This window comes from Flavobacterium sp. R1_16 (assembly GCF_057652095.1).
On the sequence record NZ_JBYFCG010000002.1, the window covers coordinates 115,343 to 230,685 of the forward strand.

Consider the following 115,343-nt stretch of genomic DNA (forward strand, 5'->3'; position numbering starts at 1 on the left):
TTATTTGCATTCACATATGAAGAAAATTACAGAGAGTTAATCAGAAATCTTTATCAACAATTAACCGAAAATAAAATTACATTCAAGAATTATGGAAAGTATTTTCACTTCGCAAGTGGTGAATTTGTTTCAGCTTTTGTAATCTTTATAATTTCAATATTTATATTTTTAAAAAGGCAAGAAAACAGAAAACGCATAAGAAATATAATACTTGGAACGTTACTTTTGATTATTACTACTATTCTTTTTTGCTACATAGACAGTAATGGAAAATTAATTGAATGTACAGCTTGTGGCGATGGAAAAAGAGTTTTAGGATTTAATGACATAAGATACGATTTGATATTTTTTTCAAGTTTAATATTTGGAATTTTGCCCGTAATTATAACAGAAATTAAAAATAGAAACAGAAAAAAAGCCAGCCACTAACCGTCGTTTGACAATATGGCGGGATTTGGCATAATTTAAAAATGGTCTTGAACTTGGGAAGTTTTGGCAAATCCGAAAATAAGGCTTAATTTAATACCAAACCTCTTGTAGCAAGAGGACGTTGGTGGTAATGCTTCGACCCGTGCAACTATTATAGTACAATTAACTAAAGAAATCATTACATTTGTTGAAAATATAAAATACATGATTAATTCATTAGACATAAAAAACTACCGAAGCTTAAAAGAACTTAAGATAAGTTCTCTAGCTAAAGTTAATCTAATTACCGGAAAAAACAATACAGGAAAATCGACTGTTTTAGAGGCAATTGCGCTCTACGCAAGTAAAGGTGATTTGAATTTAGTTTACCAGCTTTTAGGCGAGCGAGGTGAAAATTTTAGACAATCAGATTCAAACAAAAATCCAGTTGAATACAATGTTAGATCACTTTCTTCGCTTTTTACAAATAGAGTAGTTGGATTCGAAAATGAAAATACAATTACGATTGGATTGCCAGAAGAAACATTATTTGGCGAACAAAGCTCTTCCGACAATACTTTGGCGTTAAGATTTGTTAGATACTACGATGAAATACAGAGAGATAATCAAGGAGGAATAACAACAAGAAAAAGAACAATTCTTGATAAAACTAATAATAAAGAAATTCCGATTTTCAAATTTGGATTTGAAGTAAGATTGGGAGAAGCATCATATATACTTTCTCTTGAAGAAGAAAGGCCTTATCGATATGGATTTAGAAGTTTGAACATTGGCGCAAATGAAATTTATCAGTTTATTAGAACTAGAAATATAGATAGAGAAATTAATGGAAAATTATTTGATAATATTGCTCTAACAGAGAAAGAACAGTTTGTCATTGATGCCTTAAAGATAATTGAAACAACAACAGAAAGAATTGCTTTTATCGAAGAGAATACAAGAGAGAGAACCGCTGTAATAAAAGTTTCAAATATTCCAACTGTATTACCTTTGAGAAGTATGGGCGATGGAATTAATAGAATTTTGACAATTATTTTGGCTTTAGTTAATTGTGATAACGGATATTTATTAATTGATGAATTTGAGAATGGTTTACATCATTCTGTTCAAGAAAAATTATGGGAAGTTATTTTTACTCTATCTGAAAAGTTAAATATTCAAGTTTTTGCAACTACACATAGCGAAGATTGTATTGCTGGCTTTGAAAATATATTAAATAGTCCTAAAAATAGAGTTGAAGGGAAATTGATTCGACTTGACAACATCAATGGAGTAATCAAACAAGTTGAGTTTAATGCAACCGAATTAAAAATTGCAACTGACCAAAATATCGAAACAAGATAATGAAAGTTAAAGAACAATTTAATAAAAAACTCCTTGTTGAGGGAAACGATGATCAGCATGTTATTTGGGCGTTATGTGAAAAATTTCAAGTAAAAGAAAACTTTGACGTTATTGATTCAAATGGCATTGAGTCTTTATATGAGCAACTTCCAATAAGATTCAAACAATCAGATATTGAAACAATTGGAATAATTATAGACGCCGATGCTGAAATCGCAAAAAGATGGGAAAAAGTGCGTTCTATTTTAATCAAAGAAGGATTTACAATTCCTGAAGAATTATCAGCAGAGGGATTAGTTGTTACACACAACAATATTAAAGTTGGTGTTTGGGTAATGCCAAACAATAATTTAAATGGAATGCTTGAAGATTTTATTTCCTTTTTAGTTCCTAAAGACGATGTACTAATGCCGATTGTTAGTGAAACACTACAAAGCATAGAAGATAGAGAACTAAACAAATACTCTTTGATACATAAATCAAAAGCATCTATACACTCTTGGCTTTCTTGGCAAGCAGACCCTGGAACTCCGATGGGATTAGCAATAACAAAGAAATACCTAACAACAGAAGAAGAAAATTGCTCTATCTTAATAAAATGGTTAGTTAAATTGTTTGAATAAGCACTACCACCCCGCTGGCGCGGATTTAGAATCCATACCCACAAACAACTTCACTACACATCTGAACCATTAATTTTAAAAGAGTTTATCTTTATTATTTTCCAACATTCTATTTCCATTAGTTAATTTCATGTTAAAACAAAATTAAACAAACGTTTAACTTAAACAAATGTTTAATTTTGTGCTCGATTTATACTATTCGTTTATGCATGATTTTAATGACAAGCAAATTCAAATTCTTCAGGTAGCAGAAAAGCTATTTGCCGAGAAAGGATTTGATGGTACTTCCATTAGAGAGATTTCTAAACATGCCAAGATTAACATTGCCATGGTTTCTTATTATTTTGGGTCGAAAGAAAAGCTTCTCGAGCGACTGATTTTCTTCAGAACTCAAGATTTAAAAATGAAATTGGAGAATCTGTTTAAAGAAGAATTAGAACCTGTTCAAAAAATTGAAAAGTTTATCGAGCTCTACATCGAAAAATTAGTCCAGAATAAGGATATGTATCAAATTCTACATTTTGAGATTTCTTCTAACAAAAGGGCGATGGATTTGAAGGTTTTTACAGATATCAAGAAAGGCAATCTTCAATCGTTGACAAAAATCATTGAAGAAGGTCAGGCAAAAAATAGTTTCAAAAAAGAAATCAATATTCCACTCCTCACCCCTACTATCTTGGGAACGTACTTTCATTTTCACATGAACAAACCTTTTTTTGAGGAAATTCTGAATCTTGATACGGAAGAAAAGTACAACCATTATATCAAAAACGAGTTAACAAAACACATTCAACAAACTATTAAATCATTGCTACTACATGAAAATTAATAAACCGTTGTTTTTATTATTTTTATTTATCGCCGTTTCTTCAGTCTATTCTCAGGAAACAGGCAAAAAAAATGTAAACGACACAAAAAGACTCGATTTAAAAGAGGCTATCAATTTGGCTATCAATAAAAGTAACGAAGTAGTTTTAGCCAATACCAAAGCGGACACCAAAAATTTAGAACTACAAGCGATGAAAAACAATCAGTATCCTGATGTTAAAATTTCTGGGCAATACATGCGATTGACCAATGCTTCGGTAGATTTAAAAAGCAGCTCAAACTCTAACAGTGAAAGTTCGGGTTCGGCTCCCAAAGTAAATCAATTACTACTTGGTCAAGCCAATGTTAGTTTGCCGCTATTTTCGGGTTTCAAATTGCAAAACAGTATCAAAGCTTCTGATTATCTCTATCAAGCTGAAAAAGCAAAATCAGCTCAAACTAAAGAGGAAGTAGCACTAAAAGTGGTAGAATATTATGCCAATTTGTATCGCGCTCAAAAATCGGTCAACTTAATCAAAGAAAATTTGAAAAGTGCAGAGCAACGTGTAAAAGATTTTGAAGCTTTAGAACAAAACGGAATCATTGCTCGAAACGATTTGTTGAAAGCACAATTGCAACAGTCAAAAGTGCAATTGTCATTGGACGAAGCTTATAAGAATGTTGCTGTTTTCAATTATTATTTAGTTACCCTGTTGCAACTTCCAGAAGACTATAAAATTTATATTGACGAACATCAATTTGACAACAATCAGCCTGTAAATGTGATTAGAAGTGAAGAAGAAGGATTAAAAAACAGAAAAGATTTAGAGGCCATTCGTTTTTTTCAAAAAGCCAATGAGAGCTCCATAAAAATTGCTAAAAGTGCTTACTTTCCAAGCATAGCGCTAGTAGGCGGATATACTACACTGAACCTTCAAAATGTAGTTACCGTACAAAATGCCATCAATGTTGGTTTGGGACTTTCCTATAATTTAAGTTCTATTTTTAAAAACGGAAAAGAAGTTAAAATAGCCAAGAATAAAGCATTAGAAACACAACAATCCGAAGCCGTTTTAGCTGAAAACATCAAAATTCAAGTGCAACAATCGATAGAAAATTACAATTTGGCGTTGAAACAAAATTTGGTCTATGAAGAAGCCATAGATCAAGCCACAGAAAATTTCAGAATTGTAAAGGACAAATACGACAATGGACTTTCTAACACCACCGATTTATTAGAGGCTGATGTAGAACAACTCAATTCAAAAATAAATTATGCCTATTCCAGAGCGAACATTATGCTTAAATATTATGAAATGCTTTCGGCTTCAGGCGAATTAACTTCCTCATTCAATCTTTCAAAAAACTAATATTCATCTACCATGGACAATAAAAAGACAAACAAAAAATTCATTCTCATATTCGTAGTTTTAATTCTCGTAGGAGGTACTTACGGAATTTATAAATACCTACATTCTCTTTCGCATGAGACTACTGATGATGCACAAATTGAGAAAAACATGAATCCCATAATTCCTAGGGTCACAGGTTATATTACCAAAGTATATGTAAAAGACAATGATTTTGTAAAAAAAGGAGATACACTTTTCACCATTGACAATAAAGATTATTTGGTAAAAGTGGAAGATGCAAAGGCAGCATTATTGGCAGCAGAAAGTAGTTTTGCAGCCTCAAAAGCAGATATTGAAAGTGCAGCGGCGAGTATCTCTGTTTCTGATGCCAATGTTCAATCGGCTGGTGGAAATATCGAAACTGCAAAAATAAGATTGGGACGTGCTACCAATGATTTTGAACGCTACAACAATTTGTACAAAAATCATTCTATAACCAAACAACAATTTGAACAAGCCTTAGCCGCTAAACAAGAAGCGGAAAGTCAGTTGCGAATTTTACAAGACCAGCAAAAAGCGAGTAGATTTCAAAAATCGGTCATCATTGCAAAATCAAATGTTTCTGGCAAGCAAACTGAGGTGGCTGCTGCCAATATCAAGCGTGCACAAGCCTTATTAGACTCTGCAAAATTGAACTTAGAATACACCGTAGTAACAGCAGCTATTGACGGTCAGGTTTCTAAAATAAGCATTCAGCCTGGACAGTTAGTACAACCCGGACAATCTTTATTTTATGTCATCAACAATGCTGAAGCATGGGTAATCGCCAATTTTAAAGAAACACAACTTGATAAAATGGTAGCTGGACAAAAGGTTTCTATAAAAGTAGATGCCTATCCTGATACTGAATTTAAGGGAACTATTGCCTCTTTTTCACCAGCAACAGGAGCTCGTTTCTCATTACTTCCACCTGATAATGCTACAGGAAATTTTGTAAAAACAATCCAACGTTTACCCGTAAAAATCACATTAGATACTACCAATGATACTGAAAAAATAAAATTGTTACGACCTGGAATGAATGCAGATGTAGATGTACATTTAAAATAATTACCCTAAAATGACTAAAGTAGTAGGAGAAGATGACTTGGTAGAATACGGTTTTAGACGTATTATAATAACAATAACTGCGGTACTTTGTGCTTTGCTAGAAATTGTTGATACCACGATAGTAAACGTTGCATTGACTAATATGCGAGGAAGTCTTGGCGCAACACTCAACGATGTAGCTTGGGTAATTACCGCTTATGCTATTGCCAACGTAATTGTGATTCCAATGACGAGTTGGCTTTCGCAACAATTTGGTCGCCGAAATTATTTTGCCGTATCCATTATCATTTTTACCACGGCTTCTTTTCTCTGCGGAAATGCCACCAATATTTGGGAATTAGTAGTATTCCGATTTATTCAAGGCTTGGGTGGAGGAGCATTATTGGTTACCGCACAAACCATTATTACCGAAAGCTATCCAGTTGCAAAACGAGGCATGGCACAAGCAATTTATGGCATGGGAGTTATTGTTGGTCCTACATTAGGTCCGCCATTGGGAGGTTATTTAGTAGATCACTTTTCTTGGCCTTATATTTTTTATATTAATATTCCCATAGGAATTATCGCTACTTTACTCACATTGACCTTTGTAAAAAGTCCAAAATATGGTGAAAAACTAAAAGCCAATCAGGTCGATTGGTGGGGTATTGTATTTTTGGCTTCTTTTGTTGGTTCGCTACAATTTGTTTTAGAACACGGTCAACAGGAAGATTGGTTCAATGACGATTTGATACTGTTTTTGAGTATTGTTTCGATAATTGGATTATTACTATTTGTTTGGCGAGAGCTTACCTACAAACATCCAATTGTTAACCTTAGTGTTCTGAAAGATGGCAACTTACGAATTGGAATCGTTATGTGTTTTATCCTAGGATTTGGACTCTATGGTTCAACACTTATTATTCCTATATACACTCAATCTATCTTGGGATGGACTGCCACAGATGCAGGTTTGCTACTAATTCCGGGTTCTATTACCACGGCGTTTATGATGCCAATAGTTGGAAATTTAATTCAAAAAGGAGTACCACAAGGGTATATGGTTGGTGTTGGATTCTTGATTTTTTTCTTTTTTACCTTCTGGATGTATAACGTGATTACCCCTGATACAAGTGTAGACAATATGTACTGGGCATTGATTTTGAGAGGAATTGGCTTAGGATTACTTTTTGTACCTATTACCACTTTATCCTTATCGACTTTAAAAGGAAAACATATTGGTGAAGGAGCAGCATTTACAGGAATGATGAGACAGTTGGGTGGTTCTTTTGGAATCGCCATCATCACAACATTCATCACCCGATTTACTCAAGACCATCGAATCAATTTAATTGCACACTTAGACCCTTCAAAAATAGAAGTACAACAACGAGTGGAGCAATTACAACGTGGATTTATGTCTAAAGGATACAGCTCGAATGAAGCTTTAGGAAAAGCTTATCAAATTTTAGATTATTCCGTGACAAAACAAAGTACTATTCTATCGTATATGGACATATTTCTCTACCTCGGAATTTTATTCTTGTGCTGTATTCCTATCATATTTTTTATACGCAAAGGAAAGTCTAAAATAAATGTCTCTGATGCTATGCACTAACGGCTAAAAAACTTATTCTACTTATTAACAATTGCGATTTATTTTTAAAATATTTATTTATATTTGACTGAATGTAAATTAGTTATATAATTTTAAATTATAATCGTTATGGGATTTTTTAGAAATAATACCAAGAGGATAATTCAGGAATTTAAAAACAAAAGTGAATATTTTTCTAATGATTTAAATAAAGAAATTATAGAATCTTATGAAGATTTGAAATCAGAATACGATGAACACAGTCCTGTTTTTCCTAAGTTTTTAGAATTTGTTTCCGAATTAAAAACCAAGTTGTCTTCTACTGAAGCTGCAAAACTAGAGCATTTTAAAGAAGAACTACGCCACATTAATCGTTGTGCAAAAAATGGTGTAGAAGCTCTACGATATTTATCCCTCAATCAAAAGAAAATCTCCAAAGAAACGTTGCGTCTTTATGAAGAATTTGAGTGAAAATTAGCAGTATATTATCTCGTAAAGACTAATTTGTTCCCTTTGGATAAAGTAGCGTCAAACCTATAGCCTTCATAATTAAATCCTTTCAAATCGTCAATAGTTTCTGCATCAGTATCAATAATATAACGCACCATTAAACCCCTAGCCTTCTTGGTGAAAAAACTTATCATCTTAAGTTTTCCATCTTTATAATCCATAAATTCAGGAGTAATTACAGGAACTTTTAGCGCTTTAGTATCTATTACTGAAAAATATTCATTACTAGCCAAATTAATAAACAACTCCCCTTTTTTGAGTTCTTTATTCAAGGAATCCGTCACTTTCTTTTTCCAAAAATCATATAAATTTTTACTTTCGCCGATAGCCATTTTCGTTCCCATTTCTAATCGGTAAGGTTGTATTAAATCCAAGGGTTTTAAAATGCCGTACAAACCCGACAGAATACGAAGACGTTCTTGCAGATGAGCTATTTTTTCTAGAGGAATTGTATTTGCATCTAATCCTATATAAACATCCCCTGCAAAAGCATAAACTGCTGGTCGTGCATTTTCTGGTGAAAAAGGAGTTTTCCATTTTTTATTGCGTTGCCAATTCAATTCAGCTAATGCATCAGAAATCGACATCAACTCTGATAATTCTTTTGGAGATTTTTGTTTGATTACCTTATTAATAATTTTGCTCTCTTTTAAAAAGCGAGAGGATGTATATTCTTTAGTTGGTAATTCTGTTTCAAAATCTAATGACTTTGCTGGAGATATAACGATTTTCATATTCTAAAATTTAATACCATAAATACTCATTTTCTTTAACCCAACCAACCATCACGGTCCAAACTGCGATATTGAATGGCTTCTGCAATATGCGAAGGACCAATATTTTCAGCTCCTTCAAGGTCAGCGATAGTTCTAGATACTTTCAGAATTCCGTCGTACGCACGAGCAGATAAATTCAACCGATCCATTGCCGTTTTCAATAATTGAAGTGAGGTTTCATCCAGTTTACAAAATTCTCTAATAAGTTTAGTACTCATTTGAGCATTGTAATTTACTGCTTCATGTGTTTCAAATCGGAGGGATTGAATCTCTCTGGCTTTGGTAACTCGCTCTCGAATAGCCATACTACTTTCGGCTTTCCTATCATCAGATAATTTTTCGAATGGAACTGGAGTAACTTCAATATGTATATCAATTCGGTCTAAAAGTGGTCCCGAAATTTTACTCAAATACCGTTGCATTTCATGTGGAGAGGAAGTTTGAGGCGAATCGGGGTCGTTAAAAAAACCACTTGGACTTGGATTCATACTCGCCACCAACATAAAAGAAGAAGGATAGGTAACTGTAAACTTGGCTCTAGAAATAGTTACTTCTCTATCTTCTAAAGGTTGTCGCATTACTTCGAGAACATCTCTTTTAAATTCGGGCAATTCATCTAAAAATAAAACGCCATTATGCGCCATAGAAATTTCACCAGGTTGCGGATAGCTTCCTCCTCCTACCAAAGCTACATTTGAAATCGTATGATGCGGACTTCTGAAAGGTCTTTGATTCATTAGTCCAACCTCTTTTAATTTTCCAGCAACGCTATGAATTTTAGTAGTTTCTAACGCTTCTCTTAAAGTCATTGGAGGTAAAATACTAGGTAGACGTTTAGCCAACATGGTTTTTCCTGCACCTGGAGGGCCAATTAAAATAATATTATGACCACCAGCAGCAGCTATTTCCATACACCTTTTAATACTTTCCTGACCTTTGACATCGCTAAAGTCATGTTCTGGAAAATCTAGTGTTTTATAAAACTCAGCACGTGTGTCTATAGTGGTTGGCTCTAAGGTTCCTTTTCCCTGAAAAAAATCAATCACTTCTTGTAGATTTTCAACACCATAAACGTCTAAATCGCTTACAATTGCAGCTTCTTTTACATTTTGTTTTGGTAGAAAAAATCCTTTAAATCCCTCTTCTCTCGCTTTTATTGCAATGGGTAAAGCACCCTTTATAGGTTGTAAACTTCCATCTAAGGACAATTCCCCCATAATAATGTACTTATCCACCTCATCGGCTTTAATTTGAGAAGAGGCTACCAGAATTCCTATGGCTAAGGTTAAATCATAGGCTGAACCTTCCTTGCGTAAATCGGCAGGAGCCATATTTATGGTAATCTTTTTACCTGGCATTGCAAATCCATTGTTTTTAAGTGCGGCAGCAATTCGGTAACTACTTTCTTTAATAGCATTGTCGGGTAAACCAACCAAATGATATCCTATTCCTTTATCAATGTTTACTTCTACAGTAATTGTTGTGGCTTCGACTCCAAAAACGGCGCTTCCAAAAATTTTTACGAGCATATATATTTATTTTGAACGTAAATTAATAAAATATTAGCAGGAACAACAAACAATTTAATTTAATTTTGAACTTCAAAAATTAAACTAAATAATTTATGGGACTATTTAATGCTATATTAGGCAACGCATCAGAAGTAACTATTGAAAATGTATCAAGAGAGTTCGAACCTATTCTAGTAGAAGGGGAAATTATCGAAAAAGCATTCAAACTTATTAAAGACATGTTTATTTTCACCAATAAAAGAATGATATTGGTAGAGAAACAATTGGTAGGAACCAAAGTGGATTATATGTCTATTCCCTACTCTAGCATTCAAAAGTTTTCTAAAGAAAGTGCTGGTATCCTAGATTTAGACGCTGAATTAAAAATTTGGTTAAGAAGTGAATCGACTCCAATTGTGAAGCAATTTGGAAAAGGAGGCAATAATATCAATGAAGTATATCAAATTTTGAGTAAGCATATTTTATAAATAGCTAATTATTAGAATCATAGAATGCCTATTGCAGTTATTGCAATAGGCATTTTAATTTGGTTTCCTTTTTTAAACTCAAAGTCATTGATAAACCTTCTATTGGAATTCATTTTTAAGAGCAGTAGAAATGAATAAATAGAAAAAATGCATTATCAAATTGTAAATTTTAGCATTTAATAATCTCATACCTATAAAATTATAGGGGTCATATTGAAAAATTAATAAAAATTATTTCAAAATGACGATTTTTTACAGGGGTTATAAATGATTTTATAATTTTAGCAAAACTTTAAAACTAAAAACAATGCGAAAAATTATTTTAAGTGTGATTCTAATCACGATTTTGGTGTTATCCGTTTTTTCAATTTATCTTTTTTCAGACTCTGCTACATTGGGTGCCCATGTTGTTGAATTAAAATTAGATACTGGAGATACGGCTTGGATGTTAGTAGCTACTGGTTTTGTCTTATTAATGACACCAGGGCTTGGATTTTTCTACGGTGGAATGGTAGGGAAGAAAAATGTAATTAGTACCGTTCTTCAAAGCTTTATGGCTATGGTAATAGTTACTGTACTATGGGTTGTTGTTGCTTTTGGATTGTGTTTTGGACCTTCAATAGGTGGCTTTATTGGTGACCCTTCTTATAATATGTTCTTTCAAGGTGTTAGCGCTAACACTGCTTGGGAATTGGCTCCAACCATACCTTTTATCTTGTTTGCACTATTCCAGGCTAAATTTGCTATCATCACACCAGCTTTAATAACTGGAGCATTTGCAGAGCGTGTTCGTTTCTGGGCTTATTTGTTATTTATGGTTTTATTCATATTATTTGTTTACGCACCATTATGTCATATGACTTGGCATCCTGATGGATTATTTTTCGGATGGGGAGTTTTAGACTTCGCAGGTGGGACTGTGGTTCACATGAGTGCAGGTTGGGCTGCTTTGGCTGGAGCGATGTTCTTAGGTAAAAGAAAAGTACAAAAATCAAACCCAGCTCGTATTACTTATGTATTATTAGGTACTGGTTTACTTTGGTTTGGTTGGTTTGGTTTCAACGCAGGTTCTGCAGTTGGTGCTGGTAGCCTTGCTGCTCAAGCATTAGGAACTACTACTGCTGCTGCCGCTGCTGCTGCAATGGGTTGGGTATTCCTAGACAAAATTCTTGGTCACAAACTTTCTGCAATGGGGGCTTGTATAGGAGCTGTTGTAGGTTTAGTTGCTATCACTCCTGCTGCTGGTTTCGTGTCAATTCCTTCAGCAGTAGCTATTGGACTTATCGCTAGTATTGTGAGTAACCTTGTAGTAAGCAAATTCCCTAAAGGTAAAATTGACGATGCTTTAGATGTATTTGCTTGTCACGGAGTTGGTGGTATGGTTGGTATGTTATTAACTGGTGTATTTGCTTCTAAATCAGTGAATGCTATTGTTGGTGATAACCAAGGTTTAATCTACGGAGACGCTACTCTATTCTTAATTCAATTAAAAGCATTAGTTCTTGTATCTGTATTTGCTTTTGCTGTTTCTTATGCTTTATTCTTTATTGTAAACAAAATTACTCCTTTGAGAGTTAGTGAAGACAAAGAAGAATTAGGATTAGACATTACACAACACGGAGAATATCTATAATACTCTTTCATAATAATTTAAAACACTCTAAAGATTCGTCTTTAGAGTGTTTTTTTTTGTAACTATTGCTTAAAATTGAAAATTCCAGATTGCAACCAATTTTTATATTCTTCAACACCTACATAGCTTATAGTTGGATGACTTTGATTCAAACTATTGCCATTTAAATCTGTTAAAACATATAACGGCTGTGTATTAGTTTTGTATTTTGAAATCATAAAATCTGTCCATTTATCGCCTATAGTTTCAATTATAGCACCAGTAGTTTTTGAAGTAAACTGTTGATTTTTTGGCAACTCTCTTTTATCATCTACATACAAAGAAATAACTACAAGATTATTTTTTAAAATAGAAAGAACTTGAGCATCAGACCATACTGTATTTTCCATTTTTCTACAATTGACACAGGCAAAACCTGTAAAATCCAACATAATAGGCTTATTCACTTTTTTAGCATAGGCTAAACCTTTGTCGTAATCATCAAAAACTATAAGTTGATGAGGCCCATATTTAGCACCTTCAGGTAAAATGATATCATTTGATGAAGAATGTTTTGTTGAACCTATACCAAAAGGACTTTCGCTGTATTCAATTGGTGGAGGAAATGCATTAATTAATTTCAATGGAGCACCCCAGAGTCCGGGGATTAAATAAACAGTAAAAGACAGCACTAGCAGTCCCAATGTTAATCTGCCCACTGAGATATGAACAACTGGGCTGTCGTGTGGCAAAGAGATTTTTCCAAAGAGATACAACGCTAATGTTCCAAAAATGGCAATCCAAATCACTAAAAAAACTTCTCTTTCTAGTAAATGCAATTGTAAAACCAAGTCCGCATTTGATAAAAACTTGAATGCCAAAGCCAATTCTATAAATCCTAAAAACACTTTTACCGTATTAAGCCAACCACCCGATTTTGGCAGGGAATTCAACCAACCCGGAAACATGGCAAATAGCATAAAAGGCAAAGCCAATGCTAATGAAAAACCAAACATGCCTATTATGGGCGCTATTCCTCCTTTGGAAGCAGCATCTACTAAAAGTGTTCCTACAATAGGTCCTGTACATGAAAAAGAAACAATTGCTAATGCTAAAGCCATGAATAAAATACCAATAACTCCACCTCTATCAGCTTGTTTATCGACCTTATTAGCCCATGAATTAGGTAACATAATTTCAAAAGCGCCAAGGAATGACGCTGCAAAAACAACCAATAAAACAAAGAAAATAAGATTAAACCAAACATTGGTAGACAAGGCATTTAATGCATCTGCACCGAAAATCCAAGTAACCAAAAGACCTAAAAAAACATAAATTACTATTATCGAAATACCATAAATAATAGCGTTCTTTTTTCCACCTGCTTTAGTCTTACTTTGCTTGGTGAAAAAGCTAACCGTCATAGGAATCATAGGAAAAACACATGGCGTCAGTAAAGCTGCAAAACCCGATAAAAAAGCAATTAAAAAAATAGACCAAAAACTTCTGTTTGAAGATGCTTCTTGAGTAACATTGGTGATTTTAGCTACATCTTGCGATTTTACCTCAACTTTTTCTTCTTTTTGAGGTTCAGCAACTATAGTTTTTTCGAATGATTTACTGCTGTCTATTGCATTTAAGCTTTTCTCCTCAACTAGGACTTTAGGAATTGTGAATTGAAAGTTCTTCTCTAAATTAACACATACTTGTTTACACACCTGATAATTCAAGACGACCTCAACCTTCGACAATTTAGAATTTACTACTTGTATTTCCTGAGTAATTTTAGCGTTCTTTTCAAAATAGGTTTCGTTCACACCAAAGACATCGTTAAAAACAGTCTGGGTTTTACTTTCTTTGGCTTTGCCAACCAACTCATAATTGCCTTCTTTATTTTTAAAACTAATCTCTAACGGCAGAGCACCGCCATCTGCTGTATATTGCGAATACATGTGCCACTCTTTCTCTATGATTCCGTTAAAAATTAGAACATAGTTGTTTTGAGATTTTTTTTCAATTTTGGTAGTCCATTTTACAGGATCTACAATTTGTGCTTTTGAGTTAACAAAAGCCATCACAGCAACTATTATAAAAAGTAACTTTTTCATTATACAACTGTTATTTTTAGAATTTCTTTGGTAGTACTATCGATTGCAAAACGTTCATCTTGACGCATCCCAATAATCCAAACAATTTGATTATTAGAACATAAAAGCCAAGCCTTTTCTTTTTCAATCAATGATAATTTCTCATCTTTAAAAAATTTACTCACTTTTTTTGACTTTCCTTTCATACCAAAAGGCTGAAAAGAATCTCCTTCTTGCCAACGACGCAAAACCAACGGAAATTGCAATTTCATTTCATCAACAAATATACTTTTTATTGAAGTCTCACTTATGTCAGGTACTTTACAAATGGAAAGATTTAAGGGAACTTTAACTTCTTTCTGATTTTTAGTAATAAAAAATTCTTTCTCATCGTTGATTACTTCCAAAGGACTCAAAATCAAATAGGTTCTATTCTTTAGCAATCTAAAATGGGAAGAAAAAATTTGTTTACCCGATTGACTGTTGACCAAATCATAAATATCGTCCCAAGCTGAAAAGCCAAACTCTCTAAGCCATTGATACAAATATGAAGTATAATTGGGGAGTTTCTTCAATTTCTTTAAATCAAAATGAATTTCTTCTCCTATCTCTTTTGCCACCTGGTGGTAAACCATAATAGAAGCATCCTCTACCATTACCTGAGCTTGTTGCAAATAATCTTGTGTTTTTTGAAATGAAGCAATAAAATCAGGAGTTAACTCTTTTAAAACTGGTACTAAATCATGTCGAATTTTATTTCGCAAATATTTATCCAAAGCATTGCTGCTATCCTCTCTCCACTGGATTTCATTTTCTTTAGCATAACCCTCAATCTCCTGACGAGAAAATGCCAAGAATGGACGAATTACTTTGTCATTTTTTTTAGGAATACCCGATAATCCATCTAATCCAGTTCCTCTGGTTAAATTGATAAAGAAAGTTTCTAAATTATCATCTGCATGATGCGCAGTTAGAATATAATCGAAAGTATGTATCTCTAAAAGTTCGTAAAACCAATTGTATCGAAGTTCTCTAGCAGCTACTTGAATAGAAAGTTTATAATCCTTTGCAAAAGACTTCGTATCAAATTGAGATATGAAAATTGGGATTGAATTTATATCGGCATAGTTCTGAATGAAATTTTGATCGTCAAAACTTTCTATACCCCGCAATTGAAAATTACAATGTGCTATGGCGATTTCATATTCCAGTCGTTGAAATACGTGAAGTAAAACCATACTATCAACACCGCCGCTGACGGCAAGAATCAATTTCTTTCCTTCCAAAAATGGAAAATTATGAGCAATGTGATTTTTTAGTTTTTCTAACATATTCAAAAGTAATTATTTCTTTTGATAGTAGCTCAAAACTTCGCTCATTGCTTTCGCTTTAAGAATACATTCTTGGTATTCTTTTTCAGGAACAGACTGAGCGGTTATAGCACTTCCGACAGAAAAAGACACGTATTTATTTTCTTGATTGTACAATATACTTCGAATAATAACATTGAAATCGAAATCACCATTGGGAGTAAAATAACCCACCGCACCGCTGTACAGCCCACGTTTAGTTTCTTCTAATTCTTCAATTATTTTCATGGCAGAAACTTTTGGAGCTCCAGTCATACTTCCCATTGGAAAAGAATTTTTAATTGCTTCAATAACAGAATATTGAGAATCTAATTTTGAAGTAATAGTTGATATCATTTGATGGACTTGCAAAAACGAATAAATGCCACACAATTCTTCTACTTGAACAGAATTTTGCTGAGCCGTTCTCGACAAATCATTGCGAACCAAATCGGTAATCATAATATTTTCTGTCCTTTCTTTAGGGTCTGAAGCCAAATGAGTCTTAGATTTTTCATCTTCAATTGGATCCAAAAATCGCTGTGCCGTTCCTTTTATAGGTTGTGAAATCAGCCGTTCACCTTCTTTTTTTAAATACCGTTCTGGTGAGGCAGACAAGAGAAACTGTTTGTTATTCTTTAGAAAAACGGCAAACGGAGCTTTTGAAATACTACTCAACTTTTCAAACTTTTCAAATGGATTTATTTCGGCATTTTCAGCAAAAAATTCCATACAAAAATTAGCTTCGTACATATCGCCACGATGAATGTATTCCAACATTTTGGATACTTTTTCGAGATACTTTTCCTTAGAAACTCTTTGTTGAATTCTCACTGAACTTTCATTTTCAACTTCCCAATTTTGGCTAGTAATTATTTCAGAAAAATCCTGTTCTATCTCGTCCTCACACATGTTAAGATAGTGAACCTCAAGCTGATTTTGTTTTAATAGAAATATCTTTTTAGGCTGAAAGAAATACAAATCTGGAAAATTCAAACCATCAAAATTATTGGATTGCAAGGCTTCGACATCATTTTTTAAATCATAAGCCATATACCCAAAAAGCCAGTCTCTGGTCGTTTGTTGGTATTGTTTTAAATCTTCAAAAGCGTTGTAATAATCGGTTTTTATAGATGTAAAGGCGTCAACAGCTAGAATACAATCGTAACTAGAATATTTTTGATTGTAATTGTAAGCTGAATTGCTATCTAGAAAAATAATTTCGCGGTGTTGTTGAGACCAAAAAAGCAATTGTTGTTTCAGCTGATTTGGGTTTTCAATAGTATAAAATTTTGATGTTCTCATAGTATAAAATTTTGATGTTCTCAAAGAAATAGCATAATTTAGGCTTCCAAAATTACAATAATTTAGCTGCTTTTTTCATACATTTGATTGTATATTAACAAACAAACCAAATGAATTATGAAAATTGCAACCATCATTATCCGAATTCTTATTGGACTTTTACTGCTATTTGCTTCTGTTAGTTTCTTTTTGAAATTAGTTCCTGAGCCTGTTACAACTGGAGATTTCAAAGCTTTTCAAGTAGGTTTAGTCGCCTCTGTCTATCTAATGCCTTTGGCAAAAACAGTGGAACTACTCTGCGGATTAGCGTATGTGTCTGGAAAATTTGTAAGCTTAGCCAATATTGTAATTTTACCCGTTTCACTAAACATTTTACTTATTAACTACTTTTTGACGCCCGAAAATTTGCCCATAGCATTATTTGTATTCCTTGGAAACTTATTCTTAATTTACAGATATTGGGACAATTATAAAAGTGTGTTTACTATGTAGTCATTATTATTTTTAAATAAAACCGAATTGACCTGTTTCATCGTAAAAATGGAACAGGTCTTTTTTTTGAAATAATTTATGCATAAAAAAATCTTGGCACACTTTTTATAGTAACAAGAATATTCCTTTCTATCTAAATTGATTTTAACTATCGATAAAAAATTACTTATTCGTTTTCAAAATTAAAAACAACAATTTTCAATAAGTACTCTTTTTATTAATCACTTTTTAAAATCAATTATCTATGAAAACAATCACAAAATTAGTTGTCGCAACATTCATTCTAGCGATAATGTTGTATTCTTGCAAACAGTCTGAGGCACCAGCTGAAGATGGTGCTTCAGAAAACGTAAAATCCGAAAAAGACGTCGTCTCTTCGTCTGCCGCCGTTGAGAAAAACGACAGCAATCGAAAATTCATACGAACTGCCGATATTAAATTCAAAGTTAAAAATGTACCTCAGTCTACTTATGCCATTGAAAATGCAGTTGCAAAATTTTGCGGTTTTGTAACCTATACTAATTTACAAAGCACTATTTCTGAAAAAACTAAAACTAAGATAAGCCAAGACAGTACACTAGAAACGATAAAATATGATGTAGAAAACAACATTACTATTCGTGTACCTAATAGACAACTAGATACCATTCTAAAAACCATTACAAAACAAATTGATTTTCTAGATTTTAGAGTGATTAAAGCCGATTACGTTTCCTTGCAAATGCTCTCCAATCAATTGGTGCAAAATCGAAGTGCTTTACACGAAAAAAGAATTCAAAATGCCATTGATAACAAAGGTAAAAAACTACATACAATTATTGATGCTGAAGAAAATTTGAATGCAAAGAAAGAGGCCTATGATAACAAGAAACTTGAAAATCTTTCATTGCAAGACCAGGTAAACCTTAGCACTTTGACATTACAAATCTATCAAAGAGAAACAATCAAACAAGAAATTGTAGCTAATGAAAAGGTATACAGAGAAAATATCGGTTCCAAAATACTCAACGGATTAAAAACAGGTTGGTTCCTACTTGAAGAAATCATAGCATTTGTAGTTCAACTTTGGTCTCTGGCTTTAATAGGAATCGTAGGTTATTTAGTCTACAAAAAGTGTTTAAAACAACATAACTAAAATAAAAACCCGATAGTAAATGCTATCGGGTTCTCTATTACAACTTTTCATAAATGGTAACTACACGTGCAACGCTCTATTATCAGTAGCTGCTAAGGCCGCTTCTTTAATGGCTTCAGCAAAAGTAGGGTGTGCATGACTCATTCTAGCAATGTCTTCGGCAGAAGCTTTAAACTCCATAGCCGTTACAGCTTCAGCAATCAAATCGGCACAACGAGCACCAATCATGTGAATGCCTAGAACTTCATCTGTTTTTGCATCGGCAAGGATTTTTACAAATCCATCGATATCGCCACCAGCACGGGCACGACCCAAGGCTTTAAATGGGAAACTTCCTGACTTAAAATTCACTCCTGCTTCTTTTAATTGCTCTTCTGTTTTTCCAACAGCGGCAACTTCAGGCCAAGTATATACTACTCCGGGAATTAAATTATAATCGATATGTGGTTTTTGTCCTGCTAAAATTTCAGCTACCATAACCCCTTCTTCTTCAGCTTTGTGTGCTAGCATAGCGCCACGAACAACATCACCAATCGCATAGATATTTGGAACATTGGTTTGCAAATGGTCGTTTACTTCAACCATTCCTCTTTCTGTGAGCTTTACTCCTGCTTTATCAGCATTCAATCCATCTGTATAAGGGCGACGTCCTACAGAAACCAAAGAATAATCCCCTTCAAGAGTTATGGTTTCCCCTTTTGGATTTTCAGCTTCAACGGTAACAATGTTTCCTTTTCTTTCCACAGATTTCACTTTGTGAGAAAGATAGAATTTCATGCCTTGTTTTTTCAAGACTTTGGTCAATTCTTTCGACAATGAACTGTCCATTCCAGGAATAATTCTGTCCATGAATTCAACCACAGAAACTTGTGCTCCTAAACGAAGGTAGACTTGTCCCAATTCAATTCCGATGACACCACCACCAATGATTACAAGGTGTTTAGGTACTTCTTTCAATTTCAAAGCTTCTGTAGAAGTAATGATTCGTTCTTTGTCAATTTTTATAAAGGGTAAAGATGACGGTTTTGAACCCGTAGCAATTACTATATTTTTAGCTTCAATAGTTTCTGATGTCCCATCTGGTTTAGCAATAGCTACATGAGTAGCGTCAACAAAAGAGCCAAGACCTTCAAAAACGGTAATCTTATTTTTATCCATCAAAAATTTCACACCGCCAGAAGTTTGGTCAACAACCGCCTGTTTTCGTACAATCATTTTCTCTAGATTTACTTTTACTTCACCAGATACTTCAATTCCATGATCGGCAAAATGTTGCAATTCTTCGTAATGATGTGATGAAGCAAGTAACGCTTTTGACGGTATGCAGCCTACGTTGAGACAAGTGCCGCCCAAGGTGGAATATTTTTCTATAATAGCAGTTTTAAAACCCAATTGTGCACAACGAATAGCAGATACATATCCGCCTGGTCCTGAACCTATAATGACTACATCAAATGAACTCATAATTTGTATTTATTTTTTAATATCGCAAAATTAAAGAATAAAGTTTGGTTTGAAGCTTAATTTTTAAGTTTTTTGAAATACAAATTCTACACTTGAATCGTTCGGCTTTTCTTTTATTTTTTATACGAATAGGACTACAATACAAATTTGTTTGTCGGGGTTTTTATACACATTAACGAAAATAAGATGACATTGATTTATTGAGAAAATATTAATGCTAGGTTTGTTTCATAATTGACACGATTTAGAACTCTAACCCCAAATTAATTTCTATAGTCATGAGAAACCTACAATTCATATTCTCTTTCTTTTTGGTGAGCTTTTCGCTTAGCGCACAAAACGTATCTATCCCTGATATCAATTTTAAAAACAAGCTTATTTCATTAGGTATTGATGAAAATAATGATGGTGAAATCCAAAAAAGCGAAGCTAAAGAAGTTGAAGAATTAGATATTTCCAATTCGTCAATTAGTTCTATTCAAGGAATTGAAAGTTTTAAAAAACTGCGCAAGCTAAACTGCAGCAATAACTCTTTAACTTCATTACCATTTGATATTAGTGAGCTTCACGAATTGAGATGCAGTAACAATCAACTTACAGAGATCAATAATTTGAGTTATGAAACTCAAGAGTTAGACATCTCTTACAATAAAATTAGTACTTTATCACTTCCTGCATCGGCCAATTATTATTATTTGAATATTTCTGGAAATTTATTTACCTCAGTTGAATTCAATGATGTCACACTAGAGTATTTCTATTGTAATGATACTAAACTTAATGCTTTAGATTTTTCTACTGTGAGACGATTTAGTGAGACCATTTCAATAAAAAACAATCCAAATCTTGAATCGATAAATTTCAAAAATGGAAAATTTGATTTGTGTTATGTGATGTATGGAGGTTGTCATTTTTATTTAACGATTTCTAATAATCCAAATCTAAAAAATATTTGTGCAGACGAATTCAACCACGAAGGACCTACTGTAGTTACTGAAACAGAATATTTTCAATCCTATTACAATTTACCAAATATTACATACAATGCATTGTGTTCTAATAATTCGGGAAAAGAATTAGGTACAGTTTCTCAACAAAATGCATCATTATCAGACTATAAACTGTATCCAAATCCAGTTCAGAATATTTTGAATATTGATACTGAAAATTTTGTTTCCATTTCATCAATAAAAATATATAACACTATTGGACAAACAATAAAAGAGTATTCTAAAGAAACGCTAACCAAACATGTTGAACTTTCTCTATCTGAATTGAAAACCGGAAGCTACTTAATTGAAATTGTTTCCAATGAAGGAAAAACAACTAAGAAATTCATTAAATTATAATATTCATCATTGATAAAAAAACCGCTCCAATTGGAGCGGTTTTTTTTATGAATTCAATATGCCTTTGTGAATTAAAATACGATGATTCAAAAATTTTAACCTTTATTCAGCTTACTATTTTTATAACCGTACAAAAAGTAAAAAATCAAGCCCAAAACCAACCAAGTTCCAAACCACATCCAATTGGAAACAGCCATACCTGTTAGTAGATAACAGCAAGAAATCAAGCCTAAAAGTGGAATAAGAGATAAGTTTTTAAGAAAAGACATAACCGTCATAACGATACAAACCAATACAAAAACCAACATTGGAATATTAGTTGCCATTTTTTCCACTGAAAAATCAAAAAGACTAGAAAAAAAATCTGGTCTAAAATTAAATAACAATACGGTTCCGGTTAGTACAAGTATTGGAAAAATAAATTTCGAATTAACATAAGGTATTCTAAACTTCCCTTTGGTAGCTCTTTCTGCCATTTCTTCTTCACTTTGTGGAGAAAGCATCAACACACCACCACAAACTAAAACAAAAGCAAATAGAGTTCCTATACTAGTGAAATCCAAAACAAAATTTTCATCCGTAAAGAAAATCGGGATACCTACTACCAAACCTGTTACAATAGTAGCAAAACCAGGAGTCTTGTACTTGGGATGAATCTCTGAAAATTTATTAGGCATTAAACCATCGCGACTCATGGTCATCCAAATTCTGGGCTGTCCCATTTGAAAGACCAACAAAACACTTGTCATGGCAACGACAGCCGCAATAGAAACGATAAACAACATCCACTTAACACCTTTTAGTGCAAAAATTTCTGCCAATGGATCGCTTACTCCCAATAATTCATAGGATACCATACCTGTAATTACGAGTGCCAAAACAATAAAAACTAAGGTGCAAATTACCAAAGAATAAATCATTCCCTTAGGCAAATCCCGCTGTGGATTTTTACTTTCTTCTGCTAAAGTAGAAACAGCATCAAAACCAATATAAGCAAAGAAAACCGCAGAAACTCCTGCCATAACTCCACCAAAACCATTCGGCATAAAAGGAGTCCAATTGTCTATATCAACATAAAAAGCCCCTACAATAATGACTAAGGCTATAATAGCTAACTTAATATAAACCATTGCATTGCTAAAATTCTTAGACTCTTTCGTACCTCTGTAAACTAAATAAGTAATCAAAAGATTAATAACAACCGCTGGTAAATCAAATATAATTTTTAGTCCCCCAATAACAGGAGCATTGTTCCATGCATTCAATCCCTCAATACCTTTTTGAGCCACAAAAGCATCTTGTGCAGACTTGTAATTTATGGTTAACCATTCTGGTAAATGGATATGAAACGTTTCTAATAAATTAGTAAAATACCCACTCCAAGAAAAAGCAATATAGATATTACCAATGGAGTATTCCATAATCAAAGCCCAACCTATTATCCATGCAAATAATTCTCCAAATGAAACATAGGCGTAGGTATAAGCACTACCCGAAACAGGCACTCTTGATGCAAACTCAGCATAACACATGGCTGTAAATCCACAGGCAACTGCACACATCACATACAATAATACTACCGCAGGTCCTCCTGAAAAACAAGCATTTCCAATGGCACTAAAAGTACCTCCTCCGATGATGGCAGCAATACCAAAAAAAGTTAAATCTCTTACCGTTAATACTTTGTGCAGCCCTAAGAACTCACCTTCTATATCTCCACCTTCTTGAACAATAACTTTTGCAGATTTTTTTCGAAATAAATTGGATAAATTCATATCACATTTGTAGTTTATTGGTGTACTTAAGCAAAACAAATATAACATAATTTCATAATGATATACAAAACTGAACAAATTAGCGAGCATAGCTAAAATCTATTAAAAAATAAATTTTAAACATGAATTATCTATACTTATGCTATTTTTAATGTGTATATTTGTTAGTATTCAATTTAAAAAAATAAGCAATCAATAAAAATTTATAATTAAAATTAAATAATTAATAGTATCTATGGAACATTCAAACGACATTAGTAAATGCCCATTTCATCAAAATCAAAAAGGTTTGAGTGATGGTGTAAAAAACCACGATTGGTGGCCTAAAGCACTCAACCTCGATATTCTTCATCAACATGATACCAAAACCAATCCGTTGGGTGGAGAATTTAATTATGCTGAAGAATTTAAAAAACTAGATTTAGAAGCACTTAAAACTGACTTAAAAAACCTAATGACAGAAAGTCAATCTTGGTGGCCAGCCGATTGGGGTCATTATGGTGGACTATTCATTCGAATGGCATGGCACTCTGCTGGAACCTACAGAATTGCAGATGGTCGCGGTGGTTCTGGAACTGGAAATTTAAGATTTGCACCTCTCAACAGTTGGCCTGATAACGGAAACTTAGACAAAGCCAGAAGGTTGTTGTGGCCTATTAAGAAAAAATACGGTAATAAAATCTCTTGGGCAGATTTGATGATTCTAGCGGGTAATATGGCTTATGAATCTATGGGATTAAAGACTTTTGGATTTGCTGGTGGTCGTGAAGATATTTGGCATCCAGAAAAAGATATTTATTGGGGTGCAGAAAAAGAATGGTTGGCAAAATCTGGTGGAGAAGGAACAAGATATTCTGGAGAAAGAGACTTAGAAAATCCCTTAGCAGCCGTAATGATGGGATTGATATATGTAAATCCTGAAGGTGTAAACGGTCAACCTGATCCTTTAAAGACTGCCCATGATGTGAGAGTAACCTTCCAAAGAATGGCTATGAACGACGAAGAAACGGTTGCTTTAACTGCCGGTGGTCACACTGTTGGGAAAGCTCATGGTAATGGAGATGCTTCAACTTTAGGTCCAGAACCAGAAGCAGGTCCAATTGAAAATCAAGGTTTCGGTTGGATTAATCCAAAAGGCGGTGGAGCAAATGCCGTAACCAGCGGATTGGAAGGCTCTTGGACAACACATCCAACACGTTGGGATAACGAATACTTCCATTTGCTATTAAACCACGATTGGGAATTAAAGAAAAGTCCTGCTGGAGCTTGGCAATGGGAACCAACCAACATTAAGGAAGAAGATAAACCTGTTGATGCTTACAATCCATCTGTAAGAAAAAATCCAATTATGACCGATGCTGATATGGCTATGAAAATGGATCCTGCATACCGAGAAATTTCTGAGCGTTTCTATAAAGATCCAGCATATTTTTCAGAAGTTTTTGCACGCGCTTGGTTCAAATTAACGCATAGAGATTTAGGGCCAAAAGAACGTTACCTTGGTGCTGATGCACCAAAAGAAGATTTGATTTGGCAAGACCCAATTCCGAAGGTAGATTACACGCTTTCTGATGCTGAAATTGAAGAATTGAAAGTAAAATTATTAAACAGTGGCTTAACAAGAGCGGAACTAATCAACACCGCTTGGGACAGTGCGAGAACATTCAGGGGTTCTGACTTTAGAGGTGGTGCAAATGGTGCACGAATTCGATTGGCTCCGCAAAAAGATTGGGTTGCCAATGAACCAGAGCGATTGCAAAAAGTATTGAATAAATTGGTTGAATTACAATCTTCATTTAGCAAAAAAGTAAGCCTTGCAGATTTGATTGTCCTTGGCGGAAGTGCAGCCATAGAAAAAGCAGCTCAAGAAGGTGGATTTGCTGTAAAAATTCCATTTTATGCAGGTCGCGGTGATGCTTCACAAGAAATGACTGATGCTGAATCCTTTGAAGTTTTGGAACCAACAAACGATGCTTTCAGAAACTTTATGAAAGCCAAATATGTTGTTCAACCCGAAGAATTAATGCTGGACAAAGCACAACTTCTTGGTCTAACGGCATCAGAAATGACAGTTCTTATTGGCGGAATGCGTGTTCTTGGCACCAACTATGGTGGAACAAAACATGGTGTTTTCACTGATAAAGAAGGTGTCTTAACTAATGATTTCTTCGTGAATTTAACCGATATGAACTATTCCTGGAAACCTGTTGGAGATAATCTTTACAACATTGTAGACAGAAAATCGGGTGCTACAAAATGGACTGCAACAAGAGTTGATTTAATTTTTGGTTCCAATTCTATATTGAGAGCTTACGCTGAAGTCTATGCACAAGACGATAATAAAGAAAAATTTGTTCAAGATTTTGCCAAAGTTTGGTCTAAAATCATGCTTTTAGATCGTTTTGATTTAAATTAAGAATTTTCTAATTACAATTGTTTTACAAAAAAACCGCCTTTTTAAGGTGGTTTTTATTTTTTATGCAAACAATCAAAAGATAAATTATGGATTGTGGAATTATTGTACTAATATTTTGTAAGAAATATATTGATAATTTTTTTCTATTATTTAATCGGAAAATATAATAAATATCATGTTTTTATCCCTGAGCTATTTATAATTTTGCGCAGAGATTAATTAACAACATAAAAATAAAAATCATGTCATTAGTAGGAAAAAAATTCCCAAACATTACCGTAGATGCCATCTCATTCATGGGAGATAATTTAAGAATTAATGTTTTAGAAGAAGCGGTAAACAATAAGAAAAAAGTTATTTTATTTTGGTATCCAAAAGACTTTACTTTTGTATGTCCAACAGAATTACACGCTTTTCAAGCAGCACTTGAAGATTTTGAAAAAAGAAATACCATGGTAATTGGTGCTTCTTGCGATACCAACGAAGTACATTTCGCTTGGTTGAATACTCCAAAAAACAATGGTGGTATTGAAGGTGTTACCTACCCAATTTTAGCTGATACAACACGTAATTTATCTGCAGCTTTAGAAATTCTTGATGCAGAATGGGTTTATGATGAAGAATTAAACGACGAAATCTTAGAAGGTTCTAATGTTACTTTTAGAGCTACTTACCTGATTGACGAAGAAGGAAAAATTTTCCACGAAAGTGTAAACGACATGCCATTAGGCAGAAATGTAAATGAATATTTACGATTAATCGATGCTTACACTCACGTTCAAACTAAGGGTGAAGTTTGTCCTGCCAACTGGGAAGAAGGAAAAGAAGCAATGAATGCTGATAGACTAAGCACCGCTGCTTATTTGTCACAAAACTAATTAAATATCAATCATAATCGCAATGACAATATCAATTGAAATAAATTGAATTTTGATAGTGTCATTGTAATTGAAATTTTAAAACCATGTTAATTGAATTAAACGAAGATAGGTTACAAGATCTAGTAGCATCTAACAATAAGGTAGTCGTTCAATATTCAGCATCTTGGTGCGGGAATTGTAGAATTATGAAGCCTAAATTCAAAAAATTAGCTTCTGAAAATGAAGAAATTACCTTTGTTTTGGTTGATGCTGAAAATGCTCCAGAATCTAGAAAGTTAGCAAATGTTTCTAATTTACCAACATTTGCCACATTTGTTGGTGGGAAATTATTGAATGAAACTCAAACTAATAAAGCCGAAGTTTTAGCTGAATTAGTTGGTGAAATTTCAGCAAACTAATACCATGAAACTACCAGTAATAAAACATTTGACGCAATTTATTGAAGAAAATGACCAAGATTACCTGATTGAAACCATTGAGGTACTAGAAGCACTAACCATAGTTCCTTCATTAAAAGATGAAGAATTAGATGTCATAGGTGAATTAATTTCCAATATGTATGGTGCTTTAGAAGTTCACAAAATGGTGAAAGAAGGAAAAGATAAAAAAACAGCTTTGAACGACTTTATGAAACGAGTTTTAGGCTCTATTGACAAATAGTTTTTTAGATTATCAGTAAAAAAAAACGTCTTGTGTTATTACAAGACGTTTTTTTTAATGTTTAGAACAGTGCTTAATCTTTCACACCCAATTTGGTTAGAATGTCTTCCATTAAACACCATTTGGTTATAGACGATTGTAAAAGATTAGCTCCTACAAAAGCAGTAAACCACAACCAATTTTGACTCACATAAATTGACAGAAGTAAACTTATCAAGATAAAACTTCCAGCGATGGCTCTAATAATTCGATTTTTCATGTTTAATTTGATTTTTCAATTGTTAAAATTGCAAAGTGAATGTGCGATACTGTCTCTTGTTGCTGGTTAAAGGTATCAATTGCAGCACACACAATTTCAACATTTTCTTTTGCAACAAAGGCGTAAAATATTACGGATTCATTTTCGTTCATCTCGGTACCAAACCAGTTGTTTTCCAGAGCATCCTCAGAAGCATTTCGGTAACCTACCACTTCTTTATAAGAGTAGTTTTTAACATTGGCATTTTTAAGAATTTGTTTCACTTCTTTTTCAAATTCTGCTACTGCGGTTATTAAAAGTAGTTTCATAATTTCTAGGTATTAGGTAATTCTTTATCTGATGATTTCTCCCATTTTTTTCTTTCGGTAATGTAATAAATGATTGGCACTACCAATAAGGTTAGAATGGTAGAAACAATAGCTCCGAATACTAATGAAATGGCTAATCCTTGAAAGATTGGATCAAAAAGTATGATAGACGCTCCAATAACAACTGCACCAGTAGTTAATAATATTGGTGTGGTACGAACAGCTCCAGCCTCGATAATGGCTTGCTTTAATGGAATTCCTTCATGCAATCGGATTTCGATAAAATCGATAAGCAACACCGAGTTTCTAACCATTACTCCTGCCAATGCAATCATTCCAATAAAAGAAGTAGCTGTAAAGAAAGCACCTAACAACCAGTGTCCTAATACAATTCCAACCAACGATAACGGAATCGCCATCATCATTACCATTGGTGTTTTAAAGTTTTGGAACCAACCCACAATCAACATATAAATGACTACGATGACCACCATAAAAGCGACTCCTAAATCACGGAATACTTCTAATGTAATTTGCCATTCGCCATCCCATTTTATAGTAAAATCACTCTCATCTGAGGGTTGTTCCATATACAATTCGTTCACTTTATAACCTTTAGGTAAGTACATTTTTTGCAATTTTTCGTTCATCCCTAAAATAGCATATACCGGACTTTCTAATGCTCCAGCCATATCAGCCGTAACATAGACTACTCTTTTTTGATCTTTTCTGTAAATGGTTTTCTGTAAGGTATCTTGAACCACTTTGACCAAATCACTCACTGGAACAACGTTTCCGTGACTTCCTTTTATTTTCAGATTTTCGATGTCTTGCAACGACGTTTTATCCTTGTCGTCAAGCGAAAGAACAATTCCAACATTATCATTAGAATGTTCATCATACAAATTGGAAACTGGATATTCTTTCATCAAATACGTCAGATTGCCAACCACTTGTTGTGGAGCTATGCCGTTTAACATCGCTTTTTCTTTATCGACTACCAATTTATATTCGGTTTGATTATCTTCAGTCATCCAATCAACATCCACAATATCGGAAGTCGTTTCTAGAATACCTTTCACCTGATGAGCTACTTTAATTTGATCTTTATAATCGGGACCATAAATCTCAGCAACCAAAGTCGATAACACTGGTGGTCCTGGTGGAACTTCGATAATTTTCACGTTAGCACCATATTTTTTGGCAATCTTTTGCACTTGAGGACGTACTTCCTTTGCCAACGCATGACTTTGCATATCGCGATCTTCTTTGTGTAACAAATTCACTTGAATATCAGCCATATTACTTCCGCCACGCATATCATAATGACGTACCAATCCGTTAAAAGTAATCGGTGCCGAAGTGCCAATATAATTCTGATAACTCACCACTTCGGGAACCGTAGAAAGGTATTGCGCAATTTCTTGTGTAACGGCTGCTGTGCGTTCTAACGTAGTACCTTCGGGCATATCAATAACCACTTGGAATTCATTTTTATTGTCAAAAGGTAACATTTTTACCACTACCGATTTGGTGAAAAACATCAGTACCGAACCTATAAGTAATAACACGGTAACACCTACTAAAAGACGACGTTTTTTGCTGCTATCCAACAAAGGACGCTCTAGTTTGTTGTAAATTTTATAAATCCACGATGTTTCCAATCCTTGTTCAGCTTTATGTGCTTGCTCCTCTTTTTCTTGTAGCAAATGGTAACCTAAATAAGGCGTAACCGTTAGGGCAACAAACAACGATAACAACATCGCAATCGAAGCCCCAATAGGCATCGGACTCATATAAGGTCCCATCATACCCGACACAAAAGCCATGGGAAGAATGGCTGCAATAACCGTGAATGTGGCTAATATGGTTGGATTTCCTACTTCATTTATGGCATAAATAGCAGCTTGTTTGAACGGTAATCGCCTCATTTTGAAATGACGGTGCATGTTTTCGGCAATGATGATACTGTCGTCAACTACAATTCCCACGACAAAAACCAAGGCAAAAAGCGTAATTCGATTTAAAGTATACCCTAATAAATAATAAGCGAATAACGTTAAAGCAAAAGTCAATGGAACCGAGAAAAACACGACCAACCCGCCACGCCAACCCATTGCAAAAATCACTAGAAGTGTTACCGCAACAATGGCAATTCCCAAGTGCATCAACAACTCGCCTACTTTATCGGAAGCCGTTTCTCCATAATTTCGGGTTACTTCTACGTGAACATCGTTGGTTATGAGTGTTTTCTTAAGTTGTTCTACTTTCTCCAAAATCTTCTCAGAAATCTTCATGGCATCGGCACCTTTTACTTTTCCGATAGAAATGGTTACCGCTGGGTATTCCGATTTATTTTGAGCGAATTTATCGTTGGCTTTTCCGTATCCGAAAGATACATAGCTACTAGGAGTAGATGGTCCGTCTTGAACTTTAGCTACTTGCTTTAAATAGACTGGCATGTTGGCATTAACACCCACAACCAAATTCTCGATATCTTCTGAAGATTTTAAAAATTGTCCCGTTGTCAACAAATATTCTTTATCGTTATTGACAAAAGCACCCGATTGCGAGCTTCCGTTATTGGCCTGAATCATTTGCATAATTCCCAAGGCATCTACTCCATTTTCAGCCATTTTATCTTTGTCCAAAACTACTTTCACTTGACGGTTTCTGCCACCAATCTCTTTTGTAATGGCAACATCTTTTACTTTTTCAATTTCAGATGTTACTTCTTCGGCTACTTGACGGATTTCAAAATCGTTCATTTTATCGCTCCAAAGCGTCAATCCCAACATCGGAACATCGTCTATAGAACGTGTTTTTACCATAGGTTTGTAAACACCTTGAGGAAACATATTCTCGTGTTTTGCTAATTCGTCGTACAATTTCACATACGAACGCTCCACATCTTGGCCTACAAAAAACTGAACGATTAACATAGCTTGACCATTCATAGCCATACTGTGTACGTGTTCTACACCTTTAATATTGGAAATAATCTTCTCCAAAGGCTTTACCACGCGACTTTCTACTTCACTAGGGCTTGCCCCAGGATAACCCACCATTACGTCGGCCATCGGAACATTGATTTGTGGTTCTTCTTCTCTTGGAATCAAAAAAGAACTGTATACACCAATAATCATCAAACCTACCATTAACAAAATGGTCAGTTTTGAATTGATGAAAAAATGGGCTATTTTACCTGATATACCTTCTTGCATTTTTTACTTTGTTTAAAGTTTTTATTTGAACTAGAAAACTGCGACTGATTACTGAATACTAACTTTAGCTCCGTTGTACAATTTACCTTCTGCAGAAACAATATATTGTTCGTTAGCCGATAATCCAGACAACACTTCTACTTGATTTCCGAAAGTTTTTCCGATGCGCAACCATCTTAAAATGACAGTATTTCCATTACCTATAGTGTAAATTCCAGTAAGTTGACCTTGTTTTACCAAAGCGGTTTCGGGTACTAAAACTTTATCCGATGTAGTGGCAACTTGCTGTTTGTTTGCTACAGGAAATTGTACGTTGACAAACATTCCTGATAAGACTTTACTTCCAACATTGTTTAAATTGACTTTAACCAAATATTGTCCACCCGTATTTTTTGCCGAACCACTAACTTCTGTTACTGTTCCTGACAATTCTTGATTTGTTGATTTTACAATTACTTTGGCTTTCATACCGCTTTTAATCGAAGTAATATCACTTTCTGAAACCATAGCTGTTACTTGCAAATGTGAAGCTCCTTCGATGCTTACCAACGGCATTCCTGGATTGGCCATGTCACCTTCTTTTACAAAAGTGTTGGTGATTTCTCCTGAAAATGGAGCCGTAATATTCGAATAAGAAAACTGTGCTAATACTTCGTTACGCATTTGTTTGGCAGCATCTAAACCTGCTTTTGCCATTTCGTAGCGCGAGGTCATATCGTCTAATTCTTTCTGAGAAGCACTTTGTTGTGCAAATAATGCTGTGAATCTGTCAAAGTCTTTTTTAGCGTTATTATAAGCAGCAGTGGCTTGCATAATAGCAGCATCAACTTGCGCTTTTTTGGCTTGCAAATCGGTATTGTTAATACTCAATAAAAGTTGTCCTGCTCCTACTTTTTGTCCGACTTTAACGTGAACTTTAGTCACATAGCCCATCATTCGAGTAGAAACATTAGCACTGTTCTCAGCTTCAATTTTTCCACTTGCGGTTACGAATTCACTGTTGTTATTAGGAGAAACTCCACTTACTTTTACTGGAATTGCTGGTTCGTTATTGGTTGTTTCTTTCTTGTCTCTTCCGCAGGATAGGAATAAGAATGTTGAAAGGGTTAGGATGATTATTGTTTTTTTCATTTTAATATCTTTTTAATTGTCATTTGTCTTTGTTCTGTTCTCTTTATTCTATTCTCTTACTTACTCAAAAATTGTAAATATTGTTTGGTAAAATTGTATTCGAAAACCGATTGTAAATGCTCTAATTCCTTTTGAATCATTTGCGATTCCGACTGCAACAAATCGGTTGTTTTTTCTAAACCTTGTGAGAACCTATTTTGACGTATTCTATAAGCTTCTTGTGATTGTTCCAATGCTAATCCTGATAGGTTTACTTTATTTTCGGCATCTTTTAATTGACGATTGGTTTTACTCCATTCCAATTGGCTTTGAGCTTTATATTGTTCTTTTTCTGTATCGGATTTTTGAGATTCAGCTTTTGCCTTTTCGTATTTTCCAATTGATGTGTAGCCATCAAAAATAGTCCATGACAGTTGTGCGCCTACTAGATATCCTTTAGCGGAAGTTCCAAAAAGATTTTTATCGTACAACTCATAGCTTCCAAAAGCATTCAGTCGTGGTAAGAATCCCATTTTAGTCGATTGCATTATATCAGCATAGGCTTCAGACGACTTGACCATCGCTTGAATGTCTTTTCTGGAATCGGATAATGAAGCATTTGTAGTTTCAACTGAAATAGTATTTTCTAGTTCTTCTGTTGGTTTGTAGGTTTTACCTTGAGTATCTTCATTTACTAAAAAAGCCAAATAATCTGAGGCATTTTGCACATTACTTTTGGCATATTGTAATTGGTTTTCGATTTCATTGACATGCACTTGAACGTTTAACAAATCGGTTTTTTGTAGCATTCCTTGTTTGAAATAATTTTCTACTAACTTCAAATTGGCTTTACCCGTTATGCTGGCTTTTTCTAAAACTTTCACAGCTTTATACGCCAATTGCAGTTGCATATAGGATTTTGAAATCTCTAATTCTAAATACTCTTTGGTGCGCTCGGTTTGCAGCTGATAGGCTTCCATTTTTGCTTTAGCGGCTTGCCTGCCGTACATTCCATCGATGTTAATTAAAGGCTGTTGAATTTCTATTTTAGTGGCAAAATTTTGAGTTCTTACGGGATTATTCAACAAATCGGGATTAAAATCCATTGGGGTTAGAATCGTTTGATTCAATTTAGACCCAAAAGCCATCAACGGATTGGTAGTGACCATTCCGGTATGAGACACATTAATATTGGGTAAAAAAAGAGCGTTAGATTGATGATAATCTGCTCTAGCCGATTGATAGTTTTTTTCAGCTATTTTAATTTGTAGGTTCTTATCGGATAATTTTTGTAGTAAATCGCTCTTTGAAATTGCTAACGTATCCTGGGCATAATTTACGTTTGAATTTAAAGCGATTCCTATGAAAATGATAAACTTGATTTTCTTCATAATTGTATTTCTTAATTATGAAGCAAAAATAGAACGGTAAAAATGCGCTTACAGTCACAAATGTTACAAAGGAGACTTTTAAAAAAAAGTGCCTGATTTCTCAGGCACTTTTTAAACTATTAATCATTCATCTGTTTTATTCTTTAATGTCATCAGAATGGTGTAGGCTCCTTTTGTGACTATCTTTTTGTCTTGTATGGATTCTGGATTCAAAATTTCAACAAATCCGTTTTCACTATTTCCAGTTTTCACCTCGGTCATTCTAAATTGATTTTTGTTAATTGTTACAAAGACGTATTCCTTACCATCAAAACTTACAATTGCGTCCTGAGGCAAGGTCATAACATCATTACTTTTTAACTCTATATCGGCATTCATATACATTCCAGGTAATAATGTTTTGTCATAATTTTCAAAATGACAATGCACATCGGCGGTATGCTCATCTATAGATAAATCTTTACTAATCAAAAGAATATCGCATTTGTATTTTTTATCAGGTTGATTGTTAGTATAAGCAACCAATTTTTGTCCTATAGAAAGTTTAGTGATGTCTTTTTCAAAAATTTTCAAATTCAAATGGATATCCGAAGGATTTATTAATTCAAATACTACATCGGAAGGATTTACATATTTTCCGATATTGACATTTACTTTAGAAACAAATCCATTAATGGGTGCATAAATATTGACACTTTTAGAAATAGTTTTTTCAGATAAAGTAGCAGGATTGACATTGATTAATTTCAATTTTTCACCTAATGCACTCAATGTGATTCGCAGGTTTGAATATTCTGAGTCAGCCAATTGGAATACTTTGTCGCTGCTGGCTTGATTTTGGTTTAATTCTTTCTGACGTTCGTATTCTTTTTGTGCATAAAATAATTTAGACTTTGTAGTCAGATAATCCTGTTGCAATTGCACATATTGTTGGTCTTCCATTGTGGCAATGACCTCTCCTTTATTGACGTGTAAACCGGGTAAAAGATGAGTAGACTTGAGGTAGCCTCCTAAAGGCATACTCACTGAGACCAAGTTTTGTGGTGGAACATCAATTTTTCCATTTACTTTTAATACTGATGAAATACTTCGCTTTTCGAAATTTCCAGTTTCAATTGTAGCATTTTTTAATTGTGCGTCTGTTAGTGAGGCTACATTACTTGCAAGTGTCGCTTCGGGCGTTTTTTCTTCGGTGCTTTTTGTATTGCAACTAACCATCATTAAAAGAAGTAAGCTGCCTATTATGTTATTTTTCATACGATTACTGTTTTGAGGTAAGATAATTTAATTGAACAACACTTTCATTGTGAGCTAAAATAGTGTCAATATAATTGCTTTTAATAGCGATACTTTGATTGATTAACATGACCCAATCCAAGTAATTAATTTCACCATTTAGGAATTGCAAATTGGCTGTTTTGATAATTATTTCAGCATTTGGAAGTGCTGTTTTTTCATAATAATTTAATTTTTCGATACTCGTATTGTACTGATTGAGTGATGTTTTGAATTGATTTTGGAGAACTTGTTTTTCTCTTTCTAATTCATTTTGACTCATAGTTTCACCTATTTTAGAAGCTGCAATTTTTGCTTTTTGAGCACCTCCTAATAATGGAATTCCAATTCCAAATTGTGCCGAATGAAATCTATTTGATTTATCATAAAAAACGTTATCAGCACCTGTTCCAGTTATAGATGTATTGTTATAACCCAAAATAAAATTTGGCAATAACTTCGATTTTTCAAGTTGTGTAGAGGCTGCACTAGCTTTTTTCTGTTGCTCTAAAAGAGAAAGATAAGGGTGCTGTGTCACCAAAGTACTATCGATATTTTTGTCTAAAACCAACTTGAGCGTCACTTCATTTGGAACCAGTTTTTCATCTGAATTGAGTACTACTTGAAATTGATTTTGAACCAATTCTTTTTCCTCTCGAAGTTGGAGCAGCTGCATCTTTACAGCACCTCTTTGATTATCGGCAGTCGTTTTTTCAAGGATATTACTTTCACCCTTTTTTAATCGCAGTTCCGATTTTCTTAAAAATTCTCCAAAAATAGTGTCGCTTTTTAGTAATAATTTTTCTTTTTCGATTAAGTAAATTAAAGAATAAAAAGTTTTCGTTACCTCTCGTTTTAGCTCAGCTTCTTTTAAAACGACGTTCAACGTCGATGTTTTCCATTCTTCAGTATACAGCTTTTTTTGTCTGTTATAAACGGTAGGGAAATTGAAGGATTGCGATATTCCGAACCGAGTATCATTATACACACTATTAATTTGCCCATAGTCTCCCGTAATATTAATAGGAGCAATAGTTGTAGCGGTTTTAATTAGTTTTTGTTGATAGTCCGATTTTAATCGTTCGCTTTTCATAGCATAATTATTTTTCAATGCCATTTCCATTGCTTTTTGTAAGCTAATTGGAGTTTGAGCATGAGTAGCATTGAATGAGAACAATCCAAAAACAACTACTGCTACTGCCTTTTTTGTAAACGGATTAAGGTTGATGCCTTTTTCGAAGATGATATACAAAACAGGAAGCACAAATAAGGTCAGAAAGGTTGCAATCATCAATCCTCCGATAACTACTGTGGCTAGAGGCCGTTGCACTTCTGCTCCTGCTCCATTGCTCATTGCCATTGGCAAAAATCCTAATGATGCTACAAATGCAGTCATTAAAACGGGTCGTAAACGCACCTTAGTTCCCATTAAAACAATTCGATGTAAATCGGTCATACCTTCAGATTTTAATTGGTTAAATTCAGAAATTAAAACAATTCCGTTTAAAACGGCAACACCAAAAAGGGCTATAAACCCAACACCAGCACTAATGCTAAAAGGCATTCCCCGTAGCGCTAAAAAGAAAATTCCCCCAATAGCAGAAAGAGGTATTGCAGAGTAAATTAACAATCCCTGTTTAACAGAATTGAATGCGAAAAACAACAAGAGAAATATTAATAACAAGGAAACGGGAACGGCAATCATCAGTCGGGCTTTGGCTTGATTTAAATTTTCAAATGCGCCACCATACGTAGTATAATAACCTGGTGGATATTTAATTTGTTGTTCTACTTTTTGTTGTAGTTCATTTACTATACTCTGTACATCTCGACCTCTCACATTGAATCCTACTACGATTCTACGTTTGGCATCTTCACGTTGTATCTGGTTAGGACCATTTTTAATGGATACCGTTGCCAATTGCGAAAGTGGAATTTGTGTTCCTTGTGGTGTCGGAATTAATAGATTTTGAACATCTTCAACATCTTTTCTTTGATTATCATTCAAGCGAACCACTAAATCGAAACGTTTTTCTCCTTCAAATACCAATCCTGCACTTTGACCAGCAAAAGCAGTATTGACAACTCTATTAATATCATCAATATTCAAATGATATTGCGCAATGATGCTTCTGTTGTATTCAATAACCACTTGTGGCATTCCAGTAATAGGTTCGATGAATAAATTTTGAGCCCCTTCAACAGTATTTATAATTTTTCCTAACTTGTTGGCATAAACCGCTAATGTATCTAGGTTTTCACCAAATATTTTACAAACCACATCTTGTCGTGCTCCAGTCATTAACTCGTTAAAACGCATTTGAACTGGATATTGAAAACCTGCGGTAATTCCGGGAACATCTTCTAATGCCTTACTCATTTTTCCTGACAATTCATTAAAGGTTTTGGCTGAGGTCCATTCTGATTTATCTTTTAAAATGACCATCATATCGCTAGCTTCCATTGGCATTGGATCGGTTGGTACTTCACCACTCCCAATTTTGGAAACTACTTTTTCAACTTCAGGAAATTGTGTTTTGAGAATATGAGCTGCTTTTTGAGTTCTATCGATAGTGGTATTCAAATTACTTCCTGTTAAAACTCGTGTGTCAACCGCAAAATCGCCTTCCTCTAGCGCAGGTATAAATTCACCTCCGAGAAAAGATAGAATGACCAAAGCGATTACAAACAAAGTAACTACCGATGAAATGACCATTTTAGGAAAGTTTAAAATCTTTTGAAGCAAGTGCTGGTACTTCATTTCGATTTGTATCATAACTCTATCGGAAATATTGGCTTCATGCTTTACTTTTTTACTTAAAAACAAGGCACTCATCATTGGAATGTATGTCAATGACAAAATGAAAGCTCCCAATAATGCAAAGGCTACTGTTTGAGCCATTGGTTTAAACATTTTTCCTTCAATACCTTGTAAAGTAAAGATAGGCAGGTAGACAATAAGGATTATGATTTGCCCAAAAACGGCACTGTTCATCATTTTGCTTGCAGAAGTTTGCACTTCCTTATCCATCTTTTTCTGAGACAATACATCTACTTTTTTGAACTTTTTACTATGTGTCAATTGATGCATGACGGCTTCTACAATAATTACGGCACCGTCAACAATAAGTCCAAAATCTAGTGCTCCCAAACTCATGAGGTTTCCACTTACTCCAAAAGTATTCATCAAAATGATTGCAAACAACATTGCCAATGGAATCACTGATGCTACCAACAATCCTGCTCTAAAATTTCCTAGGAAGATAACCAATACAAAAATGACTATTAAAGCACCTTCAAGCAAGTTTTTTTCAACTGTTCCAATGGCGTGGTTTACCATTTTGGTTCTGTCTAAGAAAGGCTCTATTACAACACCTTCGGGTAAGGTTTTTTGAATTTGAGCCACACGTTCCTTAACGTTTTTTATCACATCACTACTGTTGGCTCCTTTTAGCATCATCACAACAGCTCCCGAAACTTCACCTTGGTCATTATAGGTCATGGCACCATAACGAGTGGCATATCCTAATTTTACTTCGGCTACATCTCTTATAAATAATGGGGTTCCTGAGGCAGCTGTTCGTATTGCTATATTTTTAATATCATCAACGGTACCTATCAATCCCTCACTTCTAATAAAAAGGGTTGTTGCTCCTTTTTCAATATAGGAGCCTCCTGTATTTTGATTGTTTTTTTCAACAGCAGTAAATACATCACTGATGGTCAATCCGTAGGATTGTAGTTTGTTAGTATGTATTGCAATTTCATATTGCTTTAATTTTCCTCCAAAACTACTTACTTCGGCAACCCCTTTTACACCTAGTAATTGTCTGCGAACAATCCAATCTTGAATGGTTCTCAGTTCAGTTTCGTCGTATTTTTTTTCGTAGCCTTCTTTAGGTCGTACAACATACTGGTATATTTCTCCAAGTCCTGTAGAAACGGGTCCTAATTCGGGTGTTCCTATTCCACTTGGAATTTGAGTTTGAACTTTTTGTAATCGTTCTGCAACTTGTTGTCTTGCCCAATAGATATCGGTTTCATCATCAAAAACGATGGTTACTAATGACAATCCGAATCTTGAAAAACTCCTAATTTCTTTCAGACCCGAGATGTTATTATTGACTTGCTCGATAGGGAATGTCACCAAGCGCTCAATATCAGTAGCGCCAAAAGAGGGTGCTATGGTGATGACTTGTACTTGATTGTTAGTGATGTCTGGAACGGCATCAATGGGCAATTTAGTGGTTTCATATATTCCATAAAAAACTAAGGCAATCGTAAATAGACCGATAATCAGTTTGTTGTTTATGGAAAATGCAATGATTTTATTCAGCATAATTCAGTTAAAATTAAATTTATAAATGCAGACTTACACCCAAAACAAAGTGTAATGGAAGTTATCTTTTTTAAAATAAAAACTTAATTAAACAAACTGTGGAGGTTGCCAAATGGCAGAGAGATAACTGGAAGTAAAAGAGAAGGTATAGGTGAATTTTTGTTTTTTAAATTCTTTGAAAAAGAATTTACTACTAAAACTATAATTTTGAATTACAGGGCAAAATATAAACGAACACATGCAATTTGAACTGTGGGACTTGAATGGTAATTTCATGTCTTTGCCATAATCATCGTCATAGACTTCTCCTTTCATATAATGCATACAAATAAATTGCCATAAACTAATGGTAGTTTTATCCTGTTGGTGTTCCTCATAATGCTCAAACATATTAGGAATTTTAAACAACTCATTTATCTGAACTACTGAGAACAGATAAATAGATAAAAATAATATGGATAGGTATCTTGTCATACACAACAAATGTAGGATTTAAACTTCTATTTCAAAAACATTCAAATAAAAAACTAATGGAAATATTTTTTTCTAAGCCAAAAAGCGACATTTACCAGCGTAATCAGGGCAGGAACTTCTACCAAGGGTCCTACAACACCAGCAAAAGCCTGACCACTATTTATTCCGAAAACGCCAATTGAAACTGCAATAGCCAACTCAAAATTATTTCCAGAAGCCGTAAATGATAAGGCTAATGCATCTCTATAATTGGCACCTATCTTCTTTGAAACAAAAAACATCAAGAAAAACATTATACCGAAAAAAATCACAAGTGGAATAGCAATTTGCAAAACATCTAATGGTAAATCTACTATCATTTCCCCTTTTAAGCTAAACATAACAACAATGGTAAATAATAAAGCTATCAACGTAATTGGGGAAACAAACGGAATAAATTTTTGATTGAACCAGGTTTCGCCTATGTATTTCCTAATTAAAAAACGACTTACAACAGCTAAAGCAAATGGAATTCCTAGATAAATACCAACGGTTTGAGCTATTTCAGAAATTGTAATGTTCAATTCTAAACCTTTTATACCAAACAAAGGTAGCATGACAGCCAAATAAAAATAGGCATACCAACTGAAAAAAAATACCTGCAACAAACTGTTGATACCTATTAATCCTGCTGTGAGCTCTCTATTGCCTTCGGCTAATTCGTTCCAAACAATTACCATTGCAATACAAGGAGCAATACCAATAATGATTAAACCAGTCATGTATTCTGGATAGTCTTTTAAGAAATAGGTCGCCAATACAAACATTAAAAATGGACCAACAATCCAGGTAATAAAAAACGATGCAACCAATAATTTTGTTTTTTGAACTATCTTAGGAATTACAGAAAAATCTATTTTAGTCAATGGTGGATACATCATCAAAATTAATCCAATAGCTAACGGCATATTTGTGGTGCCTGATGAAAAGGAATTGATAAATCTAGAAGAGTTTGGAATATAATAACCTATTGAAACGCCAATTAACATAGCTAGAAATATCCAAAGTGTAAGAAATCGGTCTAAAAAGCCTAATCTTTTTTTCATTTTTAAACCATTAAGATATTAAGTGTATAAGATTTGCATGTCCATTGAAATTATAATTGATATTGCGATTACGATTGATACTTATTTAATTTGAGAAAATACATAATACATTTCAGAGGCTATTTGTAAACTTCTTTCAGCATATTTTTCGTTCATTACATCCGTACCGTCAAAAGCTTTTGGGTCGTCGTATTTTATAGGAAACCTCGCTTCGGCACCAAAAACCATTGGACAACCTTCATCGGCATTATTGCAAGTCATAATAGCGCCAAACTTACTTTTCGGATTAAAATCATCGAAATACGTTTTAGAAAAACAAACAATAGGATGCTGATTTTCAGTATATTTTACTGCATAAACTGGATTATTAGTTTCAGATAGTTTCTGAATTTGAAATCCTTGTTTGACTAGGGTTTCTCCCACTTTCGGAAACATTGCTGTGGCTTCTGTACCTCCTGAATAGCAAAAAACATTTTTAATTCCAAAATGAAACGCCATCGTTTGTGCCCAAATTTGAGACAGATGACTTCGCCGAGAATTGTGTGTACAAATAAAATTCAAACGAATTTCTTCATTACCATTTACTTTGTTTTGAATGTAATCAATCAAAGAGTGTAGCACTACTTTTCTTTCTTCGGAAGTAATTAAGATTAAATCGTGGTGAATTGTATTTGATAACGTAGCAAACATATCCCTTATTTTCAATTAACAACATTTGCTTTCAGGTGAACAACAAGAAACTTTTTCTTTCCACTCTCCTATTTTAACTTTCATTTTATCTGCTGGAATTCCGCAATGATCTTGGGCTAAACATGTAGTTTCTTTCGATGTTAAAACGAAAATTCCGTTGGCAAAATCCAATCCAAATTTCCCGATAGTATACTCCGTTTGATACTCAACTTCTAACTCTAAATCATCATCCTCTATCAACTTTTTGGAAACATTTATGATTTTAAAAACCTTGTCAGTAGTCAAACGATGGTCTGTATCGCCCGCAAACCAAACTTGGAATGTAATTAGTTTTTCCTCACGAACAGTATTACCACAATCGATAAAATTTTTAGTTAACAATCCCATTTCTGTAATGTGAAAATGAGGTGGTATAAGCTCCCCATTGGGTAATTGAATAGTAAAAGTAGTTACATGCTCTAGTCTGTTTTTAAATTCTGAAAGTTTCATAATTATGCGAATTAAATTAACAACATTTTGATTGTAAGCCGGAAGAAATAGATGAGAAATAGTCTTCGAATTTCTTCAAAGTAGCCTCATTGATGCAATAACAAATGGCAGTACCTTCGATATTTCCTTTAATAATATTGGCGTTTTTTAATTCCTTTAAATGCTGAGACACTGTTGGCTGAGCCAGAGGCAAGACATTAACAATATCGCCACAAATACAACTGTCAACCGAAAGTAAATACTCTATAATCGCTACTCTTGCTGGATGCGATAATGCCTTAAAAAGTGTAGCCAACTCATTCTGCTTTTCTGAAAAAGAATCTGTTTTTGATGCTCCCATTTTTTATATTAATTATTATATTGCAATATTACGATAATTCAATATTAGTATGCAAACTATTTTCGTTAAATTTTAAAATCTATAGCATTCAAAAAAACCTAATTCAGAACACTAAAAACCTAAATATATTTTTACTACTTTTGAGGCTTAAAAATTTAAAATTATGACATCAATTACAATAGGAGGAAATCCAACGCATACCAATGGTGAGTTACCAAAAGTGGGAACAAAAGCAATAGACTTTTCATTGGTTAACACTGAGTTAGAACTAACTCATTTATCTGATTTTGCTGGTTCTAAATTAATCTTGAACATTTTTCCAAGTATAGAAACTGGAATTTGTTCTACATCGGTGAGAACTTTTAACGCCAAAGCCAGTTCGTTAGAAAATACCAAAGTTTTGTGTATTTCAAGAGATTTGCCTTTTACACTTAAGAAATTTTGTGGTGCAGAAGGATTGGAAAATGTAATCAGTCTGTCTGATTTCAGAACAGGTGCTTTTGGAAAAGAATATGGTTTAGAGCTTATTGACGGTATCTTTAATGGATTACTGTCTAGGGTAATTATTGTTATAGATGAAAATGGAATTATAAAATATACCGAACAAGTTCCCGAAATTGGAAATGAACCAGATTACGAATCGGCTTTGGCTGCACTTTAGTTAGAACAGCATGGGAGAATTTGAAAGAGACACCACTTTTCTGACAGGACGGTTTAAAAGCATTGGGTTTGCTCTAAAAGGTGCTTACAAACTCATTACCACGGAGCACAGTGTAATGGTTCAAAGTTCCATTGGAGTCTTAATGATTATAGCTGGCTTTTATTTTCATATTTCGCATGAAGAATGGCTTATCCAAACCCTTGCCATAGGTTTAGTCCTTGGTATTGAAGGATTGAATACCGCTGTGGAAAAAATAGCCGATTTTATTCATCCCGAATTTCATGAAAAGATTGGCTTCATTAAGGATATAGCAGCAGGCGCCGTATTTTTTGCCGCAATGACAGCCATAAGCATTGGTGCTATCATTTATATCCCAAAGATTTTGTAATACAAATTGAATCCCTATTTCTATAGTATCTATTTCAACAACAAGAATGGCAAAAACAACGAAGACTACTTCAAACGATAAGAAAACAGTGGATGCTACTGAGCAGAAAAAAAAATGGAAAGTGAGCAGACAGCATAAAATGCTTATAGGCAGCTTGTTTATGTTATTTTCTATTGCATTGTTTGTGGCTTTTATTTCTTTTTTTATTCATGGACAAGAAGACCAAAGTGCCGTTTTAGAATTGACTAACAGAAGTGAAACAGTACAAAACTGGTTAGGAAAATTTGGTGCTTTCCTAGCTGACATTTTTATCTACAGAGGTTTCGGAGCTGCTTCTTTCTTGTTCACCAAACTATTTTTCCTCACTGGAGCATTCATTGCCCTAGACATTTCATTGAAAAAACTAAAAAATATTTGGTTCTGGGATTTGTTCTTTATCGTATTGTTATCCATTTCATTTGGTTTCTTTTGGTCCTCCCTACCCGAATTGGGAGGAACCATAGGTTATGAAATGAACTTGTTTTTTCAAGACTACATCGGTAAAATTGGAACTTCCTTGTTATTGGTTTTGGGTATTGTTATCTATTTGATTTTTAAAATAAAAATTTCTCCAGAGGCTATCAAATCCTTTTTTGAAAAGAACAAAAGAGAAATCAAGAACGATTTAGATTCCATAAAAAACTCAATGGCATCAAGCGATTACAACCTTGAAGAATTTGCGGTAAAAGACGAAGAAGAAACCGATGAGGAAGAACCTGAGCTAAAAAGTCCATCCAAATTTGAAATCGACAAGGAAAGTTTGAAGCCCACCATACAAAACGCCTCTGAAATTAATTTGGACCCTACACTAAAAAAAGTTGTTCCAATTCATGTAGAGCATCATGACAACGAACCTATCAAACACATCATTCCTACCAGCGACGAAGCTTTTGTTATCGAAAAAGCCATAGAAGAAGATATTGTTGAAGAAAATGTTGCCTCACGTTTGGTTGCTGACTTTGGTTTGTTTGACCCTAAATTGGATTTATCCAACTACAAGTTTCCTACCCTAGACATGCTGAAAGAATATTCCAATGGGGGTATTACCATCAATCAGGAAGAATTAGAAGAGAATAAGAATAATATTGTTGAAACCCTTCGCAATTATAAGATAGAAATCGCCCAAATCAAAGCTACTGTAGGACCATCAGTAACCTTGTATGAAATTGTACCTGAAGCGGGCATTCGTATCTCTAAAATTAAAAGTTTAGAGGACGATATTGCGCTTTCTCTATCGGCATTGGGGATTCGTATCATTGCTCCTATCCCAGGGAAAGGTACTATTGGTATTGAGGTTCCTAATAAAAACCCAACCATGGTTTCTATGAAAAGTGTGATTGGCTCTGCTAAATTTCAGGAAGCTGAAATGGAATTGCCAGTGGCTTTAGGAAAAACCATTTCCAATGAAACCTTCGTAGTCGATTTGGCTAAGATGCCGCACTTATTGATGGCAGGTGCAACAGGACAAGGAAAATCAGTAGGATTAAATGCGGTACTGACTTCGCTGTTGTATAAAAAACATCCTGCTGAAGTAAAGTTTGTATTGGTCGACCCTAAGAAAGTAGAATTGACTTTGTTCAATAAAATCGAACGTCACTATTTGGCAAAACTACCTGATTCTGGAGATGCGATAATTACTGATAACACCAAGGTAATCAATACCTTAAATTCGCTTTGCGTTGAAATGGACAACCGCTATTCTTTGCTTAAGGATGCCATGGTGCGCAACATTAAAGAGTACAATGACAAATTCAAATCCAGAAAATTAAATCCAGAAAACGGGCACCGATTTTTACCGTACATCGTATTGGTAGTCGATGAGTTTGCCGATTTGATTATGACCGCTGGTAAAGAAGTAGAAACTCCTATAGCTCGTTTGGCACAATTGGCTCGTGCTATTGGTATTCATTTGATTATCGCTACACAGCGTCCATCTGTAAATGTAATTACGGGATTGATTAAAGCCAATTTCCCTGCTCGAATTGCTTTTAGAGTAACTTCTAAAATAGACTCTAGAACCATTCTCGATACTCAAGGTGCAGACCAGTTGATTGGTCGCGGAGATTTACTTTATACTAATGGCAACGATGTGGTTCGTGTGCAATGTGCCTTTATTGATACCCCAGAGGTAGAAAAGATTACTGAATTTATAGGTTCACAAAAGGCATATCCGGATGCCTATTTACTTCCTGAGTTTATTGGTGAAGAAAGTGGCATCAATCTTGATATGGATATTTCCGAAAGAGATTCTTTATTTAGAGAAGCTGCAGAAATTATTGTTACTGCCCAACAAGGTTCGGCATCGTTGTTGCAACGAAAGCTCAAATTAGGCTACAACCGTGCGGGAAGGCTCATCGACCAATTGGAGGCTGCTGGAATAGTAGGCCCATTTGAAGGAAGCAAGGCACGAAATGTAAACATTGCAGATTTAAATTCTCTAGATCATTTTTTTAACAATGAACTAAACAATTTGTAAAATGAAATCGACTACTATTGATTTGAATACCAACAATAGAACAGCTACTACCCCAAGAACTACTCCGCTCATGAGACTGTCTAAAAGCTTTTACATCCTTGCATTGCTTGTATTTAGTCATTTTGCTCACGCCCAAGATAAGAAGGCCAAAGACCTATTGGATCAGGTGACTGCCAAAATCAAAACCTATGACAACATTGTTATTGATTTTAAGTACACTTTGAATAATTCTAAAGAAAACATCAATCAAGAAAGCAAAGGGAATGTAGTAATGAAGGGCAATCTATTTACTTTGAACTTGATGGGCGTTACCAAGCTTTTTGATGGCAAAAAAACCTATACCATCAATCCTGAGGATGAGGAAATTACAATTTCTAAATTCAATGAAAAGGATGACAATTCTATTACTCCTAACAAGCTGTTGACCTTTTTCAATTCGGGCTACAAATTCAATTGGGATATTTTGCAAGATATCAAAGGCAGAAAAATACAATACATCAAGCTCACTCCTACTAACCCTAAAGACCAACGAAAAGAAATTCTTTTAGGGATAGACAACCAAACGAAAAACATTTACAACTTAATAGAAATTGGTAAAAATGGTACCAAGACTACCTTAACTGTAAATTCTTTTAAAACGAATCAACCATTGTCAAAAAATCAATTTACCTTTGAAGCCAGTAAATATCCAAAATACTACATCAATAAGTTAGATTAGTTGTACGTGAAGATTCTAGACAAATACATTTTAAAAACCTTTGCGATTACATTTACCTCGGTATTTGTAATCCTTTTTTTTATATTCATACTTCAAACGGTTTGGCTCTTCATTTCAGAATTGGCAGGTAAGGATTTAGATGTTATCCTGATTGTTAAATTCTTGTTGTTTAAAATGCCTAGCTTGTTTCCGTTAGTATTGCCTCTATCGGTGCTATTAGCTTCTATTATGACTTTTGGAGACTTGGCAGAAAACTATGAGTTTGCCGCCATGAAATCGGCAGGGATTTCCTTACAACGTGCCATTAAATTTTTAACTTTTTTTATTCTGCTTTTAAGTTTGGCTTCTTTCTTTTTTGCCAATAATGTTATCCCTTTTGCAGAATACAAATTCATTAACTTTAGGAAAGATATTGCGCAAATGAAACCCGCCATGGCTATAGCTGAAAAACAATTCAATGATATTGGCGCCTTTAATATCAAAGTGGAGAAAAAGTCGGGCGAAAATGGCAATCAGCTCACTGGTGTTACCATTCATAAAAAATCGAACAACTATGACGGTAGCAAAAATGTGATCAAAGCCAAGACAGGGGAATTGATTAGTAGTGAAGATTCAAATATACTCCAATTGGTGCTTAACGATGGCTATTACTATGAAGACCTGATGCCCAAGGATTATGAGAAAAGAAAGAACCTGCCATTTGCCAAAAGCTCTTTTAAGAAATACATTATCAATATTGATTTAACCAAACTCAATAACTCGGAAGAGCAAGATTACAAGATTACCAATACCAATACGATGCTGAATTTAAACGAACTTCGTTACACCATCGATTCACTCAATACCGATTATAAAAAGAATATTATTTCGCTTTCAGATAATATCTACCAACGCTCAGGAATGAACAATCGTATTATGGGCTTTGCAAAAACACCACCAAAAAAATTGAAAGCAGACTTGTTGTCTAATTTCAATCCTACTGAGCAACAAGAAATACTAAAAATTGCTGCTAACAGTCTCATTAACTCCAGCTATACTATTGACGCCTCCAAAATGGAATTGGAAAATAAACGCAAAGTCATTAACAGCCATTGGATTGCACTCTACGACAAGTTTGTTATTGCCTTTGCTTGTTTGCTGATGTTCTTTATAGGCGCTCCTCTAGGGGCTATTATTAGAAAAGGAGGCTTAGGACTTCCGATAGTCTTTGCGGTTTTAATTTTCATTGTTTACCATTTTATCAATACCTTTAGTAAAAAAGTAGCACAGCAGGATGAGTTGAGTCCGTTTTTGGGCTGCTGGATGGCGTCCTTGATTTTAAGTCCACTGGCTATTTTATTGACCTATAGAGCGACCAATGATATTGGATTGATTAATATGGATGTCATTCTATTGCCTTTCCAAAAATTATATAAAAAGATATTTCCAACTCAAAATTAAAGTCTCCCATGCGAATCGATTCCCTACAACTCAATACCATAGAAGAAGCTATCGAAGACATTCGTCAGGGCAAGATTATTATTGTTGTAGACGATGAAGATAGAGAGAATGAAGGTGATTTTCTTGCTGCTGCAGAGAAAGTGACTCCTGAGATGATTAATTTCATGGCAACGCACGGAAGAGGGCTGATATGCGCTCCTTTGACCGAAAGCCGTTGTAAGGAATTGGACTTGAGAGAAATGGTGACCAACAATACCGACCACATGGAAACGGCCTTTACGGTTTCGGTGGATTTGAAAGGCCATGGCGTGACTACTGGTATTTCAGCTTCAGACCGTGCTAAAACTATTCTTTCTCTTGTAGACTCGAATACGAAATCCTATGATTTGGCTCGTCCTGGTCATATTTTCCCGCTTGTGGCGAAACAAGGAGGCGTTTTGAGACGTACAGGACATACTGAGGCGGCGATTGATTTTGCCCGATTGGCTGGATTTAAACCCGCTGGTGTGATTGTAGAGATTATGAATGAGGACGGTACTATGGCACGCTTGCCTCAACTGGTAGAAGTCGCCAAAAAGTTTGATTTGAAACTGGTTTCCATAGAAGACTTGGTTGCTTACAGGATGCAGCACGACAGTTTGATTGTGAAGAAAGAAGATTTTGATGTGGTGACTCGTTTTGGTACGTTTCGATTGCGTGCTTATGAGCAAACAACCAACAAGCAAATTCATATTGCGCTCACCAAAGGCACTTGGAACTTGGGAGAGCCTGTTTTAACCCGAGTGAACTCTTCACAAGTGAATAATGACTTGTTGGGTACGCTCACTAATAATGCCGACCAGCAATTGGATAATATCTTCAAAATTATCAATGAGCAAGGTCAGGGTGCGGTGATATTTATCAATCAGGACATGCAGTCGGTAAATTTGCTGAACCGTATCTGCGAACTTAAATCCTTACAAGCACAAGGCGTTCTCAAAGCCCCTAAGATTGTTATTGACAGTAAAGATTTTGGTATTGGTGCGCAAATCTTGCACGATTTGGATATTTCCAAGATTCGATTGGTGTCTAATACGGAGCATACGAAACGTGTGGGAATGATAGGTTATGGTCTAGAAATCACAGAATACGTGCCTTATTAAAGACGGTTGGACTCTTTTTTTGAGGGTAAGTAATAGAGAATGAAAGATTTAAAATAGCGGACTAAAAATAAGTTGATTTTTATACTATTTGTGTTTGCAAAACAAAAAAAGGTTGCTATATTTGCAACCGCAATACGCAAGTAGGCATCGACTTTTTGGAAGAATGGCAGAGTGGTCGATTGCGGCAGTCTTGAAAACTGTTGACTGTAACAGGTCCGGGGGTTCGAATCCCTCTTCTTCCGCGAAAAAAACCCGAAACGCAAGTTTCGGGTTTTTTATTTTCTGGCCGCGTCAAAAGCTCGCTTTTGTAAGTGGCTAGAAAATAAAAAACCTATGCCTTTGCAAAAGGCATTTGGGTTTTCTTTTGCCCAGGTTCCCCCCACGGGGAACAACGTAGTTAATCCCTACTTTATTACGAACTAAAGTTCGTGTACCTGAATGCCACTGGCATTCCTCCTCTTAATCTCAAATCTTTTGCCCAGGTTTGCTTCGCCAGTCACTAACGCTCGTGTCCCCTCGGGGAACACGATAGTAATCCCTCCACCTCCCGCAGGAAAACTTGCTTTTCCTGCAACTATCCCCTCAATAGTATACAAACTCTACCCTGAAAACAAAGAATCTTTACTTCTACAAGGCTCCCCCCTCGGGTAACAACGCAAGTACTCCCGCCTCGCCTTTCCTAACCCACTGAAATTGACTCTGGAAATTCCATTATCTCCGCAACATCAAATACAAAATACTAATTTTAAAAAATACCCATATTTTAAGGTATATTACAAAAAATATAGCCTTCAATAACTTGTATTACAGGCGATTATAAATAAAATAGAAAAATATTGAGAATGCTATCATTTGTTAAAAACTACAGTCGATTGTGAATAAGTTTGGCTTTCTTTTTCGCGCATAAATATTAATCTTTGTACTGAAAGTTAGGCACATCGGTGCCGGTGTGTACTAAGTCAAATATTTTTTTGTTTAACTTAACACTATAAAATCATGAGTGTAAAGTACAAAGTGCTACCGAGAAAAAACCCTCAGGACATGGTAGCTCCTGAGAAGTTTTATGCCGCTGCTGTTGCAGATGGCGATGTTGATTTGGATAAGCTCGCAGAGCTGATTTCCTATCAATGCACAGTTACCGAATCCGATTGCTATGCGGTGTTGCTGTCTTTAGAGCACAACATCATTAGCGAACTGGGTGAAGGTAGAATTGTGAAATTAGGCAGACTTGGAAATTTTCAAGTTGGCGTGAGTTCTGAAGGCAAAGATACTGCCGCAGAAGTAACCGCTAGTGCCATTACCAAAAGTCGTATCTTGTTCCGTCCCGGAAAAAGATTACGCAGCATGTTGGAAAGTGTCTCTTTCCGAAAAGCAGGCTAGAACCCCGTAAATACTAGCAAGTATTTATTGTAAGACCTCGAGTATTCCAGTGCTCGGGGTCTTTTTTTGCCCTATTATTAACGAAAAATTTCGTCAATTCGTCCCGATAAAACTTTTGTTTCGTCCTGACGAACCGATAAACTCGTCCTGACGAAACAAAAACGCGGTCAGGACAAACTGAAAAGAAGCCCCTAAAGAAATGAAAACTGCCTAATTATCTAAGATTTCTATGTTTTTTAACTCAAGCAAAGCGCCTAATCCGTAAAAAAAAACTATGTTCCTGCCTGTCATAAGACAGTTCTATGTGGTAAAAAAAAGAAAAAAAACGAACTAAAAACCATAAAAAAAGCTCAAAAACACCGGCTAGAACCCCGTTTTTTGAGCAAATTTTTATTGTAAGACCTCGAATAATTCCAGTTATTCGCTTCAAACTTGGGTTAAAAGTAGTAAAATGTTTCAAAAAGTGGCGGTTTTTGTTGATAACTTTATCGCTTTGTTTATTGATTTTTTGGTCGCGTGGCTCCACTGTTTTGCTCTACTTATTTACTATAAAAATCAATGATTTCAGCTATTGTAAGACTAAGTTTATTTTAGTATGTTTGGGAAATAAGTGAATCACAATTAAAATTAAGAATAATAGTAAAAAGGTTTTATATACTTTACATTTAAATTAATTGTGATTTAATTATTTCGATACAGTATTTACTTTGTTTACCGTTTAAATGATAGAAAAAAAGAATCTTTCTGAACAAGACATCTGTTCAAAATTTGTACTACCAGCTATTCTGAAAGCAGGTTGGAACTTGCATACCCAAGTATTGGAGCAAGTATCTTTTACTGATGGTAAAATATATGTACGTGGTAAATTAACCGCTAGAGGAGAACGTAAACGTGCCGATTTCATTCTTTATTATCAAGATAATCCTATTGCGATTATAGAAGCAAAAGACAATAAACATTCGGTTAGAGCTGGTATTCAACAAGGTCTGAATTATGCTCGAATATTAGATATTCCTTGTGTTTTTAGTAGCAATGGTGACGGATTTGTATTTCATGACCGAACGGCTACGGATGAAACCATTGAAACGGAGTTGTCTTTAGAAAACTTTCCGACACCCGAAGTATTGTGGATGAAATACAAACAGTATAAAGGAATCGTAACGGCTGAGGGTGAAAAGATTGCTTTGCAAAAATACTTCTCGGATGGCTCAGGAAGAAAGCCTCGCTATTACCAACAGATAGCTGTAAATAGAACGGTAGAAGCCATAGCCAACGGACAAAATAGAATTTTGCTTGTAATGGCAACGGGTACAGGAAAGACTTATACCGCTTTTCAGATTATACATCGACTTTGGAAAAGTGGTGCTAAAAAAAGAATCTTATTTCTTGCGGATAGAAATGCTTTGATTGACCAAACCAAACGTGGCGATTTCAAACATTTTAAGGATAAAATGACGGTAGTCAAAAACCGCATGATTGACAAGAGTTATGAAATTTATCTAGCATTGTATCAAGGTTTATCGGGTGCTGATGAAGATGCCAATGCGTACAAGCAGTTTTCTCCTGACTTTTTTGATTTAATTATTATTGATGAGTGCCACAGAGGAAGTGCCAAAGAAGATAGTGCTTGGAGAGAAATATTAACTTATTTCAGTAAAGCCACCCACATTGGTTTGACTGCTACACCAAAGGAAACCAAAGAAACCAGTAATACGGAATATTTTGGAGAACCAGTATATACCTATTCTTTAAAACAAGGTATTGATGACGGTTTCTTGGCACCCTATAAAGTGATTCGCGTAGCTTTGAATGTGGATGCCGAAGGCTACCGACCAGAACAAGGGAAAACGGACAAGGAAGGCAACGAAATTGAAGATAGAATCTACAATAGAAAAGACTTTGATAGAAGTTTAGTTATTGAAGAACGCACCGATGCTGTAGCCAAAAAGGTAACAGAATACCTAAAAGGATTTGACCGTTTTGCGAAAACAATTATCTTTTGCGTAGATATTGACCATGCTGAACGTATGCGTAATGCCATCACTAGACACAATGCTGACTTGGTTGCTGAAAACTACAAATATGTTATGCAAATAACTGGCGACAATGATGAAGGAAAACGGGAATTGGACAACTTCATAAACCCTGAAGAAAAATATCCCGTTATTGCTACAACCTCTGAATTGATGACAACTGGTGTTGATGCGCAAACCTGTAAAGTAATTGTGTTGGATGCCAACATTAACTCGATGACCAAGTTTAAACAGATTGTTGGGCGTGGTACTCGTATTAATGAAGAGTTTAATAAATTGTATTTTACCATTCTAGACTTTAGAAATGCTACAGATAATTTTGCCGACCCTGATTTTGATGGTGACCCATTACGAGTGAAACCCATAACCGAAGATACCGATTTAAGTACTGTAGTTGAGGATGAAGAAAAAGAAGACACTACAATAATTGATGATATTACGGGTGAAGAAATCATACTAGTTCCCGCAGAAGTTAGAGAACCATCAGGAAGTGAAGAATATAAAACAAGACCTAAACAATATGTAAACGGTGTTGATGTTTCCGTTTTGGTGAGTAGAGAATTGTATTTTGACCATTACGGAAAACCAATAACAGTTAGTTTAAAAGATTATACTAAAAACATCATTCAGCAAAAGTTTACTTCTTTAGATGATTTTTTATTGACTTGGAATACCGCTGATAAAAAAGAAGCTATTATTAAAGAGTTGCAAGAGCAAGGGGTTATGGTAGAAGCCTTGTATGATGCGGTTGACAAACAAGTAGATTTGTTTGATTTGATTTGTCATGTGGCGTATGACCAACCACCATTAACTAGAAAAGAAAGAGCCAACAATGTTAAGAAACGCAACTACTTTACGAAGTATGGAGAACAAACCCGAAAAGTATTGGAAACTTTGTTGGATAAATATGCCGATGAAGGTGTTGAAAATATTGAAAGTATTGAAGTATTACGTGTAAAACCCTTTGATGAATACGGTTCGCCCATTGAAATTATTAATGAATTTGGCAGCAAACAAAAATATTTAGAAGCCGTTAGAGAATTAGAAAACGAATTGTATAGAAAAGTGTAAATGCCATTCATCAAAGTATATATTCATTTTGTTTGGAGCACAAAAAATAGATTTCCATTTCTTACTACATTAGAATTGCGAGAGAAAATGTGGAAACACATCAAAGAAAATGGAAAAGAGAAAGGTATTTTTATCGATTTTGTTAATGGTTACAATGACCATTGTCATTGTTTAGTATCATTGAAATCTGACCAAACGATTCAGAAAATAATTCAAATGATAAAGGGGGAATCGGCTTTTTGGTTTAACAATCAAAGATTAATTTTGGAGAAATTTGAATGGCAAGACGAATATTTTGCGGTTTCGGTTTCAGAATCAAAGATTGAAAATGTTAGAAATTATATCCGAAATCAAGAAACACATCATTCCAAAAAATCATTTGATGATGAATATAATAAAATGATTGATGTTTATGGATTTCAAAAATTTAATGATAATTTGAATCAGAATCAATAATCGGATGGGTTAAAACCCATCCCAATTAAAATGACAATCGGAATCAATAGAAATGGGTTTCAACCCATTTGAAATAAATTGCAATTCCAAAATTGGGTTTTAACCCAATTTTTAAAAACATATAATGAATATATTAAATGATTGAAAATATTAAAAATACAAATGGGTTGAAACCATTCTGGTTGAAAATAAATATTATCAAATGGGTTAAAACCCATTCCGATTGAAAACAAACATTAACATTATTATCGGATGGGTTAAAACCCATCCCTATTGAAAATAAATAAAATATTAAATGTCCAACATCTCCTCCATATTAAAATCCATTCAAAACATCATGTGGCAAGACACCGGCTTGAACGGTGATGCCCAACGCATTGAGCAACTCGGTTGGATGCTGTTTTTAAAAATATTTTCTGATAAAGATAAAGAGCTCGAAATGCTTGACGATAATTACACCTCGCCTATTCCCGATTTGTTTCATTGGGTGAAGGTCAAAGGCAATTGGGCTGGCGATGATGAAGGCATGACAGGTGATGAATTGTTAGAATTTGTTGACCGCCAATTGTTTCCTGCCTTGCGCAATATTGATGTAAGTAACGGCAATCGTAGGGCGCTGATTGTACGTGAAGTATTTGAAGGAAACAACAACTACATGAAAAGCGGTATCAACATTAGAAAAGTGTTGAATAAGCTAAACGAAATTGACTTTAACATTGCCAAAGACCGACACGCGTTTGGCGAATTGTATGAAAGCATTTTAAAAGGCTTGCAAAGCGCAGGTAAAAGTGGAGAGTTTTATACGCCTAGAGCCATAACCAGTTTTATTACCGAAATGATTAACCCACAATTGGGTGAAAAAATATTAGACCCCGCTTGTGGAACGGGAGGTTATTTAACCTGTGCCATCGAGCATTTAAAAGTTCAAGCCAATAGCATAGAAGACCGCAAGAGCATAGCCGAAAACGTAATGGGTTGGGAATACAAACCACTACCGTATTTGTTGGCTACCACCAACTTGATTTTACACGATATGGAAGTACCCAACATTCGTTTTGGGGATGCGTTAGACCAACCGCTTTCTAACTTTACCGAAAAACATCGTGTGAATGCTATTTTAGCCAACCCACCCTTTGGTGGTATTGTAGCTAATAATAACGAAAATAACTTTCCTCAGAATTACAGAACCAAAGAAAGTGCCGACTTGTTCCTGATTTTAATGATACATTTATTAAAACAAGGTGGAAGAGCAGGTATTGTATTACCTGATGGTTCGTTAACCGGTGATGGCGTAAAACAACGTGTGCGCCAAAAGCTATTAGAAGAATGTAATTTACATACCATTATTCGTTTGCCTAACTCGGTGTTTCAACCTTATGCCACAGTTGCGACCAATTTGTTGTTTTTTACCAAAGGCACGCCGACTAAAGAAGTTTGGTATTACGAACACCGTTTGCCCGAAGGACAAAAAGCCTACAACAAAACCAAACCAATACAAGCCAAAGAGTTTGAGCCAATAAAAAAATGGTGGAACGACCGTAAGGAAAGTGATATTGCTTGGAAAGTAGATATTCAAACCATCATTGACCGTAATTATGATTTGGACATTAAAAATCCAACAAAAGTTGAAGAAGTCAATGAATACAACAGCGCGGAATTAATGGAGCTGCTGCATACTTCTTTTGAAAAAAGCAATGCTTTGTTGAACCAATTAAAAGAAGCGGTGAAATGAGTTTAATGCGAATAGATGATTTGTTTCACTTTGAAAAAGGTAGTTTACAAAGTTCAAAATGTACTGAAGGTGATTTTGACTTTATTACTGCTTCATCAGAGTGGAAAACACATAATGAATACACACATGATTGTGAAGCATTAGTCTTTGCAGCAGCAGCTTCTGGTTCTTTAGGAAGAACGCATTATGTAAATGGTAAGTTTATATCAAGTGATTTGTGTTTCATAATTACACCAAAAGATCCTGAAAATTACCCAATTGATTTGAAGTTTTACCACATGATTTTTAATGAGTTTAAAAATGATATTGTAAGTAGTACAAAAGCAGGGACATCTAAGGAAGCAATAGGAATGAAGTCATTTGGGAATTATAAATTACCTTATTTTGATTTTAATAAACAAGTTGGAACTAAAAATCAGTTTGTTAAAATGCAATCTTCTAAAATAGATTTAAATTCTGAGCTCACCCACCAACTCGACCTAATCAAACAACTGCGTCAAGCGTTTTTACGAGAAGCGATGCAAGGCAAACTTTGTCATGCTGAACTTGTTTCAGCATCTCAAGAAACAGGACAACAACTCCTTGAAAAAATAAAAGCCGAAAAAACGCAATTGATTGCCGAGAAAAAACTTAAAAAAGAAAAAGAGTTACCACCAATTACAGAAGATGAAATTCCTTTTGAAATTCCACAGCATTGGGCGTGGTGTAGATTGGGTGAAATTTGTACTTTAATTACTGATGGAAAACATGGTGATTGTAAAAATGAACCAAATTCAGGATATTATTTCTTATCTGCAAAAGACATACAAAATGGGCAATTTATTTATGATGGCGCTCGACAAATCACGTATGATGATTTCCTTGAAACTCATAGAAGAACAAATTTAGAACCTGGTGATTTATGCATAGTAAATACTGGTGCTACAATTGGTAAATCCGCTTTTGCTCCTGAAGATGAAAGAACAAGAAATACAACCTTTCAAAAAAGTGTCGCTGTAGTTAAAGTCATTAAAGAGTACACTAATATGAGATTTGTAGAGAACTTTATTATTAACGAAACACCAAGACTTTTAAAAAAGTCAAGAGGTTCAGCAATTAATAATTTGTTATTAGGAGATATGAGAAACACAATTTTTCCAATGCCACCACTTCAAGAACAAGAGCAAATTGTGGCTAAGTTAGAGGAGTTAATGGCGTTTTGTGATGGTTTGGAGCAAAGTATAAATGAAAGTCAAGGGTATAATGAAATGTTGTTGCAGCAGGTTTTGAGAGAGGCGTTGCAGCCAAAAGAGGAGGTTTAATTAAAAATAGAAAGTATGGATATTAAAAGTTTCAGAAAGTTAGTCGTTGATAGTCCTATCAAAGATAAATTGAATAGTTTAGAAGTTACTTTGAATTATCCTTTTTTTAATACCACAAAGGAATAGCGTATAAAAAAAATTCCAAATCTTCATTGGCTAAGTTTCATTTAGAACAGTCATTTGGATTGGCTACTTTAGGAGTCATTACCAATATACTATTTACTTTGCCGCTATTTATTGACCCTGACTTTATCACATTACTGTTACTGAACAACATGGGATTGGTTGTACTTTGGATTGCCGGACTAATTAGTGCCTTTTATGGTGTGAGACTACCATTGCCACTAGTTGGATTTTATTTTAAAAATAAATTCCGGTTTATTCAGTAAGGAAATCTTCCCATTTGCTAAACAAAGGAAAAGCCGAAACATGTAGTTTCGGCTTTCTTGTATACAATAAGTGCGTTTAAATTATTTTGCTTCCAATAATTTATCACTTTAGTGACGGTAATTGTATACCTCCTATTACAAAATTGAAGGTATTTAATACTAATTTATGATGCTACATGATTTAAAACAGACTCTTTCTGAAATAGCAACACAATACTGTGAAATAAATGCAATAATTGATGGCATGGGCCATAACAACGCCTTGAATTCCGAAAAGCGGTATTAAATTGGTACTTAAAAGGTACATAAACGTCAAGGACATAAACTCGGTTGTAATGAAGGCGAAGGTCAATTTTTTTGCAAAAAACTGGTTGCCTAAAATAAGCGACAATACCTTAAATATGTCCCCAATGAATTGCCAAAAAAACAAGTCGGTAACGGGAAGAAAATCTTTAGTAAATAGCAGACTAACAATGTAAACTCTTAAAAAATAGAGCAGTACCAAACCAGCGATAAAAAAAGGAACTATGCCTTTGTAATAACTCCAAAATACTTTTTTGGTCGCTTCTCTTGAGGTTACAAATGCCAATCTCGGTAAAAAATAGACCGACAAAATGGTTGAAACGAACATAAAATAATAGGTCGCTATTCGGTTCATTGATTCCCAGTAACCCGCTTGTTCGATTCCGAGAGAGTGAATAATAGTATTTCGAATGGCTAAAAATACCAAGGGACCAATTACTGAGGAAACCAATGCCATTAAAGAATAGGAAGATAAATTCTTTATAATTTGAAAATCAAAAAGAGAAAAGGATATGGTTTTTAGAAAAGCAATCTCTTTGTTGATAAAATAGAAGGCTACAAAAAACAACAATGATGGTGGAATAATAATAGAAAGCAGCGCACCAAAGGTGCTGAATTTCCAAATCATAAAAACCGAAAAAACCAATCCAATGGCATTGCCAATTATGTTGATGTATATTACATTTTTGTATTTGCCAAAACCATTGATAACCGCCAATAAAAAGACCGTTACGGCATACCAAGGCAAGGCAAGCGCAAGGATTTTGAAAATGTTCTCGTATACCGAATATTTGCCAAAAACAAATTGATTCCAATAGGATGCCAAGAAAAATAAAAACCCACTGAGAGCTAAAGCCACAAATAAGAGAGTAAAAAACACGGTGGATACTATCTTCTTTAACTCCTGTTTGTCGTCTTTGTGGTCAACAATGTATTTTACAATGCCATTCTGAAAACCTAAGGTTGTTATGTTTTCTAATGAGGTGAGAAAATTTCTCAGGTTTCCTATCAATGCCATTCCAGAAGGACCAACAAAAATAGCTAGTATTTTGGATGTTAGTAATCCTATCCCTATTTTCAGCATCACACTAATGCTGTTCAAAGAAGTTACTTTGAACAAGGGCGTTCTTACTATGCGTTTTATTGAACTCAAATTCCGTTTGTTAATGAATTATCCAATAGGCTATATTTGGAAGTTTCTACTTCATAATAATCATGTACTACCGTTCCCGCACCAAAACTTTCTTTCCAATAGGATAAACCACTGTTTAAATTCCTTCCTGAGTTGATATTGGAATTCCCAAAATCAAAAAATTGCTTTGATTTAAAGACATCCGTAATCAAATAATTGAATAAATAATCCAATCCCCCTAACTCTTTTTTACTTTTTTGGGTTGAAATGTATTGGCAATGAGCCACATTTTTACTCTCAAAAATAGTAGTCCCTGCAATTATATCTCCCTCATGATAGACATTGAATTGCCTGATATTGTTAGGGAACAACCTTTTTAATTTGGTTATTTCCTCCAAACTGTGAACTGGTTTTACATCAAACTTAATTTCTAAATTGGGAACCAAAACCTTTTCCCAAAAATCATCAAAAGAGGCTACTTCTTTAATCACTAACTGATTTTTAATTCCCGACTTAATACCGCGTTGTCTAACGGTAGATAATGTATTGGTAAATAATCTGTCGATTACAGAAAGTGAATCCCTTCTGATTAATGTAGCATTGACTAAGAAAAGAGCATAGTTCAACTCTTCGGCTGGTTGATTATGATATATGGAAGGAATCATTTTAATCTGAAGCTTTTCTATACCATTTGATTGTAAAAAAAACAGCAGCTTTTTGAAGATTTCAATACAATTGGCCAGTTTTACTTTATCGTCATACACCAAGCCTCCGTAACTCAATCCTTGATGAGAAAATAAAGTTGTACCTACACCATTTGCTGGCAAAATTGCTACCCATCTATTTCCATCTAAAACTATCAAAGAATAGTCCTCAAATCTATCCTGATGGTATTCCATAAAATCCCTGTGAAAAAGAAAGGTTGCGTTCTTGGCTGTATCGACAAAAACATTCCAATTCTTATAATCGGTAGATTCGTATCGTTTTATAGTGTAGTTTTTCACGCTTCTTTATTAAACTTTCGAAAATTAAGTAATTATTTTATAACTATAGCCTTTATTGTTATTGAAATTTTTATCCCAATTATTAAAAAAAGAGTACTTTTAAACTTATAAATAGTCATTTGTGAAAGTACAACTACAAAATTACCTTCTTATTGTAGGTTATCTTCTTTCTTATCCATTTTATGGTCAAGATGTTTCGCTGTACAAACAATACAATGGCAGATACGATTTTCTGTTTGTTGGAAACACCTTAAATACCATAGAAAACAATAATATAGAGGGTTTACCCGAACCTCCTTGCACTATTTTATCTAATTCTTCAGCTACTTTATATCTTAACCCTGACGACCGCATTGAAAATGCCTATTTGTATTGGGCGGGTTCAGGTACGGGAGATTTTGAGGTAAAACTAAATGGACAAGACATAATAGCGCAACGTACTTTCAGTATCTCTAACAGTTTTGGGTTTCCGTTTTTTAGTGCCTTTGCCGATGTAACCTCTTTTATTCAAGCTACAGGAAATGGCAATTATACCTTTTCGAATTTAGATTTGTCAGATATCATCGATGATTACTGTCCGTTTGGAGGAAATTTTGGTGGTTGGGCTATCGTACTAATTTATAAAAACGATGCTTTACCTCTCAATCAACTCAATGTGTATGATGGTATGCAATCGGTGCCTGATGCGATACAAATTAAACTTGATAACCTCAATGTTATTGACAATAAAGACGCAAAAATAGGTTTTGTAGCTTGGGAAGGAGATAAAAATATTGCTGAAGGTGAATCACTATATATCAACGGGAATTTAATGGATAACCCTCCGCTAAATCCCGGGAACAATGCATTTAACGGGACCAATAGTTTTTTAGGAACCGATACCTTATTCAATATGGATTTAGATGTATACAACATTGAAAATAATATCTCTGTTGGGGATACAAAAGCTCAAATTGAACTCACCTCAAATCGCGATTTTGTGATGATTAATGCCATAGTTACAAAATTGACCAGCTATTTCCCTTTTACTGTATACAATTTTGTATCCGCTAACAATGATACTGTTAATGATAGCTTCACCATAAAAGGATTGCGAAGTAACTATCCCAATTTTACAATTTCTATTTACAATAGATGGGGAACATTAGTTTGGACAGGCGATATCAACTCGCCTGATTGGGATGGACATGCTAATCAAGGCATGCTATTAAACAATTCAGAAGTCCCGGAAGGTACCTACTATTATGTTTTAGATTTAAATGACCCCGATTATTCAAAACCTCTTGTTGGGTATTTGTTTTTGACGAGATAAATTTTAAAACCACTATTTATTCGTATTGAAATGCAAAAACCTTTGTAACTTTGACGCTTTGCAACTTTTCCATCCAAATGAAACTCATTACATCTGTACAAAATCCATTCATAAAATCCTTGGTCTTATTGCAAGAAAAGGCAAAAGCGCGAAAACAATCTGGAACTTTTTTGATTGAAGGACAACGCGAAATTACACTCGCCTTAAAAGGAAATTACGAAATTGAAACCATTTTGTTTCTACCCGAATTCATTTCAGAAACTCAAATCGCTGAATTTTCTAAAAATCAAATTGAATGCATTGCCATTTCAAAAGAGGTGTATCAAAAACTCGCTTACAGAGATACCACAGAAGGTATATTAGCTGTTGCAAAAAGCAAATCACATCAACTATCTGATTTAAAATTATCTAAAAATCCTTTGATTCTAATTGCTGAGGCTCCCGAAAAACCAGGCAATATTGGTGCTTTGTTGCGTACCGCCGATGCTGCTCACCTCGATGCTGTGATTATAGCCAACCCTAAAAGTGATTTATACAATCCTAATAGTGTTCGCTCTAGTGTAGGATGTCTTTTTACCAATCAAATTGCCACTGGCACTACCACTGAAATTATTGATTTTCTAAAAAAGAGAAACATTAATTTCTATTGTGCTACTTTACAAAACTCAACTCCTTATCATACCCAAGATTTTACAAAGCCTACAGCTCTAGTCGTTGGAACTGAAGCTACAGGCCTTACCGAAGAATGGCGTGAACAAGCCACTCAAAACATCATTATTCCCATGCAAGGCGAAATTGACAGTATGAATGTGTCTGTTGCTGCTGCCATCTTAATTTTTGAAGCTAAGAGACAGCGTAACTTTAGCATTTAAAAACCAACTCTTGCATATCTCGAATCTTCTTTCTATTTTTAGAAATTAGAATTCTCATAGACTATGCCTGAAATTGATATAGAAAAAGAAAATAAAGCGATTGCCAAGGAATACAAAGAATTACTTCGCATTAGCTATCAAACACTCACTGCTGAAGATAAGAAACTCATTCGGAAAGCATTTGATGTGGCTGTTGATGCACATCAAGATCAACGCCGTAAATCGGGTGAGGCTTATATATTTCATCCAATAGCTGTTGCTAAAATTGTTGCTTCAGAAATTGGTTTAGGAGCTACATCAATCGCTGCGGCTTTGCTTCATGATGTTGTAGAAGATACTCCTATCACTATTCAAGACATTGAAAAATTATTTAACCCTAAAGTGGCTCAACTTGTCGAGGGATTGACAAAAATATCTTTGGTTCAAAAAGATTTAAATGCCTCTATTCAAGCAGAGAATTTCAGAAAAATGATTCTTACCTTGAATGATGATGTGCGTGTAATTTTGATAAAACTTGCCGATCGTTTGCACAATATGCAAACCATGGAATCCATGCAAGAGGACAAGCAAACTAAGATTGCCTCTGAAACCTTGTATATTTATGCACCGCTTGCTCATCGTTTAGGTCTATACAATATAAAAACCAAATTGGAAGATTTAGGGTTAAAATATACCGAGCCCAAGGTGTATAATGACATTGTAAGTAAAATCAAAGAAACCAAAGAAGAGCAAGATGCCTACATTAGTGCCATTTCTGAAGTGCTCAAAAAATCACTTGATGAAGAAGGGATTGATTACATTATAAAAGGCCGTCCGAAATCCATTTATTCTATTCGCAGGAAAATGTTGGCACAAAATGTAAGTTTTGATGAAGTCTATGACAAATTTGCTTTGCGAATCGTTTACAAGTCCAATCCTCATGATGAAAAATTCTTAGCTTGGAAAATCTATTCTATAGTTACTGACCATTACAGACCGAGCCCGAGTCGATTGCGTGATTGGATTTCGTCTCCCAAATCGACAGGATACGAAGCGCTACATATTACGGTAATGGGACCAAAAGGAAGATGGGTCGAAATTCAAGTGAGAAGTGAGCGAATGGATGAAATTGCTGAAAAAGGATATGCTGCCCATTACAAATATAAAAATGGCGCTACTGAGGAAAGCGGATTGGATATTTGGCTGAATCTTTTGAAAGAAGCATTGGAAAGCTCAGAAACCAATGCCGTAGATTTTGTCGAAGATTTTAAAATGAATCTGTATTCTAAAGAAATCTTCGTCTTTACCCCTAAGGGAGAAATAAAGTCCTTACCAAAAGGAGCTACCTCTCTCGATTTTGCTTTCAGTATTCACTCCGAAATTGGGATTAAAACCAGAGGAACAAGAGTAAATGGAAAGTTAGTTCCTTTGAACACTGAACTGAAAAGTGGAGACCAAATTGAAGTAATCACTTCTCCAAACCAAAAACCCACCTCACATTGGTTGGATTATGTAACTACTTCAAGAGCAAAAAATAAAATCAGAAATATTCTCAATGAGAATACCAAGAAAATTGCTGAAGAAGGAAAAGAAATATTGACCAGAAAACTCCGACACCTAAAAGTCACAGTCAACGAACAAGTTATTAATGAACTCGTTAATTTTTTCAGCCTAAAAACAAGTCTAGATTTATATTACAGAATGGGTATCGGTTCTATTGAAAATCAACAACTCAAGGATTATGCGGCTCAAAAAAGCAATACCTTGATGAATTTCTTCAAAAGTAAAATTAAACGTACCCCTACTACAAATCCTGACTTACACAAACCCTCGTTAAGCAAAAATTACGATTTATTGGTTTTTGGTGTGGATCAAGACAAACTAGATTACAAATTGTCTAATTGTTGCAACCCCATTCCTGGCGATGAAGTTTTTGGATTTGTAACCATAAACGAAGGAATTAAAGTCCACAAAAAAGATTGTCCAAATGCCATCAGTATGCAATCTAATTATGCCTACCGCATTATTTTAGCGAAATGGATTGATTCTACCCAACAAGAATTTAAAGCCGTTTTGAATATTACAGGAATGGATACTATTGGGCTTACTAACAAATTGACAAAGGTCATTTCTAACAATATGAATGTAAATATTCAGAGTATTTCTTTGAGCGGTGAAGCTGGCATTTTTAAAGGTAAGGTAGCGGTAATCGTTCAAAACAATAATATCTTGAATAAAATGATAGAAAACATCAAGAAAATTGACGGTGTTGATAAAGTGACCCGAGTGTATAAAAATTAAGCTTTCCTATGTAAACTTTAACCGTTTATGGTTTAACTTATAAAATAAAAAAATTATCTTTGCCACATGACATTACTATCTGTTGATAACAGCAAAAACCAAGAAATTGTAAAAAACGTTTTTACGATGTATCTTGAAAATAAAGGACATCGCAAAACTCCTGAGCGCTATGCCATTCTTCAAGAAATCTACGATAGTGAAGAGCATTTTGATATTGAAAATCTGTATATCAAGATGAAAAATAAAAATTATCGGGTCAGTAGAGCCACATTATACAACACCATCGAACTTTTATTAGACTGTGGTTTGGTTCGCAAACATCAATTTGGGCAAAATCAAGCGCATTACGAAAAATCCTATTTTGACAGACAACACGACCACATCATCATGACCGATAGTGGCGAAGTAATCGAATTTTGTGACCCAAGAATTCAAACCATCAAAAAAACGATAGAAGAAATATTTGGTATCGAAATTCACAATCACTCCTTATATTTTTATGCCAATAAGAAAGAATAACAACAGCTAACTACAAAACAACTAACAACACACAATGACCGTAGATTTATTACTAGGATTACAATGGGGAGACGAAGGCAAAGGAAAAATTGTTGACGTTTTAACCTCAAATTATGACATTATTGCTCGTTTTCAAGGTGGTCCAAATGCAGGGCACACTCTAGAATTTGATGGAATCAAACACGTTTTAAGAACTATTCCGTCTGGAATTTTTCATAAAAACTCAATTAATATTATTGGAAATGGAGTCGTAATTGACCCCGTCGTTTTTAAAGGAGAATTGGATGGTTTGGCTAAATTCAATCTCGATATCAAAAGCAAATTAATCCTTTCTAGAAAAGCCCACTTAATTTTACCAACCCACCGCCTACTAGATGCTGCTTCTGAAGCGGCAAAAGGGAAAGCTAAAATTGGCTCTACCCTTAAAGGAATTGGCCCAACCTATATGGATAAAACGGGTAGAAACGGAATACGTATTGGTGATATTGAAATGGATGATTTCAAAGAGCGATACAGAGCTTTGGCAGACAAGCACGAGGAAATGATACAGTTTTACAATGTAGACATTCAATACAATCTTCCTGAACTAGAGAAAGAGTTCTTCGAAGCTGTAGAAGACATGAAAAAGCTCACTTTTATTGACAGCGAAGAATACTTAGCACAAGCTCAAAAAGCAGGTAAATCTATTCTTTGCGAAGGTGCTCAAGGTTCTTTATTGGATGTTGATTTTGGAACGTACCCATTTGTAACTTCTTCCAATACTACTGCTGCAGGAGCATGTACTGGTCTAGGAATTGCACCCAATAAAATCAAAGAAGTGTACGGCATTTTTAAAGCCTATACTACTCGTGTAGGAAGTGGCCCCTTCCCTACTGAGGATTTTGAAGAGGCTGGCGATACTATGGCAAAAATTGGAAACGAATTTGGTTCTGTTACAGGAAGAAAAAGACGTTGTGGTTGGCTTGATTTGGTGGCTTTAAAATATGCGGTTCAAATTAATGGAGTTACTCAATTAATGATGATGAAAGGCGATGTCCTTTCTGGTTTTGAAACCTTAAAAGTATGTACTTCCTACAACTATAAGGGCAACATCATTAACCACTTTCCTTACAACATTGAAGCTGAAAATGTAACGGCTGTTTATAAAGAATTCAAAGGATGGAAAGCCGATTTGACAGGCATGACCACTTATGATGAATTGCCAATAGAACTTAAAGAGTACATCGAGTATATTGAAAAAGAATTGGAGGTTCCTATAAAAATTGTATCTGTAGGGCCTGATAGAAAACAAACTATAACAAGATAATAATATAGCCACGGATTAAACAGATTTTACTGATTAGAACTTATTAATACGCTTACGAAAGTTTGATAACAAATTACAGACGCTTTGAGAAATCAGAGCGTTTTTAATCTTAAACTATTTTAAAAATGAGAAGTACTAGGCTATTTGCTAAATTTTTCGAAAGTGAAAAATCTGGAGGAATCCTTTTAGTTTTGGTTACGATTATCTCAATTTTATTGGCAAATTCCATTTGGAGTGCTTCTTACATCTCTTTTTGGCATCAATCAATGGGAAGCCACACTCTAGTGGATTGGATCAATGACGGTTTAATGGCTATTTTCTTCCTATTAATTGGTTTAGAATTAGAACGAGAAATATACATTGGAGAACTTTCCAATTTAAAAAATGCTACACTGCCTATCATTGCTGCTATTGGTGGAATGCTTCTACCTGCTGGAATTTTTATGGTATTCAATTATGGCACAGCAACCCAATCTGGAGCTGGGATTCCTATGGCTACGGATATTGCTTTTGCTGTTGGTATCCTATCCCTTTTAGGAAATCGAGTGCCCACTTCCTTAAAAGTATTTCTTACTGTTTTGGCTGTCATAGACGATTTGGGCGCCATTTTTGTCATTGCTATTTTTTATACTAAAACTATTGCTTTTACCAATTTATTGATTGCTTTAGGTATTTGGGTGGTACTTCTTATTTTTAATAGAATAAAAATACGGAATCTTATTCCCTATTTGATTGGAGGCGTCATTATGTGGTATTATATGCTTCACTCTGGGATTCATGCCACGATTACGGGCGTTTTAGTGGCATTTGCTATACCTTTTGGCAATGGAAATAAGAAATCTACTTCCTACATCCTTCAAGATTTTTTACACAAACCTATGGCCTTTTTCATTCTTCCCTTGTTTGCTATAGCCAATACCTGTATTCTAATTGCTCCCAATTGGGCGAGTGGTTTAGCCCATCAAAATAGTATTGGAATTATCCTCGGATTGGTACTCGGTAAACCTATTGGAATTTTGTTTTTTTCGTTTCTAGGAACTGCTCTAGGACTCTGTGCTCTACCCAATGACTTGAAATGGAAAAATATTATTGGAGCTGGATTCTTAGGAGGAATTGGCTTTACTATGTCTATTTTTATCACTCTTCTTGCTTTTGATGCTGGCGAAGTAATTGACTCTTCTAAGATTGCCATACTAGTGGCTTCATTGCTTGCAGGAAGTATTGGATTTATAATTTTGAAGTTAAGTTTTAGAAAATAAAAAAGCCTTACGATGTAAGGCTTTTGAATGTGTAACTAGTTCTTTATAAACTTTCCAATCGTACTTCCTTTATCCGAGGTTAGTTTAATGAAATAATTTCCTGTTTTTAAACTCGAAACATCTACTTGTTTGGTTTGTTGTGCGTTAGGAATAACCAGAATTTGTTGTCCTAATGTATTGTAAATACTAATGGACGATAGCTTGATTTGTTTTTTGATATCCAGATTCAAGGTGTTTTTTGCAGGATTTGGATATACGCTGAAATAAGAATCAAACTCAAAATCTTGATTTCCTAAACTTTGCAATACCGAAGTGGTTGCTGTATTGGTGACAATTGGAAAATTGTAATCAAAATAAATACTAGCGGTGTTACTAAACGAATCTCCAACCACCAAACTTGGTAATGTTTTGATTTTGAATGCCACATAGCCATCATTGGTCGCATCATCAAATGGCAAGTTGATGTTCTCAAAGATAAATTCTACTTTATTAGTTTCTGTGATTCTCGTAACAAAAGGATGGCTTCCTTGGGTTACTACTAGTGAATTCACATCAAACTTATCTGTATCTATCATATCTTTCACTACAACATTTTGCGCCTCAGCGGTTCCTTTGTTTTCAAAACGAATTAGGTAATGCACGTATTTACCCACTGCACTTGGTTGAATGGTCGTTCCTTCAAGACAAGTTTTGTCGTTGGGGTCTAGAGAACCCACTACAATTTGGTTTAATGTAAAGGTATTGTCAGTCGGTGTTTCATCAATTTGAGCACTAGTTATAGTAGCTGTGTAGCTTAATATATCATCGATATTTACTGCAGGAGTTTCCATTGGAGAATTCACATTGAAATTAACTTCTATTTCTCTAGTTTCAAAAGGTTTTAAATCAGTAAAATTCCAAGATAAATTAGCTGCACTTTGGGTGGTAACTGTAGGATTTGCACTAACCAAATCTAAAACGGCATCATTGAAAGTAAGATTTAGAGCACCAGATTGAGTGTTTGTTCCTTTATTTTTATAGATTATTTTATAAGAAGCATCGAATCCTGGTCTTGATCTAATAATGGATAAAACAGTAACTTCTAAATCAGGATGATTTATTGGTATTAAACAGAAATTATGTAAAACTGAACTAGTTTCTGTTGGAAAAGTTACAACAATATTATCTGGAGAAATTTTGAAATAGTAAGGATTTTCAATAACTGGAGTTATAGTATATGTTCCAGCCCGAACATTTAAATAGTAATTTCCACTCAAATCTGATATTAAATTTTGATTATTAATACCATCAAAAATTGCTATTTTTAAATTAGGATAATTTGTGTCAGCATCATCGCAACCATCCTCGCTAGTATCAAGTTTACAGCTCCCATTAATGGTATAATAATCTATTCCCGGCACAAAAGAACAATACGTATTGACATTTAAATTGATGAGACCTGACTGATTGATTAAAAATTGAAGTTCAGACATCTGTTCGTCATTTGCACAGATGTAAATTAAATTTTTATCATATAGAAAATCAGAAACTGCAAAATTTAATATTGGATTATTCTTAATATTTAAAATCCCAATATAATTAAATGCACATCTTAAATCATAAAGATACGCAAAAGGGGTTGTATCTAATGAGGTGAGTTGATTATTATCGCAATAAATAGCTCTGAGATTTATTAAGGATGATATATCTAATGAGGTAAGTTGATTAAATGAACAGACCAAAATACCAAGATTTACTAAATTATTAATATCTAATGAGGTAAGTTGGTTTTTTGAACAATTTAAAGAAGTAAGATTTACTAAAGATTTAACATCTATTGATTTTAGGGAATTTTGAGAACAATCTAAAGTGGTAAGATTTATTAAAGGTTTTACATCCAATGAATTCAATTGAGTTTCTGAACAATTTAGATAGGTAAGTTTAACTAAAGGTGTGATATCAAATAAAGTAATATTATTTTTGCTAAAATTCAAATTAGTTAAGTTAGTAAAACTTGACAATCCTTCTAAAGAAGAAATATTTGAATCATTAATATACAATTCACCAACATTTAGCGCCTCAGTTAATTGAATCTCTCGATCATTATTGGCATCAATTTTAAATCGTTTCCCTTGAAAATTATAAGCAATACTCACAGTAGAACTTGAAGCCAACAACTTTGCCTTAAAATTCGCATCAGGAATATTCACAATCTGAGCCTGAACTCCACTAATAAATAACAACCCCAATACTAAAAAGTAAAATTTTCTCATAAAAATAGTTTAAGTCGTAAATGTATGAAAATTAAAAAAGGAGTTCAGGGTTTTCTTAATAAAAAAGCCTTACAAAATGCAAGGCTTATAAAATTCAATTTTTATATTTATCTACAACCCATAAATAAACGACTCCAAAGGTGCTATACTAATTTGTACTTTTCCTTCTCCGTTTACCACCTGAAGTTGTGTACTGTTTTTTCCATACAACTGGTCTTTAATAGGGTAAACGCCATCTTTTAATTTCCAAGCTTTGATAACATCAGCAGGTATTTTCAAATCAAAATGACTAGTGTGTACCGCAGAGAAATTAGCAATCACAATCAATTTTTGAGTGTCGGACCAACGCACAAAGGAATAGACTTCTGGATAATAGCCATCAGTAGCATAGCGATTCAAACCATGAATTTCTTGGTATTTCCCCATTAAAGCAGAACTGTTAATGGTAAAATTCAATAATCGTTTGTAAAAATCACGCAAGTCTTTTTCAGATTGCGACAATTGTCCGCCATCAAACTTTCCGCCATTCATCCAACGTTGATGGTTAGGAACGCCCACATAATCAAAAATAGAGGTTCTGGAATGGGTTCCGAAACCGCCATTTTCATTTCCTGCTTCGCCTACTTCCTGACCAAAATAGACCATTGTTGGCGAAGTGCTAATCGTTGCAGATACCACCATCAACGGTTTTCCTTTTTCTGGTGAACCTGCAAATTCTGGACTTGCCAAACGTTGCTCATCATGATTGTCTAAGAAGTGCAACATGTGGTGCTCAATATCGGCCATACTATTTTGTATGTCTGTAATGCCATCTGTATTACTTTTTCCTTGAATAATTTCTTTTAACTTATCATAAAAGGCTACTTTATCATACAAGTAATCCATTTTACCCAAATGGATATAATTTCGGTATTCGTTAGGATTGTACACTTCTGCTATCAAGAAGGCATTCGGATTTTTTGTTTTGATGGCCGAATTCATGTAACTCCAAAATTCATAAGGCACCATTTCGGCCATATCGTATCTAAAACCATCGACTCCCTTGGCCGTCCAATACAAGGCAATATCTCTGAATTTTTTCCATGAACTTGGCACATCCTTGTCTTTCCAAAAAGTATAATGTTCCTTGTACGATTTCTTGTCATAACCTGCTGGTAACTCAGGAAAATCTTTTGTCCCGTCAGGACGAATTCCGTAATTGATTTTTACGGTTTCATACCAATCATTAATATCTGGCTTGGCAAGACGAGAACCATTACCTGTCCATTTGGCTGGATTTTCTTCAAACTTTCCGTCAATCAAAGGATTTTTTTCTCCATTTAAAGGTTTATAATTATCCGATGTTGGTACTTGAAAGGCTTGTCCAGGAATGTAATAAAAGTTGTTATTTCTGTCGTATTCTACTGAAGTATTGTCATCGGCACCAAAATCACGAACCCCTTTCGGATTGCTTTTCCCCTCATATTTTCTAGCAATGTGATTGGGAACAATATCGATAATAACTTTCAATCCGTTTTTGTGCGTACGAGCAATCAAGGCTTCAAATTCTTCCAATCTTTTGGCTGGATTCACCGCCAAATCTGGGTTCACATTATAATAATCTTTTACGGCATAAGGCGAACCCGCACGTCCTTTTACCACTTCAGGATCATCATTTGAAATGCCTATGGCGGTATAATCTCTAACCAATGCATGATGGGGTACTCCCGTGTACCAAATGTGAGTAATTCCTAGTTTTTTTATTTCCGTAAGTGCTTTATCCGTAAAATCATTAAATTTCCCAACACCATTTTCTTCTATGGTTCCCCAAGGTTTATTGGTTGTATTTTTGTTTCCAAATAATCGTGTAAATACTTGATATACTACTGCTTTTTTTTCTGTAACCACTTCTTTCTTATTCTTAACCATTTTTTTACTTTTTTTGTTTTGAGCATTCGCCGATAGGGATAGAACCACTAATGCAAACAGAATTAATTTTTTCATAATTTCTTTAATTAGATAAAGTGAACCTGACAAATATAAAAAAATACGCTTAGTTTGTATCAACTAATAAATTATTCTTAATAACGATTTTCCTTGTTTGCTTTTTTATAAATTTGGCAAAAATTAAAACCGTTGAAAAAAACACATTTTTTACTGTTTAGTTGCTTCTTTTTAGTTGGAATACAAAGTCTTTTGGCACAAACTCCCAAAAAAATTATCATTGAATATTCTGATTTTGCCGATGTCAATCAAACAGAAATTCCCGACGCTTTTTTGCTTACCGGAAATGTACGTATCAACCATGACGGAGCCATTATGACGTGCAATAAAGCCTATTATTTTCAAAAAGAAAACTATGTCAAAGCTTTTGGAAATGTACAAATGGTTCAAGGTGACACGCTGTATTTGAACAGTAAATATGCTGAATACAATGGTAATGTAAAACAAGCCTATGCCACTGGAAATGTTGTTTTGCGTTCTCCAGATATGTCCTTAGCTACCGATACTTTAAACTTTGACCGCAACAAACAAGAAGCCTACTACAATACTAACGGAACTATTGTGAACAAAGACAATGTTTTAAAAAGTAAATCGGGTCGGTATTATGCTAAAGAAAAAAAGTTTCAATTTCTAACTGCAGTTACTATTACCAACCCAAAATATGTGGTTAAATCCAATCATTTGGATTACTACAACAATTCAGGACATTCTTATCTTTTTGGTCCTTCCACCATTACGAGCAAAGACAATTTTATTTACACCGAAAAAGGGTTCTACGATAGCAAGAAAAATGTTGGTCACTTTCTCCGGAAATCTTACATCAAATACAAGGACAGATTGATAGAAGGTGATAGTTTGTTTTACAATAGAAACAAAGAATTTGCGTCGGCAACCAATAATGTAAAGATTACAGATACTATCAACAAAGGCATTATCAAAGGGCATTATGCCGAAGTGTACAAACAAAAAGACTCTATGTTCGTCACTAAAAGAGCTGTCGCCATCAATCTAGTTGATAAAGATTCTGTTTATATTCATGGAAAAGTATTGATGGTTACTGGTAAACCTGACAATAGAATTGTGAGAGCCTACAACAATGCTCGATTTTATAAAACAGATTTGAGTGGCAAATGTGACTCTATTCATTCCAGCCAAAAAACAAATATCACACAACTGATTGGCAAACCCATACTTTGGAACTTTGACAATCAAATGACTGGCGATGTGATGCATCTCATAGGAAATGATGCTACAGAAAAACTAGATTCTCTCAAGGTACTAAACAATGTTTTTTTGGTTTCAAAAGATAGTCTGGGCACAGGTTACAATCAAGTAAAAGGTCAAAATCTTTTCGGAAAATTTAAAGATAATAAACTCTATGAAGCTGATATTATTAAAAATACCGAAGTGATTTATTACTTGCGAAATGACGCTCATGAACTCATTGGCATTAATAAAAACGTTAGTAGTAAAATCAATCTAACTTTAGAAGGAAACACAATTGACACCATGACGTTCTTCACCTCTGTTGATGGTGATATCTATCCAGAAAAAGACTTACCCGAGAATGCGAGAAAACTCAGGGGTTTTGTTTGGCGTGGCGATGAACGGATTAGAACTAAAGACGATATTTTTCCACCAGAGGAAAACGAACTCAACGATAAAATTATCAAAGCCAGTAAAGCAGAAATGGCAAAGGAAAACGTCCCGATGAAGGTAAGAAAGGAAACCCTAGATTATGACAAAAATAATCCAAGTCCAAAACCAATGATTAAATAATTAAAGTGAATTCTGATTTTCTCAAATACCAAGCACAAACTTCACCTTATCCTTTGGGTATGGAGATTTCACATGCTATAGGTTCCTATATTTATGATACCAATAACAAAAAATATTTAGACTTTGTAGCTGGAGTTTCTGCCTGTTCTCTAGGTCATCAAAATAAAAGGGTAAATGATGCCATAAAAAACCAATTGAACAAATATTCACATGTTATGGTTTATGGCGAATATTCTCAAAGTCCAGCTGTAGCTTATTGCAAATTATTAGCCTCACTCCTGCCCCAACCCTTAGAAAAAACCTATTTGGTCAATTCAGGTACAGAGGCTACAGAAGGCGCGCTGAAATTGGCAAGACGTGTTACTGGAAGAAGTCAATTCATTTCTTGTAACAATGCCTATCACGGCAATACCATGGGGTCTATGAGCGTGATGGGATTTGAAGAACGGAAACAAATTTTTGGTCCATTAATTCAAGATGTCGATTTTATAACCTTTAACAATGAAGCCGATATTCAAAAAATAACTACTAAAACCGCTGGAATTATTCTAGAAAGCATTCAAGGTGGTGCTGGATTCATTCAACCGGAAAATGACTTTTTAGTAAAAGTAAGACAACGCTGTGACGAAGTAGGTACGCTATTGCTCATTGATGAAATTCAGCCAGGATTTGGTAGAACAGGAAAATTATTCGGTTTTCAGAATTATAATGTTGTACCCGATATCTTGATCTTAGGAAAAGGTATGGGTGGCGGAATGCCCGTTGGTGCTTTTGTTGCCTCGGCTGCACACATGGATTTATTGAGTAACAACCCAAAACTAGGACATATCACCACTTTTGGCGGGCATCCTGTCATAGCGGCTGCATGTCTCGCTACCTTGCAGGAAATCACTGAAACCGAGCTCATGCAAGAAACTTTAGAAAAAGAAAAACTCTTCCGATCTCTTTTGGTACATCCTTTGATAAAAGAAATTAGAGGGAAAGGATTAATGTTGGCGGCAATGACTGAAAGTCCCGAAATTACCAATTCGGTAATATTCAAATGTCAAGACAAAGGATTGATTCTGTTTTGGTTGCTCTTTGAAGGTTGTGCAATACGAATTACACCACCATTAACTATTTCTATGGAAGAAATTCAAGAAGGTTGCGCTATACTTCTTGAAGCCCTAGATGAAGTTTATAGGAACGAAGCAAAGAATAATTAACTGTTCCGTTTTTGTTAATTAAATTGTTCACAACAATTAAAAATTTTCCTCACATCAAGAACTAGGTTGCCTAATTTTAGTTAGGATAATTTTAAAGAAAAAGCTATGCATTTAAGCGAAGAAGACGAAGACGACTACAACTTATCCTTATCAAAATTTGAATCGATGTTGAAAACCAACAAAATTCTATTTTTTGATTCCGAGGAATTTGAAGAAATTATTCTTCATTACCTTGATATGGGTAAGGCCTCTTTGGCAAAAAAAGCCTTAAAATTAGCACTAGAACAGCATCCCAAATCAACTGGTTTAAAACTAGTTCAGGTAGAAATGTTGGTCTATGATGACAAACTCGATTTGGCTGAAAAGTTACTCAATGAATTATTTGCTATTGAACCTCACAACGAGGAAATTTACATTCAAAAAGCCAATATCTATTCTAAAAGAGACAATCATGAAAAAGCAGTAGAACTACTAAAAACTGCTTTAAAATATACCGATGATTATGCCGATGTCTATAATTTAATTGGTATGGAGTATCTTTTTATGGATAATTTAGAATTAGCCAAAGAAAATTTTATCAAATGTTTGGAGGAAGATTTAGACGATCAAACAGCTCTATACAATGTTGTGTACTGCTTTGAGTTTTTGGATCAAAACGAACAAGCCATCGAGTATTTGGCAAATTACATCAACAAAAATCCTTATAGTGAGATAGCTTGGCATCAAATGGGTCGATTGAACTATGGCTTGAAAAAATATGAAGAAGCCTTGAAAGCTTTTGATTATGCTACTTTAATTGACGATGAATTTCTGGGTGCTTTTATGGAGAAAGCCAAATCTCTTGAGAGACTTAAAAGATACAAAGAGGCCATTGAAAGCTATAATAGAACTATCGAATTAGACGACCCAACATCCTATGCATTGTTGCGCATTGGCAAATGCCACGAAAAATTAGGCAATAAGGCATTGGCTTTAAAATTTTTCAATAAAACCGTTCATGAAGATCCACTTCTTGATAAAGGATGGATAGCCATAACCGACTTTTATGTACGTCAAAAAAAATACGGAAAAGCATTATTTTATGTCAATAAAGCTTTGAGTATTGACAATGAAAATCGATTCTATTGGAAACGTTTTGCTACCATTAATAAAGAAATGGGGCAGTTTGAAGATGCTGAATTTGGTTATAGAAAAGCGGTTGAATATGGCGATTATCAGCTAGATACCTGGTTGTTTTGGGTGGACAGTCTTTTGTTCCAAGGTGAATTTGAAAGTGCCATTCAAACTTTATTACAAGCCTCAGAATACTTTCCTGAAGAATTTGAAGTAGAATACCGCCTAGCTGGTTTGTATTTTATGCTATTTGATGATAAAAAAGGAAAGTTTCATTTGAGTAATGGTTTACGTTTGAATTTTAAAAATCATACTATTATCAAAGATTTATTTCCAACTATTTGGGAACGAAGAATGGTTCAAAACGCCATAAATAAATATAAAAATTAATTCCTGTTAATGTCACGAAAGCAATTTGGATTGATTGGTAGAAACATCAGCTATTCCTTTTCAAAAAACTATTTTACGGAACGTTTCCAAAAAGATAATACACAAGAATGTACTTACGAAAACTTTGACATTCAAAATATTGATGAGTTTCCTGAAATTATCAAGAACAATCCTGACTTAATAGGACTAAATGTAACTATTCCATACAAAGAGGTGGTCATTCCTTTCTTAGATGAATTATCAGAAAGAGCCACAAAAATGGGAGCTGTAAACGTCATTACAATTGCTAAAAATGGAATCCTAAGAGGTGATAATTCAGACTATTATGGCTTTAAAAAATCATTAGAACCCCTACTCCAAGCGCATCATAAAAAAGCACTTATTCTCGGTACTGGAGGAGCGTCAAAGGCGGTGGCTTTTGCTCTTGAAGAATTGGGAATATCCTACCTCTATGTTTCTAGGAAAACTTCTGAACACTCGATAAATTATAGCCAAATCGATAAGGCTCTCTTTGGCAAATATCAAATAATCATTAATACCACTCCTTTGGGAACCAGTCCAAATACGCATGAATTTCCTGAAATACCCTACGAACTCTTTACCGATAAGCATATTGCCTACGATTTAATTTACAATCCTGCTGAAACCCAATTTTTAAAAAAAGCTAAAGAGCAAGGAGCACTCACAAAAAACGGAATGGATATGCTGGTTTTTCAAGCGGAAAAGGCTTGGGAAATTTGGAATGAATAACTTTCTTATTTGAATTTACAACTAAAATAGTAGTCACTCCTTACTTTTTTTTTTCAAAAACTTCCTGTTTTAAGTCTATTTTCGGCATTAAATCGCTATAAATAACGCTTTTACTTTGAATTTTAAGCCACCTTTAGTATCTTTCGCCTTCAAAAAATTAGGAACCTTACACATTTTACAAAATGTTAGAAGAAAAGAATGATAACCTGCTTGATGCAGATGGAGACAAAAAAACAGCATCGGTTGACACGATTCAATCTGAAAATGAAATCACCAATCCTTCAGAGGCTATTGCTGAAAGCACATCTGAATTAGTACCAGATACTGAGGTTGAAGCCCCAATTGTAGCGGTTACTGAAGAAGTTACAGAAATCGAAGACTTGGTGGGTGAAGAAATTACCGATAACAAAACTACTACTGAAGCTACCTCTGAAACAGAAACTGAAGTTCCAACTGCAGATGATAGCCACGTTATAACACTTACACCAGAAGAATTAGCAGATGATGCACTGGTATATGAGCACGGAACGAATGATATTATCAATGCTATTGCCAATGTAAATGCTGCTGAAAGTGAAGATGAAACGGTTCGCCATGAAATTCCGTTACAAAATTATGAAGCCTTATCTATGGAATCACTTGTTGCCGAATTAGAAACTCTTGTGGCTAATGAAAAAGTGATGGCTGTAAAAGATCATGTGGAAGAAGTTAAAAAAGCTTTTTTATCGAAATACCATCATTTTATTGAAGAAAAAAAGGATGAATTCCATGCTGAAAATCCAGACTCAACTGAAGATTTTCAGTATCATTTACCCTTAAAAAACAAGTTTGATCAGTTGTACTCTCAATACAGGGAGAGAAAAAATATCCATTTTAAAAGCCTTCAATCTAATCTAAAAGCCAATCTTGACAATCGTTTGGCTATTGTTGAAGAATTAAAAAATCTTATCAATCCTCAGGAAAATATAAAAGATTCATTGAAGCATTTTAATGATTTGAGAGAACGCTGGAAAAATGCGGGACCAATTCCAAAAGATAAGTACAACCATGTGTGGAATAATTATCATTTTCATGTAGAAAATTTCTATGATTATTTGCATTTAGACAGAGAATCCAGAGATATTGATTTCAAACACAATTTAGAACAAAAACAAAAAATTATCACTCGTGTTGAAGAGTTGGTTCATGAAGCAGATATCAATAAGGCTTTCAGAGAACTACAAGATTTACACCGAATTTGGAAAGAAGATATTGGACCTGTTTCTAGAGAGTACAGAGAAGAAATTTGGAATAAATTCAGTGATTTAACCAAACAAATGCATGATAAAAGAGAACTTCTTTTCGAAAAATTGAGAGGAACAGAACTTGAAAATCTTGCCACAAAAAAAGAAATTATTGCTAAAATTAAAGCTTTAGCGGAAGAGAAAGTAACTACACATGCCGCTTGGTTGGTACAAGTTGAAAAAGTTGAAGCGCTACGCAACGAGTTTTTTTTAGCTGGAAAAGTACCTAGTGATGTAAATGAAGCAACTTGGGCTAGTTTTAAAAATGCGGTGAGAAGCTTTAATGTTTTGAAAAATTCTTTTTACAAAGACATTAAGAAAGACCAAAATGATAATTTGAGCAAAAAACAAGCTTTGGTAGCAAAGGCTAAAGAATTACAAGAAAGTACCGATTTCGCCACCACTACTCCTATCATGAAGAAAATTCAAGAAGAATGGAAAGAAATTGGTCATGTTCCTAGAAAATATTCTGATAAATTATGGGCTGAGTTTAGAGGAGCTTGCAATAGTTATTTTGAAAAAGTAAAAGAACAAAAATCAGAGGAAAATGCAGAAGAAGTTGCTGCTTTTGAAAAAAAGAAAGACTATCTAGAATCTCTTAAAACATTCGAAATGACTGGCAATCACAAAACCGATTTGGATGCCATAAAACTACATATCGAAAATTGGAAAAGTTTTGGAAAAGTGCCTTTCCCAAGAAGACATATTGAAGGAAAATTCAATAAAATTTTAGATGCTTTGTTTGAAAAACTAAGTTTGAGTAAGAAAGATTCCGAAATGATGCGATTCTCAAACAAAATAGATCAGCTATCAGAAAGTAACGATACTCGAAAGTTAGAAAGTGAAAAAATATTCTTGATACGCAAAATTGATGAAATTCAGAATGAAATCTTCCAATTGGAGAACAACATTCAATTCTTCACCAATACTAAAAATGCAAAAAAAGAAAATTCAATTGTATTAGAAGTTCGCAAAAACATAGCCATCCACAAAGAAAACCTTGAAGTATGGAAGGAAAAATTGAAACAATTGAGAAATCTAAAGCTAGAATAATTTTTAAAACAAGCAAAAAACAGAAACCTCGAATTATAGTTCGAGGTTTTTTTATTGGTTTAACTTGAATAACTCTAATTTTAACTTTGATTTAGTATATTAGGTTAGTTAATAGTTTCCAAACGTGCTAAATTTGCAGAGTGAATCAAATTAAAAAAATAGCACTTTTTATAGTAGTTTGGCAGTTACTTTTGGTGACTTTCAATGCTAATGAGGTTAATGTTGTTAAAACTAAAAAACAACATACAGACTCATTTTATGATGCTAGTAAAATGTATTCATCGGCATTTATTCAGCCACATTCCAATCCTACTTTTATTTCAAATAATAAAGTCAATGATTACACGAGTATTGGCAAGTATCTTGACTATTTTCCTAATTTAATTCCAAGATTTAGAACCTTAAATCAATCTAAATATTACGCAAACCAAGACATTAATCGATGTGAAATGGTTTCTCTCCTACTTTTTCCCTTCCATTATTTTTGGTGATTTAAAACATTCATTTTTAGATTTTAGAAGATCGTCTTCTAAATTGAATTGAAACTGTATTAGTTTCGATTCACAATTTTATTGAATATATAAAACTTAAAAAAATGGATACATCTGTCACTATAATAGGCATAATCATTATAATCATCATTGGAATTCCTCTGTATTTTGTATTCCGCTCAAATACTGTAAACAGAAAAAAAATTAACCAACTCTTTCATCAATACAATCAAAACAATCGCTATAACTTTAGTCAACATGAAATCCAAAATAAAAAGGTAATAGCAATTGATGAAATTACTAAAGGATTACTCTTAATTGATTTAAACGATGAAATAGAAAATGTTTTGTTTGTTGATTTAAAAAAAGTAGCTTCTTGTAAATTGGTTACTACTGATTCAGATAACAAGAAAACAATTTCAAAAATTGAATTTGAATTTCAAATGAAAAATTCAAATGAAAGCAAACGATTTGCTTTTTACAGAATTGAAAAAGACCAAATTGGACAAGTTTGTTTATATGAAGACCATCAATTAGCAATAAAATGGGAAACCATTATTCAAAATTGTATTAGGAGATAATATGACTATAAAAGCGATTCGATGGAGTCGCTTTTTTTATAAATACTATCAAGTATGATAATTATCATTTTAATTATTACTTAGTCAAGTTACTTTTGATTATCGTAATTAGTTTCATCATGAAAACATCACTTATTCAAAAGTACAATGTCCCAGGACCAAGGTATACGAGTTATCCAACAGTACCCTATTGGGACGATATGAGTTTTACCAATCAAAAATGGATTGATTCTGTAAAAAAATCGTTTGAAGAAAGTAATGATAAAGAAGGGATTAGTCTTTATATTCATCTTCCTTTTTGCGAAAGTTTATGCACTTTTTGTGGTTGCAATAAACGCATCACTAAGAATCACAATGTGGAACATCAGTATATTGATGCGCTATTAAAAGAATGGAAACTCTATTGTGAATTACTTGACAAGAAACCTACAATTAAAGAAATACATTTAGGAGGTGGAACTCCAACTTTTTTTTCGACCAAAAATTTAGAAGATTTAATCAATGGAATCTTAACTATTTCAAATTTAGCAAAAGAGTATGAATTCAGTTTTGAAGGACATCCCAACAATACAACGAGACAACATTTGCAAAAATTATATGATTTAGGTTTTCGCAGAGTGAGTTTTGGCGTTCAAGATTACTCCGAAAAAGTACAGAAAGCCATTCATAGAGAACAACCTTTTCACAATGTTGCCAAAGTCACTTTTTGGGCAAAGGAAATAGGATATACTTCAATTGGTCATGACATTATTTTTGGGTTACCCTTTCAAGAAATTGACGATGTGATTGATACCATAGAAAAAACCAAATCACTCGAACCCGATAGACTGGCCTTTTACAGCTATGCACACGTTCCTTGGATTAAAGGAAATGGGCAACGCGGCTTTAAAGATGAAGATGTTCCGAAAGACGATATAAAAAGAAGATTGTATGAAGTGGGTAAAGAATTGTTGTATGAAAATGAATATCATGAAATAGGAATGGATCATTTTGCCTTAAAAACCGACAGTCTTTATAAAGCATTCAAAAACAAAACCTTGCATCGGAATTTTATGGGATATAGCTCATCGAAAACGCAATTAATGATTGGTCTTGGAGTTTCGTCAATAAGTGACAGCTGGTATGGTTTTGCTCAAAACGTAAAAAATTTAGAGGATTATTATCAAATATTGGAATGGGGAAAACTGCCACTACTAAGAGGTCATATATTAACCGAAGAAGACTTAAAAATTAGAAAACACATTCTAAATTTAATGTGTCAATTTGAAACTTCCTGGGAAGAAAAATCGGATTATTTCAATGAGATTCCAGAAATCATCATTCAATTGAAGGAAATGGAGAACGATGGATTACTAATCATTTTGAAAAATGGAATACAAATTACTGATAAAGGCAAAGCCTTCGTTCGCAATATTTGTATGGCATTTGATTTACGTCTGAAACGAAAAGCACCCGAAACAGAGCTCTTTTCGATGACAGTTTAGGTTAATGACAATTGGGCTGTTGTTGAACAAACAAACTCACTGTATTAGGCGAAATATAGGGAATTCCGAGTCCTAATCCTCTTAGAATGAATAGTATTCCGATACATACTGCAACATAAGGAATTACTTTTTGGATTTTATTTCGGAAAGGAAGTGTCAAAAAAGAATTCAAGTAAACTACACTACTCATCATTGGGATGGTTCCTAAACCAAAAAGAAACATGTAAAAAACTCCCATGCTTGGGCTTTGCATAGCAATCGCTCCAAACAAGGCAACATATACCATTCCGCAAGGGAGAAAACCATTCAATAATCCAATAGTAAATAACGATTGGTAGCTTTTATTTTTAAACTGACTTCCTAAAGACGTTTTAATTTTTGAAATGACTCTAAAAATTGGTTTTGAAAAATTATAATTTATAAAGAATCGCTCTGGAACTAAAACAATGGTTATCATTGCTGCTCCTAAAAATATCGACAATTCTTGTTGTATGCCTGCAATAGAAAATCCTTTACCAAGTAATCCAAAGAGAAAACCTATGGTGCCATAAGCGGATAATCTACCTAAATGATAGGTTAAAATTTGTAGCGTTTTTTTAGCTTGATTCGTTCTATCGACTGGAAGCATCATGGCAATTGGTCCACACATTCCTATGCAGTGTAAACTACTTATTAAGCCAAAGATGAAAGCCGTGTATAACATCTGAAGTTTGAGGTTAGAAGTTGGAGTTAATTGGACTCATTTCTGTTATAGATTTTAAATAAATGAAACTTATTTACAATATATTACTTCCTTTGTTAAATACGATTTTCCATCGTATTGCCATTCCATATTAATGTCCCATCGACCGCCTACCAAACTTGTTTTAGGTATGAGCAAAGTTGAACTAGATAATGAAATTGGAACTTCAAAATCTAGTTTTTTGTTAGACGGTCTGTAGAGGGACACTTTTCCTTTTATCTTTTTGGAATCAAACGCTTTAGGAAAACCAATTGTTACTCCATCTGCATTTGAAACTATCGTTGGTTTCTGCGCTAAATCGTGTGCATTTTGTACACGTATCATTTCATCTCCAAAATGGGCATCGTGCTTGTAGTATTCATCAACAACCAACTCATTATCATATTTACTGTTGGATTGTACTTTAAAAACAAAGTACAAGATGAAAGTCATAAACAATCCAAATGCCATTATTATAGCTGTTCCCCAATTTATCTTTATTTGCATTTTCTATTAGTTTTTATGATTTATTACTAATCAAAACTTCTTGGACTTAAAAAATTAGTAGTTGTAGTCTCAATTTTTTTAGTGCCATTATATACATCTATTTTTATCTTCGTTCTATCGTGTTCCAACAAATACTGGTGTATTTGAACGAATAATGTTCCACTACTCATTCCTTGTTTTTTGACCTTGAATTTTTGTTTTCCAACAACATTTATAACGCCTTTAATTCCGTTTAACTTAAAATGTATATCTTCTAAATCCGTATTTGTTTTATTAATAATTTTAAAAGTAAAAATATTGCTTATGTCATCACCTTTATGCTCATACAATTGTCCAGGCAATCTAAATATTGTGGTTTCTACCTCGGTTCTTAAAAACAATAATCCTAACAGAAGCCCAACTAAAATAACCAATACAGCTGTATAGCCTTTCATTCTAGTGGTAAACCTAAATTTAGCTTTTTTCTCGATTTCATCTTCAGAAGCATATCGAATCAAACCTTTTGGTAAGCCCACACTCTTCATCATAGTATCGCACTCATCAATACAAGCTGTACAGTTTACGCATTCCAATTGCGTTCCGTTGCGAATGTCTATTCCCGTTGGACAAACATGAACACATTGAAAACAATCAATACAATCTCCTTTACCTGATGCTGCTCTATCCTCTTGTTTGTTGAATTTTGCTCTACCTAATTCTTTTTCACCTCGAACAAAGTCATAAGCAACATTAATGGATTTATTGTCTAAAAGAACTCCCTGCAATCTTCCGTAAGGACAGGCAATAATGCACACTTGCTCCCGAAACCAAACAAAAACAAAGTAAAAAACTCCCGTGAAAATCAATAAAGAAATTAAGGTGCTTAGATGATTCCCCGGCCCCTCTTCAATCATTTTAAATAACTCATCACTGCTAATTAAATAGGCCAAAAAGACGTTAGCAATGAAAAAAGAAATGACCAAAAACAAAAACCACTTTATCCCTTTTTTTCTAATCTTTTCGGCATTCCATTCTTGTTTAGACAATCTAATTTGTGCACCACGATCACCTTCAATCCAGTATTCAATTCTTCGGAAAACCATTTCAAGAAAAATAGTTTGCGGACAAATCCATCCACAAAAAATACGTCCGAAAATGACTGTAAAAAGGATGACGAAAACAACGCCAACAATCATAAAAAGAACGAACAAATAAAAATCCTGAGGCCAAAACGGAAATCCGAAAATATTGAATCGTCTTTCTAAAACATTGAACATCATAAATTGATTCCCATCAATTTTAATGAACGGATTTGCAATTAAAACGATTAGTAAAAAGTAGCTGACCCACTTTCTGTATTCATAAAACTTCCCTGATGGTTTTTTAGGAAAAATAAATTTTCTATTCCCTTTTTCATCAATCGTGGCAATGGTATCTCTAAAAGCTTCGTCAGGTAATTTTGACATTGTTTTTATTTTTTAACTTGAGTACTATCAGTAGTAGTTGCTGCTGTTGCGTCGGCTTTAGGAGCATTAGGGTCTACCCAAATTTCACCATCTGGTGCTTTTGCATCTTTAGGATTGCTTCCTTGCAATGACAATACATAACTAGCTACTTTCTGAATTTCTTTTGGTTTAAGAGTTGCTTTCCAAGCAATCATTCCTTTACCATCACGACCACCATTGGTTATGGTGTGAAAAACATTTTTAATTCCTCCACCCAAAATCCAATGATTATCTGTCAAGTTTGGTCCTATGTTTCCTCCCCCATCAGCTCTGTGACAAGCTACGCAGTTGGTAGTGAAAATTGCTTTTCCTTCAGACAATGCAGCAGCATCAGTAAGTAAGGTCACCGATTTTTCATCCATCAAATCGGGAGCTGTTTTCATGTATTCTGCAACATCAATTTTGGCTTGAGCCATTTCTTTTTTGAGTTCCATTTCCTGATTGTCACCTCCCATGATTTCAAATCGTACCAAATAAACTGCTGAAAATACAATACAACCGTAAAACAGATACACCCACCAAGGTGGTAAGGTATTGTCTAATTCTTTGATTCCATCATAGTCATGATCTAACAATAACTGACCTTCATTTTCAATAGGTTGTGTTCTAGTTAAGGCTTTCAAAAGATTTTTATACCATTCACTTTCCTTAAAGCTAATGTTCTTAGCGGCATCAACTTTTGCTTTTTGCTCGTCTGACAACAAACTATAGGTAATGGTATCAACGGCATTCACTGTAATTTCAATGGCTATTAAAAGAAACAGTAATACAAATAAAAATACAGAAACCATTGGAAATTTAATAAAAGCGGGGCGATCTCCAGAGTCGATGAAGTATTCCATTGCGCCAAAGACAGCAAAGAAAATAACAAGAACTCTTAAATATGCTGGGATTATTTTTTTCATTTTTTACTATTTTAAAAGTTATACTTTTTGATTATCATCTAATGGAATCTGACTTAATTCTATAATTTTCTCTTTTTTATAGGAAAAAACCCAAATGCCAAGCACAATGAAAAAAATAAAGAAAATTAACAACGATAGTATTGGATAGATTGCCACTCCAGCAATGGTTTCCATATTGTGTTTTATTTGTTCAAACATGGTACTTTTATTTAGAATTATCTTTCACTTTTATATCTGTTCCAAGCCTTTGTATGTAGGCTATCATGGCAACGATTTCTCTTTCATTCATTGGCACAAATTTTTCACCTTTTGCCTCCGCTTTCTTTTTACTTTCCTCATAACTTTTTACAAAGTCTGGGTCATTTTTAAGATTCTCTTCTATTTTTGTAGCTTGAGCTCTTAAATTGGCTTGAGCATTTGCGATATCTGTATCTGTATACGGTACACCTAATGTTTGCATCGCTTTCATTTTCTTTTCTGTTAAAGAAATATTTAAAGGTTCATTATCGAACAACCATTTATAACTTGGCATTATAGAGCCTGCTGAAATACTTTGTGGGCTCCAAAAGTGGTTAAAATGCCAATTATCGTTGTACTTACCTCCTTCTCTCAATAAGTCTGGACCAGTACGTTTAGAACCCCAAAGAAATGGGTGATCATAAACAAATTCTCCTGCTTTAGATTGCGGTCCATAACGTTCTACTTCACTTCTAAATGGACGAACTGATTGAGAGTGACAACCCACGCAACCTTCACGAATGTACAAATCACGTCCTTCTAATTCTAAAGGAGAATAGGGCTTTACAGATGCAATTGTTGGAATATTCGATTTCACCATGATGGTTGGGACTATTTGGATAATTCCTCCAATCAAAATGGCAACTGTAGCAAGAATAGTCAATTGAATTGGTTTTCTTTCCAACCAAGAGTGGTATTTTTCACCTTTGATTCGTTTTGCACTAATCACTTGCAATTCGACAGCTTCTGCTAACTCGTCTTCAACACTAGCATTAGCTCTAACTGTTTGAATAATATTATAAACTAATACCAACATTCCTACTAAGTACATTGTTCCTCCGATGGCTCTCATCCAATACATTGGCATAATTTGAGTCACGGTTTCTAAGAAGTTACCGTAGGTTAACGTGCCGTCAGGATTGAATTGTTTCCACATTGAAGCTTGTGTAAATCCAGCAACATACATTGGTAGCGCATATAGTATGATTCCCAAAGTTCCTATCCAGAAGTGAAAATTTGCCAATTTAGTTGAGAATAATTTCCCTTTTGTCATTCTTGGTATCAACCAGTAAATCATACCAAAAGCCATGAAACCATTCCAAGCTAAAGCTCCTACGTGAACGTGTGCAATAATCCAATCGGTATAATGCGCTATGGCATTGACGTTTTTAAGAGACAACATCGGTCCTTCAAAAGTCGCCATACCATAACCTGTAATAGCCACCACAAAGAATTTCAAAACAGGTTCTTCACGCACTTTATCCCAAACACCCCTCAAGGTTAATAATCCGTTGATCATACCTCCCCAAGATGGAGCAATCAACATAATTGAAAAAACAACACCTAAGTTTTGTGCCCAGTTAGGCAAAGCAGAATACAATAAATGATGCGGTCCTGCCCAGATATAAATAAAAATTAAAGACCAAAAATGCACAATCGATAATCTATAAGAGTACACAGGTCTATTGGCCGCTTTAGGAACAAAATAATACATCAATCCTAAAAACGGTGTTGTCAAGAAAAAAGCAACAGCATTGTGTCCGTACCACCATTGCACTAATGCATCTTGTACACCTGCATAAACAGAATAACTTTTTAAGGCAGAAACTGGTAACTCTAAACTATTAAAAATATGTAATACTGCAACGGTCACAAAAGTGGCTAAGTAAAACCAGATAGCAACATACAAATGACGCTCTCTTCTTTTTAAAATGGTACCAATCATATTTATACCGAATACCACCCATATCAAAGCAATAGCAATATCTATAGGCCATTCTAATTCGGCATATTCTTTTGAAGTACTAAAACCCAACGGAAGTGAAACAGCAGCTGCAACAATAATTAATTGCCAACCCCAAAAGTGGACATTACTTAAAAAATCACTAAACATTCTCGCCTTTAATAAACGTTGTAGTGAATAATAAATTCCTGCAAACATGGCATTTCCTACAAAGGCAAAAATAACTGCATTAGTATGTAAAGGTCTCAATCGTCCGAAACTTAGCCACGAAATTCCTTCGGTAAGATTAGGAAAAAGAAACAGAAAGGCTAAAATGAGCCCTACTAACATTCCTACTACACCAAAAAGAATAGTGGCATAGATAAATTTCTTTACAATTTTGTTGTCATAATAAAATTGTTGCATTTCCATAATTAAATTTGTTTTTCTTCTGTTGTTTTTACTGATTTTGAATCGTTAATTTTGAGTTCATCGTCAAAAAGCATTCTGACCGATGGTGTATAATCGTCGTCATATTGACCCGTTTTTACTGCTCGTATAAAAGCAACAAAAAAACCAATGGCAACCACTATACTAATGGAGATTAATAAATAAATGACACTCATACCTTAAATTTGTGTTAACAAAGTTATTGCTGCTCATTTTCATAAAATATGATAATTATCATACTTGGCATTTTGTTTCAAAAAAGAACACTATTATTTTGATGTCCTTGAATAAATATTACTCATTATTGTGACAAAACTTACAATGGTTATGGTACTCAACGGCATGATTATAGCCGCTACAATTGGCAATAAATTTCCTGAAATCGCATAGCTCAATCCCACAACATTATACAGTAAGGAAAGTCCAAAACTCATGTAAATTGTTTTCATGGCATTTTTTGAAAATTTCATAAAAAAAGCAATTTTTTGAAATTGAGTAGCATCCAAAATACCATCGCAAGCTGGTGAAAACACATTGACATTTTCCGAAATTGCGATTCCGATATTGCTTTGTGCTAATGCTCCCGCATCGTTCAATCCGTCACCCACCATCATTACATTTTTGCCTTGCTTTTGAAGTTCTTCGATATAGGTTAATTTTTCTTCAGGCTTTTGATTGAAAACTAATGTGGTGGTTTTGGGTAGCATTTTTTCTAATATTTTTCGCTCTCCATCATTGTCTCCTGACAAAACAACCAAATCATATCTTTTTGATAACGTATCAAACAATGTCTCTAAACCTTCTCTATATTGATTATTGAAAATATAACTCCCTTTGTAAACTCCATCAATTTCAACATGAACTTTGGTCTTCTTATGCGTATTCTCACTCATGTGTTGTAAAAATTGAGAAGAACCCAATTTTACTCTTCCTTCGGCGAACGAAGCTGTAATTCCTTTTCCAGTGATTTCTTCAAAATGCTGTGGTTCTATTTTATCTTGATTGGGAATGTATTCATACAATCGCCTACTCAGCGGATGATTGGAACCTCTCAACGTATTTTTTACTAATTTTAAATCTAAATCATTCAACTCAAGACCTTCATAGGTTATAGCGGTTTTCTTATTGGAAGTAATGGTGCCTGTCTTATCAAATACTATAGTGTCTACTTCTGCCAATTGCTCAATCACAGTAGCATTTTTGAGATAGAATTTTCTATTGCCCATGATTCGCAATACGTTACCCAAAGTAAAGGGTGCGGTTAATGCTAGTGCGCAAGGGCAAGCTACAATGAGAATCGCTGTAAAAACATTAAAAGCAGTATCGACACTAATGAAAATCCAATACAGAAAAGACACTACCGCTAAACCCAATAAAGCGGGTGTAAAATAACGACTAATGGTATCGGTAATCGTTTTGTGTTTGATATCCACTTTTTTCTGAAAAATAGCATTACTCCACAATTGTGTCAAATAACTCTGTGAAACTGAAAGCAGTACTTCCATTTCAATCACATTTCCGAGTTGTTTGCCACCTGCATACAATTTATCACCCGATTTTTTTTCTATGGCTACCGCTTCTCCAGTAACAAAACTGTAATCCAGAGCCGCTTTTTCTGAAATCAATATTCCGTCAACTGGAATTAATTCTTGATTTCTAATGAGCAACCTATCTCCTTTTTGAATATCATACACTTGCACAGGAATTTCTGTTCCATCGGCTAAAATCTTTGTAACTGCAATAGGAAAATAGGATTTGTAATCTCTTTCAAAAGACAGAAAGCTATAGGTTTTTTGTTGGAATAGTTTTCCTAATAACATAAAGAAAATCAATCCACACATGCTGTCAAAAAATCCCTGCCCATAATCAAATACAATATCAACGGTACTTCTCACAAACATGACGACAATTCCTAAAGCAATGGGAATTTCGATATTGAGCATTTTGGCTTTAATACTTTTCCAAGCTGCCACATAATAGCCACTCGCCGAATACAAAAATGAAGGCAATGACAAAGCAAAAATTAACCATCTGAAAAAGCCTCTGTAGTTATCGAGCCAATATTCTTTAACTTCGAAATACTCCGGAAAAGAAAGCAGCATGATGTTTCCAAAACAGAAAAAGGCAACACCCAATTTATAAATCAAACTTCGGTCTGTTTTTGCTTTAGCTGTTTCATAATTCTCTAAACTAATGTAGGGTTCATATCCTATAGAACTTAATAAATGTACAATAGTTTTTAGCGTTACAATTTCGGGATTAAACGTAATTCTAACTTTTTTTTCAGGAAAATTGACTTGTGAAGTACTTATTCCTTTTTGAAGACGCTGTAAATTTTCCAAAATCCAAATGCACGAACTGCAATGAATATGAGGAATGCTGAGTGAAACAATAGCGGTTGTATTCTCTTGGAACTCCAAAAGTTTTGAAACAATGCTTTCATTATCTAAAAAATCATATTTACCATTACTCTCTTGAGGGGTTGCCCCAGGTGATTTTTCGAAATCATAATAGCAGGTCATATCGTTGAGACTAAAAATTTCGTATACGGTTTTACAACCGTTGCAACAAAATTTCTTATCGTCAAAAATAATTATCTCTGTTTTTACAATACCTAAACCACAATGGAAACAGTGTTGTGTATCCATAAACTTTGCTCATTTTACCTTTTGCAAAGGTTGGGAATAGATTAAATGAAAAAAATGATATTTATCATATAAATGTATAACTTTGTAAATACTAAAATCATCTTGAACATGAGCAAATGTGAACAATGTATTGTAAGGGAATTAAGCTCGCTAAAAGCACTCAATAAAGAAGAATTAATTCAACTTGCTGATTGTAAAACCTCACAAACTATAAAAAAAGGAGAAATCATTTTTGAGGAAGGAGATACAATAAATGGTATTTATTGTGTGAAAGATGGTATCTGCAAATTGACCAAACTGAGTCAAAATGGAAAAGACCACATTGTCAAACTCGTAAAAAAAGGCGAATTACTAGGACAACGTTCTATGATAAGTGAAGAAACGGTAAACCTTAGTGCTGTAGCCATAGAAGACATGGAAGTTTGTTTTATACCCAAAGCAGAAGTTATGGGATTCTTCAATAAAAACAATCAGTTTTCTATGAATGTCATGAGAACAATATGTGGCGATTTGAAAGAATCTGACGACCATATTGTATCGATGGCACAAAAAAGCGTCAAGGAGCGACTAGCAGAAACTTTACTATATCTTGAAGAAACTTTTGGTAAAAATGAAGATGGCTCACTGGTTGTTCAACTCTCGAGAGAAGAATTATCAGGAATGATAGGAACCGCTACAGAAAGTTGTATTCGTTTATTATCCGAATTCAATAAATTGGGTTTAATAGAATTGGTTGGTAAAAAGATTATATTGAAAGATATTAATAAATTAAAGAAGATATCTTAAAATGACACTATCCTAAAAAGTGTGTAAGTTAAAAATAACCCCATTCTGGTGCTCGTCTGTGACGAGTTCCTAACCTGATAGCGAGGATTTGCAATTTGTGCCTATAAACAAAGATGAGAACTAAAAATCCTGTTAATTAACTTACAACTTCTTCGCTTCATCCCAAAAAACATCCATTTCAGCCAAAGTCATATCCATTAAAGGTTTTCCTAGTTCGTGGGATTTACTTTCTAAATATTGAAATCGCTTGATGAATTTTTTGTTGGTTCGCTCTAATGCATCTTCTGGGTTTACATTCAAAAATCGAGCGTAGTTAATCATCGAAAACAATACATCTCCAAACTCGGCTTCAATTTTATCCTGATTTCCAGTTTTAACCTCAACTTGCAATTCTTCTAATTCTTCTTGCACTTTGTCCCAAACTTGGTGCGGTTCTTCCCAGTCAAACCCTACTCCTTTTACTTTGTCTTGAATTCTACTGGCTTTGACCAATGATGGTAAGCTTTTTGGCACACCTTCTAAAACGGATTTTTTGCCTTCTTTTAATTTTAATTTTTCCCAATTTTGCTTTACTTCTTCCTCATCTTTTACAACCACATCACTATAAATATGAGGATGACGATGAATGAGTTTTTCACAAATTTCGTTACAAACATCAGCAATATCAAAATCGTTGGTTTCGCTTCCTATTTTAGCATAAAAAACAATATGCAATAACAAATCTCCTAATTCTTTCTTTACTTCGTTAAGGTTATTATCAAGAATTGCATCGCCCAATTCATAGGTTTCTTCAATGGTTAGATGTCTCAAACTTTGAAGTGTTTGTTTTTTATCCCAAGGGCACTTCTCACGCAAATCGTCCATAATATTCAGAAGTCTCTCGAAAGCCTGTAATTGAAGTTGTCTGGAATTCATGGGTATCGTTTTTTTGTAAAAATAAGAAATCCTGTCAGTTAATAAAAGTGACAGGATTAAAAAAGTGAGGATTGTCCGCTTGGCGAACTAATGTGTTGAAAATGGCACACTGATAAAGCGGATTAAACGAATTTTACAGATAATTTAATTTACTTTCAACATAAATTTCTTAAATACTTTTTCTCCTATTCATCTTGTAATGCATTTCCTTTTGGTATCTAAAAAATTTGCCACAAATTACACTGATTAGCACGAATTAATTTGTGAAAATTAGTGTAATTTGTGGCAAAAATAACTTTCTATCCTTAGTGAATTATTCTGCTGCTGGAGCTTCTTCTTTAGTCTGAGGAGCCTCTTTAGAAACCAAGCCTTTTGCCTGAAGCATGTTGTACCAATTGATTACTTTTTTAATATCAGATGCATACACTCTATCTTCATCATAGTCTGGTAGTATTTCTTTGAAATAAGCAATCAAAGTTGCGTTATCTTCTTTATGAGAAATTGCTGGTCCATTGTCTTCTTTTATGGCAATAGCGCGCATTACTTCTGCTAAGGGTTTTTCTGCCGAATTCGTGTACATCGAAATTTCTGATAACAAACTCACATTACTTCTCAATCCTACAGTAATTTTTTTTCCATCTAGTAAAGATTCAGCAACAAATCCGGTTCTAGTTTGAATTTTTAAGGCGTATAATCCTGGTTTCCCTGAAATAGATAGTATTTTTTCTAAATTCATTTTATAAATTGTTTATGTTTTGTGTTTTTTGATATATGATTGCTGCGAACTGAATACTACAAACGTAACTCTTCCTTATCTTCCTTTTTTGGCTACAAACTTCATTTTATAATCTGGTCGTGCTTTACCTTCCATGATGTTTTGAAGTTTCTTTTTAATGAGTTGTTTTTTTAGTGACGAAATTAAATCGGTAAACAGAATTCCTTCGATATGATCGTATTCATGTTGGATTACTCTTGCCACGAGTCCGTCAAAAACTTCTGTTTTTTTATTAAAATTTTCATCACAGTATTCGATAGTAATTTTTTCGTGTCTGTACACATCTTCACGCACCTCGGGAATACTCAAACAGCCTTCATTAAAGCCCCATTCTTCACCTTCTTCTTTTATCATTTTGGCATTGATAAAAGTTCTTTTAAAATTTTTCAGATGGCTTTGTTCTTCATTAGATAAATCAGTATCCTCTCCGAATGGAGCAGTATCTATAACAAACAAACGAATTGCTAATCCAACTTGTGGTGCGGCAAGCCCTACCCCATAAGCATTGTACATGGTTTCATACATGTCAGCAATTATTTCTTTTAAATTTGGATAGTCTGGAGTAATTGTTTCTCCTATTTTTCTTAAAACAGGATCTCCATAACCTACAATGGGTAGAATCATTTTTACAGAATTAAGATTTGGTTCTTATACTATTCGTTGGGATGCAAAAGTAGTGAAAAATAAATACGGGATAATTCACTTTTGAAATAATTAGTAAATATTTAATATTTTAAAATTGTGCTAAAATGAAATCGCTCATTCGCAATTATATCATTTTTCTGGTTAGGTAATCTTGTAATAAAATTGTCGCTGCTATCTCATCAATTAATGCTTTGTTTTGACGTTGCTTCTTTTTTAAACCTCCATCAATCATGGACTGAAACGCCATTTTTGAAGTAAATCGTTCGTCCACCCGTATCACTTTCATTTCAGGAAATGCAGCTGAAAACTGGTTAACAAAAGCGTCTATAATTTCAGCACTTTGTGAGGGTTCTCCATTCATTTGTTTGGGTTCACCAATCAATACTTTTGATACGCTTTCTTTACTGAAATAGTTTTTTAGAAATGAAAGTACGGTATCCGAAGGAATTGTGGTCAATCCAGATGCTATAATTTGCAATTCATCGGTAACAGCAATTCCAGTTCGTTTTAGTCCATAATCAATAGCGAGAATTCTTGGCATTTTTTATTGAATTAGTCAACAAATATAATCATAAAGAGCCACTTTGATTTTATTTTATGTCATCTCAAAATAACAATAACTGCGAAAACCATTATTCTTGTAGGTAAAAACTTTCTATAATTCACTTTTTTAATAAAATAAATACTACATAAATAAAAAAGTTCGATATTGCATCCCCTAATTGATTCAAATAATGCTAATTAAAAAGCTGATTTATTGTTTTATCCTATTTGCTTCGCTAAGTAGTACTGCTCAAAATAGAGTATACACTTACAGTCAAATTCAAACTCGAAATGATGACCAAGAATGGATCGTCACTGAAAATGTTTGTGGACAATCGGTTAGTTTTACTTGCGATGAAATCAATTTAAAGGTTGACAAAAATTACCATTTGAGTATCTTATCCAAAACCGACTTGCCTGATAACGGGATAATTTATCTTTGTAAAGACGAGGAAACTAATCCTGTAACTGTAATGCTAATCGATGATGATCGAATGTATTTCTACTGCAAAAACAAAAGGTATCTCATTAATTTTGATGACTCAAAAACAGTAAGTTTTTTATCAGAATCTGAATAAACAGACCAAATTCCTATATTTTAGAACTACAGCTTCCTATATTTTCATAAAAAACATTCTTTATTCTCTTCTTTCAACAAAATAAATAATTCTTTAATACCTATTGATTTTTGGTTTCATTTAAAAAAAATGCTTTTATATTTGCTGAAAATCAAACAACATGAAACAACTACAAACCATTATAGAACAAGCATGGGAAAACCGTGCCTTATTGCAAGAAGAAACTACAATTTCTGCTATTAAAGACGTTATAAATTTACTTGATTCTGGTGTTTTACGGGTAGCTGAGCCAAAAGACGATGAAACTTGGCAAGTCAATGAATGGGTGAAAAAAGCGGTAGTGCTTTATTTCCCTATCCAAAAAATGGAGACATTTGAAGTAGGTATTTTTGAATATCACGATAAAATTCCTTTGAAACGCGGTTATGCTGAAAAAGGAATTCGAGTAGTACCTCATGCCGTTGCAAGACATGGTGCTTATCTTTCTAAAGGCGTTATTCTTATGCCAAGCTATGTCAATATTGGCGCTTATGTTGATGAAGGAACTATGGTCGATACATGGGCTACAGTGGGAAGTTGTGCCCAGATAGGTAAAGACGTACATCTAAGTGGTGGTGTGGGTATTGGTGGTGTTTTGGAACCCCTACAAGCTGCACCAGTAATTATTGAAGATGGAGCATTTATTGGCTCACGATGTATTGTTGTTGAAGGTGTTCATGTGGGAAAAGAGGCTGTTCTTGGTGCAAATGTTTGTTTAACAGCATCTACCAAAATTATAGACGTTACTGGTGAAACTCCTATTGAAAGAAAAGGTTTTGTGCCAGCTCGTTCTGTAGTAATTCCCGGAAGTTATACTAAAAAATTTGCCGCTGGAGAATTTCAAGTACCATGTGCTTTAATTATTGGAACTAGAAAACCATCAACTGATTTAAAAACTTCATTGAACAATGCTTTGAGAGAATACGATGTGGCTGTTTAGCCCAAAATAGTTAAATTCGTATATTCGATAAAAAGCTCTACATGAAAATATTGGTTATTCAGCAGAAAATGATTGGAGATGTGCTCATAAGTAGCATCATTTGCAACAACTTGCGTATGGCCTATCCAGATTCTCAAATAGATTATCTTATTTATCCGTTTACAAAACCAGCAGTCGAAAACAATCCTAACATAGATACTGTTATCCTTTTTGACGATAGTATAAGAAAGAGTAAAATTGCCTTTTTGAAATTTATTATTCGTATTCGAAAATCAAAATACGATATTGTAATTGATGCCTATTCTAAAATTGAAAGTAAGCTCATCACTTTATTTTCAGGAGCTCCAAAAAGAATTGGCTATAAACAAAAAGATTATTTTAATGCCTATAACATCAAAGTAGACCATAGCGACAAACCTAAAACTATTGCGGGTTTAGCCATTGAAAGAAGAGAAAATTTATTTAAGGACTTAATGAACAATACATCCATTGATAATTATCCTAAAATATTCTTGACCGATAAAGAAAAAAATGAGGCTCTTTCACTTTTAAACAAACATACTATTGATGTCGAAAAGGATACTCTTATCATGCTAAGTGTTTTGGGTAGTGAAGAAAATAAAACCTATCCCATTCCCTATTTGGTAGAGCTAATCGATACCATTGCCAATCAACCTAATGTAAAACTGCTATTTAACTACATTCCAAAACAATTGGATGAAATACAAAAAATTTACAACCTATGTTCTGATGAAACAAAAAGTAAAATTTACTTGGATATAATTGGTTCCGATTTACGTTCTTTCATGGGAATAATGTATTATTGTAAGCTAATTATTGGGAATGATGGTGGTGCTGTAAATATAGCCAAAGCATTGAAGAAGCCTAGTTTTACCATTTTTTCACCTTGGATTCAAAAGGAAAGTTGGAGTATATTTGAAGACGGTACATTTCATAAAGCAGTACATGTCAATGATTATTTCCCAGAGATAATAAGTTCTCATACACGAAAAGAATTGAAAAAGAACTATCAAGACTATTACAAAATTTTGAAACCTTCAGTTATAAACAATGAACTTAAAAATTTTCTAAAAAATCATATAAAGTAATTTATGTATAAGTTTTTAATTTATATCTCACATCCTTACAGCATTCCGATAGGAAAACCTCTTGAAAAAGAAATTCAAAAAAGAGGCTACCAAGTATATTGGTTTTCAGAACTTGAGTATACTAAATCATACTTTGAGAAAGGAACACCTCTATTACAATCAGTTAAGGAAGTTTTAGATTATGAACCACATATTGTTTTAACAGCAACAGATAGTGTTGCCGACTTTTTTCCAGGTATCAAAGTACAGATTTTTCATGGTTTTTCGGCCAATAAAAGGCCGTTGATGGACGATCATTTTAAAATTAGAGGCTTCTTTGATTTATACACAACACAAGGCCCATCAACAACAGAAACGTTTCAATATCAAGCAAAAAAATATGGTTTCTTTGAAGTTGTAGAAACTGGATGGTCAAAAGTCGACCCATTATTTCCCATAACAGAAAAAAAAGAGACTGAAAAACCTATAATTCTTATTTCATCAACATTTACAACACGATTAAGTTTGGCAAAAAACGATGCTGTTTTTGAAGAAATCAAACGGTTATCAAAAACAGGCAATTATCAGTTTTTGTGTGTTTTACACCCAAAACTTGAAGTAGAAATTAAAGAAAAATTTAAGGCTTTAAACAACGAAAATTTTAGCTATCACGATACTACAGATTTGATTCCACTTTTCAAGAAAGCGGATATTATGTTTTCGGATACCACTTCTGCTATCATTGAATTTCTCTTGCAAGAAAAACCAGTGGTTACCTTCAGAAACAATAAACCCGATAGTCATTTAATTGATATTTCTGAGGTTGCTGAAATCGGACCTGCTTTAAAGTATGCTTTATCAAAACCAAACGAAACTATGGTTGCGATAAAAAAATTCATCTTGCAAACACATCCCTATTTTGATGGAAAATCAAGTGGAAGAGTTATTGATGCAACTATTCATTTTCTCAATAAAGATAAGTCGCATTTAAAATCCAAGCCATGGAATTTGATTCGGAAATGGAAAATGAGAAAACTTTTAAATTATTTTACCCTCAAAAGTTTCAATACACCCATAACAATCAAAGAGTATCAACTAGAAAAAAAATAGCAGTATAATTTTAATCCTTTATATTTGCAAAATAGTGCCTAATTAATGAAATACAATCACAACACCAATCTTTCCGTAATTATTATCACTTTGAACGAAGAGGAGCACATGAAAGCTCTTTTAAGTGATTTAGATTTTGCTGATGAGATACTAGTTGTGGATTCATTTAGTACTGATAACACAGAGGCTATTTCAAAATCTTTTAAAAATGTTCGCTTTGTTCAGAATAAATTTGAAAATTTCACTTCACAAAGGAATTTTGCCATATCGCTTGTAAAAAATGATTGGATACTGTTTCTCGATGCCGATGAGCGACTTTCAGAAAAATTGAAAATTGAAATACTCGAAACATTAAAAAATAACGAGACTTACACTGCATTTATGTTTTATAGAACATTCATGTTCAAGAACAAAGTTCTACATTTTAGTGGTTGGCAAACAGACAAAATCTTTAGACTTTTTCATAAAAATTTTGCCACCTACACCTCAGAAAGACTTGTTCATGAGAAACTTAAAGTAGAAGGAGAAGTTGGAATTCTAAAAAATAAACTCATCCATTATTCCTACTCTGATTATGAGTCCTATAAAGCTAAAATGACTAATTATGGGAAATTTAAGGCTCAGGAAAAATTTATAAAAAAATTGAAACCTTCTTTATTTCTCAAAACCTTTCATCCTATATATAACTTTTTATACAACTATGTGGTTCGTTTGGGATTTCTTGATGGAAAAAAAGGTATTATTATTTGTTATCTAAATGCCTATAGTGTCTATGTCAGATATCTTGAATTGAATACTCTTTGGGAAAAGTAAAGTACTATCTCCAGAATAAAAATTTCTTTTTTAGCCTCTTTTTCTTGAAGAATTTTTCTTGAAATTCATCGGTATACTGCCACATTTTTTCAAAAACTTCTGATTCAGATTTATGACAAAGTTTTGCATATTCGTTGCTCATCACTGCAATCATTTCCTTTTTTGGAGTCAATCTCGAAAGATTTTTCATTCGCATATCAAAATCTATTTTTTGATAAAAATTCATTCTATTCAAATCCACTAAAAAAAACTGATACTTGCCGTTATCCTCTTTTTTTATCAGGGTATTTCCCGGCGAATGATCTAGGAATTCAATACCGTTCTCATGTAAACTAAATGAAAATTGAATGAATTGTCTCAATATATTTTCGTGATCAGGATACTCTGGATTTTCAACCAACTCTCTAAAAGTTAAATCACTCTCGAGATGTTCACTTATATAATAACTTTTAGTCAAACCAATAAAAGAGAAATTTTCAACAAAAGCAATGGGTAATGGTGTACCAATTCCATATTTCAACAATCGATTTGCGTATTCGTAAGAACGTCTAGCTTTGGATTTCCTAAAAAATTTATATGCAATTTTATTATAAAAACTAGGAACTTTAAACGATTTAATATTTATGGTTTTGCCTTCTACCTGAAAAAGTTTGATAGTATTTCGCTTTCCATTCCCAAAAAGAACTCCAGTAGTAGTAAAATTTTCAATACAGTTGGTCAAACTAAGTTCGTATTTCTGAAATTGGGAATGAATAGTTACGTTCATTAGGTGGTATATATAGTTGGCAAAAGTAAGTATTGCTTTTTATTTTTCCAATTTAAGCTTTAGATTTAATTTCTTTTCAAAAAAATAGGAGATGCTTTTACTACCAAAAATCATAGTATTTACTTCCATAATTTTTTAAGATTTTGAAAGTTTAATGTAATATATTTGCATCTATTTTGAAACTAATTTCCTAATGCACACTCATCTCAGGTTAAACGAATACAAGATATTGGTTTACAGGTTATTATTAGCCTATTTTTTTTATTTTATAACTCGTATTCTCTTCTACATTTACAACATTGATTTGTTGAAAGTAGCCTCTTTTTCCGATTTACTTTCATTGTGTTATTACGGATTAGCATTTGATACCACCGCGATATTATATGTCAATCTGCTTTTTATTTTATTTAGCATATTCCCCTTTTTGAAGAATACAACTGCTGGCTATCAAAAATTTCTTTTTTACCTATATTTTATTCCTAATTTATTAGCCTACGCTACAAACTTCATCGATTTTATTTACTACAAATACACCTTTGCGAGAACTACAATTGTAGTTTTAAATGTACTTGAGCATGAGACAAACAAAACAACTTTGTTGTTAAGTTTTTTAATCGATTATTGGCATGTATTTCTATTATTCTTATTGCTTTCTGCATTTTGGATATATCTCTACGGAAAAGTCAAGGTTACAATTTCATTTCCAACAAAAAAAGCACATTACTTTGGTTTTTCAGTTATAGGCTTTTTTATAATTATCTTGCTAACCATAGGCGGTATTCGAGGTGGTGATTTCAAAAAATCGACAAGACCTATTAATATTTTAGACGCCAGTAGACATGTTAAAAACATTGTACATTCTGATATTGTATTGAACACTCCATTTGCAATTATTAGGACGTTGTTCACTAATAGCTTTGTTAATCCAAAATATCCAGAAGTCAATCAACAGGTTATTGCAGAAAAAGTTCAACCCATAAAGCAATACCATAATAATCCTAAAACTAAACCCAATGTTATTGTTTTTATAGTGGAGAGTTTTGGTAGAGAATATATTGGCGCCTTCAATAAAAATGCAAAAATTCCAAATTACAAAAGCCATGCTCCATTCTTAGATTCATTGTCTCAGCATAGTTTAATTTTTACAAATGCCTATGCCAATGGAAGGCAATCCATACATGGAATGTCCTCCGTATTAGCTGGAATCCCATCATTTAAAGATGCTTTTACCTCTTCCCCTTTTCCGAAACAAAAAATTGAATCTATTGTATCTACTCTTGAAAGTGAAGGCTACAACACCTCATTTTTTCATGGCGCTGCCAACGGTTCTATGGGTTTTTTAGGGTTTGGAAATATTTTGGGAATTGATAACTATTACGGTCGAACCGAATTTAATGATGATTCTCAATTTGATGGTTTTTGGGGAATTTGGGATGAACCCTTCCTTCAATTCATGAAAAAAACATTAGACACGAAAAAAACTCCATTTTTTGCTTCTGTATTTACGGTTTCCTCGCATGAACCTTACATTATTCCTGAAAAATATAAAAATAGATTTCGTGAAGGCGATGTTCCTATTCACAAATGTGCTGAATATACTGATTTTGCTTTGAAGCGATTTTTTGACGAAGCCAAAAAAGAAAGTTGGTTCTCTAATACTATTTTTGTTCTTGTAGCTGATCATGCCAATCAAACATTTTATGACGAATATAGAAAACCTATAAATCGTTATGCCGTACCTATAATCATCTATAAACCAGGTAGCAAATATGTGGGAGTTGATGATGATTTTGCACAGCAAATAGACATTTACCCAACTATACTTGACATGATTGGTTATGAAAAACCTTTTAGAAGTTGGGGACGCAGTTTGTTAGACAAAAAAACGTCTCAACCGTTTGTTATCAACTCTACTGGTACTATTTACCAATATTCAAGAGGAAATTACATTTGCACATTTGATGGGAAAAAAGTTCTTGGCTTTTATGACAAAAATGACAAAGAATTAAAAGTCAATTTAATACAAAATAGAAATTCTGAAATGAATGATTTGGAATTGAGATGCAAAGCATTTATACAAGACTACATGGAAAGAGTTGTGGATAAAAGAATGTATGCCAAATAAAATTAAAGAGGTATGAAAAAAATTGATGCATCCTTCTTGAAACAACTCTATTTAGTTTTTGTATTCAATTTATTCGTCCTATTTATTATTGCTTTACAATACATTAAATTTCTTGAAAATATTGATGGTTTTTTTCTAAAACCGTATCTAATTGTAACTGCAACAAGTCATTTTTTTTTGATAGGTGCATTACCTCTTCTACTGAGTATATTAATTTATTTTGTTACTCAATCAAAAGTTGTTACTAAGACAATTAACATAATACTTTCGGTATTTATTTTGGTTGTAGTAAAACTCGATGCTACAATTTTTGAGCAATTTCGTTATCATATTTCGCCAATAGTCATGAAATTGGTTTTTGGTAAACGCGCTTCAGATATCTTTCAATTTTCTTTTAGTAATATAGTTTTGGCATTACTTTTTGTCATTGGCTTATTTCTATTGCAATTGCTTTTCTATTTTTTGTCCAACAAAAAAGTAAATCAAGATACCAATTTAAGAGTAAAATCTACTCTACTTCTGTTTACCCTTTTTATGTTGCTCAGCAATATCATTTATGCTTGGTCAGACGCCAACTATTTTAGACCCGTAACCCAATTTAAAAATGTTTTTCCGCTATTTTACCCGTTAACGGCTGATAGTTTAATGTTGAAACTCAATTTAGTAGATGAAGAAAAAATTAGGAGAAATGAAAAAATGGCTATTGACAACGAAGCAAAAAATATTAAATATCCACTAAAATCAATAATAAGCGAAAATTCAAATTTGAATAAAAATATTCTCTACATAGTTATCGATAGCTGGCGGAACGATTATATGAGTGAACAAATTACACCAAACATTTTCAAGTTTTCTAAAAATTGTCAAGTATACCAAAACCACCTCAGCGGATCTAATATGACAACTGGAGGAATTTTTACCATTTTTTACGGAATACCAGCTACTTATTATGACACCTTTACTGGGCAACAAATCGCCCCTGTTTTAATTAATGAACTTCAAAAGCAGGATTATGAAATGCTAATTTACAGTAGCTCAAATCTTGAAAATCCACCATTTAATAGAAATGTATTTGCCAATGTGAAGAATTTAGAACTATTCACAAATGGTGAAACTCCAGCTGAAAGAGATAATGAAATTAACAAAAAATGGTTGTCACATATAGAAAAACAAGACCGTAAAAAACCTTTTTTTGGATTCCTCTTTTACGACTCGGCTCACGGATTTGATTATCCAAAAAATTATAAACTTCCATTTAAACCTTCGTTGTCAGAGGTAAATTTTCTAGATTTAACTGGTGATTATGACCCTAGATTATTAATCAATCGATATAAAAACTCGCTTCATTTTGTTGATTCTTTGGTGGGAGAAGTACTATCGAATTTAGAAAAAAAAGGAATTTTAAAAAATACAATTGTTGTCATTACCTCAGACCACGGTCAAGAATTTAATGATAGCAAGAAAGGCTATTGGCAACATGGAGGCAATTTTTCAAACTATCAAATTGGAGTTCCTATGATGCTTTTTGATGCTACAAAAACACCACAAATACATCATCAACAAACCTTGCATTATGATATTGCACCTACCATAATGAAAAACTATCTGGGTGTTAAAAATAACAGTGTAGATTACAGTTTTGGACAAGATTTATTTCAACCTAGTAAACGAGATGGCTTTATTTGTGGATACAATCAGCGGTTTGCCATCATCGAAAAAGATCAAATTATAAACATTTATCCATCAGGACTTTTTGACGCCACCGATAAAAAATTAAATGCTTTGGATGATGATAAAATCAATTATGATAGGGTTTCAAAAGAATTGAAAAACATGAATCGATTTTATAAAAAATAGATTATTAAAGTTTATTTGAAAAGGAATTTAAACCATTGACCTAGGTTTTTAAAAAACAAATAGGTTTTAGAGATTTTCAAATTATTCGAAGAAGCAACAATCTTACTAATTTCATCTAATTTTCGAGTAGGAAAATAATTTAAAGTCTTCCAACGGCTGGGTTTAATGTAATAAAAATCAGTCATTTTTGTATAATTAGTCTCATCTACAGCAATCCATTTATCAATGAAGTTTTTGTTCACATCGACGTTATGTGACCAATTTTGAAGTTTAAATCGTAATTCTGATTCTGTTCGTGCTACTGATTCATGCAAAACAATACTATCCAAATAAATTACTCTTTCTTTGGTTCGTCTTGCAACTTTATAATTAGGATAATTAGTGGCAAATGCAGCCTTCATTGGTTTATCTACATACAAAATTCCATTCTTAGTATGTTTATAAATAATAATCCAAAAGGCAAAAAACTGAATTTTATTCTTTTCAGGATTGTCTAGATAGGAGTCGTATTTTCTAAGATTGGTTACAAACCTTTCAAAATCGATAAAATATTCATCCGAATCTACTTGAATCAACCAATTTCCAATTCCCATTTTATGGGAAAGCATCGTTCGCTCTCTTGTATCATTTTCTATGGTAGACAATTCAGGAACATAAAAATCATCTTCGTATATTTCTATCTTGTTATCTACATCAAACTCCTTTAACCAAACGTAAAAATTGGGATCGACGGTAAATTTTTCGCCTTTCCATGTACGCAATTCTTTATCTTTTGCTAAAAATATTCTATCAGATGCTGAATAAATTAGAGGTAACGAATTTTTTAACAATTCATAATCGTATGATAATAAGAGACCTACGTGTATTTTTTTCATGATTTAACGGATTTAGAACTTTATTTCAAAATTCACAGTTAATTTGGTACAAATTAAAGATTAATTTTTTAAGGTCAACAAACTATTTCTTTTTCTTAAATCGAGTCAAACGCTTTAATTTTCTTAAAATAAAATTTGCCTTTATCGATTTACCCCTATACAAGCCTTTACCAATACTTAAAGGTTTATAATGCTGATAATTAATTCCATAAGTCTCATTCCAATATCCGTATTTTAAGGGGTCGTCTTGATTAATTACAGGAAAAACATAACTATCATCGGTTACTATTGTTATTAATTCTTCATGACTTTTAGGAATCACAAAACAATCTAAGTTTTCATAAGCTGCACGACCCAACAAAATAACTTTTTTTCCTGCAAAAGCGGCTTCAGCCCCAACAGTAGAACCGAACACAATTACAATTTCACTTTTATCAATTAAAGCATACGTATCAACACTATCTTCAGCAGCAATAATTTCAACTGAATGTAGTACACCAATTTTTTCCTTTATAAATTTATTTTGGCTATTATTCAATTTCCTTAGGTTTGGATGAACCCTTAGATACAACTTTATATCAGGATAATTTTCCAAACTTTTACATATCTGCAAAATCCCCTCATTATCATTTGAATAAAAAAATGGTCCAAAGCCCTCTAATCCTTCATATTCATCCAAAGAAGAATTAAAAATAGTAATGACTTTCTTAGTATCACTGTTTTTTAAACTTTCTGGCAATCGTCCTTCCTGTTGTTCTTTTGTAAATGAGTACCAAGCATCTTCTACTCTTTTAATCCTATTTGTATAAAATGTCTTTCCAACCGCTACCCTATTATCATCTGCTGCATTCCATAACTCATTCATTTCGTTACGAACAGTCTCAATTGAATGTGGAATAGAATTGATTCGAAATAAAAAAGTATTTAATTTTCCTCCACGTTCATGAGTCGCATAATCAACATTCCTCTCTTGACAAACCCTTAATAAAGGTCTATTCTCGACAAACCTTCCATTAAAAAGTACTACCAAATCAGGTTGAATTTGATCTACCATTAACTGAAAAACTTCATACAGGTAGGCGCCAGTTAACAAACCTCTTTTAATAAAATCTTTATGTTTCAATACATCTGGCTCATGATTTCTTGTAAAAGAAACTAATGATGATGCCGTAGCCATCCCAGAATCGTATGTTTTATAATGGTAGGATTTTAATTCACTTATATTCTTAAAATCAAAATTAGAACTAAAATCATTCTTTTTAAATTGCTCTAATTGCAAAAACTGATCATAGTTCAAAACATGCAGGTTTTGATGATTGATTACATTCTTTTTGAGAACTTCATACCCTTTATTGACCCTCGAATGACAAACCTTGCAGTGCATCAAGTTATGATTTGGATTATGGAAACAGGTTTGAAAATCTCCATTACAAATGACCCAAAAAATGGTATTCCCATTTTGCAACAAACGTTCCATTATTTCTAACTCCGTTTCCAAATGAGGTGTTGGATGATTGGAAGTTTGAAGAAGAATTTTTTTGTTTTTTATGGTGTCAATATTTGTCATAAGTTGAGAGTAGTCATTATGAATGTAAAACAAAATCCAATTGCATTGGAGTGCCTTTTTCTATATCAATTGTAGCTTTTTTGCCCAACAATTGGCTGTAATATTTAGGATGCAAACCAAAACCAGGACGAACAGAACGCAAGTTTTTTTCGGTAAACAATTCCCCTTTTTTAATATCTTCTGCAATGTAAAGTGAACGACTAAAGTCTCTTCCTTTGGCTTGTTTTTCTGTTAGATTATAGTCGACTATTCCTATAGCCTTTTCGGCTTCACGAACAGCTTTAACCATAGCAGTAAACTCTTCTTCATTCATTGAGAAAGAAGCATCTGGTCCGCCAATTGCTCTGTCAATTATAAAATGTTTTTCAATGATTTTAGCTCCAAAAACTGTAGCAACAACAGGAACAGTACTTCCCATAGTGTGATCGGAAAGGCCTGAAATCACGTTATATTTTTCGGTTAAATCTTTAACCATGCACATATTGGCTTCCTCGATTGGTGCTGGATAACTCGACGTACATTTTAACAATGCTACATCATAATTCCCCATTCTGTGGCAGGCATCGAGAGCCAATTCAATATCATCTTGACGCGCAATTCCGGTTGAAATAATAACTGGTTTTCCTTTGGAAGCAACATATTCAATAAGAGGAATATCTGTAATTTCAAAAGAAGCAATTTTGTAAGCTGGCGAATTTAAACTTTCTAATAAATCGACCGCTGTTTTATCGAATGGTGTTGAAAAACAAATTAAACCTTCTTCTTTTGCAACGCGATAAATTTGTTCGTGCCATTCCCATGGAGTATAAGCTTCTTGATATAATTTATATAAATTTTGACCATCCCAAATGGTACCCTTAATAATAAAATCACTTTTGTTTGAATACAAAGTCATGGTATCTGCAGTGTAAGTCTGCAATTTGATACAATTAGCACCAGCTCTTTTAGCTGCCTTAATTGTTGCTATAGCAGTCTCCAAGCTACCATTATGATTTGCGGAGAGTTCAGCTATAATAAAAACTGGGCTGTTTTCTGAAATAGTAATATTTGAAATTTTCATATTTACTCAGTTTATAGATCTAATTAAACAAAATGCTTCTGCATAATCTACTCCCACAGATATACCCCATCTCTGAGCTAGTATTTTAAGTGCCTCAGGAGAACGAGGGTGTGGATATTTTCTTCTCTCAAATTCATAACTCTCCATACCTCTTATCTTGCTATCAATATTTTTTTCTGATACTTCAAATAATATATTTGGGACAAAATGTTTTGGGTCAGAGGAAGCTCTCCATTCTGTGCCTGAGGGTGTCTCGAATGTTATAATTGTTTTTACTACTTCTGAATTTATTGGACGACAAGCTGTGATAACAGATTCAAATGTTAATTTATGATCAATATTAACATCACCTCCGTGATGTGTAAAAATTACGTTAGGTAAGAAAAGGTTTTTCTCTTTCTCAATAACTTTAATAATATCTAACAAAGGAACAGTATCAAAACGATTATCAGGAAAATCATAAATACTCACACTATTGTATCCAATTGCTTTTTGAGCATTAAAAATATTACTTCTGTGAATACTTAATTGACTTTCCCATTTTTCTACGTCCCTTTTATCTGATCTCGAAGTAATTCCCTCTCCTAAAATAATTACATGTGTTAATATACCATATTCTTCAATTAATTTATTCATTGTGGCTCCTAAACCTAATAATTCATCATCAGGATGAGCAACTACAATCATAACCCTTTTATTTCTTAGTGATTCTAACATTTGCTATAATTTCGTTATTTAATAGTTGTGCATTAGTAAATTCAAATTTAAAAATTACAGTTTCAAGGTAAGCATTTGGATATCCTTCACAATCAAGCATTCTTATAAAATCATAAACTTTACTCAAACTTTCTAATTTAGAAATATCACTTTCTTCCGGAGTTCTTCTCTTGAATTCAACAACTTCTCCTTCCTGTTTTATGGGTTGTAAATTTTTAAAAATTATTTCTTTAATCATATAAAAAATCAACACTGAAGCACGTTCAAATATTTCTTTAGCATTACCCTCCAATGACATCTCTTTTTTTAAATAAATCCCACCTGTATCAATTCCGTCCTCTACCTTTAAAGCACTTATCCTTGTATTCTTATGTCCCCTTATTATCAAATTCTGCAAAGGACTTCCTCCTCTACCATAAGGCAAGTCTGTCATATGAAAAACTATACATTCGTATGCCTCAAAAACATTTTTTTTTATTATATATGACCAGTGTGGAATAAATATTTTTTTTGGATTAATTGTAGAAATATTTTCAATAGTAAAATCTTCTTTTTTATCAATCAATATCCACTCATGAATGGGATATTCTATTTTCAACTTTTCAATAATATCCCTATTCCATTTTTTTTCTGAGACTATTACAAATTTCATAATCAGTTTTTCTTATAAATAAATAATTCAACATCGTCCATGTTATCTGATTTCAAATTCATAGATAAAAAACCCAAACTTAAAAAAACTTTCTTAGAAGAAATATTTTCCTTTTTCACCCTTGCCTTATAAATCCCATCTTTAAAATAGTCTAAGCCTTGTTTGACTATAATTTTTCCATAGCCTTTCCCTCTTTCTTTCTTATCAATTGAATAATCAATCTCCCAAAATTCTCCAACCTTATCAAATCTTATCTGACCTAAAGGCTCATTTTCCCTTTCAAGAATAAATATTAAAGTATTTGGAGAATTTAGCTTCGATTCAAACCATTGCAAATGATTCTCCCAGAGTATTGGAAATTGATTTAATGAATTAATACGAACATCTTTATCATTCGCCCAATCGAATAATAATTTAGCATCATTTTCATTTGCTTTCCTAAAAGAAATTTTTCTGTTTATTTTAGCATGATAAACCACATCAAAAAATTGCCCATCAAACAAACAATGTTCTCTTAGTCGTGCTTCTTCTTTGAATCCACAAGATTCTAAAACAGGATATAAATGCGGTCTCAAATCGAATGCATACGTAAAAATTTTATGGAAATTGAGTTCTTCAAACGCCAATTTTTCGATTAATTTCAAGTAATTTGACCAATATTTAGCAAAGCTATCTTTCTCTAATTCCGTTTTCATTACAAACGAAATCTCTGCATTTTTATCAACCCAATTGATGTGAACCAAACCACCATAACCAATAAAATTTCCGTTCTCAAAGAAGGAAAACAATAATTGACTCGGTTTTTCTTGTTCAAATAAACCCGCAACAACTGTAGCAAAATAATGTTCTTGCTTCTCTTTGGTTAAAGGTTCGTTTTGTCTCAAATGATAGATTTGTTGGTTTCTAATGTCCATAATCTCATACTTATCTTCATCACGAAGAGATTCAATATGAAAACCATTTGACTCCAATTTAGAAACCGACAAACACTTATAATTTCGCATTTTACAATATTTTTCTAAAAACCGCTTTTGCAGGACTTCCAACTAAATAGTTTGAATATCCATCTTCTAAAGCTTTTTTATACACTTGTAACGATTCGTTAAACGCTTTCGCAAAATAGTAAACATCATCTTCAGTATGAGAGAAACAAGGAACGAAAACACCTTGAAACAATACACCTCGCTTAATCATTTCTTGTAAAAACAAAGTTTTAAATCCTTGACAAGCTACTTTATTTTGGTCTTTGAATACAAAAACTGGCATCCATTCTGATGGAATAACGTTGATGTATTCTGATAAGTTATTTTCAATTACTAATTGCTGACACAATTCTATTAATTTCTTACCAATATGATGATTATGAGCGATTACATTTTTCTCTTTATATTCTTTGATAGTTGCAATTGCAGCCGCTAATCCGTGGGTTTCACCACCATGAGTTGTAGAAATTAAGAATACTTTTTCTTCGCCTTCACGATTGATTCCGCCTAATTCCATTACATCTTTGGTTCCTGTAAGTGCGCAAAAAGAAAATCCGTTGGCAATTCCTTTTCCCCAAGTAGCCATATCAGGTTGGATTCCATATTTAGTAATTGTTCCTGGAAATTCTGTTTTGAATCCCGAAACCATTTCATCTGCAATAAATAACGCGCCGTTTTCGTGACACAATTCGATGGCTTGTTTTAAGAAATCTCCAACATTTAAGGCGCAAGAACATCCGTTGCCACAACTGTTTTTTTCTGGTTCCGTAATGACACAAGCAATTTGATCTGGATATTTTTGGAATAAAGCACGTAATGATTCTAAGTCGCAACCTTTAAAAGTAACCGATAAATTCGAAATTTCTTCTGGAATTCCTTTATTGCAAGGTGTGCTTCCAATAAACCAATCATCATAGCTATAAAATGGATGATCGCCAGGAAAAGCAACCAATTTTCTTCCAGTTTTGGCACGAGCTAATTTTACAGCAGCTGTTGTAACTATCGATCCATTTTTAGAAAACTTAATCATATCGTGACCCGGAACAAGAGCTAAAAAGGTTTCTGCCATTTCTTTCTCTAACGCTGCAGGTCTTTGAAAATTTACTCCATTTTCTAATTCTTCACGAACCGCTTTTAAAACTGGTTCGTATGCGTGACCCAGACTAACACTGGTCAATCCCATCGAGCAATCTAAATATTGATTACCGTCAATATCCCATACATAACCCCCTTTACCACGAACAATGGCAGCTGGCGACAAAATTGGAAATTGATCATCACCTTTAGAATACGTATGTGCTCCACCAGGAATTAAATCGTGAATTGTATTTCTGTATTCATCTGAAGCTTTGAAATTTGTGATATTTCTTAGCTCTATTTCATTGAATTTACTTTTCATATAACCTTCGTTTCTTAAAATGGAATGATTAATATTTTGTATTTCTTTATTTTGAAGAAGATAATCTGCATAGATTTTCCATGGTTGATTTGCTCCTAAATTTACGATTAATTGTTGAATTACATCAAAATCAGAAGATTCATCAACAGTTATACGTATATTGGAATACTTTTTATCGATGGTATTTGGAAGAAAAACAGCTTTAGAATTCCTTCTAATATATGGTGTTACATGCTCCCTATCGGCTACTGTTGTGGCATTTTTCCATGCTTCTTGTAATGCTTTAAAACTAAATATTTCCACGTCCAAACCATCAGGATAAACCTCTTGTAACACATTAGAGTAATAATCCAATTTATTGTCAATACATAATTGAACTACTTCATCCACAAGAGTTGGATCTAGCAATGGACAATCTGAAGTAACACGCACAACATAATCTGGATTTTCATTTTTTACACTTTGGTAAAATCTATCCAAAACATCGTTAAGACTTCCTTTGTAGCTCGAAATTTGCAGTTTATTGGCAATATCACAAATCAAATCTGATTCTAGTTCATCTGTTGTTGCCACAACCCACTTGTTAACCAATTTAGATTGCATAGCACGTTCCAAATGATATTCCAAAAGGGTTTTACCATTTATGGTTAGCAGTACTTTTCGTGGCAAACGAGAAGAACCTATCCGAGCTTGTGTTACGCCAATTATTTTCACCAATTCACTGGATTTAATAAGGTTTTATCTTTTATTTTGATAGCTTCAATTTTAGAAAACAATTCTAGGTTTGGTTTCCAATTCGAGACAATAGCCATATTTTGTTGTAGTTGTTCGGCTGTTTCAATTCCGATAACCAACTGATCGACATTCGAATTTGAAATGACATAATTCAACGCAACTTCTGTTACTGAAGTGCTATATTCTTCACACAATTGATGTAGTTCTGCCAAACTTGTTTGCAATGGTTGTAATTTTTCTGGTAACTGATTTGGATTCATCAAATACAATCCTTGCAAAAAAACCGAACGTACATGAATTTCAGTTCCTAATTCTTTCAAAACAGCAAATTGTGATTCAAACTTTCGATCTAAAATGCTGTATGGCAATTGAACCAAATCGGGAATGCAATTTAAATCTAATAATTTTTCCAATTGCTCAGGTTGGTATAAAGAAAAACCAATTTTATTTATTTTGCCTTCATTTCTTGCTCTAAGTAAAATATTCCAAAGCGATGGACTTTCAATCAAAACATCAGCATTGTGAGCCAAATATCCATAAATAGAATCGACTTTAAGCAAGTTTAAGGTCTCGGTCAAAGCCAAAAGTAGCGCTTCTTCAGAATCAACATTTGGGAATTTAGAAATAAAATTGAATTGATTTTCAGAAAGTCGACCTATTCGCTCTTCTGCATTTCCGTATGCTTTAGCTGTATCTAAATTCTTGATACCTAATTGCTTTGCGAAGTTAAAAATAGTTTTTAATTCGGTGTCTGATGGAACTCCATGTTGGTTTGAAATTCCATAATTAATACCAAATTGAACTGTTCCTAAGGTAATTTTCAAAGTTATGAGGTATAGAAATTGAATATACTTTCAATGACAAAATCTTGTTCATCTTCAGTCAATGTTGGATACATTGGCAAACTGATACAATGTTTGTAATAGTTCTCTGATTTAGGATTATCTCCTTCTTTCCAGCCTAAATCACGATAATAAGGCATCAAATGACAAGGAATATAATGAATTTGAGCAAATATTTTTTGCTCCCGCAAATAGTTGTACAAACCAACTCTATTTTCAACTTCAATGATATACAAATGGTATGCGTGTCCATCTACAAATCCCGATTGTCCAATAATAAAATTTTGATTTTCAAATGCCCTTGCATATTTCTGAGCAATATTTCTTCGGCGTTGAATACCTTCATCTGCTCTAGAAAGTTGACTAATTCCCAAAGCTGCTTGAAAATCTGTAAATCGATAGTTGTAGCCTAATTGTTGCATTTCCATGTACCAACCTGGATAATTGGTGCCTTCTTCAACATTTTGTCCAACAGCAAATTCAACTGAATTTTTAAAAATCGTTGTATCGCGAGTGATACCGTGTGTACGTAATTCGAGTAGTTTTTTGTATAATTTTTCGTCGTTTGTTGTAATCATTCCTCCTTCACCTGTTGCGATGTGCTTCACAGGATGAAAGGAAAAAATAGCTAAATCAGCAAAATTTCCGTTACCACAGTTTTGTTGATTTCCATTTGAATCTACAAAAAAACCACCTGGCGAATGACAGGAATCTTCTAAAATCCATAATCCGTAATCATCTGCCAATTTTCGGAACGCTTCCAAATTGACTGCTCGGCCAGCAAAATCGACTGGAACTATACCTTTATACGTTCCTTTAGGAGACTCTTTCAATAGCTCTTCTACTTTGACAATGTCGAGTAAATACGTATCAGATTCAATGTCGGAAAAAACTACTTCACCTCCGCAATAGCGAATACAATTGGCGGAAGCCGCAAATGTAATTGGAGTAGTAATCACCTTGTCTCCTTCGGTAACGCCTAATGCCAAAGCTGACAAATGCAATGCTGCAGTTCCATTAGAAACAGCAACAGCATATTGACAGCCAATGTAAGTGGCGAAAACCTTTTCAAACTCCAAAATTGTTGGTCCTTGTGTTAAAAAGTCACCTTTCAATGCTTGAGCAACAGCTTGAATATCTTCTTCTGTAATATTTTGCTTTCCGTAGGGTATCATTGTTATTTGGCCTGAAAATCAGGATATAAATGTTCTTTAATTAGAGAACGTAAGGAATCAACTGTTTCCCATTCCGTATTTTCCCCTGAAGTGTAACTGAAACCTTGTGGTACCAATTGAGCATTGAATGCTTTTTTATATTCTTCTAAATTCCAATTGGTTACTTGCGGAAGAATGACATAATATTTTCCAAGGTCGTATGTTGTAAACGAATCCGAAGCCGTAATCATTTCTTCATGAATTTTTTCGCCAGGACGAATTCCAACAACTTTATGTTCACAACTTGGTGCAATAGCTTGTGCCACATCAAGAATTTTATACGATGGAATTTTCGGCACATATAATTCTCCACCCCAAGCTGTGTCCAAAGCATGTAGAACCATGTCTACTCCACCTTGAAGTGAAATGTTAAAACGTGTCATAGTAGGATCTGTAATTGGTACAACACCTTCCTCGCGCTTGTTCATGAAAAAGGGTATTACCGAACCATTTGAACCCATTACATTTCCATAACGAACCACCGAAAATTTAATATCTTGTTTCCCTTTGATGTTATTGGCAGCAATAAACAATTTATCCGAAGTTAATTTGGTTGCACCATATAAATTAATTGGCGCACATGCTTTGTCTGTAGATAGAGCAACCACTTTGGTAACATTACTAGACAAACAGGCTTTGATTACATTTTCGGCACCACCAATATTCGTTTTTACACATTCATCTGGATTGTATTCAGCGATATGAACGTGTTTCATTGCCGCTGCATGAATGACATAATCAATTCCGTTAAATGCTCTTTTTAAACGTTCCAAATCGCGAACATCTCCAATAAAATAGCGAATTGCAGGATATTGTGACTCAGGAAATTCTTGAGCCATTTGATATTGTTTTTGTTCGTCTCGAGAATAAATTACTAATCGTTGAACATTGGGCCACTTTTTTAAAATAGTTTTGGTAAGTTCTTTCCCTAAAGAGCCCGTCCCCCCCGTAATCAGAATTGATTTATTGTTTAACATTTTATACTTGTTTAGGGCAAATGTACAGAAAATGTATTATTTATAATCACCTAACAATATAAATTAAGGATAGCTTTATTCTTGAAAAAATATAACTTAGATCAAAAGCTTTAACAACGAATGATTAAAATTTTAATTCAAAAGTCTTTCTTATTGAATATTGAATTTCTGATGGTAAACTTTTGCTATACCATCAGCAAGCTCAATTTTGTGCTTCCATCCTAAACTATTTAGTTTTGTAGTATCTGTTAATTTTCTAGGAGTTCCATCTGGTTTGGTAGTATCAAAAACTATATTTCCTGTATATCCAACAATTTCCTTAACCAATTCAGCTAAGTCTTTGATTGAAATTTCTTTACCTGTGCCAATGTTTACAAAACCACCTTCATTGTAATTCTGCATCAAATACACACACGCATTTGCCATATCAGAGGCGTGTAAAAATTCTCTTAAGGGTGTTCCTGTACCCCAAACTATTACCTCAGGGTCATTATTTAGTTTCGCTTCATGAAATTTTCTCAACAAAGCTGGTAATACGTGGGAATTTTGCAAATCATAATTATCGTTAAACCCATACAAATTAGTGGGCATAACTGAAATAAAATTACAATTGTATTGGTCTCTGTATGCGTCACACATTTTGATACCAGCTATTTTTGCAATAGCATACGGTTCATTAGTTTCTTCTAACAATCCAGTTAAAAGATATTCTTCTTTGAGAGGCTGAGGAGCCATTTTAGGATAAATACAAGTAGAACCCAAGAAAAGTAATTTCTTCACGCCAGTTTTATAACTCTGATGAATTACGTTACTTTGTATCATTATATTTTCATAGATAAAATCGGCTCTGAGGGTATTATTGGCTACAATCCCACCTACTTTGGCTGCAGCTAGGAAAACATATTCCGGTTTTTCTTTTTCAAAAAAATCGGCTACTGCCTTTTGGTCGATAAGGTTTAGCTCGCTAGAAGTCCTTTTGATAATATTTGTAAATCCTTTTTCTTCTAAATCTTTAACTATAGCACTTCCAACCATGCCACGATGACCTGCTACAT

At 33.9% G+C, this 115,343-nt stretch carries 98 protein-coding genes and 1 tRNA gene (2 of these 99 running past the window's edge); 52 read left to right on the forward strand and 47 right to left on the reverse strand.

Translation table 11 applies throughout. The features are described from left to right. The 8 genes from AC23L6_RS04935 to AC23L6_RS04970 all read left to right on the forward strand — a co-directional run. Positions 1 to 429, forward strand: partial view of a hypothetical protein gene (locus AC23L6_RS04935; RefSeq protein WP_487561136.1) — the 3' portion only. It extends 54 nt beyond the left edge of the window; 429 of the gene's 483 nt are visible here — the last part of the coding sequence; its start codon lies beyond the left edge, outside the window; its stop codon occupies positions 427 to 429. Between the two features lie 204 nt (positions 430 to 633). After that, on the forward strand, positions 634 to 1,773 hold the full coding sequence (locus tag AC23L6_RS04940; RefSeq protein WP_487561135.1) for an AAA family ATPase: 1,140 nt from the start codon (positions 634 to 636) through the stop codon (positions 1,771 to 1,773). Further along, positions 1,773 to 2,396, forward strand: a complete 624-nt coding sequence (locus AC23L6_RS04945; protein WP_487561134.1) for a DUF3226 domain-containing protein — start codon at positions 1,773 to 1,775, stop codon at positions 2,394 to 2,396. The genes AC23L6_RS04940 and AC23L6_RS04945 overlap by 1 nt, the downstream gene beginning before the upstream one ends. A gap of 169 nt (positions 2,397 to 2,565) precedes the next feature. Continuing rightward, positions 2,566 to 3,225: a TetR/AcrR family transcriptional regulator gene (locus tag AC23L6_RS04950; RefSeq protein ID WP_487561133.1), complete on the forward strand. Its 660-nt coding sequence runs from the start codon at positions 2,566 to 2,568 to the stop codon at positions 3,223 to 3,225. Further along, positions 3,215 to 4,573, forward strand: coding sequence for a TolC family protein (locus AC23L6_RS04955; RefSeq protein ID WP_487561132.1), 1,359 nt, complete (start codon positions 3,215 to 3,217; stop codon positions 4,571 to 4,573). The genes AC23L6_RS04950 and AC23L6_RS04955 overlap by 11 nt, the downstream gene beginning before the upstream one ends. Positions 4,574 to 4,585: 12 nt before the next feature. Then, positions 4,586 to 5,665 (forward strand): HlyD family secretion protein, encoded by a 1,080-nt coding sequence (locus tag AC23L6_RS04960; RefSeq protein ID WP_487561131.1) that lies wholly within the window; start codon positions 4,586 to 4,588, stop codon positions 5,663 to 5,665. Positions 5,666 to 5,675: 10 nt separating this feature from the next. Next, positions 5,676 to 7,262, forward strand: a complete 1,587-nt coding sequence (locus AC23L6_RS04965; protein ID WP_487561130.1) for an MDR family MFS transporter — start codon at positions 5,676 to 5,678, stop codon at positions 7,260 to 7,262. A gap of 108 nt (positions 7,263 to 7,370) precedes the next feature. Beyond that, positions 7,371 to 7,712 carry a hypothetical protein gene (locus tag AC23L6_RS04970; RefSeq protein ID WP_487561129.1) on the forward strand — a complete coding sequence of 114 codons (342 nt, stop codon included), beginning with the start codon at positions 7,371 to 7,373 and terminating at the stop codon, positions 7,710 to 7,712. Positions 7,713 to 7,726: 14 nt separating this feature from the next. On the opposite strand, the gene yaaA is transcribed toward AC23L6_RS04970, so the two are convergent. Then, entirely contained in the window at positions 7,727 to 8,485 is a 759-nt protein-coding gene (yaaA, locus tag AC23L6_RS04975) for a peroxide stress protein YaaA (RefSeq protein ID WP_487561128.1), read from the reverse strand. A gap of 35 nt (positions 8,486 to 8,520) precedes the next feature. Next, the gene (locus AC23L6_RS04980) at positions 8,521 to 10,056 is read right to left on the reverse strand and encodes a YifB family Mg chelatase-like AAA ATPase (RefSeq protein ID WP_487561127.1); all 1,536 of its coding nucleotides are present in this window, start codon (positions 10,054 to 10,056) and stop codon (positions 8,521 to 8,523) included. A 95-nt stretch (positions 10,057 to 10,151) separates the two neighbouring features. Between AC23L6_RS04980 and AC23L6_RS04985 the strand changes: the two genes are divergently transcribed. Next, on the forward strand, positions 10,152 to 10,526 hold the full coding sequence (locus AC23L6_RS04985; RefSeq protein WP_487561126.1) for a PH domain-containing protein: 375 nt from the start codon (positions 10,152 to 10,154) through the stop codon (positions 10,524 to 10,526). A gap of 307 nt (positions 10,527 to 10,833) precedes the next feature. After that, complete coding sequence (locus tag AC23L6_RS04990) at positions 10,834 to 12,159, forward strand: ammonium transporter (RefSeq protein ID WP_487561125.1); 1,326 nt, start codon at positions 10,834 to 10,836, stop codon at positions 12,157 to 12,159. Between the two features lie 62 nt (positions 12,160 to 12,221). Here the strand turns inward: AC23L6_RS04990 and AC23L6_RS04995 are convergent, their stop codons facing one another. Genes AC23L6_RS04995 through AC23L6_RS05005 form a run of 3 tightly spaced genes read right to left on the reverse strand, consistent with a single transcriptional unit; the run spans position 12,222 to position 16,879 of the window. Then, positions 12,222 to 14,246 carry a protein-disulfide reductase DsbD family protein gene (locus AC23L6_RS04995; protein WP_487561124.1) on the reverse strand — a complete coding sequence of 675 codons (2,025 nt, stop codon included), beginning with the start codon at positions 14,244 to 14,246 and terminating at the stop codon, positions 12,222 to 12,224. Then, entirely contained in the window at positions 14,246 to 15,556 is a 1,311-nt protein-coding gene (gene tilS, locus AC23L6_RS05000; protein WP_487561123.1) for a tRNA lysidine(34) synthetase TilS, read from the reverse strand. The genes AC23L6_RS04995 and tilS overlap by 1 nt, the downstream gene beginning before the upstream one ends. A gap of 12 nt (positions 15,557 to 15,568) precedes the next feature. Continuing rightward, positions 15,569 to 16,879 (reverse strand): anthranilate synthase component I family protein, encoded by a 1,311-nt coding sequence (locus tag AC23L6_RS05005; RefSeq protein WP_487561122.1) that lies wholly within the window; start codon positions 16,877 to 16,879, stop codon positions 15,569 to 15,571. Positions 16,880 to 16,996: 117 nt separating this feature from the next. On the opposite strand from AC23L6_RS05005, the gene AC23L6_RS05010 reads away from it, so the two are divergent. Further along, complete coding sequence (locus AC23L6_RS05010; protein WP_487561121.1) at positions 16,997 to 17,371, forward strand: DoxX family protein; 375 nt, start codon at positions 16,997 to 16,999, stop codon at positions 17,369 to 17,371. Positions 17,372 to 17,615: 244 nt separating this feature from the next. Next, positions 17,616 to 18,506: a DUF4349 domain-containing protein gene (locus AC23L6_RS05015; RefSeq protein WP_487561120.1), complete on the forward strand. Its 891-nt coding sequence runs from the start codon at positions 17,616 to 17,618 to the stop codon at positions 18,504 to 18,506. 60 nt (positions 18,507 to 18,566) lie between these two features. Here the strand turns inward: AC23L6_RS05015 and lpdA are convergent, their stop codons facing one another. Beyond that, positions 18,567 to 19,970 carry a dihydrolipoyl dehydrogenase gene (gene lpdA, locus AC23L6_RS05020; protein WP_487561119.1) on the reverse strand — a complete coding sequence of 468 codons (1,404 nt, stop codon included), beginning with the start codon at positions 19,968 to 19,970 and terminating at the stop codon, positions 18,567 to 18,569. A gap of 278 nt (positions 19,971 to 20,248) precedes the next feature. Between lpdA and AC23L6_RS05025 the strand changes: the two genes are divergently transcribed. Then, positions 20,249 to 21,319, forward strand: coding sequence for a T9SS type A sorting domain-containing protein (locus tag AC23L6_RS05025; protein WP_487561118.1), 1,071 nt, complete (start codon positions 20,249 to 20,251; stop codon positions 21,317 to 21,319). 95 nt (positions 21,320 to 21,414) lie between these two features. Here the strand turns inward: AC23L6_RS05025 and AC23L6_RS05030 are convergent, their stop codons facing one another. Then, positions 21,415 to 23,094: an amino acid permease gene (locus AC23L6_RS05030; protein ID WP_487561117.1), complete on the reverse strand. Its 1,680-nt coding sequence runs from the start codon at positions 23,092 to 23,094 to the stop codon at positions 21,415 to 21,417. Positions 23,095 to 23,329: 235 nt separating this feature from the next. Here AC23L6_RS05030 and katG point away from each other — a divergent pair, with 235 nt between their 5' ends. From katG to AC23L6_RS05050, 4 genes are all read left to right on the forward strand, one after another. Beyond that, on the forward strand, positions 23,330 to 25,510 hold the full coding sequence (katG, locus tag AC23L6_RS05035; RefSeq protein ID WP_487561116.1) for a catalase/peroxidase HPI: 2,181 nt from the start codon (positions 23,330 to 23,332) through the stop codon (positions 25,508 to 25,510). 242 nt (positions 25,511 to 25,752) lie between these two features. Beyond that, on the forward strand, positions 25,753 to 26,388 hold the full coding sequence (locus AC23L6_RS05040) for a peroxiredoxin (protein WP_487561115.1): 636 nt from the start codon (positions 25,753 to 25,755) through the stop codon (positions 26,386 to 26,388). Positions 26,389 to 26,474: 86 nt separating this feature from the next. After that, positions 26,475 to 26,789: a thioredoxin family protein gene (locus AC23L6_RS05045; RefSeq protein ID WP_487561114.1), complete on the forward strand. Its 315-nt coding sequence runs from the start codon at positions 26,475 to 26,477 to the stop codon at positions 26,787 to 26,789. A gap of 4 nt (positions 26,790 to 26,793) precedes the next feature. After that, the gene (locus AC23L6_RS05050; protein ID WP_487561113.1) at positions 26,794 to 27,051 is read left to right on the forward strand and encodes a DUF6952 family protein; all 258 of its coding nucleotides are present in this window, start codon (positions 26,794 to 26,796) and stop codon (positions 27,049 to 27,051) included. Positions 27,052 to 27,124: 73 nt separating this feature from the next. Here AC23L6_RS05050 and AC23L6_RS05055 read toward each other — a convergent pair whose 3' ends face one another. The 12 genes from AC23L6_RS05055 to AC23L6_RS05110 all read right to left on the reverse strand — a co-directional run bounded on the left by AC23L6_RS05055 (position 27,125) and on the right by AC23L6_RS05110 (position 42,035). After that, positions 27,125 to 27,310: a YgaP family membrane protein gene (locus AC23L6_RS05055; protein WP_487561112.1), complete on the reverse strand. Its 186-nt coding sequence runs from the start codon at positions 27,308 to 27,310 to the stop codon at positions 27,125 to 27,127. Positions 27,311 to 27,312: 2 nt separating this feature from the next. After that, the gene (locus tag AC23L6_RS05060; RefSeq protein WP_487561111.1) at positions 27,313 to 27,618 is read right to left on the reverse strand and encodes a hypothetical protein; all 306 of its coding nucleotides are present in this window, start codon (positions 27,616 to 27,618) and stop codon (positions 27,313 to 27,315) included. 5 nt (positions 27,619 to 27,623) lie between these two features. After that, positions 27,624 to 30,842, reverse strand: coding sequence for an efflux RND transporter permease subunit (locus tag AC23L6_RS05065; protein WP_487561110.1), 3,219 nt, complete (start codon positions 30,840 to 30,842; stop codon positions 27,624 to 27,626). A 48-nt stretch (positions 30,843 to 30,890) separates the two neighbouring features. Further along, positions 30,891 to 31,973 carry an efflux RND transporter periplasmic adaptor subunit gene (locus AC23L6_RS05070; protein WP_487561109.1) on the reverse strand — a complete coding sequence of 361 codons (1,083 nt, stop codon included), beginning with the start codon at positions 31,971 to 31,973 and terminating at the stop codon, positions 30,891 to 30,893. Between the two features lie 56 nt (positions 31,974 to 32,029). Beyond that, complete coding sequence (locus AC23L6_RS05075; protein ID WP_487561108.1) at positions 32,030 to 33,343, reverse strand: TolC family protein; 1,314 nt, start codon at positions 33,341 to 33,343, stop codon at positions 32,030 to 32,032. Positions 33,344 to 33,466: 123 nt separating this feature from the next. Continuing rightward, on the reverse strand, positions 33,467 to 34,600 hold the full coding sequence (locus tag AC23L6_RS05080) for an efflux RND transporter periplasmic adaptor subunit (RefSeq protein WP_487561107.1): 1,134 nt from the start codon (positions 34,598 to 34,600) through the stop codon (positions 33,467 to 33,469). Positions 34,601 to 34,604: 4 nt separating this feature from the next. Next, the gene (locus tag AC23L6_RS05085; protein ID WP_487561106.1) at positions 34,605 to 38,957 is read right to left on the reverse strand and encodes a CusA/CzcA family heavy metal efflux RND transporter; all 4,353 of its coding nucleotides are present in this window, start codon (positions 38,955 to 38,957) and stop codon (positions 34,605 to 34,607) included. Between the two features lie 87 nt (positions 38,958 to 39,044). Beyond that, positions 39,045 to 39,431 carry a hypothetical protein gene (locus AC23L6_RS05090; RefSeq protein ID WP_487561105.1) on the reverse strand — a complete coding sequence of 129 codons (387 nt, stop codon included), beginning with the start codon at positions 39,429 to 39,431 and terminating at the stop codon, positions 39,045 to 39,047. 53 nt (positions 39,432 to 39,484) lie between these two features. Beyond that, the gene (arsB, locus tag AC23L6_RS05095; protein WP_487561104.1) at positions 39,485 to 40,516 is read right to left on the reverse strand and encodes an ACR3 family arsenite efflux transporter; all 1,032 of its coding nucleotides are present in this window, start codon (positions 40,514 to 40,516) and stop codon (positions 39,485 to 39,487) included. Between the two features lie 81 nt (positions 40,517 to 40,597). Then, positions 40,598 to 41,206, reverse strand: coding sequence for an arsenate-mycothiol transferase ArsC (locus AC23L6_RS05100; protein WP_487561103.1), 609 nt, complete (start codon positions 41,204 to 41,206; stop codon positions 40,598 to 40,600). Positions 41,207 to 41,221: 15 nt separating this feature from the next. After that, a complete protein-coding gene (locus AC23L6_RS05105; RefSeq protein WP_487561102.1) occupies positions 41,222 to 41,695 on the reverse strand; it encodes a DUF6428 family protein in 474 nt (157 codons plus the stop codon). Between the two features lie 16 nt (positions 41,696 to 41,711). Beyond that, positions 41,712 to 42,035 (reverse strand): ArsR/SmtB family transcription factor, encoded by a 324-nt coding sequence (locus tag AC23L6_RS05110; protein WP_487561101.1) that lies wholly within the window; start codon positions 42,033 to 42,035, stop codon positions 41,712 to 41,714. Positions 42,036 to 42,198: 163 nt separating this feature from the next. Here AC23L6_RS05110 and tpx point away from each other — a divergent pair, with 163 nt between their 5' ends. The 13 genes from tpx (at position 42,199) to AC23L6_RS05175 (ending at position 57,261) form a co-directional block, all read left to right on the forward strand. Next, the gene (tpx, locus tag AC23L6_RS05115; protein WP_487561100.1) at positions 42,199 to 42,696 is read left to right on the forward strand and encodes a thiol peroxidase; all 498 of its coding nucleotides are present in this window, start codon (positions 42,199 to 42,201) and stop codon (positions 42,694 to 42,696) included. 10 nt (positions 42,697 to 42,706) lie between these two features. Continuing rightward, a complete protein-coding gene (locus AC23L6_RS05120) occupies positions 42,707 to 43,084 on the forward strand; it encodes a diacylglycerol kinase family protein (protein ID WP_487561099.1) in 378 nt (125 codons plus the stop codon). 46 nt (positions 43,085 to 43,130) lie between these two features. Next, positions 43,131 to 45,599 carry a DNA translocase FtsK gene (locus tag AC23L6_RS05125; RefSeq protein WP_487561098.1) on the forward strand — a complete coding sequence of 823 codons (2,469 nt, stop codon included), beginning with the start codon at positions 43,131 to 43,133 and terminating at the stop codon, positions 45,597 to 45,599. Between the two features lie 70 nt (positions 45,600 to 45,669). Next, entirely contained in the window at positions 45,670 to 46,317 is a 648-nt protein-coding gene (gene lolA1 / locus AC23L6_RS05130; RefSeq protein WP_487561244.1) for an outer membrane lipoprotein periplasmic chaperone LolA1, read from the forward strand. A gap of 6 nt (positions 46,318 to 46,323) precedes the next feature. After that, positions 46,324 to 47,757, forward strand: a complete 1,434-nt coding sequence (locus AC23L6_RS05135; protein ID WP_487561097.1) for an LptF/LptG family permease — start codon at positions 46,324 to 46,326, stop codon at positions 47,755 to 47,757. 8 nt (positions 47,758 to 47,765) lie between these two features. Beyond that, positions 47,766 to 48,899 (forward strand): 3,4-dihydroxy-2-butanone-4-phosphate synthase, encoded by a 1,134-nt coding sequence (gene ribB, locus AC23L6_RS05140; protein WP_487561096.1) that lies wholly within the window; start codon positions 47,766 to 47,768, stop codon positions 48,897 to 48,899. A 157-nt stretch (positions 48,900 to 49,056) separates the two neighbouring features. After that, positions 49,057 to 49,141, forward strand: a tRNA-Ser gene (locus AC23L6_RS05145). A 754-nt stretch (positions 49,142 to 49,895) separates the two neighbouring features. Further along, complete coding sequence (locus AC23L6_RS05150; protein ID WP_487561095.1) at positions 49,896 to 50,279, forward strand: HU family DNA-binding protein; 384 nt, start codon at positions 49,896 to 49,898, stop codon at positions 50,277 to 50,279. A gap of 725 nt (positions 50,280 to 51,004) precedes the next feature. Next, on the forward strand, positions 51,005 to 53,383 hold the full coding sequence (gene hsdR, locus AC23L6_RS05155) for an EcoAI/FtnUII family type I restriction enzme subunit R (protein WP_487561243.1): 2,379 nt from the start codon (positions 51,005 to 51,007) through the stop codon (positions 53,381 to 53,383). Further along, positions 53,384 to 53,839 carry an IS200/IS605 family transposase gene (gene tnpA, locus AC23L6_RS05160; protein ID WP_487561094.1) on the forward strand — a complete coding sequence of 152 codons (456 nt, stop codon included), beginning with the start codon at positions 53,384 to 53,386 and terminating at the stop codon, positions 53,837 to 53,839. It abuts the gene before it with no gap. A 295-nt stretch (positions 53,840 to 54,134) separates the two neighbouring features. Beyond that, positions 54,135 to 55,571, forward strand: coding sequence for a class I SAM-dependent DNA methyltransferase (locus AC23L6_RS05165; RefSeq protein WP_487561093.1), 1,437 nt, complete (start codon positions 54,135 to 54,137; stop codon positions 55,569 to 55,571). Then, complete coding sequence (locus AC23L6_RS05170) at positions 55,568 to 56,872, forward strand: restriction endonuclease subunit S (protein WP_487561092.1); 1,305 nt, start codon at positions 55,568 to 55,570, stop codon at positions 56,870 to 56,872. Before AC23L6_RS05165 ends, AC23L6_RS05170 begins: the two co-directional genes overlap by 4 nt. Positions 56,873 to 57,024: 152 nt before the next feature. Further along, a complete protein-coding gene (locus tag AC23L6_RS05175; protein ID WP_487561091.1) occupies positions 57,025 to 57,261 on the forward strand; it encodes a hypothetical protein in 237 nt (78 codons plus the stop codon). Between the two features lie 181 nt (positions 57,262 to 57,442). Here AC23L6_RS05175 and AC23L6_RS05180 read toward each other — a convergent pair whose 3' ends face one another. Next, positions 57,443 to 58,666 (reverse strand): O-antigen translocase, encoded by a 1,224-nt coding sequence (locus AC23L6_RS05180; RefSeq protein WP_487570228.1) that lies wholly within the window; start codon positions 58,664 to 58,666, stop codon positions 57,443 to 57,445. Positions 58,667 to 58,713: 47 nt separating this feature from the next. Further along, complete coding sequence (locus AC23L6_RS05185) at positions 58,714 to 59,700, reverse strand: GNAT family N-acetyltransferase (protein ID WP_487561088.1); 987 nt, start codon at positions 59,698 to 59,700, stop codon at positions 58,714 to 58,716. Between the two features lie 121 nt (positions 59,701 to 59,821). On the opposite strand from AC23L6_RS05185, the gene AC23L6_RS05190 reads away from it, so the two are divergent. The 6 genes from AC23L6_RS05190 (at position 59,822) to nhaA (ending at position 67,248) form a co-directional block, all read left to right on the forward strand. After that, positions 59,822 to 61,012, forward strand: a complete 1,191-nt coding sequence (locus AC23L6_RS05190; protein ID WP_487561087.1) for a T9SS type B sorting domain-containing protein — start codon at positions 59,822 to 59,824, stop codon at positions 61,010 to 61,012. 77 nt (positions 61,013 to 61,089) lie between these two features. Further along, on the forward strand, positions 61,090 to 61,884 hold the full coding sequence (locus AC23L6_RS05195; protein WP_487561086.1) for a TrmH family RNA methyltransferase: 795 nt from the start codon (positions 61,090 to 61,092) through the stop codon (positions 61,882 to 61,884). A 63-nt stretch (positions 61,885 to 61,947) separates the two neighbouring features. Then, positions 61,948 to 64,164, forward strand: coding sequence for a RelA/SpoT family protein (locus AC23L6_RS05200; RefSeq protein WP_487561085.1), 2,217 nt, complete (start codon positions 61,948 to 61,950; stop codon positions 64,162 to 64,164). A 66-nt stretch (positions 64,165 to 64,230) separates the two neighbouring features. Further along, on the forward strand, positions 64,231 to 64,683 hold the full coding sequence (locus AC23L6_RS05205; protein WP_487561084.1) for a Fur family transcriptional regulator: 453 nt from the start codon (positions 64,231 to 64,233) through the stop codon (positions 64,681 to 64,683). A 34-nt stretch (positions 64,684 to 64,717) separates the two neighbouring features. Then, positions 64,718 to 65,989: an adenylosuccinate synthase gene (locus tag AC23L6_RS05210; protein WP_487561083.1), complete on the forward strand. Its 1,272-nt coding sequence runs from the start codon at positions 64,718 to 64,720 to the stop codon at positions 65,987 to 65,989. A gap of 125 nt (positions 65,990 to 66,114) precedes the next feature. Then, positions 66,115 to 67,248, forward strand: a complete 1,134-nt coding sequence (gene nhaA / locus AC23L6_RS05215) for a Na+/H+ antiporter NhaA (RefSeq protein WP_487561081.1) — start codon at positions 66,115 to 66,117, stop codon at positions 67,246 to 67,248. 35 nt (positions 67,249 to 67,283) lie between these two features. Here the strand turns inward: nhaA and AC23L6_RS05220 are convergent, their stop codons facing one another. Together AC23L6_RS05220 and AC23L6_RS05225 are read right to left on the reverse strand one after the other, a co-directional pair. Then, positions 67,284 to 69,500: a T9SS type A sorting domain-containing protein gene (locus AC23L6_RS05220; protein WP_487561080.1), complete on the reverse strand. Its 2,217-nt coding sequence runs from the start codon at positions 69,498 to 69,500 to the stop codon at positions 67,284 to 67,286. A gap of 111 nt (positions 69,501 to 69,611) precedes the next feature. Continuing rightward, on the reverse strand, positions 69,612 to 71,483 hold the full coding sequence (locus tag AC23L6_RS05225; protein ID WP_487561079.1) for an alpha-amylase family protein: 1,872 nt from the start codon (positions 71,481 to 71,483) through the stop codon (positions 69,612 to 69,614). A gap of 132 nt (positions 71,484 to 71,615) precedes the next feature. Between AC23L6_RS05225 and AC23L6_RS05230 the strand changes: the two genes are divergently transcribed. The 8 genes from AC23L6_RS05230 (at position 71,616) to hemN (ending at position 81,612) form a co-directional block, all read left to right on the forward strand. Beyond that, a complete protein-coding gene (locus tag AC23L6_RS05230; RefSeq protein WP_487561078.1) occupies positions 71,616 to 73,262 on the forward strand; it encodes an OstA-like protein in 1,647 nt (548 codons plus the stop codon). A gap of 5 nt (positions 73,263 to 73,267) precedes the next feature. Beyond that, complete coding sequence (locus tag AC23L6_RS05235) at positions 73,268 to 74,467, forward strand: aspartate aminotransferase family protein (protein WP_487561077.1); 1,200 nt, start codon at positions 73,268 to 73,270, stop codon at positions 74,465 to 74,467. 105 nt (positions 74,468 to 74,572) lie between these two features. Continuing rightward, positions 74,573 to 75,970 (forward strand): tetratricopeptide repeat protein, encoded by a 1,398-nt coding sequence (locus AC23L6_RS05240; protein WP_487561076.1) that lies wholly within the window; start codon positions 74,573 to 74,575, stop codon positions 75,968 to 75,970. 9 nt (positions 75,971 to 75,979) lie between these two features. Next, on the forward strand, positions 75,980 to 76,720 hold the full coding sequence (locus AC23L6_RS05245; RefSeq protein ID WP_487561075.1) for a shikimate dehydrogenase family protein: 741 nt from the start codon (positions 75,980 to 75,982) through the stop codon (positions 76,718 to 76,720). Between the two features lie 182 nt (positions 76,721 to 76,902). Then, positions 76,903 to 79,056 (forward strand): DUF349 domain-containing protein, encoded by a 2,154-nt coding sequence (locus AC23L6_RS05250; protein ID WP_487561074.1) that lies wholly within the window; start codon positions 76,903 to 76,905, stop codon positions 79,054 to 79,056. A 140-nt stretch (positions 79,057 to 79,196) separates the two neighbouring features. Further along, positions 79,197 to 79,547, forward strand: a complete 351-nt coding sequence (locus AC23L6_RS05255; RefSeq protein WP_487561073.1) for a hypothetical protein — start codon at positions 79,197 to 79,199, stop codon at positions 79,545 to 79,547. A gap of 104 nt (positions 79,548 to 79,651) precedes the next feature. Further along, positions 79,652 to 80,128 carry a hypothetical protein gene (locus tag AC23L6_RS05260; protein WP_487561072.1) on the forward strand — a complete coding sequence of 159 codons (477 nt, stop codon included), beginning with the start codon at positions 79,652 to 79,654 and terminating at the stop codon, positions 80,126 to 80,128. Between the two features lie 119 nt (positions 80,129 to 80,247). Next, positions 80,248 to 81,612 (forward strand): oxygen-independent coproporphyrinogen III oxidase, encoded by a 1,365-nt coding sequence (gene hemN / locus AC23L6_RS05265; protein WP_487561071.1) that lies wholly within the window; start codon positions 80,248 to 80,250, stop codon positions 81,610 to 81,612. A 1-nt stretch (position 81,613) separates the two neighbouring features. Here the strand turns inward: hemN and AC23L6_RS05270 are convergent, their stop codons facing one another. The 8 genes from AC23L6_RS05270 to AC23L6_RS05305 form a co-directional block, all read right to left on the reverse strand. After that, positions 81,614 to 82,315: a sulfite exporter TauE/SafE family protein gene (locus AC23L6_RS05270; protein ID WP_487561070.1), complete on the reverse strand. Its 702-nt coding sequence runs from the start codon at positions 82,313 to 82,315 to the stop codon at positions 81,614 to 81,616. A gap of 69 nt (positions 82,316 to 82,384) precedes the next feature. Then, the gene (locus AC23L6_RS05275; protein ID WP_487561242.1) at positions 82,385 to 82,834 is read right to left on the reverse strand and encodes a FixH family protein; all 450 of its coding nucleotides are present in this window, start codon (positions 82,832 to 82,834) and stop codon (positions 82,385 to 82,387) included. A gap of 32 nt (positions 82,835 to 82,866) precedes the next feature. Continuing rightward, positions 82,867 to 84,285, reverse strand: a complete 1,419-nt coding sequence (gene ccoG / locus AC23L6_RS05280; protein WP_487561069.1) for a cytochrome c oxidase accessory protein CcoG — start codon at positions 84,283 to 84,285, stop codon at positions 82,867 to 82,869. A 5-nt stretch (positions 84,286 to 84,290) separates the two neighbouring features. Beyond that, positions 84,291 to 85,229: a cbb3-type cytochrome c oxidase N-terminal domain-containing protein gene (locus AC23L6_RS05285; protein WP_487561067.1), complete on the reverse strand. Its 939-nt coding sequence runs from the start codon at positions 85,227 to 85,229 to the stop codon at positions 84,291 to 84,293. A gap of 18 nt (positions 85,230 to 85,247) precedes the next feature. Further along, positions 85,248 to 85,427 carry a CcoQ/FixQ family Cbb3-type cytochrome c oxidase assembly chaperone gene (locus AC23L6_RS05290; protein ID WP_487561066.1) on the reverse strand — a complete coding sequence of 60 codons (180 nt, stop codon included), beginning with the start codon at positions 85,425 to 85,427 and terminating at the stop codon, positions 85,248 to 85,250. Between the two features lie 7 nt (positions 85,428 to 85,434). Beyond that, positions 85,435 to 87,621: a cytochrome-c oxidase, cbb3-type subunit I gene (gene ccoN, locus AC23L6_RS05295; RefSeq protein WP_487561065.1), complete on the reverse strand. Its 2,187-nt coding sequence runs from the start codon at positions 87,619 to 87,621 to the stop codon at positions 85,435 to 85,437. 2 nt (positions 87,622 to 87,623) lie between these two features. Next, positions 87,624 to 87,815 (reverse strand): cbb3-type cytochrome oxidase assembly protein CcoS, encoded by a 192-nt coding sequence (gene ccoS / locus AC23L6_RS05300; protein ID WP_487561064.1) that lies wholly within the window; start codon positions 87,813 to 87,815, stop codon positions 87,624 to 87,626. A gap of 93 nt (positions 87,816 to 87,908) precedes the next feature. Beyond that, on the reverse strand, positions 87,909 to 90,287 hold the full coding sequence (locus tag AC23L6_RS05305) for a heavy metal translocating P-type ATPase (protein WP_487561063.1): 2,379 nt from the start codon (positions 90,285 to 90,287) through the stop codon (positions 87,909 to 87,911). A gap of 108 nt (positions 90,288 to 90,395) precedes the next feature. Between AC23L6_RS05305 and AC23L6_RS05310 the strand changes: the two genes are divergently transcribed. Beyond that, positions 90,396 to 91,073, forward strand: a complete 678-nt coding sequence (locus AC23L6_RS05310) for a Crp/Fnr family transcriptional regulator (protein WP_487561062.1) — start codon at positions 90,396 to 90,398, stop codon at positions 91,071 to 91,073. A gap of 141 nt (positions 91,074 to 91,214) precedes the next feature. Here AC23L6_RS05310 and mazG read toward each other — a convergent pair whose 3' ends face one another. The 4 genes from mazG to ruvX form a co-directional block, all read right to left on the reverse strand. Further along, positions 91,215 to 91,988 (reverse strand): nucleoside triphosphate pyrophosphohydrolase, encoded by a 774-nt coding sequence (mazG, locus tag AC23L6_RS05315; RefSeq protein WP_487561061.1) that lies wholly within the window; start codon positions 91,986 to 91,988, stop codon positions 91,215 to 91,217. A gap of 313 nt (positions 91,989 to 92,301) precedes the next feature. Beyond that, positions 92,302 to 92,724, reverse strand: a complete 423-nt coding sequence (locus AC23L6_RS05320) for a DUF5606 family protein (protein WP_487561059.1) — start codon at positions 92,722 to 92,724, stop codon at positions 92,302 to 92,304. Between the two features lie 75 nt (positions 92,725 to 92,799). Then, entirely contained in the window at positions 92,800 to 93,387 is a 588-nt protein-coding gene (def, locus tag AC23L6_RS05325; protein WP_487561058.1) for a peptide deformylase, read from the reverse strand. A gap of 145 nt (positions 93,388 to 93,532) precedes the next feature. Continuing rightward, positions 93,533 to 93,949, reverse strand: coding sequence for a Holliday junction resolvase RuvX (ruvX, locus tag AC23L6_RS05330; RefSeq protein ID WP_487561057.1), 417 nt, complete (start codon positions 93,947 to 93,949; stop codon positions 93,533 to 93,535). Positions 93,950 to 94,142: 193 nt separating this feature from the next. On the opposite strand from ruvX, the gene AC23L6_RS05335 reads away from it, so the two are divergent. From AC23L6_RS05335 to AC23L6_RS05355, 5 genes are all read left to right on the forward strand, one after another. Further along, positions 94,143 to 94,529 (forward strand): hypothetical protein, encoded by a 387-nt coding sequence (locus tag AC23L6_RS05335; RefSeq protein ID WP_487561056.1) that lies wholly within the window; start codon positions 94,143 to 94,145, stop codon positions 94,527 to 94,529. Between the two features lie 160 nt (positions 94,530 to 94,689). Further along, positions 94,690 to 95,508, forward strand: a complete 819-nt coding sequence (locus AC23L6_RS05340; RefSeq protein WP_487561055.1) for a 2,3,4,5-tetrahydropyridine-2,6-dicarboxylate N-succinyltransferase — start codon at positions 94,690 to 94,692, stop codon at positions 95,506 to 95,508. Positions 95,509 to 95,549: 41 nt separating this feature from the next. Next, positions 95,550 to 96,617: a glycosyltransferase family 9 protein gene (locus AC23L6_RS05345; protein ID WP_487561054.1), complete on the forward strand. Its 1,068-nt coding sequence runs from the start codon at positions 95,550 to 95,552 to the stop codon at positions 96,615 to 96,617. A 3-nt stretch (positions 96,618 to 96,620) separates the two neighbouring features. Beyond that, a complete protein-coding gene (locus AC23L6_RS05350; RefSeq protein ID WP_487561052.1) occupies positions 96,621 to 97,706 on the forward strand; it encodes a CDP-glycerol glycerophosphotransferase family protein in 1,086 nt (361 codons plus the stop codon). 45 nt (positions 97,707 to 97,751) lie between these two features. Further along, positions 97,752 to 98,519 (forward strand): glycosyltransferase family 2 protein, encoded by a 768-nt coding sequence (locus AC23L6_RS05355; protein WP_487561051.1) that lies wholly within the window; start codon positions 97,752 to 97,754, stop codon positions 98,517 to 98,519. Positions 98,520 to 98,523: 4 nt separating this feature from the next. Here AC23L6_RS05355 and AC23L6_RS05360 read toward each other — a convergent pair whose 3' ends face one another. Continuing rightward, positions 98,524 to 99,285: a lipopolysaccharide kinase InaA family protein gene (locus tag AC23L6_RS05360; RefSeq protein ID WP_487561050.1), complete on the reverse strand. Its 762-nt coding sequence runs from the start codon at positions 99,283 to 99,285 to the stop codon at positions 98,524 to 98,526. 193 nt (positions 99,286 to 99,478) lie between these two features. Here AC23L6_RS05360 and AC23L6_RS05365 point away from each other — a divergent pair, with 193 nt between their 5' ends. Then, the gene (locus AC23L6_RS05365) at positions 99,479 to 101,410 is read left to right on the forward strand and encodes an LTA synthase family protein (RefSeq protein ID WP_487561049.1); all 1,932 of its coding nucleotides are present in this window, start codon (positions 99,479 to 99,481) and stop codon (positions 101,408 to 101,410) included. A 12-nt stretch (positions 101,411 to 101,422) separates the two neighbouring features. Then, the gene (locus tag AC23L6_RS05370; protein ID WP_487561048.1) at positions 101,423 to 103,267 is read left to right on the forward strand and encodes a DUF3413 domain-containing protein; all 1,845 of its coding nucleotides are present in this window, start codon (positions 101,423 to 101,425) and stop codon (positions 103,265 to 103,267) included. Between the two features lie 11 nt (positions 103,268 to 103,278). Here AC23L6_RS05370 and AC23L6_RS05375 read toward each other — a convergent pair whose 3' ends face one another. The 11 genes from AC23L6_RS05375 to AC23L6_RS05425 form a co-directional block, all read right to left on the reverse strand. Further along, positions 103,279 to 104,142: a hypothetical protein gene (locus AC23L6_RS05375; RefSeq protein ID WP_487561047.1), complete on the reverse strand. Its 864-nt coding sequence runs from the start codon at positions 104,140 to 104,142 to the stop codon at positions 103,279 to 103,281. 82 nt (positions 104,143 to 104,224) lie between these two features. Continuing rightward, complete coding sequence (locus AC23L6_RS05380; protein ID WP_487561046.1) at positions 104,225 to 105,709, reverse strand: capsular polysaccharide export protein, LipB/KpsS family; 1,485 nt, start codon at positions 105,707 to 105,709, stop codon at positions 104,225 to 104,227. Positions 105,710 to 105,725: 16 nt separating this feature from the next. Continuing rightward, positions 105,726 to 106,769: a pseudaminic acid synthase gene (gene pseI / locus AC23L6_RS05385; RefSeq protein ID WP_487561045.1), complete on the reverse strand. Its 1,044-nt coding sequence runs from the start codon at positions 106,767 to 106,769 to the stop codon at positions 105,726 to 105,728. A gap of 6 nt (positions 106,770 to 106,775) precedes the next feature. After that, positions 106,776 to 107,486, reverse strand: a complete 711-nt coding sequence (locus AC23L6_RS05390; protein WP_487561044.1) for a PIG-L deacetylase family protein — start codon at positions 107,484 to 107,486, stop codon at positions 106,776 to 106,778. Beyond that, a complete protein-coding gene (locus tag AC23L6_RS05395; protein WP_487561043.1) occupies positions 107,464 to 108,138 on the reverse strand; it encodes a formyl transferase in 675 nt (224 codons plus the stop codon). The genes AC23L6_RS05390 and AC23L6_RS05395 overlap by 23 nt, the downstream gene beginning before the upstream one ends. Before the next feature lie 2 nt (positions 108,139 to 108,140). Then, the gene (locus tag AC23L6_RS05400; protein ID WP_487561042.1) at positions 108,141 to 109,142 is read right to left on the reverse strand and encodes a GNAT family N-acetyltransferase; all 1,002 of its coding nucleotides are present in this window, start codon (positions 109,140 to 109,142) and stop codon (positions 108,141 to 108,143) included. Between the two features lies 1 nt (position 109,143). Continuing rightward, positions 109,144 to 111,234 carry a glutamate-1-semialdehyde 2,1-aminomutase gene (locus AC23L6_RS05405; RefSeq protein WP_487561041.1) on the reverse strand — a complete coding sequence of 697 codons (2,091 nt, stop codon included), beginning with the start codon at positions 111,232 to 111,234 and terminating at the stop codon, positions 109,144 to 109,146. Beyond that, positions 111,231 to 112,079: an aldo/keto reductase gene (locus AC23L6_RS05410; protein WP_487561040.1), complete on the reverse strand. Its 849-nt coding sequence runs from the start codon at positions 112,077 to 112,079 to the stop codon at positions 111,231 to 111,233. The genes AC23L6_RS05405 and AC23L6_RS05410 overlap by 4 nt, the downstream gene beginning before the upstream one ends. Positions 112,080 to 112,081: 2 nt before the next feature. Further along, positions 112,082 to 113,272, reverse strand: a complete 1,191-nt coding sequence (gene pseC, locus AC23L6_RS05415; protein ID WP_487561039.1) for a UDP-4-amino-4,6-dideoxy-N-acetyl-beta-L-altrosamine transaminase — start codon at positions 113,270 to 113,272, stop codon at positions 112,082 to 112,084. Positions 113,273 to 113,274: 2 nt separating this feature from the next. Beyond that, positions 113,275 to 114,288, reverse strand: a complete 1,014-nt coding sequence (gene pseB, locus AC23L6_RS05420; RefSeq protein WP_487561038.1) for a UDP-N-acetylglucosamine 4,6-dehydratase (inverting) — start codon at positions 114,286 to 114,288, stop codon at positions 113,275 to 113,277. Between the two features lie 150 nt (positions 114,289 to 114,438). Next, positions 114,439 to 115,343, reverse strand: the 3' portion of a protein-coding gene (locus AC23L6_RS05425; RefSeq protein WP_487561037.1) for a GDP-L-fucose synthase family protein. 22 nt of this gene lie beyond the right edge of the window; the window shows 905 of its 927 coding nt (coding positions 23–927); its start codon lies off the right edge, out of view; the stop codon is at positions 114,439 to 114,441.

Coding starts and splice junctions, on each gene's coding strand:
- ccoS (WP_487561064.1), bottom strand. CDS start 87,815: ATGAGTGTCATTTATTTATTAATCTCCATTAGTATAGTGGTTGCCATT.
- AC23L6_RS05045 (WP_487561114.1), top strand. CDS start 26,475: ATGTTAATTGAATTAAACGAAGATAGGTTACAAGATCTAGTAGCATCT.
- nhaA (WP_487561081.1), top strand. CDS start 66,115: ATGAGAAGTACTAGGCTATTTGCTAAATTTTTCGAAAGTGAAAAATCT.
- AC23L6_RS05025 (WP_487561118.1), top strand. CDS start 20,249: ATGAGAAACCTACAATTCATATTCTCTTTCTTTTTGGTGAGCTTTTCG.
- AC23L6_RS05195 (WP_487561086.1), top strand. CDS start 61,090: ATGAAACTCATTACATCTGTACAAAATCCATTCATAAAATCCTTGGTC.
- AC23L6_RS05075 (WP_487561108.1), bottom strand. CDS start 33,343: ATGAAGAAAATCAAGTTTATCATTTTCATAGGAATCGCTTTAAATTCA.
- AC23L6_RS05350 (WP_487561052.1), top strand. CDS start 96,621: ATGTATAAGTTTTTAATTTATATCTCACATCCTTACAGCATTCCGATA.
- pseC (WP_487561039.1), bottom strand. CDS start 113,272: ATGATACCCTACGGAAAGCAAAATATTACAGAAGAAGATATTCAAGCT.
- AC23L6_RS05200 (WP_487561085.1), top strand. CDS start 61,948: ATGCCTGAAATTGATATAGAAAAAGAAAATAAAGCGATTGCCAAGGAA.
- yaaA (WP_487561128.1), bottom strand. CDS start 8,485: ATGAAAATCGTTATATCTCCAGCAAAGTCATTAGATTTTGAAACAGAA.
- AC23L6_RS05210 (WP_487561083.1), top strand. CDS start 64,718: ATGACCGTAGATTTATTACTAGGATTACAATGGGGAGACGAAGGCAAA.
- AC23L6_RS04985 (WP_487561126.1), top strand. CDS start 10,152: ATGGGACTATTTAATGCTATATTAGGCAACGCATCAGAAGTAACTATT.
- AC23L6_RS05390 (WP_487561044.1), bottom strand. CDS start 107,486: ATGTTAGAATCACTAAGAAATAAAAGGGTTATGATTGTAGTTGCTCAT.
- ruvX (WP_487561057.1), bottom strand. CDS start 93,949: ATGCCAAGAATTCTCGCTATTGATTATGGACTAAAACGAACTGGAATT.
- AC23L6_RS05085 (WP_487561106.1), bottom strand. CDS start 38,957: ATGCTGAATAAAATCATTGCATTTTCCATAAACAACAAACTGATTATC.
- ccoG (WP_487561069.1), bottom strand. CDS start 84,285: ATGTCAAAATTACCTGACGAAGCTTTTAGAGATACCATTGCCACGATT.
- lolA1 (WP_487561244.1), top strand. CDS start 45,670: ATGAGACTGTCTAAAAGCTTTTACATCCTTGCATTGCTTGTATTTAGT.
- AC23L6_RS05120 (WP_487561099.1), top strand. CDS start 42,707: ATGGGAGAATTTGAAAGAGACACCACTTTTCTGACAGGACGGTTTAAA.
- AC23L6_RS05015 (WP_487561120.1), top strand. CDS start 17,616: ATGAAAACAATCACAAAATTAGTTGTCGCAACATTCATTCTAGCGATA.
- AC23L6_RS05055 (WP_487561112.1), bottom strand. CDS start 27,310: ATGAAAAATCGAATTATTAGAGCCATCGCTGGAAGTTTTATCTTGATA.
- AC23L6_RS05220 (WP_487561080.1), bottom strand. CDS start 69,500: ATGAGAAAATTTTACTTTTTAGTATTGGGGTTGTTATTTATTAGTGGA.
- AC23L6_RS04980 (WP_487561127.1), bottom strand. CDS start 10,056: ATGCTCGTAAAAATTTTTGGAAGCGCCGTTTTTGGAGTCGAAGCCACA.
- AC23L6_RS05380 (WP_487561046.1), bottom strand. CDS start 105,709: ATGACAAATATTGACACCATAAAAAACAAAAAAATTCTTCTTCAAACT.
- AC23L6_RS05110 (WP_487561101.1), bottom strand. CDS start 42,035: ATGGGAGCATCAAAAACAGATTCTTTTTCAGAAAAGCAGAATGAGTTG.
- AC23L6_RS05005 (WP_487561122.1), bottom strand. CDS start 16,879: ATGAGAACATCAAAATTTTATACTATTGAAAACCCAAATCAGCTGAAA.
- AC23L6_RS05360 (WP_487561050.1), bottom strand. CDS start 99,285: ATGAACGTAACTATTCATTCCCAATTTCAGAAATACGAACTTAGTTTG.
- AC23L6_RS05225 (WP_487561079.1), bottom strand. CDS start 71,483: ATGAAAAAATTAATTCTGTTTGCATTAGTGGTTCTATCCCTATCGGCG.
- ccoN (WP_487561065.1), bottom strand. CDS start 87,621: ATGGAAATGCAACAATTTTATTATGACAACAAAATTGTAAAGAAATTT.
- def (WP_487561058.1), bottom strand. CDS start 93,387: ATGATTCTACCCATTGTAGGTTATGGAGATCCTGTTTTAAGAAAAATA.
- AC23L6_RS04960 (WP_487561131.1), top strand. CDS start 4,586: ATGGACAATAAAAAGACAAACAAAAAATTCATTCTCATATTCGTAGTT.
- AC23L6_RS05240 (WP_487561076.1), top strand. CDS start 74,573: ATGCATTTAAGCGAAGAAGACGAAGACGACTACAACTTATCCTTATCA.
- AC23L6_RS05070 (WP_487561109.1), bottom strand. CDS start 31,973: ATGAAAAAAACAATAATCATCCTAACCCTTTCAACATTCTTATTCCTA.
- AC23L6_RS05245 (WP_487561075.1), top strand. CDS start 75,980: ATGTCACGAAAGCAATTTGGATTGATTGGTAGAAACATCAGCTATTCC.
- AC23L6_RS04940 (WP_487561135.1), top strand. CDS start 634: ATGATTAATTCATTAGACATAAAAAACTACCGAAGCTTAAAAGAACTT.
- AC23L6_RS05395 (WP_487561043.1), bottom strand. CDS start 108,138: ATGAAATTTGTAATAGTCTCAGAAAAAAAATGGAATAGGGATATTATT.
- AC23L6_RS05100 (WP_487561103.1), bottom strand. CDS start 41,206: ATGTTTGCTACGTTATCAAATACAATTCACCACGATTTAATCTTAATT.
- AC23L6_RS05400 (WP_487561042.1), bottom strand. CDS start 109,142: ATGCGAAATTATAAGTGTTTGTCGGTTTCTAAATTGGAGTCAAATGGT.
- ribB (WP_487561096.1), top strand. CDS start 47,766: ATGCGAATCGATTCCCTACAACTCAATACCATAGAAGAAGCTATCGAA.
- AC23L6_RS05320 (WP_487561059.1), bottom strand. CDS start 92,724: ATGAATTTAGAAAAAATACTATCTATTTCAGGGAAACCAGGATTATAC.
- tnpA (WP_487561094.1), top strand. CDS start 53,384: ATGCCATTCATCAAAGTATATATTCATTTTGTTTGGAGCACAAAAAAT.
- AC23L6_RS05125 (WP_487561098.1), top strand. CDS start 43,131: ATGGCAAAAACAACGAAGACTACTTCAAACGATAAGAAAACAGTGGAT.
- tpx (WP_487561100.1), top strand. CDS start 42,199: ATGACATCAATTACAATAGGAGGAAATCCAACGCATACCAATGGTGAG.
- AC23L6_RS05105 (WP_487561102.1), bottom strand. CDS start 41,695: ATGAAACTTTCAGAATTTAAAAACAGACTAGAGCATGTAACTACTTTT.
- AC23L6_RS05080 (WP_487561107.1), bottom strand. CDS start 34,600: ATGAAAAATAACATAATAGGCAGCTTACTTCTTTTAATGATGGTTAGT.
- AC23L6_RS05165 (WP_487561093.1), top strand. CDS start 54,135: ATGTCCAACATCTCCTCCATATTAAAATCCATTCAAAACATCATGTGG.
- AC23L6_RS05030 (WP_487561117.1), bottom strand. CDS start 23,094: ATGAATTTATCCAATTTATTTCGAAAAAAATCTGCAAAAGTTATTGTT.
- AC23L6_RS05335 (WP_487561056.1), top strand. CDS start 94,143: ATGCTAATTAAAAAGCTGATTTATTGTTTTATCCTATTTGCTTCGCTA.
- AC23L6_RS05150 (WP_487561095.1), top strand. CDS start 49,896: ATGAGTGTAAAGTACAAAGTGCTACCGAGAAAAAACCCTCAGGACATG.
- AC23L6_RS05340 (WP_487561055.1), top strand. CDS start 94,690: ATGAAACAACTACAAACCATTATAGAACAAGCATGGGAAAACCGTGCC.
- AC23L6_RS05310 (WP_487561062.1), top strand. CDS start 90,396: ATGAGCAAATGTGAACAATGTATTGTAAGGGAATTAAGCTCGCTAAAA.
- hemN (WP_487561071.1), top strand. CDS start 80,248: ATGAAAACATCACTTATTCAAAAGTACAATGTCCCAGGACCAAGGTAT.
- mazG (WP_487561061.1), bottom strand. CDS start 91,988: ATGAATTCCAGACAACTTCAATTACAGGCTTTCGAGAGACTTCTGAAT.
- AC23L6_RS05170 (WP_487561092.1), top strand. CDS start 55,568: ATGAGTTTAATGCGAATAGATGATTTGTTTCACTTTGAAAAAGGTAGT.
- AC23L6_RS05290 (WP_487561066.1), bottom strand. CDS start 85,427: ATGTTTGAACAAATAAAACACAATATGGAAACCATTGCTGGAGTGGCA.
- AC23L6_RS04970 (WP_487561129.1), top strand. CDS start 7,371: ATGGGATTTTTTAGAAATAATACCAAGAGGATAATTCAGGAATTTAAA.
- AC23L6_RS05065 (WP_487561110.1), bottom strand. CDS start 30,842: ATGCAAGAAGGTATATCAGGTAAAATAGCCCATTTTTTCATCAATTCA.
- AC23L6_RS04990 (WP_487561125.1), top strand. CDS start 10,834: ATGCGAAAAATTATTTTAAGTGTGATTCTAATCACGATTTTGGTGTTA.
- AC23L6_RS05345 (WP_487561054.1), top strand. CDS start 95,550: ATGAAAATATTGGTTATTCAGCAGAAAATGATTGGAGATGTGCTCATA.
- AC23L6_RS05060 (WP_487561111.1), bottom strand. CDS start 27,618: ATGAAACTACTTTTAATAACCGCAGTAGCAGAATTTGAAAAAGAAGTG.
- AC23L6_RS05205 (WP_487561084.1), top strand. CDS start 64,231: ATGACATTACTATCTGTTGATAACAGCAAAAACCAAGAAATTGTAAAA.
- arsB (WP_487561104.1), bottom strand. CDS start 40,516: ATGAAAAAAAGATTAGGCTTTTTAGACCGATTTCTTACACTTTGGATA.
- AC23L6_RS05010 (WP_487561121.1), top strand. CDS start 16,997: ATGAAAATTGCAACCATCATTATCCGAATTCTTATTGGACTTTTACTG.
- tilS (WP_487561123.1), bottom strand. CDS start 15,556: ATGTTAGAAAAACTAAAAAATCACATTGCTCATAATTTTCCATTTTTG.
- pseB (WP_487561038.1), bottom strand. CDS start 114,288: ATGTTAAACAATAAATCAATTCTGATTACGGGGGGGACGGGCTCTTTA.
- AC23L6_RS05365 (WP_487561049.1), top strand. CDS start 99,479: ATGCACACTCATCTCAGGTTAAACGAATACAAGATATTGGTTTACAGG.
- AC23L6_RS05260 (WP_487561072.1), top strand. CDS start 79,652: ATGGATACATCTGTCACTATAATAGGCATAATCATTATAATCATCATT.
- AC23L6_RS05040 (WP_487561115.1), top strand. CDS start 25,753: ATGTCATTAGTAGGAAAAAAATTCCCAAACATTACCGTAGATGCCATC.
- AC23L6_RS04995 (WP_487561124.1), bottom strand. CDS start 14,246: ATGAAAAAGTTACTTTTTATAATAGTTGCTGTGATGGCTTTTGTTAAC.
- AC23L6_RS04955 (WP_487561132.1), top strand. CDS start 3,215: ATGAAAATTAATAAACCGTTGTTTTTATTATTTTTATTTATCGCCGTT.
- AC23L6_RS05090 (WP_487561105.1), bottom strand. CDS start 39,431: ATGACAAGATACCTATCCATATTATTTTTATCTATTTATCTGTTCTCA.
- AC23L6_RS04945 (WP_487561134.1), top strand. CDS start 1,773: ATGAAAGTTAAAGAACAATTTAATAAAAAACTCCTTGTTGAGGGAAAC.
- AC23L6_RS05285 (WP_487561067.1), bottom strand. CDS start 85,229: ATGAAAAAAATAATCCCAGCATATTTAAGAGTTCTTGTTATTTTCTTT.
- AC23L6_RS05270 (WP_487561070.1), bottom strand. CDS start 82,315: ATGTTATACACGGCTTTCATCTTTGGCTTAATAAGTAGTTTACACTGC.
- AC23L6_RS05250 (WP_487561074.1), top strand. CDS start 76,903: ATGTTAGAAGAAAAGAATGATAACCTGCTTGATGCAGATGGAGACAAA.
- AC23L6_RS05375 (WP_487561047.1), bottom strand. CDS start 104,142: ATGAAAAAAATACACGTAGGTCTCTTATTATCATACGATTATGAATTG.
- AC23L6_RS05370 (WP_487561048.1), top strand. CDS start 101,423: ATGAAAAAAATTGATGCATCCTTCTTGAAACAACTCTATTTAGTTTTT.
- pseI (WP_487561045.1), bottom strand. CDS start 106,769: ATGAAAATTTCAAATATTACTATTTCAGAAAACAGCCCAGTTTTTATT.
- AC23L6_RS05050 (WP_487561113.1), top strand. CDS start 26,794: ATGAAACTACCAGTAATAAAACATTTGACGCAATTTATTGAAGAAAAT.
- AC23L6_RS04965 (WP_487561130.1), top strand. CDS start 5,676: ATGACTAAAGTAGTAGGAGAAGATGACTTGGTAGAATACGGTTTTAGA.
- lpdA (WP_487561119.1), bottom strand. CDS start 19,970: ATGAGTTCATTTGATGTAGTCATTATAGGTTCAGGACCAGGCGGATAT.
- AC23L6_RS04950 (WP_487561133.1), top strand. CDS start 2,566: ATGTTTAATTTTGTGCTCGATTTATACTATTCGTTTATGCATGATTTT.
- katG (WP_487561116.1), top strand. CDS start 23,330: ATGGAACATTCAAACGACATTAGTAAATGCCCATTTCATCAAAATCAA.
- AC23L6_RS05355 (WP_487561051.1), top strand. CDS start 97,752: ATGAAATACAATCACAACACCAATCTTTCCGTAATTATTATCACTTTG.
- AC23L6_RS05305 (WP_487561063.1), bottom strand. CDS start 90,287: ATGGATACACAACACTGTTTCCATTGTGGTTTAGGTATTGTAAAAACA.